This window comes from Shimia sagamensis (assembly GCF_900182745.1).
Taxonomy (GTDB): domain Bacteria; phylum Pseudomonadota; class Alphaproteobacteria; order Rhodobacterales; family Rhodobacteraceae; genus Shimia; species Shimia sagamensis.
The window spans coordinates 57,672-170,579 of the sequence record NZ_FXTY01000007.1 but is presented as its reverse complement, the minus strand read 5'-3'; the positions used below and the strand labels follow the sequence as shown (position 1 = coordinate 170,579).

Below are 112,908 nucleotides of genomic sequence, written 5' to 3'. Positions count from 1 at the left end.
ATCCACGTGCTTGGCATCGGTTGCGTTGGCGGTATGACGCTGGCGGTGATGAGCCGCGCAGCTTTGGGGCACACTGGCCGCGCCTTGATCGCGTCAAAACCTCTGGTTTGGTCCTATGCGGCTATGGCCAGCGCCGCGTTGATGCGTTGGGTGGGGCAGAGCGCCCTGGTCGCGGTTTATGACTTTACGCTGATGTTGGCCGGGGGGCTTTGGGTGGCGGCGATGGTGCTATTCCTGATCGCGATTTTCCCAATGGCTGTCGCCCCCCGTGTGGACGGGAAATAACGCTTAGGTTTTCTTGCTGTCGTCCACGATGGTCATTGTGGCGAGCCCGCTCTCACCCAAAGGGATGGTGGCAAATGGCCCGCCAATGGTCATCTGCGCCAAATTGGTCGGATCGGCTGGGGGGGCGTTGGCCAGAACGGTCTCGGCAAACTGCTCCGCGTTGTCTTGTGGTTTGTACCCAATATGACCGGCGCCGGTGTTGTGCACCGGAGCGCGATCATTGTTGGAAATGCCGTAGACAATTGAAAAACCAACGGTTTGCGCGGTGATTGCGGCGGTGACCATGCGGATCAGGTCATCATAGCTGAGCCATGTGGACAGGGAGCGCGGCGCGACCACTTGCGCACAGGAGAAAATGCGCATGTGTACGCTTTCCACGCCACGTTTGTCCCAATACATCCGGCCCAGATCTTCGGCAAAACACTTGGCGAGGCCATAAAAAGTGTCCGGACGGTGCGGCGCGTCAATCCCGATGTTGTCAGCGATTTTGTGCATGCCCACGGCGTGCACAGAGCTGGCGTAGATCACCCGTTTCACGCCATTGCGGTAGGCTGCTTCCCAGACGTTATGGGCACCAATGATGTTGGGGCCAAGGATATCCTCAAACGGGGCCTCATCACCAATCGCGCCAAAATGCACCACCATGTCCGCGTCTTTCAGCACGTCGATCATGGCATCCAGATCCGCCAGATCCGCCTGCACGTAGCTTTCGCCGTCATAAAGCGTGCCAATGTCCTCAGCGATGTCGGTGGAGACCAATTCATCTGCCAGTTGGGTCAGTGGCTCACGCAGGTAAGAGCCAAGGCGGCCAGCGGCGCCGGTGAGGACAAGTTTCTTCATGGTCAGGGAGCTTTCACGTCTTCTAGTAAAGTGTCAGCGGCGCGGGCCAAAAGGCCGGCATCCGAGCCGCAGGCGACTAAGGTGAACCCCGCGCCCAATAGGCGACGGGCAAAATCCACGTCACGCACCAAGGTGCCAACGGGTATTTTTTTGGAAATCAATCGCATGGCGGCAGGCAGGATTTTGGCCCAGACGTCGTCATGCATGGCTTGGCCGAGGTAGCCCATGTCGGCGGCAATGTCGGCGGGACCGAAGAAGACCCCATCGACGCCATCGGTGGTTGCAATGGCTTCGACGTTGTCCAGCGCTTGCAAGGACTCGACCTGCACCAGCACAGCGGTCTGGTCATCCACGGTGCTGGTATAGCTCTTGTCACGTCCAAATCCGGTGGCGCGGGTGGTGCCGCCATAGCCGCGCATACCTTTGGGGGGATAGCGGGTGGCGGCGACAGCAGCGGCGGCTTCTTCGGCGTTTTGCACCATCGGGAACAGAAGTCCGGGCGCGCCCATGTCCATCAGGCGTTTGACTTTCACCGGATCGTTCCAATCCGGGCGCACAATGGCGGTGCTGTCATAGCCTTTGATGACCTGCATCTGTGCCTGCACATCCGAGAGCTCTCCCGCGCCATGTTCCATGTCGAGGAGCAGCCAGTCATAGCCTGCGCCCGCGACCACTTCGGTGGTCAGGGGATCGCCAAGCGAGACCCAGAGGCCAATTTGAGGTTTGCCTTCGCGGATTGCGGTCAGGAACGGGTTGGATTGCACCATCAGATCACGGCCTTCTCAACTATGGGGTCATTGTTGAGGACACGTTCAAACGTAAAGGGCGCCATGTCTAGGGTGCGAAATTCCCCGTAGGTCAGTAATTCTGCCACGGCACGGCCCATGGCGGGGCTTTGTTGCAACCCGTGGCCGGAGAAGCCGTTCTGGAAGATGAAGTTGGTGACTTCCGGGTGTGCACCCAAAATCGCGTTTTGATCCAGGGTGTTATAGGCGTAATGGCCCGTCCATTCCGTGACCACTTTGATGGCTTCAAACTGCGGTATACGGGTGGCGATGATGGGCCAGACGTGATCCTGCCAGCGGTTGTGATCCATGTGGAAATCATCAAACGCCACGGCTGGGTCTGGATCAGGTGCGGCACCCGCGAGGTAGGTGTTGGGGCCATCTTGGCGGACGTGAACGCCGGAGGGGTCGATGGTCAGTGGCAGCTCCATCGGCAGAGGTTGTTCCGCAGAGAAGATCCAGGTGAAGCGCTTGCGTGGTTCCACCGGCATAGGAATGCCCGCCATTTCTGAGGTGCGCGCAGCGCGCGGTCCGGAAGCGTTCACCACCTGACCGCAATTTACCACATCGCCAGAGGCCAAGGTTACAGACGTGATTTTGCCCCTTTCGCGCGCCATGGCGACCACTTCACCCTGCACGTATTCCACACCACGCTCGCGGGCGGAGCGGCGGAACCAGTCAAACACCACACCGCCGTCCCAATAACCTTCGTCTTTGGTGTTGATCGAACCCAGAACGATGTCGTCGACGTTGTAGAACGGATAACGGGCGGCGATCTCCTCGGCGGACAGGAGTTGCGTTTCCGCACCTGCCGCACGTTGGACCTTTTGGTTGTCGCGTAGGGTTTGGGCAAAGTCTTCGGTGTCCGCGAGATACAGGTATCCGTAGTTCTGAATATCCAACTCCGGCACGCGGTCGTCCCCACCCATGTGTTTGCGCAGGTTTTTCACAAAGTCTGCGGCGAACTGAGAGATTTGAACGTTCAACTGATTGGAAAACTGCTGTCGCATACAGGAGTTGGTGTGGGCGGTGGAGCTGAACTCGTAAGTTGGGTCTTTTTCCACCACCAAAACCGAGCCGGTAAAATCCGGGTTGTCGGACAAAAACCACGCGGTGGAGGATCCCATGATCGCCCCACCGATGATTACCACATCGTAAGATGATTTGGTTGGCTTGGTGGCCATTGCGCCTGCTGCCATTAGACGATGTCTCCCCGTTTGGCCCGCGACAGGGCCTCGGCAATTTCTTTTGCCGACATGTTGTAATGCTCTGCCGCATGCTCCGGGGTGATGTAGCCAAGCGCAAGATCGCGTGTGACACGCGCCGGATCACGACGGTTTGGGGTACCGTAGCCAGCGCCGCCGGGGAAGCCCATTTGCACCACTGTGCCGTGGGGTATAAATTGTTTGCCTTTGCCGCGCACCGCTGCGCCATCGGAGCGGGCCAGACGAGTGGCGCCACCGGCGCCGCCCTCGCGACGGCCTTGCGCCGGGTGGTCCACACGGTCCAGCATCAGGGAGATGTCAAATTCGTAGCCTTCACGCGCACCCACATCCATGTATTGTCCCAAACCGCCGCGGAATTCACCCGCGCCGCCGCTGTCCGGGCGCAGCTCTTTGCGCCAGATCAGCACCGGGCCAACCTGTTCCGTGGCTTCCACCGGCATGGTCATCACGCCAGACGGGAAGGCGGTGGCGTTCATGCCATCCAATGTCGGCCGTGCGCCGGAGCCACCGGAGTTGAACGTCAACACCTCGGCGCGCACCGCATTTTCGGGCGCTTGCCCATCCCTGCGCGGTCGCAGGGAAACCTGGAAGTTACAGAGACAACCTGCACCCTCAGCGGGCACGGTGTTGGGCAAAAGCTTGTCGAGTGCGTTGTAGACGGTGTCGGGCACCATATGGCCAATTACGTGGCGCAGAGCGACGGGGGCCGGGAACTTGGCATTCACAATGCTGTTGTCCGGCGCGGTGATCTCGAACGGGGCCAGCGAGGCGGCGTTGTTGGGGATTTCCGGCGCGATTGCACATTTTAACGCGTAGCAGGCATAGGCTTTGGTGTAGACCAGCGGCACGTTGATGCCTTTTTTGTCCAAGCCAGACGTGCCAGCCCAATCGCTCAGGATGCGGTCTTTCTCGATGGTCAGTTTGACGTGCAGGTCGATCGGCGTATCGTAGCCGTCGATGCGCAAATGGCCGCTCGCGCTGCCCGGCGTAAGCGCGTTGATACGCGCCAGCGTAGCTTCGCGAGAGTTAGTCAGGATGAAGTTAGAGATGCCCGCAAGATCGGCAAGGCAAAACTCCTCAACCATTTCGATCAGGCGGCGGTGGCCAATTTCGTTGCTGTTGGCCAGCGCGTAGATGTCACCGACAAGTTGATCCGGCTCGCGCACATTGCCCCGGATTAGGGTAAGCAGAGTTTGATCCACTGTGCCGCGATCCGCAAACTTCATAATCGGCAGGTAAAGCCCTTCTTCGTGCACGTCATTGGCATCCGCGCCAAAACCGCGCCCGCCGATGTCGGTGACATGGGCTGTGCAGGCAAAAAAACCGATCAGCGTGCCCTGGTGGAAAGAGGGCGTCACAACAGTGATGTCGTGTTTGTGGCCGGTGCCTTCCCACGGATCGTTGGTCAGATAAACGTCGCCCTCAAACATGTTCTCGCGCCCGATGCGACGGATGAAATGGCCCACAGCATCCGCCATGGCGTTCACATGGCCCGGTGTGCCGGTGACGGCTTGGGCAAGCATTTCTCCTGCGTCGTTGTAAACTCCGGCAGACAGGTCGCCCGCCTCGCGCACGGAGGTGGAGAACGCGGTGCGCACAAGCGCTTGTGCCTGTTCTTCGACTACGGAGATCATGCGGTTCCACATGACCTGATAGGCAACTTTGCTGTGCTCGGTCATTGGGCGATCTCCTTTGTGCGCACGTCCAGCGTGCCATCAGCGTGGGTCAGCACCTCGCGGCTGGCGGGCACAACCACGGTGGTTTCATCCTCGGTCACCACGGCGGGGCCTTGGGCGATGTGGCCACTTGGCAGATCGGTGCGGGCGATCACGGCGGCGTCGACGGTTTTGGCTAAGGCCGGATCAAACAGCGGGCGTGTTTCACCGGGGGCGAGAGATGTGAGGGTGCCGATGTCTGAGAGCGGGGAAGAGGCGTGCTGTGCGGTGTGGGCGTTTACGCTCCAGACGGTGATTTCAACCTCCATGCCATCCACGGCACGGCCAAACAGGGCTTTGTAATCTGTCTCAAACATCTCGAGAAAAGTGGCCGCGTTCGGATTGGCAGCCTGATCAGCCGTCAGCGAGATTGGAATCTCCCAACCCTGACCGGAATACCGCATGTAGACTTTGTGATCGCGTAGAATTTCTGCGTCAGCGTTGCAAGAGCGTACAAAACGCGTGGCCTCATCCGACATGTCCTCAAATAGGGCTTTCACTCTTGCGGCGTTAAAATCTCTCAACCGCATGAAGACCGAACGGTTGGCCTCAAAGCTAAACGGCGCGCGCAGGAAGCCGATGGCCGAGCCAACGCCTGCACCTTGCGGCACAAGGCAGCGGGAGACACCGAGTTTTTCGCACAGCCGTGCGGCGTGTAGCGGCGCTGCGCCGCCAAAGGCAATCATGGTGTACTCAGACAGGTCTTCGCCGTTTTCCACCGCATGCACGCGGGCGGCGTTGGCCATGTTTTCATCCACCACTTCAGCGAGGCCAAAGGCGGCCTCGGTGGCGTCCATGTCGAGCGTTTTGCCAATCACAGTGTCCAGCGCCTTGGCCGAATTGTCGGGATGCAGGGGGATTGAGCCGCCGGCAAAGTTGTTTGGGTCCAGCTTGCCCAGGATCAGGTCGGCGTCGGTCACAGCTGGATTTGCGCCGCCACGGCCATAACAGGCTGGGCCGGGCTCGGACCCTGCGCTTTCTGGACCAACGCGGATTTGATTCATCGCGTCGACATGGGCGAGCGAACCGCCCCCTGCGCCAATTTCAACCATGTCGATCACCGGGATCGAAATTGGCATGCCGGAGCCTTTTTTGAAGCGATAGGTGCGGGCGACTTCAAACACGCGGGTGGTTTTGGGCGTTTGATCCTTGATCAGGCAGATTTTGGCGGTGGTGCCGCCCATGTCAAAGCTCAGCACTTTGGTGAGCCCATGTTTGGCCGCGATGTCGGCGGCAAAAATCGCGCCCCCCGCCGGGCCACTTTCGACCAGACGCACCGGGAAATTCGCGGCGCTTTCCAAGGACATGATGCCGCCACCAGAGTGCATAAGGAAAACCGGACACGCGGCGCCCTCGGCTGCCAGGCGGTCTTTCAAACGACCCAGGTAGGATTTCATCAGCGGCTTGATATAGGCATTGGCGATGGTGGTGTTGAAGCGTTCATATTCGCGCATCTGCGGGGAGACCTCGCAGGACAACGAGACCATCACGCCGGGCAGTTTTTCCGCGAGGACCTCTGCGATCAGACGTTCGTGGGCGTCATTCACATAGGAGTGCAGCAGACCGACGGCGATGCTTTCGTAGTTGGCTTCAGCCAGCTCGTCGGCCAGTGCCTCGATGTCGGCGCGGTCCAGCGGGATCAGGGCGGCACCTGTGGCATCCATGCGTTCGCGCAGCACATAGCGGCGGTTGCGCGGTAACAGTGGCTCCGGCAAAGTGAGGTTCAGGTCATACTGCTCAAACCGGCTTTCGGTGCGCATTTCGATCACATCGCGGAAGCCTTCGGTGGTGATCAGAGCGGTTTTGGCGCCACGCCGCTCGATCAGCGCATTGGTGGCCAACGTGGTGCCGTGGATGATCTGCTCGATCACATTTGGTGCCACGCCCGCTTTGGCGCAGACCTTTTGCATGCCGTCCACAATTGCATTTTCCGGCGCGGCGTAGGTGGTCAACACTTTGGTGGAAAACCGGTTTTCACCGATTTCCAAAACCACGTCCGTGAATGTTCCGCCGATGTCGACGCCCAATCGGGCTGCGTGTGATGGCATCGCAAAGTGCCTCCCTTTTCCTTGAGGAAGAGGCTAAGCGGCGCGGGTGATGAAATCCAATTATTAGATTTCATGAATTGGATTAAGGAAATTTATCTTGCGGCGTGAGCCTGGGCGACCTGCTGTGCCAGTTCGGCGGCGGCGCCTACAAAACTGGGGCAGGTGTCTGCATCATAGCGGGCGTAGAACTGCAGCGCGTCGGGCACCCAGAGGTAGCGCAGGGGCTCCAAGGTGCCATTGGCCAAGTCCTCGCGCACCATGGCTTCGGGTAGGCAGGCCACGCCCAACCCGTCACGGGTCATTTGGTGACAGGCAGCGAGGTTGGACGACGACACATGACGCACCGAGATATCGGAGAACGCGGCAAAATGATCCTGCATCTGGTTGTAAGGAATCGTGCCGCGGGCGTGGGTCAAGACGGGATGTTGCGCCAGATCGTGCAGGCTCAGCACTTTGGAGGACAAGTCCAGTTTGGGGCTGCCGACCCACAACATTGGCAGGGGCCCAAGGTCAGCGTTGCCACTGATCTGGCGTTCAAACGGCGCGCTTTGCAGGGCAAGATCGATCCTGCGCTCCGTCAAATCGCGGGACAGGTTCACCGACAGATCAACGGTCAGGTCCATGTCGATATTGGGAAAGCGTTGCTTGAGCGCGGAGAAGAACTCGCCAAGCCACGTGTGCACAATCATCTCGGTCACGCCAATGCGCAGGGTGCCGTCAAAGAGAGTGTCATCCGCTGCGGTAAGCAGGAACTTGTCCATTGCCAGCAAGACATTGCGTGCTTCTGGCAGGAGCTTTTCCCCCATCGGGCTGAGCCGTACGGAACCAGCATCCCGAGCCATCAGCGAGTGGCCAATTTGGCTTTCCAGACCGGCGATGCGGGTGGAGATGTTGGGCTGCGTGGTGTTCAGCCGATCCGCTGCACGGCGGAAGCTTTGCAAGTCGGCAACCGCCACAAAGGCTTGAAGCTGTTTCAGGCTGATTTGGGCCATGGGGGGCTCGCAGGCTAAGAAAGTCGCGGCACAGTAGGGCAGGTTGCGGGGCTTGGAAAGACAGGCGTGCAGCGGGACCAGAGGCGGTGGCTTGCTCCGCCTGTAAAACTGTGCATGTTAGCGGAAACATTTCCTTTGGTGCGGGTTTTGACGCGCATATGGTCAGATGCCAAGGGGCGGGAGAACATGTGCATTTGGGGGGAGTATGAGTATGGACATCAATCCAGACAGTTTTTTGCGGGACTTGTTTGCCAAAGCGGTGGCGGTGGCCGATCCGATGGCTGCTTTGCCGGGCGTTTTGGGTAAAAAACCCGAAGGCCGGTTGATTGTGGTTGGCGCCGGCAAGGCCAGTGCGCGTATGGCGGAGGCATTGGAAAGCGCCTGGGGGCCTTGTGAGGGATTGGTCATCACGCGCTACGGTTACGAGCGGCCATGTACGGGGATCACCATTACGTCTGCGGCGCACCCTGTGCCGGATGCTGCGGGGGAAGTGGCGACGCTGGAAATGCTGGAGCTGATGCGCGGTTTAACTGCAGAAGACACGGTGGTATGCTTGATTTCCGGAGGGGCGTCGTCACTGCTGACCGCGCCGGTGCCAGGGGTGACATTGGACGCGTTAAAGCAGGTGAATGCGGAATTGCTGGCCTCCGGTGCGCCAATTTCGGCGATGAATGCACTGCGCAAACATCTGTGTCAGGCCAAAGGGGGACAGCTTGCGGCGGCGGCCTATCCAGCCAAAGTGGTGAGCTATCTGATTTCGGACGTGCCGGGCGATGATCCGGGCATGATTGGCTCTGGTCCTACCGTGGCAGAGCCGGAAAACCTGGACTGCGCGCTGGCCGCATTGGCTCCGTTTGGCGTTACTTTGCCGGAGCATGTCGAGGCGGCGGCGCGGGCACATGCCGGTGTGGTGATGCCGGATGATGAGCGGTTGTCGACCACAGAAAACATCTTGTTTGCTTCGCCGTTACAGTCGTTGCAGGCGGCGCAGGAGGTCGCAGAGGCGGCCGGACTGCGCGTGGAAATCCTTGGGGATGCGCTGGAAGGCGAAGCGCGCGATGTGGCGCAAGCGCAGGCTGACTTGGCCAAGGGAAAAGTGGGGCGTGGGCCTCGGGTGCTTCTGTCTGGCGGCGAGCTGACCGTGACACGGCGTGGGGATGGCGTCGGTGGTCCGAATGCAGAATTTGCCTTGGCTTTGGCGCTTGCACTCGAAGGGGCAGAAGGCATCCACGCATTGGCCTGTGATACCGACGGTGTCGATGGTGCAGCTGAAGTAGCGGGCGCGGTGATTGCACCACAGACGCTGGCAACGGCACAAGCGAAGGGCGTGGACGCGCCGCTCGCTTTGGCAGAAAACGACGCGCATAGTTTCTTTGAAAAGATCGATGCGCAGGTGGTGCCGGGGCCAACGCTCACCAATGTGAATGATTTCCGCGCCATTCTGATCACCAAGTAATTGCGTCGCGCGGTCAAAGCCGCGTAGAGATGGTTCACAAATTAACTTGTGGGAGCAAGATGATGAAAAAGGCGATTATCACGGGCCATTCCAAAGGGCTTGGCGCGGGTATGGTGTCCTGCCTGATTGAGGCGGGCTATGAAGTTCTGGGCCTTTCCCGGTCTGGTATTGGATCGGACATTGCCGGCCTGACCGAATTGGCGCTTGATTTGGGTGACACAGACGCTGTGACGGCCCTTGCCGTAGGCGCAGAGTTTGCGGGCTTCCTCGAGGGGGCAAGCGAGGCCGTGTTGATCAATAACGCTGGCATTGTGGAACCCATCGCCCCAATTGGCCGTCAGGACGCAGGCAAAATTGCCCAGTCTTTGGCTGTGAACGTCACCGCTGCACTGATCTTGAGCGATGCCTTTGTGGCGGCTACAGAGGGTGCGGAGCGTCGGGTCGCGCATATCTCCAGCGGCGCTGGGCGCAATGCCTACACCGGTTGGAGTGTCTATTGCGCCACCAAAGCGGCCATGGACATGCACGCGCGCGCGATGGTGGAAGACGCGGTGGCTGGTCTGAAAGCGGAAAGCATTGCGCCTGGTGTGATCGACACCGGCATGCAGGCCACCATTCGCTCTGCACCGGAAGAGGATTTTGCTCTGCTGGATCAGTTCAAGTCGATGAAAGCCGAAGGTGGCTTAGCCAAGGCAGAAGACACTGCTGCAAAAATTTGTGCCCACATCCTGAGTGACCAATTTGGCGCTGAGATCCTCACGGACGTGCGCACGTTTTAAGGCAAGGAGCCCTCGCACTTTTTGCACGAGGGCTCTTTTTGTCTTTGGGCGCGATTTCGAAGCATTTTTTGCCCTCCTAGCCCTTTTTCATTGCTCCAAAGCCATTGGGTGGCTTAGGGAGGGGGTGAATTTGTTAGCGCTAAAGGTCGCGTGATCTCTGGCGGCTTTGGGAGACAGAAATGAAACGCTCTACCATCAACGACATCATGGCGTCTGCGGACGATATGATCCGCTCCTACGGTTTTAAACTGCCTCCGTTTGCCTATTGGACGCCGGAGGAGTTCAAAGCGCGCGCCAAAGAGGCCGAGGCCTTGATTCAGGCTCGCTGTGGTTGGGACATCACCGACTATGGTGCGGGCCGGTTTGACGAGATGGGGTTGTTCTTGTTCACTCTGCGCAACGGGCGTCTGGCCGATCTGCAGCGGGGCGGCGGTATGTGCTACGCAGAAAAGCTGTTGATCTCGCGTCGGGATCAGCTCTCGCCAATGCACACCCATGTGATCAAAGCGGAAGACATTATTAACCGTGGCGGGGCCACTATGATTGTGGAGCTGTTTGGCTCTGATGACGAAGGTAACTTTGCCGAGGACCGCGGTGGCATGGTGATGTGTGATGGCATTCCGCGTGAATTTGCGCCGGGGGAGAAGCTCAAGTTTGCACCGGGCGAAAGCCTGACGCTGATGCCGGGGGACTGGCACGCGTTTTGGGGGGAGGGCGGCGACGTGCTGATTGGCGAGGTCTCCACCGTGAACGATGATGAAACAGACAATATCTTCCGCGAGCCGATTGGCCGGTTTGCCGAGATTGAAGAAGATGTCGCGCCCACCCACCTGTTGGTGAGTGATTACGCCAAATGGCTGACCTGAGGAGGCTCCTATGATCCTGTGTTGTGGCGAAGCGCTGATTGATATGATCCCCCGCGAGACCGTTGAGGGCGGCACGGGATTTGTACCCCATGCAGGGGGGGCGGTGTTCAACACCGCCGTGGCGTTGGGCCGTTTGGGTGCGCGTGTTGGCTTGGTCAGCGGAATTTCCACGGACAGTTTTGGCGATATTCTGATGACCGAACTGGTGGCTAGCAATGTTAGCACTTCCGCACTGATCCGTGCCAAACGCCCCTCAACCATGGCCTTTGTACATCTCAGTAGCGGACAGGCAACGTATTCGTTTTATGACGAAAACACCGCTGGTCGCATGATCCAACCTGCCGATCTGGTGTCTGTGGAGCCAAAGGTCAAAGCATTGTTTTTTGGCGGGATTAGCCTTGCGGTGGAGCCCTGCGCAGACACATACGCTGAACTACTGGAACGCGAGGGCGCTGGACGCGCGGTGATGGTGGACCCGAACATTCGCCCCGGCTTCATTGCCAACGAGAAGACCTACCGAGCCCGATTGGCGCGTATGTTTGCCAAGGCGGACATTGTGAAAGTGTCTGATGAAGACCTTGAATGGCTGGTGCCGGAAGGCGACACACTTGATGCGCGTGCGATGCAGCTGACCGAGCAGGGGCCGGCCTTGGTTTTGGTGACCCGTGGTGGCGAAGGCGCGGATGGCTATCTGGCAAGTGGCCACAAGCTGATCGTGGCGGCTGAAAAGGCTGAGGTGGTTGATACTGTCGGCGCGGGCGACACGTTTAATGCGGGTGTTCTGGCCAAGCTGGCAGAGCTGGGCATGTTGACCAAAGCCAAAGTGCGGGAACTGTCGGTGGAGGATGCCGCTGCCGCGCTGGCCTATGGCGCCAAAGTGGCGGGCGTGACCGTATCGCGGGCCGGGGCCAACCCACCTTGGGCCAGTGAATTGGCCTAAGGGCTTGCTTTAGGTCTGGCTTGGCGGCACATAGCGGGCGATCTGACAGGAGCCCGATATGACACCGCAGGACGTTGAATCTCTCTTCACCCGCCACGATGGCAGCTATGGATTTGCCCGTTGGGGGCGCCCGATTTCGCCAGTGGTGTTCGGAGTTGAGGACGCGACGCTGGAAATTGTCAAAGGCGCGCTGGAAGCGGTGGCCACCTTGGTTGGTCACCAGATGGCAGAGACCGATCCGGAACTTGGCAGCAACCTGATGATTTTCTTCTTTCGCGAATGGGAGGAGCTTTTGGAGGTGCCGGACCTAGAGCGCCTTATTCCCGATCTGACAGCTTTGGTTGGCCGATTGCAAAAGGCGGATGCCACCCAATACCGTGGGTTCCGCTTTGACAATGATGGCAGCATCCAGGCGGCGTTTGTATTTCTGCGTATGAATGAAGCTATGTCCCAAATCCCCGCCGAAGCCTTGGCATTGGGTGAGGCTGTACAGACTATTGTGACCTGGGGGCCAAAAGCGTTCGCGGACACCTCACCGTTGGCTGTTGTGCCAGACAGCGGGGCCACGGTGTTGCGCCCGGAGATCGCGGCAGTGATAGCCGCCGCCTATGACCGGATGATGCCGGTGGCAGCGGAAGATGCTAGCCACGCGCTGCGTCTGTTTGCGCGGCTGCGATTGGATTAAATCCTGCATAAACGCACGGTGTCCTGCGTAAGGCACCTTGTCATGTGCATAGGTGCGGAGCTCTGTGTGCATTCCCTCCTGTTTGTTTGTTGCACCGTTTGAGGCACTCTGTTTGCGTAGCCAAACGTGAACAAGGAGTGTGACATGGCAGGTGATGTGCCCATCATTGCGGCGACCCGACCCGTCAAAGTGGAGCTGGAAGACGGCAAAACCTATTTCTGGTGCAGCTGCGGGAGGTCCAAGACCCAACCGTTTTGTGACGGCAGTCATGCCGGCACAGAGATGAAACCGCAGAAATTCACTGCCGAAAAAAGTGGTGATGCGTTTTTGTGCCAATGCAAGGCCAGCGCCAATGCGCCGTTTTGCGACGGCGCCCATACCCGGATCACGGATGCCAAGCCGGGCGATCCCGCGCCCAAGCCGCAATCGGAGATACCGCAAGCGGTGCCGACACCTGAAGAACCCACCGTGGCACGCATTCACGAACTTGCACGCGATGGGCTGAGCAAGTTGGGTCATCACGGAGAAATGGGTTCCATGGGCGTGCCGCGCAAAGACCTGCCGCAATGGGATGACATTCAGATCCTGCCCGCCCAGGTGGCGCGCAAGCCGCTTCTAGACAATGCAGCAGTCGATACCTCCGTGGTGATTGGCCCGCGTGCGGCCAAGCCGTTGCAGTTGGACATTCCGCTGTTTGTCTCTGACATGAGCTACGGCGCACTTTCCGAAGAGGCCAAAACCGCACTTGCACGTGGCGCAGAGCTGGCAGGCACGGGGATCTGTTCTGGCGAAGGTGGTATGTTGCCCGAGGAGCAGGCGGAAAACTCGCGATATTTCTATGAGCTGGCTTCTGCGCAGTTTGGCTGGAAACCGGAGCTGGTGGAACGGGTGCAAGCCTTTCACTTCAAAGGTGGGCAAGGCGCCAAAACCGGCACAGGCGGGCATCTTCCCGGCGAAAAGGTGCAGGGCAAAATTGCCGAGGTGCGCGGACTGGAGCCAGGCCACAGCGCGGTGTCGCCGTCAACTTTCCCGGAGCTGCATACGCCACAGGACTTTGCCCGCATTGCCGATGAGGTGCGGGAACGCTCCGGTGGCATTCCAATTGGCTTCAAACTCTCGGCCAACCACATCGAGGCAGACATCGACTTCGCGCTCGAAGCAGGGGCTGACTATATCATCCTCGATGGTCGTGGTGGCGGCACCGGCGCGGCACCGTTGATTTTCCGCGATCACATATCAGTGCCAACCATTCCGGCCCTGGCGCGGGCACGCAAGCATCTGAATGCCAAAACCGGTGATGAGGTTTCGCTGGTAATTACGGGTGGTTTGCGCGTGGCGGAGGACTTTGTCAAAGCCATGGCGCTGGGCGCGGATGCCGTCGCGGTGTCGAACTCAGCCATGCAGGCGGTCGGCTGTATCGCGGCGCGCATGTGCAACTCCAACAACTGTCCGGTGGGCATCGCGACGCAAAAGCCGGAACTGCGCAAAAAACTGGATGTGCAGATTGGTGCGGAAAAACTGGCGCGCTACTTTGGCGCCAGTGTGGAGCTGATGCAGGTGCTGGCGCGGGCTTGTGGACACAGCAACCTGTCTGACTTGAACGCCGATGACATCACCACGTGGAAACGCGAGATGGCGGATCTGAGCGGCGTACGTTTTGCCGGCGTTGGGGGTTAAGCATTGATCTAACGGCAAGCGGTCAAAAAACCTTGAGTTTTTGACCGCTTGCCGGAACAGTGTCCGAAGCTTCCCGCATTTTTTGAGGCTTTTGATATGAAAAGATTGCAGAAACCCATTGGCCTTTTCGCCGGTCTAGCCATGTGCTTTGTTCTAGGCGCGTGGGCTGTGATGGCGCAGGCATCGTCAGATGAGATGATGGCCAAGGCCAGTGCCCTGGAAGTGCCCACATCTAGTCTAGAGCTTTATGTTGTCCCGTTGACCACATCTCAATTGGCAGAGTTGGCTGATGTTTGGCAGGGACACACTTCGAATTCGATGGCCAAGTTCATCGATCTGAACCTCACGCTGGAGGGTTTATCAGGAGACGCTGCCGAGGCGACACGACGCCAGGTGGCGAGCATCTCCGAAGAACAGGCGCGGGTGGCGGCGAACTACAAAGCTGTCTTATCCAATTGGACAGCAAAAGGGGGGGCACCAGACGACATTGCCCCGCACCAAAAGTTTCTGAATGCCATGGCATCGGCAACACTCAAAGCCACTGATGCCCGCACCATGGCTGCAATTGCGGTGGGTTGGCTGGGGTCGCGCGATGGTGGGCTTGGATTATTGCTGCAAGTCGCCGTGTTCTTAGTGGCTTTATGTGTTCTTCTGTTCATTGCCCGCTTTGTGCGCAAACTAGCGGCGCGCGGGTTGAACCGCCTGCCAGCGATGTCCAAGCTGTTGCAGGGATTTGTGCTTACGGTGGTCTATTGGATCACAGTGGTGGTTGGCTTGATGGTCGCTTTGGGCGTAGCGGGCGTGAATGTCACGCCTTTGTTTGCGGTTTTTGGCGGGTTGAGCTTTATCCTTGGCTTTGCCTTGCAGGATACGCTTGGCAATCTGGCCAGCGGGTTGATGATTATGGTGCTCAAGCCGTTTGACACGGGCGACTACATAGAGGTCTCCGGCGCAAGTGGCGTGGTCGATGATATGTCAGTGGTCTCTACTCAAATCCGCACCTTCGACAATCAGATCATTGTGGTGCCCAACTCCAAAATCTGGGGCGACGTGATCACCAATGTCAGCGCGGCACAAACCCGGCGTGTGGATTTGGTGTTTGGCATTGCCTATTCCGATAATGCGCCGCAGGCCATTGAGGTGCTTAAAACCTTGGTCGCGGCTGATCCACGCTGTCTCAAAGATCCCGCTACGGAGATTTTTGTGGGTGAATTGGGCGACAGTTCGGTCAATTTGTTCTGCCGCCCTTGGGTTGCCACGGAAGACTATTGGGACGTCTATTGGGGGCTTACAGGACAGGTTAAGGAGCGCTTTGACGCCGAAGGCATCTCGATCCCTTTCCCGCAGCGCGACGTGCATTTGATCCCAGTTGTGAGCGAATAAAAACAATGTTGCCCAAGGGGCAATTTCCCCCTACGCCTATCTCAAGATGAGTTTAGGAGAACCGCCAATGCCGTACACCTTGCCGATCCGCGTCTACTATGAGGACACCGACATGGCGGGCATTGTGTACTATGCCAACTACCTCAAGTTTATTGAGCGCGGCCGCAGCGAATGGGTGCGCGAGATTGGCATGGACCAACACGAAATGAAGGCAGAGGGCATTGTGTTTGCCGTGCGCCGAGTGGAGTGTGACTATCTTGGTAGTGCGGTGCTGGACGATTTGCTGACCGTGGAGACCGAGGTAGCCAATGTCACCGCAGCGCGATTGGTGATGGAACAACGCGTGAAACGTGGCGAAGAAGTGCTGTTTCATGCGATGGTCACGGTGGTGTGCATGAACGAAACGGGCCAACCGGTGCGTTTACCGGCAAATATCCGCCAAATGGTGCACTAAAGCGGGCAAATTCCCGCGAGCGACGCCAATTTATTAGCTTTCCCCGTAGAAACCGTCTACGTTTGCTTGCAAACAAGGCCCCGACAGAGGGCCACAGAGCAGAGCAGGCTATATGGAACACGCAGCAGTCGATTTCTCGATGTGGGCACTTTTTGCGCGCGCAACTTTAACCGTAAAACTGGTGATGGTGATGCTGATTGTGGCATCCTTCTGGTCTTGGTCGGTGATTTTCCAAAAACACATCATGTACCGTAAGGCGCGCCGCGAGGCGGCCCGGTTTGATCGGTCTTTTTGGTCTGGTGAGCCGCTAGACAAACTCTTTGAGGAGATGGGGCCAGAACCAAAAGGACGATCCGCACGCGTCTTTGCCTCTGGCATGGTCGAGTGGCAGCGCAGTCACCGACAAGATGGCGGGTTGATTGCCAATGCCACCAGCCGGATTGATCGTTCGATGGATGTGGCGATTGCCAAAGAAGCCGACGAGCTGCAACATGGCCTGCCAATCCTCGCCACCGTTGGGTCCACAGCGCCATTTGTTGGGTTGTTCGGCACGGTTTGGGGCATCATGAACGCCTTTATCGAGATTGCCGCACAGCAAAACACCAACCTCGCTGTTGTGGCGCCGGGCATTGCCGAGGCATTGCTCGCCACCGGTTTGGGCCTTTTGGCTGCTATTCCGGCGGTGATTTTCTACAACAAACTCAGTGCGGACAGCGACCGCATCGTGTCAGGCTATGAAGCCTTCGCCGATGAGTTCGCCACCATCCTTAGCCGCCAGCTGGACGCCTGATCCATGGGCGCCGGTGTCATGAAATCAGGCGGAGGAGGCGGCAAACGCCGCCGCCGCAATCGCCGCTCCAGCCAGCCAATGAGCGAGATCAACGTCACACCCTTTGTGGATGTGATGCTGGTGTTGCTCATCATCTTCATGGTTGCCGCGCCTCTGATGACTGTCGGTGTGCCAGTGGAATTACCTAAAACCGCAGCCAACCCGCTGCCAGGTGAACAAGAAGAGCCATTGACCATCACAATTGACGCAAACCTTGGAATCACAATTATGACCACACCGGTGGCTGCAGAAGACCTGATTCCGAAGCTGCGCGCCGTGGCGGCAGAGCGTGAGTCGGATCGCGTGTATCTGCGCGCGGATGGCGCAATTCCCTACGAAGCGGTGGTGCAAGTTATGGGCGCTTTGAACGCGGGTGGCTTTAACGATGTGGGCCTTGTGACCGACATGGGCGGTCCAGCATTGGATGGTACTGACCCAAGCGGGACGGACAACTAGGTCGCGCACGTGCATATCGGGCATTATATCTCGGGCGTTGCCCACACCGGCCTGATTGGCTGGGTGTTGTTGGGCGGGGTGTTTGACTCCGATCCGCCGCCTATGGAGGTGGTGGACGTCGCGATGATTTCCACGGCTGAGTTTGATGCGTTGACCCAAAGCCAACAGGCGCCCGAGACTTCCACAGAGGTTGCTTTGCCGCAGCCACCAGAGGAAACCGAACCTGCGCCGGAGGTGGTGGTCCCAGAAGATGCACCAGTGCCACAACCAGAACCGATTGAGCCAATTGCGGCCGAGCCGGAGATTGTGCCAGACGTGGCAGATATTGCAGAGTCTGTACCGCCTGAGCCGGAAGTGGCCCTGGAACCAACTCCACAACTGCCAACACCAGAGACCGATACGGCCGTGATCATTCCGGATGCTCCGGTCGAACCCGTCCCGGCACCGGTGGAACGTGTTGCGCCGGAACCTGTGGCGCAGCCGGATCCGGACACCGCCATTGCCGACGCGTTGCAAGAAGCCACCAAGCCGGATGAGGCCGGCGCGGCGGCGGAAGAGGTCAAAGAAGACACCGCGCCTGAAGCAGCCTCCACCGAAATTGCCACCGAGCCTAAGCAGGAAGAGGTGGTCAGCGCGGCCCCCGCCCGTTCGTTGCGTCCGCGCCTACGTCCAAATGTGACGGAGCCACAGCCAACACCGGCAGAAGACGCCATCGCTGCTGCGCTGGCCGAAGCGGCAGCGCCAACCGAGTCAACTCCAACCGCCCCATCCGGTCCGCCGCTCACCCGTGGTGAGAAAGACGGGCTGCGCGTGGCGGTGCAGCAATGTTGGGTGGTGGATGTTGGCTCCCGTGCCGCAGATGTGACCGTAGTTGTGGGACTCAGCCTGGATCAAAACGGCAAGGTTCAGGGTGACATTCGCATGTTGAGTTACGAGGGCGGCGATGAAGCTGCCGCCAAAACCGCTTTTGCCGCCGCGCGCCGTGCTGTGTTGCGTTGCCAAAAAAGTGGCTTCGATCTACCCGCAGAAAAATATGACCATTGGCGGGATGTTGAGATTACATTTAACCCGGAGAAAATGAGGTCCAGATGATGAGACTTTTTGCGACCCTAGTGATCGGGATCCTGACGATGGGCCAGTTGGCCCATCCCGTTGTGGCCCAAAGCCAACCACTGCGCATCGAAATCACCGATGGTGTGATCGAGCCGATGCCATTTGCTGTACCGGATTTTGTCGCTGAAACCCCTGGCTCCAATCAGGTGGCCAAGGACATCAGTCGAGTGATTGCGGCGGACCTCAACGGCACGGGGCTCTTTCGGGAAATTCCAGCCAAGGCGCATATCTCCTCGATCACCAATTTTGGCAGCCCGGTGCAGTTTGCTGATTGGAAAGCGGTGAACGCACAGGCGCTGATCACCGGCGGTGTGTCAGTAAGTGGCAACCAGTTGGAAGTGAAGTTTAGGGTCTATGATGTGTTTGCCGGCACCGAGCTCGGAAATGGCTTGCGCTTCAAAGGCACCACTGACGGCTGGCGACGCATGGGGCATAAAGTGGCGGATGTGGTCTATGAACGTATCACCGGCGAAGGCGGCTACTTTGACAGCCGCGTAGTTTACGTGGCTGAGACTGGCCCCAAGAGCAATCGTAAGAAACGTCTCGCGGTGATGGATTATGATGGCGCCAATCTGCAATATTTGACCGACAGCAGCTCTATTGTGCTGGCCCCGCGTTTCTCACCAACTGGCGATCGTGTGCTGTACACCAGCTATGAAACCGGCTTCCCGCAGGTCTACGTGCTCGATGTGGGTTCCGTGCGCCGCAAGGTGCTGTCCAATGAAAGCGGAACCATGAGTTTTGCGCCGCGGTTCAGCCCGGATGGCAAAAGCGTGGTGATGTCGGTGACCGAAGGTGGCAACACTGATCTTTACAAAATGGACATTGGCTCTGGAAAACGTCAGCGCTTGACGTCCACACCGTCCATTGAAACCGCGCCAAGCTACAGTCCCGATGGCAGTAAAATTGTGTTTGAAAGTGACCGGTCCGGCTCGCAACAGATCTATGTCATGTCGTCAGGCGGCGGCGAAGCCACCCGCATCAGCTTTGGCAAAGGCCGCTACGGCACGCCGGTCTGGTCGCCACGTGGCGATCTGATTGCATTTACCAAGCAACATAAAGGCCGCTTCCACATTGGCGTGATGCGCACAGATGGTAGTGAAGAGCGGCTTCTGACCGCATCTTTCCTGGACGAAGGCCCCACCTGGTCCCCTAACGGCCGTGTGATCATGTTCACCCGCGAAACCCGCGGCGCAGGCGGAGCGGCCTCGCTTTATTCTGTGGACGTATCGGGGCGGAATTTGAAACCGGTGAAAATCAACGGCGGGGGCTCTGATCCCAGCTGGTCACCGTTGCAATAATGTAAGAAACACCGTCGTTTTGCTTGCGCACCAGCTTGTGATAAGACTTCTTCATAAGAAGAACGCAGAATGCAAACACGACGGGTATAGAGGCGAGGCAATACTCATGAAACTATGGACAAAAGCAGTGCTGACAGTGGCCGCACTCTCCTTGGCGGCCTGTACGGACCCGGGTGGGTTTGGCAACGATGATGACTTTGGCGCAGGCACCGATAGCGGCCAGGGCAGCAATGCCGACCCATCCTCCATCGCGTACTTTCAAGAGGCTGTTGGCGACCGGGTGTTGTTTGTGGTGGATCAGTCCACTTTGAGCGAGCAGGGTCGTTTGGTTGTTTTGGCGCAGGCCAATTGGCTGATGCAGAACACGGATTATGTTGCGGTGATCGAAGGTCACGCCGATGAGCAGGGCACCCGCGAATACAACCTCGCACTTGGCGCCCGCCGGTCCAGCGCCGTAAAAGAGCTTCTGGTGTCCCAAGGGGTGGCTTCAAACCGCATCCGCACCTTGAGCTATGGCAAAGAACGCCCAATTGAAATTTGTTCAGAAGAAAGTTGTTACGCCCAAAACCGCCGCGCGGTCACAGTGCTGACAGCCAACCTGTCGGGGTAATAGACAGATGAAAGCGCACCTATTTGCTTCCCTAAGCGCGCTTGCGCTTGCCGTGGCGCCGATGATGGGCGTAGCCCAGACACGCGAAGAGACACTGGCCGACATTCGCCAGCAGCTTTCTGTCCTCTATGTGGAAATGCAACACCTCAAACGCGAACTGTCCACCACTGGCTCCGCAGGCACCATAGTGACTGGGGCCACCACGCTGGAGCGGGTAGACGTGATTGAGCGACAGCTGCAGGTGCTGACCGGCAAAACCGAACAGCTGCAACATCGTGTCGAGCGGGTTGTGACCGATGGCACCAACCGGATTGGCGATCTGGAGTTCCGGCTTGTGGAGCTGGAAGGCGGCGATCTGAGTCAACTGGGCGAGACCACTACGTTGGGCGGTGATGTGGACACCTTGCCGACGACAGGTGGGGGCGATGACACCGGCTCCGGCGATGGTGCGCCAACCGAATTGGCAGTTGGTGAAGAAGCGGATTTCAACCGCGCATTGACCGCGCTGGACGCGGGTGAATTTGGTGCGGCTGCGGACCAGTTTTCGACCTTTGTGCAAACCTATCCCGGCAGCCCGCTTGAGGCAGAGGCGCATCTGCGTCGCGGTCAGGCGCTTGAGGGCAAAACCGATCTGACCGGTGCGGCGCGTGCGTTTCTTGAGGCTTACTCGGGTTCGCCGCAGTCCGGCACCGCGCCGGAGGCCCTGTTCCGTCTCGGAAAATCTCTGGGCGCTTTGGGGCAAACCAATGAGGCTTGTGTGACGTTGAACGAAGTTGGCGTGCGCTATCCAGGTGGGGCCTTTGTGACCGAAGCGCAGGCGGAAATGGTCACCTTGCAGTGCTCCTAACCCAACTTTCAAACGCTCTTGACCGGGCGTTTGACACAGACATTCCTGAAAAAATTGGCGTCGCCGTGAGTGGCGGCGGCGACTCTATGGCCTTGCTGGACCTTTTACGGCAATGGGGCATGGCGGAGTTGGCCGTGGTCAGCGTGAACCATGGTTTGCGCCCAGAGGCCGCGGACGAACTGGCGCTGGTGGCGGACTATGCCGCGCAGCATGGCCTGAAGCATAACGTTTTGCAGTGGACGTGGGGCGGCGAAGGCAATTTGCAAAATGCCGCACGCGATGGGCGACATCAGGCCATTTCCGCGTGGGTCAAGGAAAACGAACTAAGCCATGTTGCCTTGGGGCACACCAAGGACGATCAGGCCGAGACATTCTTGATGCGCCTGTCGCGTGGCTCCGGTGTGGAGGGATTGGCCTGCATGGCAGCCTGCCGAGAAAGCGATGGGGTCACTTGGCTGCGCCCGCTTTTGGACGTAACCCGTGAAGACCTACGTGCTTATTTGCGCGAAAACAATCTTTCTTGGGCTGATGATCCCAGCAACAAAGACATGCAGTTTGATCGTGTGAAGGCGCGTCAAATGTTTGAAACTTTGGCTCCGCTGGGTCTCACATTAGACCGGCTTGCGCAAACCGCGGCGCACATGCAGCGCCAGAAAGACATCGTACAATGGGCCGAAGAGCAGATTGGCAAGGTGTTTGTACAAGACAGTATCGGCGACATGGTTGCTGACCGTGCAGTTTTTGAATCTGTGTCAGACGCTCTGCGCAGTAAGGTCTTCGCCGATGCGCTTTGTCTTGTATCTGGCCAAAAATACCGACCTCGGTTCCGCCCATTGCAAGAGGCGATGACCTCTGACACACCAACGCCGCTCCACGGCTGTTTGATTGTGCCAGGCAAAAACAGCTTACGCATAACCCGTGAATGGGCCGCCGTGCGCGATGAAGTGGCTGCCTCCGATGGGCTCTGGGATGGCCGTTGGCGCTTGCACTATGATGGTGAAACACCCACCGAAGCCTTGCAAATAAAGGCGCTTGGCAAAGAAGGACTCGCAAAAATTTCGGATTGGCGCGATACTGGGCATATCCGTCAAAGCCTCTGGGCCACCCCTGCACTTTGGCAAGGGGACCGCTTGATCGCCGCACCTTTGGCCGGGCTCTCCGCCGGTTGGACCGCACAGCTTCTGCGCACATAAACAACACAGGCCGTGCTTTGAGCCTGAAATTGCGCACAATCGCATTGATTACGGCCTCGCGATCTCTATTTAACTCTGTACACGCTCGTGATAGGTCACGGGCGTTCTGAAAGGGAGACTTGCCTTGGGCAATGCGAGAAATGTAGCTTTCTGGGTCGTGCTGTTTTTGCTGATCCTGGCTTTGTTCAACTTGTTCAGCGGAGATAGCAGCTCGCTGCAAAGCCGCGACATCAGCTATTCGGAGTTTGTGGCTTCGGTGGATGCCGACCAGGTCGCCAGCGTGACGCTAGACGGCGAAAAGGTACGCTACACAACGAAAGAGGGCTCCAGCTTTGTTGCTGTGAAGCCATCTGATGCTGAGGTGACCAACCTATTGATCAACAAAGGTATTCCTGTGCGCGCAGAGAGCCAGGAAACCTCTGGTCTGCAAGCCTTCCTGCTCAGTCTTCTGCCATTCCTTTTGCTGATCGGTGTCTGGATATATTTCATGAACCGTATGCAAGGCGGCGGCAAAGGCGGCGCGATGGGCTTTGGCAAATCCAAAGCCAAAATGCTGACCGAAAAGCATGGCCGCGTGACCTTTGATGATGTGGCCGGCATTGACGAAGCCAAAGAAGAGCTGGAAGAGATTGTTGAGTTCCTGCGCAACCCGCAGAAATTCTCCCGCCTTGGCGGCAAGATTCCCAAAGGCGCCTTGCTTGTTGGCCCTCCCGGTACTGGTAAAACCCTTCTTGCCCGCGCAATTGCTGGCGAAGCTGGCGTGCCGTTTTTCACCATTTCGGGTTCTGATTTTGTCGAAATGTTTGTGGGTGTGGGTGCGTCCCGTGTCCGTGACATGTTTGAGCAAGCCAAGAAAAACGCACCTTGTATTGTGTTCATCGACGAAATTGATGCCGTAGGTCGCCATCGTGGCGCCGGGTATGGCGGTGGCAACGATGAGCGTGAGCAAACTCTCAACCAACTGCTGGTGGAGATGGACGGCTTTGAATCCAATGAAGGTGTGATCATTCTCGCTGCGACAAACCGCAAGGACGTGTTGGATCCAGCGCTGCTGCGTCCAGGCCGTTTTGACCGCAACGTGACCGTGGGCAACCCGGACATCAAAGGCCGTGAGAAAATTCTCGGTGTGCACGCCCGCAAGACTCCTTTGGGCCCAGACGTTGATCTGCGTATTATCGCGCGTGGGACACCGGGTTTTTCTGGTGCGGACCTTGCCAACCTTGTGAATGAAGCCGCTTTGACCGCGGCCCGCGTTGGTCGTCGGTTTGTCACCATGGAAGATTTTGAATTTGCCAAGGACAAGATCATGATGGGTGCCGAGCGGCGCAGCATGGTTATGACCCAAGAGCAAAAAGAAATGACCGCCTACCACGAAGCGGGCCATGCAATTGTAGGTATTCACCTGCCAAAATGTGACCCGGTCTATAAAGCCACAATTATTCCTCGTGGCGGCGCATTGGGCATGGTGATGAGCCTGCCTGAGATGGACCGTCTGAACATGTTCAAAGAAGAATGTCATCAGCGCCTCGCCATGGCGATGGCAGGCAAAGCGGCTGAGATCATCAAGTATGGCGAAGACGAAGTGTCAAACGGTCCTGCTGGCGATATTCAGCAAGCCTCCGGTCTGGCGCGCGCCATGGTGATGCAATGGGGCATGTCTGACAAAGTGGGCAATATTGATTATCAGGAAGCGGCGGCTGGCTATCAGGGCAGCACTGGTGGTTTCTCGGTGTCTGCGGCCACCAAGGAAATGATCGAATCCGAAGTGAAGCGCTTGATTGACGAAGGCTATGAACGCGCGGTTGGCATTATCAAAGACAAAGGCGAAGAGTTTGAACGCCTTGCTCAGGGTCTGCTGGAATACGAAACGCTGACCGGTGACGAAATCAAACGCGTTATGAATGGGGAACCACCCCATGCCAGTGATGATGATGACGGCAACGACGAAGGTGATGCGCCGAGCGTGACGGCCATTCCTAAGACCAAGCCCAGAAATAAACCAAGTGGGGATGGCGGACTGGAGCCTGAACCCACTGCCTAACCTGAGGGACAGGCCCAAGACCATGAAACCCCGGAGCGTGAGGGCGCTTCGGGGTTTTGCTATTGGACCGTTGTGGCCCACAGAAAATGAACAGAGTCATCAGCTATCTTTGGTTGTCTGAACGTGGTCCTGCCCCTAGGTATCTCCTCAGACCTGTATTGAGGAGCGCGTCATGCCTGCATTGAAACACACAACTTTCGAAGCTGAGGTGGTCTGGCTTGGCCGCGTGGCCAATTCCGAAGAAGACCTGAGCGCCGTGTCTGTACCGGCGTTGGACCTCGCGCTTGGCGGGGATGCTGGCGAATTTCATTCTGGGATCACACGTCCTTCCTGCGTGCGGGTGAAAGCGCTTTATGAGCGCGGCACAGAGATCATGAACGTGCGCCAACTGTCGGTGTTGTCTCAGGAAGAGTTGGACATGATCGCCGCTGAAATGGGTCTGGATGCGGTAGATCCGGCCTGGGTTGGCGCCTCCGTCGTGCTCAAGGGGATTCCCGATTTCACCCATGTGCCACCAAACGCGCGCCTGCAAGGCCCGGATGGGGTGACCATCACCGTGGATATGGAAAACCGCCCCTGTGTGTTGCCCGGTCGTGTGATCGAAGGGGCGCACCCCGGCTATGGGCCAAAGTTCAAAGCCGCCGCCAAGGACAAACGGGGCGTGACCGCCTGGGTGGAACGCGCCGGCACGCTTTCCGTGGGGGACAAGATGCGCCTGTTTGTGCCGGATCAGCCGATCTGGAGCCACCTGGAACGCGCCCGCAAATCATGATCCAACTGTGATCTACTAAGGGTGGTCCTTGTGCCTGATCCTGACGTAACGTCTCCAAAACGAAACCGGCGCCTCTTATGTCGACGCTAGAAGCGCCGGATATGTCGGAAACGCATCTCTTTGCCGTGTATTCGGCGCTACAAATGAGGTGAGAGAGCGTCAAATTATATGACAGGGACCACCATGAGCTTTAAGACGGATATTCAAATCGCCCGTGAGGCGAAAAAACAGCCCATTCAGGACATTGGCGCAAAGCTGGGCATTGGCAGCGATGATCTGCTGCCCTACGGCCACGACAAGGCCAAGATCAGCCAGGAGTTCATCAACTCGGTGCAGGACCGTGAAAACGGCAAGCTGATTCTGGTGACTGCAATCAACCCAACCCCGGCGGGCGAAGGCAAAACCACCACCACCGTCGGTCTGGGTGACGGCCTGAACGCGATTGGCAAAAAGGCGGCTGTGTGTATCCGCGAGGCTTCTCTGGGGCCAAACTTCGGCATGAAGGGTGGCGCGGCTGGCGGCGGCTATGCGCAGATTGTGCCAATGGAAGAGATGAACCTGCACTTTACAGGTGACTTCCACGCGATCACTTCCGCGCACAACCTGCTATCCGCGATGATCGACAACCACATCTACTGGGGCAACGAGCTGGAAATCGACGAGCGTCGCGTGACCTGGCGTCGTGTGCTCGACATGAACGACCGCGCCCTGCGTGACACCGTCACGTCGCTGGGTGGTGTGGCCAACGGCTTCCCACGTCAGACTGGTTTTGACATCACTGTGGCCTCGGAAGTCATGGCAATCCTATGCCTGTCCAACAACCTGGCAGACCTGCAGAAACGCCTGGGTGACATGATTGTGGCTTACCGTCGTGACCGCAGCCCGATCTACGCCCGTGACGTCAAAGCGGACGGCGCAATGACTGTGTTGCTGAAAGACGCGATGCAGCCAAACCTTGTGCAAACGTTGGAAAACAACCCGGCCTTTGTGCATGGCGGTCCATTTGCCAACATCGCGCATGGCTGTAACTCGGTGATTGCCACCACCACCGCGCTGAAAGTTGCGGATTACGTGGTGACAGAAGCAGGCTTTGGCGCCGACTTGGGTGCTGAGAAGTTCATGAACATCAAATGCCGCAAAGCAGGCCTCGCGCCAGATGCGGTTGTTCTGGTGGCCACCATTCGCGCCATGAAGATGAACGGCGGCGTTGCCAAAGCGGATTTGGGTGCGGAAAACGTTGATGCGGTCAATGAAGGCTGCGCCAACTTGGGACGTCACATTGGCAACCTGAAGCAGTTTGGCGTGCCGGTTGTGGTGGCCATCAACCACTTTGTCACCGATACCGACGCCGAAGTGCAGGCGGTCATGGATTACGTTGAAGGCCAAGGCTCTGAAGCGATCCTGTGCCAGCACTGGGAAAAAGGCTCTGAGGGCACCAAAGAGCTGGCCACGCGCATTGCGGAAATCGCCGACGCTGGTGTGAGCCAATTTGCACCGCTCTACAAAGATGAGTTGCCACTGTTTGAGAAAATCGAACGCATCGCAACCTCGATCTACCGTGCGGATGAAGTTCTGGCAGACAAGAAAATCCGAGATCAGCTCAAAACATGGGAAGACGCGGGATACGGACACCTGCCGGTTTGTATGGCGAAAACACAGTACAGCTTCTCAACAGATCCCAATCTGCGGGGCGCACCAACCGGGCATTCAGTGCCTGTGCGCGAAGTCCGGTTGAGCGCTGGTGCGGGCTTCATCGTGGTGATTTGCGGTGAGATCATGACCATGCCGGGCCTGCCTCGTCATCCAGCTGCGGAGAATATTCGCATCAATGACGAAGGTCTGGTCGAGGGACTGTTCTGACGCATTGCGATTTGGACACAGGCGGGGTAGGGCATGCGCAACACTTGCGAGAGGATGCCATGCTGAGCCCCGCCGATTGTCCTGATATGCCTACCCTGCGTGTGCAGATTGATACGCTGGATCGCGAATTGGTCCGCCTGTTGGCGCTGCGCACAACCTACATTGACCGCGCCGTGCAAATCAAAACGGGTGCCGGTCTGCCTGCCAATATCCCAGCCCGCGTCGAAGACGTTGTTGCCAAGGTCAAAGAGACCGCCGTGCAAGAAGGGCTGGACACCGACATTGCCGAGATCCTGTGGCGCCAGTTGATTGACTGGTCCATCGCTCGGGAAGCCAAAACCATCGAATTCGAATAACAGCGGAGCCAATCTATGCGCGCAGCGGTAATTGACGGGAAAGCAGTCGCATCAGAGTTGCGAGCGGAAGTCAGGGTCGCAGCGCAAAAGCTCAGCGAGTTGGGCTGGTCCCCACGTCTGGTGTCTGTGAGCGTAGGAGAAACTGCGGCTGCGGAGCTCTATGTCCGAAACCAGCAAAAACAGGCGGAAAATGCAGGTGTTCAATTTGAGGCACGCAACTATCCGGCGGAAACTTCGCTGGAACAATTAATTGGCGTTCTTCAGGGTTTGAACCACGATCCTCGTGTGAACGGGATCATCATTCAACGGCCTCTGCCGGATCACATTCCGGTCAAGGCGTTGCAAAAAACGGTGCACCCGCTCAAGGATGTTGAAGGCATGCATCCAGCTTCGATTGGCAACATTGTCTACAACGATCTTGCACTTGGGCCGTGTACGGCGGTTGCGGCGGTTGAAATTCTCAAAACCTTGCCCCTACAGATGGAAGGGTTGAACGTGACCGTGATTGGGCATTCCGAAATTGTCGGCAAACCCATTGCCTTTTTGATGATGGGTCTTGGGGCGACAGTTACCGTTTGCCATCACATGACGCGCTCTGTGGCCATGCACAGCCGGGCTGCGGATGCGGTCTTTGTGGCCGTGGGCAAACCGGGGCTGGTGACCGGTGACATGATCAAACCTGGCGCGGCGGTGATCGACATTGGCATCAATCGGGTGGAGACGCCAGACGGGCCGCGCACTGTTGGGGATGCAGATTTTGAAAGCTGCGCCGAGGTGGCGGGCTGGATCACGCCTGTTCCAGGCGGAGTGGGGCCAGTGACCGTGGCCACCTTGATGAAGAACGCCGTTTTGGCGACACGTATGCAAATGGACCACTACCGGGACAGCTATGCCCGGACGGATGTGTAAGGGGAGAGTGGGATGACGGCTCAAATCATTGACGGCAAAGCCTTTGCGGCGACAGTCCGTGAGAAAGTGGCGGGCCATGTGGCACGCCTGAAAGAAGAAAACGGCATCACACCCGGTCTGGCCGTGGTGTTGGTTGGCGAAGATCCTGCCTCGCAGGTCTATGTGCGCTCCAAAGGCAAGCAGACCGTCGAAGTGGGTATGAACTCTTATGAGCATAAGCTCGATGTCGACACACCTGAGGCTAACCTGTTGGCACTAATCGACAAGCTCAACAACGATCCTGCGGTGCATGGCATTTTGGTGCAATTGCCATTGCCGGGCCACCTCAACGAAGATCTGGTGATCAACTCGATTGATCCAGCCAAAGATGTGGACGGGTTTCACATCTCCAACGTTGGTCTGCTTGGCACTGGTCAGAAATCCATGGTGCCCTGCACCCCGCTTGGCTGTCTTATGATGCTGCGCGACCACCATGGCTCGCTGTCTGGCTTGGATGCGGTTGTGATTGGCCGCTCCAACATCGTGGGCAAACCTATGGCGCAGCTGTTGCTCGGCGAAAGCTGCACCGTGACCATCGCACACAGCCGCACCAAAGACTTGCCGGAGGTGGTGAAACGCGCCGACATCGTGGTTGCCGCAGTAGGTCGTCCTGAAATGGTGCCAGGTGACTGGATCAAAGAAGCTGCCACCGTGATTGACGTGGGTATCAACCGCATCGACGCGCCGGAAAAAGGCGAAGGCAAAACCCGTCTGGTGGGCGACGTGCATTTTGAAAGTGCCGCTGCTGTGGCTGGTGCAATTACGCCAGTACCGGGTGGGGTTGGTCCAATGACCATTGCCTGCTTGTTGGCCAACACCGTGACGGCCTGTTGCCGTGCCAATGGTCTGGCAGAGCCCGAAGGCCTAACGGCTTAAGGTGTTTTCTGAGATGAGTTGGAAAGGGTCGCTTTGGCGGCCCTTTTTATTTGAGTGGGATCAGTCAGCCCACGGCCCATGATGGCCGCTGCCCCCATCCAGTCTCGCGAACCCATGGCGGCCAAAGAAATCGCGCTGCCCCTGGATCAAATCCGCCGTGCCGCGCGCTTGTGTCATGCCATCAAACCACGCCAGCGCTGCGGTCATCACCGGCACCGGATGCCCGGCGGCAATGGCCGCACCCACCACAGCACGCAAAGCCGGTACGGTATCTTGAAGCGTCGTGACCATTTCTGGTGCGAAGGCCAACAGACCCGCAGGCGGATGATTGCGGAAGGCCGCCGCAATATCACTCAGCAATTCCGACCGAATAATACACCCCGCCCGCCAAATTTCGGCGCAACGTGCCAGGTCCAGGTCCCACTCAAATTCCTCAGACGCGGTTGCCAGAAGGTCAAACCCTTGGCTGTGCCCGATGATCCGCGACGCCAGAGCCGCCTGTTCCAACTGGGTTGATGTCAGCTCAACCGGTCCACGCACTGGCGCAAAAATCTCTTCCCCAATGGCGCGCGTCTCACGTCCAGCGGACCAGACCCGCGCGCCCACCGCAGCCTCCACAGTATTGGCAGCCACTCCCAGTTTCTGCGCCTCAATGGCGGTCCAGCGACCCGTGCCTTTCTGCCCAGCTGTGTCGACAATCACATCCACCAGTGGCTTGTTGGTCTGCGGATCAGCGGTTTGCAAAACCTCGGCGGAAATCTCCACCAAATAGCTCCTCATCGCCCCATCGTTCCAAGCGGCAAACTGAGTGCCAATCTCGGCAGGCGTCATAGCCAAGCCGTGGCGCATCAAGCCATAGCTCTCCGCCAAAAGCTGCATGTCAGCATATTCAATGCCATTGTGCACCGTCTTTACAAAATGCCCGGCCCCATCTGGTCCAACATGATCCACACAGGGCGCCCCTTCGAATTTGGCCGAAATCGCCTCCAACATCGGTCGCATCGCGTCCCAGACAGAGGCCGTGCCGCCCACCATCATCGACGGTCCCGTGCGCGCACCAAATTCGCCGCCGGACACGCCCATGCCCATATAGGCCAGACCGCTGGCCTCCAGATCAGCCGCGCGGCGGCGGGTGTCCTGGAAATTCGAATTGCCTGCATCAATCAGCACGTCGCCCGGCTGCATGTGGGGGCGTGCCTCTGCAATTGCATCATCCACGGCTTGTCCGGCCGGGATCAGGAAAATGATCGCACGCGGCGTAAGCATGTCCCGCATCATGTCGGCCAGGTTGTCATGGCCGGTGACTGCGCCGTCAAAGGTAGGCGCGTCAGCTACAAAGCTGTCCATATCGGCTTTGCGATAGGACGCCACATGCAGATCAACGCCGTTTTCAGCGATGTTATGCGCCAGGGCGGTGCCCATGGTGCCAAGTCCATAGAGGCCAAAGTTTGCAAGCGTCATCGGTGTGTTCCTTGTCTTCAAGGGGTAACTGCGTTGGCCGTGCCGCTCAAATCGCGGTGCGCTCTTTCGTGTGTCATGCGGTATCAGGGGGATGTCAATGCGCCTGCGTGGTCTCTTTGACAAGGCCATCATACGCCATAGCCACAGTGCTTTCAGGCGGCAGGCTGGCGTCAACGGTCACACAAGCCTCATCCGGGGCAGGTGGTTCCAGTGTAGACAGCTGACTGTCCAGAAGGCTTGGCGGCATAAAGTGGTCCGTTCTGGCGGTGATACGGGCGCGGATCATGTCGGGATCCGCTTCGAGATAGATGATGATCGCTTCAGGATTTTTAGCCCGCAAAATATCCCGGTAACTGCATTTGAGTGCGGAACAGGCGACCACCACAGGTGTGTCCGGCTGCGATGTGCGGGCCTGCCGCATCGCCACCGCCAGCCGCTCCAGCCAAGGCTGTCGCATCGCGTCCGTCAGCGGCGTTCCCGCAGCCATGGCTGCGACGTTTTCCGGCGGATGAAACTCATCCGCCTCGATATAGCGTCCGCCGATCCGAGTGGACAAAGCCTGAGCCACCGTGGTTTTGCCCACGCCGCTAACCCCCATCACAATGAGTGCCTGGCCGTTTGTATCCTTGGTCATGTCGCACCTCCATCGTTTTCACACATAGCCGGTAGCGCAAACATTTTTCAAGACGCAGCAATCTCTCCACCAATCGCAAGGGTCAACTCTTTTGCGGCAGAGACCACCGCACGGGCGAGTTTCTCGGTTTCTTCCGGGCTGACGCGACTGGTTGGACCAGACACGGAAATGCCCGCCACGGCCTCGCCGTTGAAATCAAACACCGGCGCCGCGATACAGCGCATGCCCATGTTGCGCTCTTCGTCATCCACGGAATAGCCACGCTCCCGAATAACCAGCAAGTCTTCGAGCAATGCATCCACATCGGTGATAGTGCGCTCGGTGAATTCCGTGAGCTGTTCCGAGGCCAAAAGCCGATTGCGCCGCCCAGCTTCCATGTGCGCCAACAAAGCTTTGCCAATGCCCGACGCATGCATTTGGGAAAGTGTGCCGGGCGGGAAAAACGCGCGGATGCTGGCGTGGGTTTCCACCTGACTGAGGAAAAGTACCTGTCCTTCGCGCTCTACGCCGAGGTTGGCAGTCTCGCCAGTGAGTTCCATCAGCTTGCGCATCACCGGCCGCGCCCGATCCACCAGACTGGTGCGTCGCAGGAACCGCGCGCCGATGATGAACGCCCGCGGTCCAATGTGCCAAAGCTGTTCGCGGCCCTCAAATTCGACCAACCCGCGCGTCTCCAGTGTCACCAGAATACGATAGACCGTGGCTGGAGATTGCCCCATCTCATCGGCAATCTGCGAGAGTGTCTTTCCCTGTTCCTCGCTGAGAAACTCAAACACCTCCATCGCGCGATCCAGCGATTTGATGGTGTTTTGCGCGGTCTTGTCATGCCAGTCGCGCGGGCGGCCACGGGCCTTGGGACCATCGTTTTTGTCATTCCTTTGAGAAACCATAAACTGACCCTTCGTTTTTGGTGAAAAGCGTATTCACAATATGAAAAAAACAAGCATCTGACAACATTGAATAATTTATGAAATTCGGTTTCTGAAATCATTTTTCAAAAAAATTTTCAACCAGTTGCATGGCCGCTATGGTCACCCTAACGCTTGAAGGAGACCTGCCATGAGCTTTCAGAACCCCGTCTTTATTCCCGGTCCAACCAACATTCCGGAGAGTCTGCGCAAGGCGTGTGACATGCCGACCATCGACCACCGCTCGCCGCTGTTTGGTCAGATACTGCACCCGGCCCGCGAGGGTGTGCGCAAAGTGCTCAAAAGCGAAAGCGCGGAGATTTTCATCTTCCCGTCCACTGGCACTGGCGGCTGGGAAACCGCACTGACCAACACGCTGTCCGCAGGCGACAAAATCCTCGCCGCGCGCAACGGCATGTTCAGCCACCGCTGGATCGACATGTGCCAACGCCACAATCTCGACGTGCAGGTTGTGGAAACCCCGTGGGGCGAAGGCCTGCCAGCGGACCGCTATGAGGAAATCCTCACCGCCGACACCAACCATGAAATCAAAGCCGTATTGGCCACTCACAACGAGACGGCGACTGGCGTGAAATCCGACATCGCCGCCGTGCGCCGCGCCTTGGACGCTGCGGGCCACCCGGCGCTGTTGTTTGTGGATGGCGTGTCCTCGATTGCCTCGATGGACTTCCGAATGGACGAGTGGGGCGTGGATGTTGCCGTGACCGGCTCGCAAAAGGGCTTCATGCTGACCGCTGGTCTCGCCATTGTGGGTTTCAGCGCCAAAGCCATGGCCGCGACCGAGACCGCCAAACTGCCGCGCACCTTCTTTGACGTGCACGACATGGCCAAAGGCTACGCCGCCAACGCTTACCCTTACACACCAGCTGTGGGTCTGCTGAACGGTCTGAACGAAGCTTGCACCATGCTGCTCAACGAAGGGCTGGAGAACGTCTTTGCCCGTCACACCCGCATTGCCGAAGGCGTACGCGCTGCCGTGGGAGCGTGGGGGCTGGAACTCTGCGCCGCCAACCCGTCGGTTTATTCGGACACAGTAAGCGCGATCAAAACACCGGAGGGCTTCAACGCCACTGATATTGTGACCCATGCGGCGGAGAAATACGGCGTCGCCTTTGGCGTGGGCCTTGGCGAAGTGGCTGGCAAAGTCTTCCGCATCGGCCACCTTGGCAGCCTGACTGACGTGATGGCACTCTCCGGCATTGCCACCGCAGAAATGTGCATGGTTGACCTTGGTCTGGATATCAAACTGGGCAGCGGCGTCGCTGCTGCGCAGGATTACTATCGCGGTAACACAGCCACAGCTCAAAAAGACGCGGCCTAATGTTGGACAGTGACATGTATATCCCAACCTATGACGACATGTTGGAGGCGCACACGCGCATTTTGCCCCACATCCGCCGCACGCCGGTGCGTGTGTCGGACTACTTGAATGAGCTGACCGGCGCGGAATTGTTCTTCAAATGTGAGAACTTTCAGGAGCCGGGCGCTTTCAAAGTGCGCGGCGCGGCCAATGCGGTGTTTGGTCTGGATGACGAGCAAGCCAAACGTGGTGTTGCCACCCATTCCTCCGGCAACCACGCGTCATGTTTGAGCTACGCGGCCATGAAACGCGGCATTCCGTGCAACGTGGTCATGCCGCGCACCGCGCCACAGGCAAAAAAGGACACCGTGCGTCGCTATGGTGGCAAGATCACTGAATGTGAGCCGTCCACCACCTCGCGCGAGGCGACCTTTGCCGAGGTGCAGGCCGCAACCGGCGGCGATTTTGTGCACCCTTACAACGACCATCGCGTGATTGCAGGGCAGGGGACCTGTTCCAAGGAGTTCATTGAGCAGACCGACGGTCTGGACATGGTGGTCGCGCCCATTGGTGGCGGCGGCATGATTTCCGGCACCTGCCTGACGCTCTCCACCCTGGCGCCAGAAACGCAGGTGATCGCCGCAGAACCGGAGCAGGCGGATGACGCTTACCGCAGCTTCAAAGCCGGACACATCATTGCCGATGACGCGCCCAAAACAATTGCTGACGGGCTTCTGGTGCCGCTGAAAGAACGCACCTGGCACTTTGTCTCCAACCACGTGAGCGAGATGTACACGGCCTCCGAGCAGGAAATCATCGACGCGATGAAACTCACTTGGAAGCACCTGCGTGTCGTGATGGAGCCGTCTTCTGCTGTTCCGTTGGCCACGGTTTTAAAGAACCCCGATGCCTTCAAGGGAAAACGCGTCGGGCTGATCATCACTGGCGGCAACGTCGATCTGGACAAGCTGCCTTGGCTGGCAACCGCCTGAAACAAACACAATACGATTTCCGACAGAGGATAAGGACATGAAAGACATGACCAATCTCGACACCTATGAAGTGGGCTATGACATTCCGGCCAAGCCGGGCATGGACGCCGCAGACATCCAAACCCCTGCACTTGTGCTGGATCTTGATGCGCTGGAGCGCAACATCAAGAAGATGGGCGACTACGCCAAAGCCCATGGCATGCGCCACCGCGTGCACGGCAAGATGCACAAATCCGTGGATGTGGCCAAGCTACAGGAAAGCCTCGGGGGCGCCGTGGGCGTCTGCTGTCAGAAAGTGTCTGAAGCCGAAGTCTTTGCTCGTGGTGGCATCAAGGATGTTTTGGTTTCCAACCAAGTCCGTGATCCCGCTAAAATCGACCGCCTGGCCCGCCTGCCGAAACTGGGCAGCCGCACAATTGTCTGCGTTGATGATGTGGCCAATGTGGCGGATCTGTCGGCAGCGGCAGTGCTGCACGGCACTGAGCTGGAAGTTTTTGTCGAAATCGATTGTGGCGCGGGCCGCTGTGGTGTGACCACGACTGAGGCCGTTGTAGAGATCGCCAAAGCGGTTGAAGCGGCGGACAACCTCAAGTTCACCGGCATTCAGGCCTATCAAGGCGCGATGCAGCACATGGACAGCTATGAAGACCGCAAGGCCAAACTCGACGTGGCGATTGCGCAGGTGCAGGACGCTGTAGACGGATTGAAAGCCGAAGGCATCGCTTGCGAATTGGTCTCCGGCGGCGGCACCGGCTCTTACTATTTTGAGAGCAACTCCGGTGTGTACAACGAACTGCAATGTGGCTCCTACGCCTTCATGGACGCAGACTACGGCCGCATCCTGGACAAGGACGGCAACCGCATCGACCAAGGCGAGTGGGAAAACGCCTTCTTCATCCTGACAAGCGTCATGAGCCACGCCAAAGCGGACAAAGCCATCGTGGATGCAGGGCTGAAAGCACAGTCTGTGGACAGCGGCCTCCCGGTGATCTTTGGCCGGGATGATGTGGAATACATCAAATGTTCTGACGAGCACGGCGTGGTCATGGACCCAACCGGCGCTCTGAAGGTCAACGACAAGCTCAAGTTGGTGCCAGGCCACTGTGATCCAACCGCAAATGTGCACGACTGGTACGTTGGCGTGCGCGACGGCAAAGTTGAAACGGTTTGGCCTGTGTCCGCCCGCGGCCGCGCCTACTGACCTGACCAAAAACCACTCCCGGCGCATGGGGCGCCGGATCGGTGCCCGCGTGTCTGCTTTCCCTCCGGCATGGACTCGCGGGCACTCAAATTTCTGATGAGAGACCACCATGCTGATTGTACCTGAACGCGAAATTGCTGACCTTATGACCCGCGAAGCGGCGTTTGACGCGGTTGAAAAAGTGTTTGCTGCCATGGCCGCGCGCGATGCCTATAACTTCCCGGTGGTGCGCGAAGCCATCGGCCATGAGGATGCGCTTTATGGTTTCAAAGGCGGCTTTGATCAGGCAGGTCTGACGCTCGGCCTGAAGGCCGGCGGTTACTGGCCCAACAACTTGGAAAAACGCGACCTGATCAACCATCAGTCCACCGTGTTCCTGTTTGACCCAGACACCGGCAAGGCCAAAGCCATGGTGGGCGGCAACCTGTTGACCGCGCTGCGCACCGCCGCCGCGTCTTCGGTGTCGATCAAACATTTGGCGCGGGATGACGCCAAAGTCATCGGCATGATTGGCGCGGGGCACCAAGCCACCTTCCAACTGCGCGCCGCTCTGGAGCAGCGCCAGTTTGAGAAAGTCATCGGCTGGAACTACCACCCCGAGATGCTGCCCAACATCGAGAAGGTTGCCACCGAAGCAGGCCTGCCCTTCGAAGCGGTGAAGCTGGACGGCATGAAAGAGGCTGACGTGATCATCTCCATCACCTCTGCTTTTGCACCGTCTCTGATGGCAGATCATGTGGCACCGGGCACGCACATCGCTTGCATGGGCACCGACACCAAAGGCAAACAAGAAGTTGAAAGCGCGCTTCTGGCCAAAGCGTCTGTCTTCACCGACGAGGTGGCGCAGTCAATTTCCATTGGTGAAGCGCAACACGCCGTGGCCGAAGGGCTGATCAAAGAGAGTGACGTGGGTGAAATAGGCGCGGTGATAAACGGCACCAATCCGGGGCGCACATCTGCAGACCAGATCACCCTGTTTGACGGCACAGGTGTTGGCTTACAGGACTTGGCCGTTGCCGCAGCTGTTGTCGATCTGGCGGTCGAAAAAGGCATCGCCATCGAGGTTGATTTTTAAACACTTCCTCTAACAGTTTGAAATCACGTGCCTCCGTTGCCAAATTGGCTGCGGAGGCTTCTTTTTGCGCTTTCAATGCAAAAGCCTTACGCAACGTCTTATTCAAGATTTCATTGAAAGTATCTCCCGATTTGCGCCGTTTTTCCTTGTAGTCGCAGACGCTAAAACCAAAGCACACGCGCGCGATACTTGCGCGGTAGGGGAGACCAAATGGCGCATTACTTGGACATGACGGCACAGAAAGACGGCGCTGTCGCGCGGTCCGCAGCCCATCTGTTCGCGTCCCCTGCACGCACCCAATACCGCGACGGCCTGTCTGTCGCGCCCTTAATCTGCCCTTCTTGGGCAGGCGGTAGCCGCAAAATGCGGCCTGCTGTGGTCGCCACGCATCGCGTGGTTGAAGTGGCCCCGGCGCTGACCTCTGAACCTGCCGCAACTCCCCAACTTCGGGGCATTGGACCGCATATCGCAGTCCAGTGAGTTCACGCCAGGAGATGCCACCTTGAGGAGAGGGCGGCATCCCTTCGGTTAGCAAATGGAGGTCCCACATGAGGGATGGTAGCTATACCTACAAGCTGTTTGATCGCAGCGACTTTAGTGCCTTTTGGGCGCTGTTCACCGACAATCTGATCAACCTGATGGTGCTGGCTGGCGTCTGTCAGTTTGTGTTTCAGATGCCTGCCGAGATTGTCTATGGCCGCATCGTGCCGGGCGCCGCCGTGGCCATTCTTGCCGGGATCGCCGTCTATGTTGGCCTGGCCAAACGTGCCGCTGCCCAACATGGCCGCGACGTGACCGCGCTGCCCTACGGCATCTCGACCCCGGTGATGTTTGTCTATCTGTTTGGCGTGATTGGCCCGATCTACTGGTCCACCAATGACCCAATGCTGGCCTGGCAGGTCGGTATCGGCGCTGGTTTCATGGGCGGCATCGTCGCGGCGCTGGGCGCGGTGATTGGCCCATGGCTGAAACGTGTGACCCCACGCGCAGGGATGCTTGGCACGCTCTGCGGCATCGCGCTGGTGTTCATCGGCACCGTCCCTCTGGCGACCGTATTTGAAAACCCGTTCATCGGCTTTGCTTCGATGATCATCATCCTCTGGGGCCTGGTTGGCCGCTTCCGCCTGCCATTCAACATCCCCGCCGGTCTGCTGGCACTGATCGTCGGTACCGTGGTGGCCTTCGGCATTGGCGAAGCCAAGCTCAGCCTGGATGGCGTTGGTTTCTACCCACCGCTGCCTTACTTCGGTGACCTGATCGCGGGCATCCAATATCTGTTTGCCAACCCCGAGCTGTTCCTGGTGCTGGTGCCGGTGCAGATCTACAACTTCATCGAAACCATGAACAACGTGGAAAGCGCCGAAGCAGCGGGCGACCATTACCCTGTGGCCACCTGTCAGATCACCGATGGCGTGGGTACCATGGTTGGCGCGGTCTTTGGCTCACCTTTCCCAACCACCGCTTATATCGGCCACCCGGCGTATAAGCGCATGGGCGCACATGCGGGCTACATCATTGGGGTTGGCGCGGTGATCCCGCTGGCGGCTTTCTTTGGTTTGCTGGCCTTCCTCAACAACCTGATCCCAACCGCAGCCGCGGCTCCGGTGCTGGTGTTTGTCGCGCTCAGCTTGATCACCAACACCGCGCATTCGGTGAAGACAGATCACATGGCGGCGGTGACCATCGCAATGATGCCACATGTGTCGTCCTTCCTGATGGTGAAATGGGGTTCGCTGATGGGTGCGCTGGGCGCCGTGGGTGTGGCAGGTCTGCCAAACCTCGGCGACGACGCCCTGACCGCCGCGCTGTTGCAGCAAGGCGCGCATTTCGAAGGCCATCTGGCCCTCTCGCAAGGAGCCATCCTGACCGGTCTGATCTGGGGTGCCATTGTGGCCAGTGTCATTGATGGCCGCTTCCGCAACGCCGGTGGTTTTGCCCTCGCAGCTGCCGTGATGTCTGCCTTTGGTATCATCCATGGTGCCAGCCTGCAGTGGCCTGCACTTAACGGTGTGACCTCCGGCTACCTGATCGCGGCCGCCTTCCTCTACATCTACCCGCTGTTTCACAAAGAGGATGACCTCGTGAACGAAAACGCGGTGGTGGACGAGGCCCCGGCACCCGCTGAATAACGTCCACTTCCCCGGACGCCCTTGTGCGGGCCAGCCATGTCCTTCGGCGGCCTGCACCTTTTTATTCCTCCACATTGGACCCGACCATGTCACACACAGAGACCCAAACGCTCCTGCGGGGCCGCCTTCTGGATTTCCACGCCGCCCCTGCGGATGAGATGGACACCGACGCCTATACCTACATCAAGGATGGCGCGATCCTGATCGAGGCTGGCAAAATCAAAGCCACCGGCGTGTACCAAGACATTGCTGCGCAGGCCCCCAAGGCCGCGGTCAAAGACCACCGTCCCAATTTGCTGCTGCCCGGTTTCATCGACACCCATGTGCATTTCCCGCAGGTGCAGGTGATTGCCTCCTGGGGCGAGCAGCTTCTCGATTGGCTGAACAACTACACCTTCCCCGAAGAGACCCGCTTTGAAGATCCCAAGCACAGCACCGCAATGGCGGGGCATTTCTATGACTTGCTGACCAGCCACGGCACCACCACGGCTGTTTCCTACTGCTCGGTACATACGGCGTCTGTGGACGCTTATTTTGCCGAAGCTGAGAAGCGCAACATGTGCATGATTGGCGGCAAGGTCATGATGGACCGCAATGCGCCGGATACGCTGCGCGACACGCCGCAGTCGAGCTACGACGACAGCAAAAAGATGATTGCCAAATGGCATGGTAAGGGCCGTGCGCAGTATGCGATCACGCCGCGTTTTGCGATCACCTCAACGCCAGAGCAGATGCAGATGGCGCAGGCTTTGGTGGCGGAGCACCCCGAGTGTTTTGTGCAGACCCACCTGAGCGAAAACCACGACGAGATCGCCTTCACCAAAGAGCTCTACCCGGATGCGCCGGACTATCTTGGTGTGTATGAAGGGTACGGTCTGCTGACGCCCAAAACCTTGCTGGGCCACTCCATTCACCTGACCCCGCGCGAGATTGATGTGCTGGCCGAAACCCAGGCCAAGCCGGTGTTCTGCCCAACCTCCAACCTCTTCCTCGGCAGCGGCCTATTTGACGACGGCGGGTTGCGCGCCCGTGGCATTCAGAACGCGATTGCCACCGACATCGGGGCAGGGACCAGTTACTCGATGCTGCAAACCCTCAATGAGGGGTACAAAATCTTGCAACTGCAGAAGCAGAAACTGCACCCGCTGCGCGCCTTTGACTGGATCACCCGTGGTAACGCCGAAGTGCTGGGCCTGTCTGACAAGATTGGTACTCTGGCAGTGGGATCAGACGCGGATGTGGTGGTGCTGGATTCCCACGCGACCCACGCCATGGACCTGCGCATGCAGCGGGCTGGAAGCTTGTCGGAAGAGCTGTTTATCCTGCAAACCCTGGGCGATGACCGCGCTGTGTCAGAGACTTATGTCGCAGGCGTGGCACAGAAAAACGGCGCAGCGACAATTGTAAACGCGCCTGCCGTAGCACCGGTTCTCAAATCAGCCTGATCAACTGAATCCTGTCAGCTGGCCTCAAGTGGGTCAGCTGACAAACAACCGCGCCAGAAACACTGCGCTCATGCCGTAGCCGATCACCACCACAATCCAGCGCACCACTGAAGCCGGAATGGCCTTGGCCACAAAGGCCCCGCTGTAGCCACCCAACACCGCAAACACCATCATCAGCACCGCCATCGGCCAGACCACCAGACCTGCAATGGCAAAGGTCACCACCGAAATGGCGGACAGCGCAAACGACAGCCCGTTTTTCACCCCGTTCATCAGGTGAATGTCGCGCCAGCCCCACATGGCAAACAGCGCGAGCAGCACAATGCCCAAGCCGCCGTTGAAATACCCGCCATAAACGCTGACCAGAAATAGCCCCACAGCGCCTTCCGGCTTGAACCATTTGGCCTTTTCCTGCGCCCAGGCCTGTAGCTTGGCCCCAAGCAAAAACGCCGTGGTGGCAAACATCAACAGAAACGGCACCACATAGGAAAACACCTCGTTGGACGACACCAGCAACAACAGCGACCCCGCCAATCCGCCGGCCAAAGTGATCACTGTCAGGCGGATCATTTGCGCGCGTGACAGGGTTTTGAGTTCTGACAAAAAACCAATCGCCCCGCCCAGATAACCGGGGAATACCGCCACCGCGCTGGTGGCATTGGCCGCCACCGGTGGCACCCCGGCCCAGACCAGCGCAGGGAATGTCAAAAATGTCCCGCCCCCCGCAATCGTATTCACAACGCCAGCGCCAAATCCGGCCAAAGCCAGCACAAAAATTTCCAAAACAGTCATCGGGGTCTTTCTCTTGTATTTGGTCTGGCGGTCCGCGCACCGTAGCGCGCATTGCTGGATATGCCAGATAATCGCGTCTGTTTTTCAAGAAAAAGCGGAAAGTGCATCGCCTCAGACAGGCTTTGCCTCCAAGGCCCCAACCGGACTAAAACCAATACAAACAATCAGGAGACACATCCATGACCGGCTATCTGACCACCCATGTTCTGGACACCGCCCGTGGCTGCCCTGCTGAGGGCCTGAAAATTGATCTCTATCGGATCGACGGCGAAACCCGCACCAAACTCAAATCCTTGGTCACCAACGATGATGGCCGCACCGACGAGCAAATCCTGCCCGCTGCAGAATTCGCCATCGGTGAATATGAGCTGATCTTCCATGCCGGTGCCTATCTAGACGCCTGCGGCACGCCACCTGAAGAGCCACGTTTCCTCGACATCGTGCCGATCCGCTTTGGCATGTCGGAGGCCTCGCACTACCACGTGCCTCTGCTGCTCTCCCCGTTTGGGTATTCCACCTATCGCGGCAGCTAAGGCTTTTGACTGATTACTTTTATTGAGAGGCGCGTACCGGTTTCGGACGCGCCTTTTTCTGTGCGCTACCAAGTCCCAAAGCCGGTTTTCATTATTCTGAAATTTTTGATACTGCTTGGCATTTAGAGGGAATTCCGAAAAAAGACCCTGTCGCGTAGACTGGTTAAAATTCGAATCTAGGGGAGACCGCCATGTACGATATGGCTATTTTGTGGGACTGGATTGCGTTCTCGGTGCGCTGGCTTCACGTTATCACCGCCATGGCGTGGGTTGGTGCATCGTTTTATTTCATCGCACTCGATCTGATGCTGAAACCCGCCAAACACCTGCCGGAGGGCGCTTTTGGTGAGGAATGGGAAGTACACGGTGGCGGCTTTTATCACACTGTGAAATTCATGGTGGCACCTGCGGAAATGCCCGAGCATCTCACCTGGCATAAATGGCAGAGCTACACCACGTGGCTCTCCGGTGCCGCCCTTCTGATGATTGTCTACTGGGTGGGCGGCGAACTTTTCCTGCTGGACCCAACCAAAGCGGACCTAACCCTTTTCCAAGGCATCCTGATCTCCGGCGGCTCTCTGACCATTGGCTGGCTGGCCTATGATTTCATGTGCAAATCCAAGCTCAGCGAGCAGCCAACCCTGCTGATGCTGCTGCTGTTTGTCATCCTTGTTGTGATGTCCTGGGGCTACAATCAGATCTTCACAGGCCGCGCCGCGTTGCTGCATCTTGGGGCATTCACCGCCACCATCATGACCGCGAATGTGTTTTTCCAGATCATGCCAAACCAGCGCATTGTTGTGGACGATCTGAAAAACGGCCGCACACCGGATGCCAAATACGGCAAAATCGCCAAGGTGCGTTCGACCCACAACAACTACCTGACGTTGCCTGTGGTCTTCCTGATGCTGTCCAGCCATTACCCGCTGGCCTTTGCCACCGAGTATGCTTGGATCATCGCCAGCCTGATCTTCCTGACCGGCGTCACCATCCGTCATTACTTCAACACCATGCACAAAACCGGCAAAGGTCCATTGTGGACCTGGCTGATCACCGCGCTGCTGATGCTGACCATCGCGTGGCTCTCGACCGCCTCCGGTGGGGAGACCTATGAGCAATCAGAAGCCCGCGAGCTGACCACATACGAGCAGAAGTTTGCCTCTGCTGAGGGCTTTGAAGACGCCTACTATGCGGTCACCGGCAACTGCTCCATGTGCCACGCTCGTGAGCCTTCCTGGGAGGGTTTGCACTGGGCGCCCAAAGGCGTGGTTCTGGAAACCGAAGCGGATGTGGCACGCCATGCTGAGCAGATTTACCTGCAAGCGGGCCGCACCCACGCCATGCCGCCGCCCAACGCCATTGAGATGGATCAGGAAAGCCGCAACCTGATCGTGGCTTGGATCAAAGAAGTCCGCCAGGGCGGCTAAAACAAAATCTCCAGCGAAGTCGAGGGCGCACAGGCTGCGCCCTTTTTGTGCCTTGCCTTTAGGACCGCGCAACAGGCTTGGCCCGTGATGGAAATGCGATCACCTGACCATAGTCAGCCTGCCGCAAAACCACCCCTACCATAACATACTCCACAGTTTCTCTTTCGCCGCACACCGGCAGGTAGAGTTCCGACGTGCTGCGATAGGACTTGAGGGGGCCGGTATAGGGCAGGGTGATTTGTAGCGGAAAGGGCTGTGTCGCGGCCTGCACAAAAGCCCCCCACATTTTGGATCCGGGGCCTTTGCCAATGTGATCGGAGAGCCATGTTCCGGTAAAGGCTTTGCTCAGCGTCTTGTTGAGTTTGCTGCGCACGTACAGTCCTTTGAAGTCTATGGGCTCCCCGCCCTTGGATCGCAAAATCTCATAAATTGACAGAATACTGGGCGGCGCTTGCAGGAAGGGAAGCCCAATGTTCTTGAGTTGTGGTAGCGGTGCGCCTGATGCCGCGGATCGCCATGAAAAGTACAGTTGCTTCAGCTCTGGCTCGAGCCTCGCGACCGAGAAGTTATGGGTATTCATTACTCGTTATCTCTGCTGACCGGTCCTTTTTTGTTGCATGTCCCCTGTGCCGTCCAAAACGTTGGGCCTGCGCGCTCTACCCCTGCAACTGTACTTCTGCATATCACAAAACTGTCGGGTTGGCAGCGTATGCGCGGTAAAGGTGGGTGAAGTTTGCGTGAATAGTCTTAGGGTTGCCATGTTTTGGCGTGATCTGCGGGCGATCCGGCAATCCGGCGACCAAGAAGGCTTATGCCATGGCGACCCCTGAAGGACTCGAACCCTCAACCTGCTGATTAGAAGTCAGCTGCTCTATCCAGTTGAGCTAAGGGGCCATTGCCAAGTGGCCAACAGGTGTTCCTGCGTTGCCACCTTTCTTATAGCCGCTGGGACTTGTCAACGGCACAGCGGGCAAAAACGCAAAACGGCGCGGGCTTCAACTGGTTGCCAGCAGAACCTCTGTGCCTTTGTTTGTGCAAACCTCAATCAACTCGTCTGGGATTTCATCGGTGAACAGGCGGCTGACATCTGCAAAATCAATAATTCGCGCCGGGGCGTTGCGTTGAAATTTGGAGTGATCTGCCAAAAGCCAGGACTCACGCGCCCCAGCCAAAGCTGCGTGCGACACCGAAATTTCGTCGATGTCAAAATCATAAGCCACGCCGGTGGCGGACACTGCTGAGCAGCCAAGGATGGCATAGTCGAAAGCAAAATCACGAACCATGCTGGCAGCGACCGGCCCCACCAAGCCGCCGTCTTCGGCGCGCGGTCGTCCACCGGTCAAAAGCACGTTGCAGCGAGCATTGCCCGACAAAATCCGCGCCACGTTGAGGTTGTTGGTCACCACGAGCAACCCGTCATGCCCCAATAGCGCGCTGGCCAAGGCTTCCGTACTGGTGCCGATGTTGATGAACAGCGCGGATCCATTGGGGATTTCAGTCGCGCAACGGGCTGCCATGGCAGATTTTGCATCCGCATTCACACGCCCCCGCTCCTCATACGCGATGTTGCGTACGCCGGACGGCAGAACCGCGCCGCCATGTACCCGCTCCAACCGGCCAGCATTGGCCATTTCATTGAGGTCCCGGCGAATGGTCTGCACCGTCACATCAAAATGTGCGGCCAGCCCTTCCACGGTGACTTTACCCTCACTGCGGGCGATATCGAGGATCTCTCTCTCGCGAAAACTGCTCAACATGTTCGTTACTTTTCGTTTGCGTTCCGTCTTCAGTGGCAGGCGTTATGCAAATTTTCAATGAAATTCCACGCGATCACACGGAATTTCCTTGACGACATGCGCGTTTTGGGTTCGTAAGGGTGCGAAAATGTTCGAAGGTGTTCTTATGGAAGCGCAAACCGAAAATCCGGTGGATCTTTTTGTTATTGGCGGCGGCATCAATGGCTGTGGCATCGCGCGTGATGCGGCAGGGCGGGGGCTCTCTGTGGAGCTGGCCGAAATGAGTGATTTGGCCTCTGCAACCTCGTCAGCTTCAACCAAACTGTTCCATGGCGGCCTGCGCTACCTTGAATATTTCGAAGTTCGCCTCGTGCGCGAAGCTCTGATTGAACGCGAAACCCTGTTGCGCGCGATGCCGCACATCAGCTGGCCGATGCGCTTTGTGCTGCCGATGCACAAGGACATGCGCTTTGAAAATGATACACCCACATCCAAGCTGCTGAATGTGGTCATGCCTTGGATGAAAGGCCGCCGGCCAAGCTGGCTGATCCGCATGGGTCTGTTTATGTATGACCATCTTGGCGGGCGCAAAATCTTACCTGGCACCCGCAGCGTGGACCTTCAAATCGACGATGCTGGTGCACCGTTGCAGGAGAAGTTTGTCAAAGCTTTTGAATATTCCGACTGCTGGGTCGAAGACAGCCGTCTTGTGGTGCTCAACGCCCGCGATGCCGAAGCGCGAGGTGCCACCATTCGCACCCGCACCAAGGTGATCTCGGCCCAGCGCGGCGATAACCTCTGGCACATCGAGATGGAAGACATCGACACCGGCGTGCGCCGCATCACCCGCGCCAAGGCTCTGGTGAATGCAGGGGGGCCTTGGGTCGCTGACGTTATTCGTGGTGTGATTCAGCAGGATACTACCGCCGGTGTGCGCCTTGTGCGCGGCAGCCATATTGTGACCAAACGCCTGTTTGATCACGACCGCTGCTATTTCTTCCAGGGCACCGATGGCCGCATTATTTTTGCCATTCCGTATCAGGAAGACTTCACCCTCATCGGCACCACCGACCAGGAGCACACTCACGCCGATGTGGCCCCAACCTGTACTGATGAGGAAGCGCAGTATCTGTGTGATTTTGCCTCTAACTATTTTAAAAAGCCGGTTGTGATGGACGATATCGTCTGGCGCTACTCAGGTGTGCGCCCGCTCTATGACGACGGCGCATCCTCAGCCCAGGCCGCCACGCGCGACTATGTGCTGAAGCTGGATGATGCAGGCGCACCGGTGCTCAACATCTTTGGCGGAAAAATCACCACCTACCGCAAACTGGCTGAGGCGGCGATGGAGAAGCTCACGCCGTTCTTCCCGCAGGCGACAGCCCCTTGGACGGCCGGTGTGGCAATGCCCGGCGGTGACTTCGAAGTGCATCAGGTGGGCGATAAGATTGCAGAGCTACAACGCGATTACCCTTTCCTGACCGATGCCTGGGCCAAACGCCTGATCCGCGCCTATGGCACCGAAGCACCGGAGATGCTCGGGGCCGCAAAATCTGCCGCTGATCTGGGCGCAGACTTTGGCGCCACGCTCACCGCCGCAGAGGTCGATTGGCTCATGGCTAAGGAATACGCCCGCGCCGCCGACGACGTGGCCTGGCGCCGTTCCAAGCTGGGTCTGCGCCTCAATGAGCAGCAAATTGCCGCCATCGACAGCTACATGGCTGCAGCGCGGCAAAAAGCCTCTGCCTAAGCGGCAACCGAGAATTGATCTTTGCGCCCCATCGGCCTATACGAAGCCCGCACGCTGCTGTTGTGCGGGCTTTTGAGTCTGCATGAGGGCGGAGGAGAACCACACGGATTTTGTCAGGTCATCCCGACCTGATCCCGCAAGTCACAGAACACCCCTGACGCAAAAAAGGTAGTGAGAAACATGGCTGATAAAAAATCGCCCGACATATTGTATACCATTGTAGACGAAGCGCCTGAGCTGGCCTCCGCCTCCTTCCTGCCGATCATTCGCAAGTTTGTGTCCGCCGCTGGTATCACCGTTGGAACGCCGGACATTTCCCTTGCCGGTCGCATCATTGCCACCTTCCCGGAGAACCTGTCCGCAGATCAGCGTCAGTCCGACGAGCTGGCCGCGCTGGGCGAACTGGTGAAAACACCGGACGCCAACGTCATCAAGCTGCCAAACATCTCTGCCTCTGTGCCTCAGTTGGTCGCGGCCATCGAAGAGCTGCAAAGCCAGGGCTACAACATCCCGTCTTACCCTGAAGACCCACAGACCGACGAAGATAAGGCGATCCGCGCGCGTTTTGATGGCATCAAAGGTTCCGCTGTGAACCCGGTTCTGCGCGAAGGCAACTCTGACCGCCGCGCCGCCCGTGCCGTGAAAAACTACGCTCAGAACAACCCACACTCTATGGGCACCTGGGAAAGCTCTTCCAAAACCAAAGTCAGCTCCATGCCGGGCAACGACTTTTACGCCAACGAAAAATCCGCGACCATCTCTGAGGCGCAAGCCGGTGACGCGAAGATCGAATTTGTTGGCAAAGACGGCGCCGTGACCGTGCTGAAAGACAGCTACCCGCTGGCCGCTGGCACCATCGCAGACGCCACCTTCATGTCCGCCGCGGCACTGGGCGCCTTCCTCGCAGACGCGATCGAAGACACCAAAGCCGACGGCACCATGTTCTCGCTGCACATGAAAGCCACCATGATGAAGGTCTCCGACCCAATCATCTTTGGCCACGCGGTAAAAGCCTGGCTTGGCCCAGTATGGGACGCCCACGGCGACGCCATCGCAGCCGCTGGTGGTTCCCCGAACTCCGGTCTGGGTGCGGTTCTGGCCGCCATCGACACGCTGGGTAACGCGGATGCCATCAAAGCAGAGATCGCCGCGCTGTCCCGTCCGTCCATGTATATGGTCGACAGCGACAAAGGCATCACCAACCTGCACGTGCCCTCCGATGTTATCATCGACGCCTCCATGCCAGCTGTGATCCGCGCAGGCGGCAAAGGCTGGGACGAAGCTGGCAACAAGGGTGACACCAACTGTGTGATCCCGGATCGCTGCTATGCCACGATCTATGACGAGAGCATCAACTTCTTCAAAGCCAACGGCGCGCTCGACGTAACCACCGCAGGCTCCGTCGCCAACGTCGGCCTGATGGCGCAGAAAGCCGAAGAGTACGGCTCGCACCCAACCACGTTTGAAGCCCCAGCGGCGGGCTCCATCCGCATCGTTCTGGAAAACGGCGACGTGCTGCACTCCCACGACGTGGAAACTGGCGACATCTGGCGCTCCTGCACCGTGAAGCAGGCGCCAATCGAGAACTGGATCGAACTGGCACTGGACCGTCAGCGCCTGACCGGCTCTGAGGCGATCTTCTGGCTGGACGCAAACCGCGCCCACGATGCCGAGCTGATCAAATACGTGACCCCTGCGCTGGAAGCGGCTGGCAAAGCTGACCTGTTCCAGATCATGGCGCCTCGTGAGGCCACCGCGCAGTCCCTGAAAACCATCACTGCCGGCAACGACAGCATCGCCATCACCGGCAACGTGCTGCGTGACTACCTGACTGACCTCTTCCCGATCCTCGAGCTGGGCACCTCTGCCAAAATGCTCTCCATCGTGAAGCTGATGAAAGGTGGCGGGTTGTTTGAAACCGGCGCTGGTGGTTCCGCACCAAAGCACGTGCAGCAGTTGGTCGAAGAAAACCACCTGCGCTGGGACTCCATGGGGGAATTCTGTGCCCTTGGGGAAAGTCTGAACTTCCTCGCGGACGTCAAAGGCAACGCCAAAGCCGGTGTTCTCGGTGTCGCAGCCGAAGCTGCCACCCAAGGCATTCTGGACGACAACCGCAGCCCATCGCGCAAAGTGGGTCAGCCAGACAACCGCGACAGCCACTACTGGTTCGCTCGCTACTGGGCCGAAGCCCTGGCAGCCCAATCTGACGACGCCGATCTCGCAGCTGAGTTCGCAGGTGTTGCCAAAGCTCTGGCCGACGGCGAAGAGGCCATCCTGGCCGAGCTCGCAGCGGCCCAAGGCCCAGCGGCTGATATTGGCGGCTACTTCCGCCCATCGGTGGAGCTGAAAGCCAAAGTGATGCGTCCATCTACAACGTTGAACGCGATCATCGGCTAAGGCTGAGTGAGATCCTTTGAAACAAGGAAGCCGCCCTGAGAGGGGCGGCTTTTTTGTATTTTCATTGCTTCAATTCGAGGTTTGGCTGCGAAGGATCACTTTCTGAGGAGAGCCTCAAGCTGCGACGTCCTAAGGGGAATGGCAAAATTTAACCCCATTCGGGTGCCGGAACTCCAAACAATTTTTGCTTTTCGAGATACAGGCCCAGGGAGGACTATTCGAATTTCGCTCTGAAAGACCACTCTGTGAACATTGAGGCTGGCTTCGATGCATGCACCATGAGCGCCTATGTCCACAGTCTCGGCGCCCAAGGAATGGTTCTCAAATTGAATTTCGCAAGCCAATTGTTTTTCATGTCGTTTTCCGGATTTACGGTTGTCTAGATGCCGCCGATTTCCAATCAACTCCAAGTTAGGCGTTCCCCTGTAAGGCAGTGCTCCAATGCGTTTGGCGGTAATTGTCCCAGTTGTGAAAACAGGGAAAAGTAGTCAATTGCAGTGTGATGTTCTGTCATTACGCCATCTTCGAACTTGGCCAACAGCATGACGTCGATTTCTACATTGCCTGACTGTGCAGGAGGGCGTGCGGTTAAGAGGAACTTCGCGGCAAACCAGGGGGGATTCTCAATCAAGTTTGTTAGATTGATCCGGCCTGGGCCGGTAATTTTTCTAAACAGGTCTACGAGTTCTGAAAAATCTGATTTGGGAAAATTTTCGGCGCTCGAGAAGCCTGAGACGGAAAAACTCGCTGGGAGTATTCTATCTATTGTGGCCTGGTCTCCCGTGAGCCAACCATCTTCAATCCATTCTTTTAATAGTTCTTTGGACATTGGTACCTCGTCCTTGGCAAGTATCGATTTAAACACACAAGCATATGAAATATAATACAAAAGGCGCGAAATCTGTTGTGTTTGCATTGGTCAAGTGCAAACGCGGAGCGCCGACGCTCTCCTTTCTGTATGAAATGCGCGAAACTTTGATTTTCCGGGTGCGGCTTGCCACTCATGCCAGCCAGTTGCTACGCGATCGCTTTTCGATTGCATTGGTCGGCATACGCACCGTGGAAAAAAGGGCTGGTTAGACTGATCGGTGGCTCCATAAAAACCATCCGTTTTCGACAACGTAGGATTGAATTTGCTTACTCATGTCAAACCTCGCCCACTGAAATCTGCGCTTAAAGATGTATGGTAGATATATCTTTTGCAAGTCGAATTATATCCTTAGGGTTGCTAAAACGTCAACGGTTTCTGCAAGAGGAGAGTTCTAGATGTGTAGCGCGACGAAAACGGCTGCAGCGCACAGCGAAAATTGGCTTTTGATACTTGTGCCTATTTAGATGCGCAGACTGTTGGAGGCGTGAGTTTTCGATTTTTGTCCCACTGAATTGCGACATGCGCGAAGGGATTCTGTCCCCCTCAACCTCCGGTTCTGGGGATCACTTCCCCCCCATTCCCATGTCGCTTCCCACCCAAAACCGGCACGGTTCCCCCGTAACTTGTCTGGTTTGTGAGTTCTGCGCCTTTTTGGGGAGGGCCTGACGTCAAACGGGACCTTGGCACTAGGAACGACTATGGGGCGTTTTCAAAAATTCTGTGAAAAACACGATTTCTGCCGAAACATCATGCTGGCTGCCATGTTTCTTGGTATCGCCTATGGCGTGGCCTCTTTGGTGATTTACACGGTGCCAAACACAATTGATCCCGCACCCTGAAGCCCATTGGAGAGCTTACTTTAGTTTTGAGTGCCAATTGCTTTTGGCACCACATCCCTAATCACTGTCGCGATTTCTGAATGCAGTCTCTGTTGGCGCTACCACCTGTAGCGTGTCATCAACACGCGAGAACAGACATGAAACACATAACCGCCTACTGCCGTCGGCACTCTTGGTGCGGCGATTTGAAAGTTGCAGCCCTCTTCCTTATTCTCTCAGCCATTGTTGCCTTTGTGGTGATACAGGCCTTTCCAACACCTGTGATTGGCCCCTGATACTGACGTCCAGCGCGTGGCTACCGACGTGGCGCAGCGCTCACACCGGCACCTGTAACCCAGCTTTCACCCGATCAATCACCACATTGCTGTGAAACCGGCGAATGTTTGGGTTGTCATTGAACACGTGGCGGCTGAACTCCTCATAGGCGGTCATGTCAGGCGCGGTCACCACCAGAATAAAATCCGCCTGTCCGGTGACGTAGTAGCATTGCTGTACATCATCGAGCTTGAGCATCGAGCGGCGGAATTCATCAAGCAGATCCGTGCGCTCCCGCTCCATCTCAACCTCCACCACAAAGGTCATTGGCCGCCCCACAGCTTTGGCCGAGACCACCGAGATATCCGCCTCCACAATACCCTCATCGCGAAAGCGCTTAAGCCGGCGCTGCACTGCCGAGCGTGACACACCGGCAATCTCACCCAGCTCATCCGCCGTTAGCCGATTGTTCTTCTGCACCGCTGTCAGCAGGCGACGGTCAATGTCATCGAGATTTGCGGCCATTTGCGGGTCTCCCTGAGGAATTGAAGGCAAAAAGCCCACCTGAGGCAGGTTTCGGAACATTCTGCCCACATCTTTGCGCTAGCCTTTGGGTCTGAACCCTCTCCTGTCAACCCCGCGCAGCCCATTGCCTTTCCCCGCAACCCCGCCCACTCTGGCCGTCAAAGAAATCTCAGTCGGACTCATGCCATGCCTTTTAGTTTCGAAAACCACCACAATGTTGTCTTTGGCGACTGTGATCCGGCGGGCATTGTCTACTACCCCAATATCTACCGTTGGATGGACGGCACCTTTCAGCGCTTCTTGCAGCAATATGGCGGTCACGCCGCTGTCTGTGAACAACTCGACGCCGTGGGGTTGGGCCTGATGGAAACCCACGCCAAATACCGCCGCCCGCTCAAAGATGGTGACGCGCTCACCATCCGCATGGAGATCGTCGAGTGGTCCGCCAAATCTTATCGGCTGATCCATCGTGGCTATGTTGGCGATGATCTGGCGTTTGAAGGCTCCGAGGTCCGCGCGTTGTTTGAAAACCGCGACGGCCGCATGCGGGCAGGAGAGGTCTCCCGTTTGAAAACCTTACTCGAAAGCCACTCTGAGCCATGACCGAAACCCTGCAAAACCCCCATCGCGGCACCGGCCTGCCGACCCGCCAATCCGAAACCCTCCCGAGCCGCGACGCCACCGCCGTTGCCAAGCTGCTCGCGCTATGCCCCGCCCACGCAGACACGCCACTGTGTGACATGGCCGACCTCGCCGCCACTTTGGGCGTGCAAAGCTTCCACATCAAAGACGAACGCTCCCGCATGGGGCTTGGCTCCTTCAAAGCCCTCGGTGCCGCCTACGCCATCGCTTATGATGCGGCCCGCACGGAACCGACCGACTGGGCCACAGCCTTGACGGGCCGCACCTATGTCACCGCTTCGGCGGGCAACCACGGCATGTCCGTCGCCGCTGGCGCGCGCATCTTCGGCGCCAAAGCCGTGATCTACCTGTCCCACACCGTCCCGCAAGCCTTTGGCAAACGCTTGGAAGCCCAAGGGGCCACGGTGGCTTGGGCCGGGGATGACTACGAGGCCAGCATGGTCGCCGCGCAAAACGCCGCGCAAGACAACGGCTGGACCTTGCTCTCTGACAGCACATGGAACGGTTATGAAGACAGCGGCTACCGCGTCATGGAGGGCTATTTGCAAATGGCCTCAGAGGCCGCCGCGCAACTCCCAGACACACCAACCCACATTTTCCTGCAAGCTGGCGTTGGAGGCCTCGCCGCAGCCGTCGCGGCCTTTGCACGTGCCACTTGGGGCGACGCGCCACATATCACCGTGGTGGAACCCGAAGCCGCCCCGGCGCTGATTGAGTCGATCCGCGCAGGCCAATTGGTCGACACCACTGGACCTGTGTCCGACATGGGGCGGCTGGATTGCAAAACGGCCTCCATGGTGGCGCTCAACGGGCTTGCGATGGATGCTGACAGCTTTGTCACCATCTCCGAGCAGGAGGCGTATGACACGGTGGAAACCCTCAAGTCCCAAGGCATCGCCAGCACGCCCTCCGGCGTAGCCGGTGTCGCCGCCGCTCTCCTCAAACGCCCTGATCTGCCCGCCGACGCCCGCGTTTTGTGTTTTGTCTCCGAAGGTCCCGAAGATGCCTGACCGTGGCTTCCCATCCGAGGAGTTCCGCACCCGCATCACCCGCCTGCAAGCTGCCATGGCAGAGGCAGGCGAAACCGCGCTGTTGCTGACCTCACAGGCAGACATCTTCTACACCACGGGCTTCCTCACCCGCTTCTGGGAAAGCCCCGCCCGCCCATGGTTTGTCATCATCCCGGTGCAGGGCGACCCGATCGCGGTGATCCCTTCCATCGGCGCGGACCTGATGTCCAAAACCTGGCTGACCGACATCCGCACCTGGGACGCGCCTTTTCCCGGCGACGATGGCCTTAGCCTGCTCTCTCAAACCCTGGCTGACCTCGTGCCGGAGACCGGCACCATCGGCCTGCCCATGGGCCTCGAAACTCACCTGCGCATGCCGCTTGCAGATTACCACCAGCTCACACAAAACCTCGCCCCGCGCCGCTTCGTCGACGCCACCAACACCGTGCAACGCACCCGGGAAATCAAATCCGATGGCGAAGTCGCCAAAATCCGCGCCGCCTGCGCCATTGCAGACCGCGCCTTCTCCCGCATCACTGAATACGCCTCTGAAAACACCACTCACGGTCAAGTCTTCCGGGACTTTCAGCGTATTCTCTTAGAGGAGGGCGCCGATTGGGTCAGCTACACCGCAGGCGGCGCCGGGCAGGGCGGCTACGGCGATGTGATCTCTCCGGCAGGTGATGAACGCCTCACTGCTGGCGACGTCCTCATGCTCGACACTGGCGCGGTGCTGGACGGCTACTTCTGTGACTTTGACCGCAACTTCGCCATCACTCGTGCTGACGACGCCGCCAAACGCGCCTACGATCAGCTCTATCAAGCCACCGATCACGTGCTTGCCACCCTGCGTCCCGGCCACAAAGCCAGTGATGTGCACGCCATGTTTGTGGATAGCCTGACCAAGCAAGGTGCGACGCCCGGCGGCGGCCGTCTTGGCCACGGTCTTGGCGTCACGCTCACCGAATGGCCGAGTTTCACACCATATGACCACACAGAGCTTCGCGCGGGCATGGTGCTCACCCTGGAGCCCGGCGTCGAAATCGCCCCCGGCCTGTTTCAGGTGCACGAAGAAAACATCGTCCTGCGCGACAACGGCCCGGAACTCCTGTCCACCCGCGCCGCAGCGACCCTGCCCATTCTGAGGTAACGCTTATGGAAACTGTTCCTTTCACCCTCGGCACCCCGGCTTCTGGTTTAACCACCCTTGGCCTCATCGTGCTCAAGTTCGACGAAACACTGGAGCAAGACTTCCGCCGTCTCTTCCCGTCCGACGATCTCTCCATCTATACCAGCCGCGTGCCTTCTGACCCCGAAGTCACCCAGGACACGCTGCTGGAAATGTCCAAAACCCTGCCTGCCAGCGCATCCCTTTTCCCGCCTGCAGCCCGCTTCGACGTTGTCGGCTATGGCTGCACCTCCGGCACCACCATGATTGGTGCCGAGAAAGTTGCAAATCTCGTCAAACAAGGCGTGCAAACTCCCGCCGTAACCGATCCTCTCACCGCGTCAATCGCTGCCTGCAAAGCCTTGGACATCACCCGCCTTGGCATGGTCACGCCTTATGTCGAAAGCGTTTCTCTTCCCGTCAAACAGGCGTTTGAGGCCGCAGGCATTGCCGTGCCACATCTGGTGTCTTTTGGCGAAGCCGGCGAAGAAAACGTCGCCCGCATTGATGGCGCTTCTGTAAAAGCCGCCGCGCTGCAAGTTGGTCATCAAAACGTCGATGCGGTCTTCCTTAGTTGCACCAACCTGCAAACCCTAAATGTGATCGACAGTCTGGAAGCTGACCTCGACAAACCGGTGTTTGGCAGCAACCTTGCTTTGGCATGGCACATGGCGCAGCTCTCTGGCGCGAAACTCGCGACCACCGCGCCGGGAATACTGCTCAACTCCTAAAAACGTCCCCTGCTTGTCGGTATCAGACCTGCCCGTGCACCACACGCTGCGCAGTCTGAACGCAACAACTGGGAGTAAGGCCTCATGAAAATCGGCTTCATCGGATTGGGCAATGTCGGCGGCAAACTCTCCGGCAGCCTGCTGCGCAACGGCAAAGACCTTTACGTGCATGACCTCAACCCCGATCTGGTGGCGGAGAAAACCGCGGCAGGGGCCAAGCCTGTCTCCGGTCCCGCAGAAATGATGCGCCTCTGTGATGCCGTCATCACCTGCCTGCCATCTCCCGCCGCCTCCGATGCAGTCATGCAAGAGATGCTGCCCGAGGTCACAGCCGGTAAAATCTGGATGGAGATGTCCACCACGGATGAAGCAGAAGCCAAACGCCTCGGCGCGCTGGTGATCGCACGCGGCGGCGCGGCGGTGGATTGCCCTGTGTCTGGCGGCTGCCACCGTGCTGACACCGGCAATATCGCGATCTTCGCAGGCTGTGATCGCGACACTTTTGAGCGCATCCTGCCGCTGTTGACCACCATGGGCCGCCGCATCCTGCACACCGGCCCACTTGGCTCCGCCTCTGTGCTCAAGGTGGTCACCAACTACCTCGCCACTGCGCATCTCGTGGCCTCCGCCGAAGCGCTCACCACCTGTGCCGCGGCAGGCATGGATCTCAACACCGCTTACGAGGCGATCCGCATCAGCTCCGGCAACTCCTTCAGCCACGAAACCGAAAGTCAGGTCATTCTCAATGGCTCGCGTGACATCTCCTTCACTATGGATCTGGTCAAAAAGGACATCGGTCTCTTTCAGGAGGTCGCCGACAGGGCAGGGGTGCCACTTGAGCTTAATCCGCTGATGATCTCGATGTTTGACGACGCCATCGCCCGCTTTGGCGCGCGCGAGCTCAGCCCCAACATCATCAAACGCCTGGAAGAGGCCACAGGCCTCTCCGTCCTCGCCCCCGGCTTCCCGCCGGAGATGGTCGATGATGAACCCGAGGAACCTGGCTACGAGGTGATCCCGACTGGTACGCAACGCCCGCAGACTTAACCTTTGCACGCAACAAAACGCACCTCCGCAAAACAGTCGTGATACTGACAAGATACCGACATGAATTTTGCGCCAAAATAGAGAGGTTAACTCACGCCTTCGGATGGGTCTTGTTGTAGACTTCCATCAACCGCGCCGCATCGACCTGCGTATAAGCCTGTGTGGTGGACAATGACGCATGGCCCAAAAGCTCTTGGATCGCCCGTAAGTCCCCGCCAGCGCTTAACAAATGTGTGGCAAAGCTGTGTCGCATCGCATGTGGCGTTGCACTCGCAGGCAGGCCCAATTGCTGCCGTGTCTGCTGCATCACCTTTTGTACCTGACGTGGGTTAAGCGCTCGCCCACGCACCCCGCGAAACAAGGGAAGGTCTTCGCTAAGTGTATGAGGGCAAAGACGAATATACCGCGCCACCGCATCGCGTGCCGCATCGATCACCGGCACCACACGCTCTTTGCCACCTTTCCCAACAATGCGCAGCGCATTGGGCAACGGCACATCCGCACCGGTAAGGCCAAGCGCCTCAGAGATGCGCAACCCACATCCATAAAGCATTGTAACCACGGCGATATCCCGCGCGCCAACCCAGTCTTCCTGTGATTGAAACTCCACGGTTTCAATCACATCCTTGGCGGCATCTTCACTCAAAGGACGTGGCAGTTTGGCCTGAAATTTCGGCGCGCGTGTGGCCAGAACAGCCGTCGGATCACAGCCCTCTTTGTCGGCCAGCCAGCGGTAAAAACTCTTTACGGACGAGAGCTTACGCGCCAACGACCGTGGCGCAATGCCGCCGGATCGAGCACTCGCCATCCAGCTGCGCATGTCCGGCACACCCAGCTCCATCAAAGGCGCCAACCCCTGCGGCTCCCCTTTGTGCAGTGTCATAAAGGTCAGAAATTCAATCAGGTCAGTCTGATAAGCTGTAACGGTGTTCTCAGAGATTGCCTGCAACGCCGATTTGTGGGCCAGAAACCGCGCAACCGCGTCACTGGCCGCAGCGCTTATCACGCCAGCCAGCGGCGCATGGCACGCTCAAATACACCAGCAAAAAACGTCAACAGATCAGTGCCTTGCTGTGGCGTGAACTGATGTGGATCTTCTGCGCCCATCACCAGAAGCCCTGGCAACCGCCCGGAGCCAAAATCCAATTTCAAACAGGCTTCAGAGCGGATCCAATCGGCGTCGTCACCGTAGACCACCGAACCCCCACCCTGCATTTGGCGCAACGTCACCTGCCGCTGTGGTATATTACGTCCACCGGTCAGATAGTCTTCCACAAATCCAGGAGCCGCCGTCGACAAAACATCTCCCAACCGCGCGATATTGGCGTCGCCATCGGTTTCCGCCTCGGTTTCCAGAACCAGTCGCACCGCGTCCACGCGCAAAATATCGGCCACTTCACCGCCCAAATCGCGCAGAAAGCCTTCAAATTCAACAGGGTCAAGCATTCGCAGGATCGCACGGTGCACTTGATTGGTGCCGGCAAGATTGTCATAGGCTGCCGCGATCACGCTGCGATGGGTGTCTTCCAGGCGATCCAGACGCGATTCCAGCCGCTCCATGGCGATGCCGCGCAAGTCCACGATGTTGCCGCCCATGGTTTTCTCATTGGCGGCAATCAAGGCGCGCATCAGGTCGCGGTCTTCCAGAATTACATCGGGTTGCGAGATGATTTTCTCGCGCATGTCATCTTCGATTTTTGGAGTGCTGCTCATGTCGTCGCCATTTTTGGTCGTTGCGCCAACCTTATCAGAGCGTTTCAACAAATGCCGCAACTTTTTTGCACCGCAGCGCCAAGCTTGCGGGCTTTTGCCAGCGGCCTCATTTGGTTCCAAGCATTCTGGTGGGAGGCCCGGTCCGTGCGGGATGGGACGCGCCTCCCTCTTCCGGTTTGTGTCAGGTCACAGGCTCTTGGCTCTTTCACGCAAAGCAAACTTCTGAATCTTGCCGGTCGAGGTTTTGGGCAGCTCGCCAAACACCACCTTCTTGGGTGTTTTGAATCCCGCAAGCTGTTCACGCGCAAAGGAAATTACTTCTTTCTCCTCTGCGGCTTGCCCGTCCAGAAGCTCAACAAAGGCACAGGGAATTTCGCCCCATTTCTCATCCGGTTTTGCCACCACTGCGGCCAAATTCACTGCGGGGTGATGCATCAACACGCCTTCCACTTCAACCGAACTGATGTTCTCTCCGCCGGAGACAATGATATCTTTGGCGCGATCCGTGATCTGCACGTAGCTGTCCGGATGCTGAATTGCGATGTCACCGGAGTGGAAGTATCCCCCTTCAAAGGCTTCTTTAGTGGCTTTGGGGTTCTTCAGATACCCTTTCATCACCGCGTTACCTCGGATCATGATCTCGCCATCCGCCGCACCATCCATGGTGATCTGCTGCATCTTGTCGTTCAGCACTGTGATGTCGTCCATAAACGGCATCGCCACGCCTTGGCGGGCCTTAATGGCGGCGCGATCGTGCCCTTCAAGCGCACTCCAACGCGTGTCGTCCCACAAGCATTCGGTGGCGGGACCGTAAACCTCTGTCAGGCCGTAAACCTGCGTAATATGAAAGCCCATCGGCTCGATCTTGGCCAACGTGGCTGGGGCTGGAGGGGCACCGGCGGTGAAGACCTCAACCACATGATCAAACCCCCGGCGCTGGTCTTCCGGTGCATTGACCAGCATATTCAATACGATAGGTGCGCCGCCAAAATGGGTCACACCTTCGTTGGCAATCGCATCGAAAATCGCCGGTGCGGTGATGTCCCGGCAGCACACAATGGTGCCGCCCACCATCGGCATCATCCACGTGTGGCACCAGCCGTTGCAGTGAAACAGCGGCACAATGGTCAAATAGACCGGGTGCAGCGTCATGCGCCAGCTCAGAACCTGCCCCATCGCATTAAGGTAGGCACCACGGTGGTGATACACCACGCCTTTGGGTTGGCCTGTGGTGCCGGAGGTGTAGTTTAGCGCAATGCTCTCCCATTCGTCCTGTGGCATGATCCACTCAAATGCGGGATCGCCTTGTGCCAAAAGCTCTTCATAAGTCTGATGGCGTCCGGAGGCCGGATGGCCAGCCTCCGGTGCCGCCACTTCAATCAGCTTTGGCGCTGGCGTGCTCATGGCTGCGCAGACCGCTTCTGCCAGACCCAAAAACGCGCTGTCCACAAGCACCACTTTGGCTTCGCCATGTTCAAAGATGTAGGTGACGGTAGCCACATCCAAGCGGATGTTAATGGCGTTCAACACCGCGCCACAGGCGGGCACGCCAAAGTGCGCCTCGCAGGCAGCTGGCGTGTTGGGCAGAAGCGCAGCAACCACGTCGCCGGGTTTCACACCCAATTCAACAAGGCCGCTGGCCAGCTGGCTGCACCGTGCGTGATACTCCCGATAGGTTCGGCGAATCTCTCCATCGACCAGGGCTAGTCGATCAGGAAAGATTTTTGCCGCACGCTTCAGCCCCGACAGGGGGGACAAGGGCACATAATTTGCCGCGCATTTTTCCAAACCAGTTTCATCAGACATCCAACCCATCGGCGAACCCTCTCAAATAATGCTGGATGCAATCTTGCGGATGTCGTTTGAAAAGGGAAGTCGGTAATAATACGCACGTCAAATGCGCGCTCCATGAAATATTGGTGCGCTGAGCTTTGATTTTTTGAAGCATGACAATCATGCGCGTGGCTTGATGTCGTGTGGGAAACCTGTCTCAAATTTCATTTATTTTGCACATTCTTGCAGTTGAGCTAAATGCCCGATAGCGCGCTGGGATTGTTTACGAATTATAGAGGCGCGCGCCAAACAATCGGTCTTGCGGATAAATGCTTCCCTGACGTGGGGCATGTGATCCGGCGGAGTATTTGGATGGGGCCGAGTTTTCGGTGGTACACATGGTGGGAACAATTCGCGACAAGGCCCGGATGGCTTTGGCGGCCAGGCGTCGCCAATCCAATCTACGGCCAGTGATCACAACCACAGGGTGCGGTTTTGTGTCGGGCACCCGCGTGGTGACACCGGGGGGCTGGGCCACGGTGGACAGCCTTCATGTTGGCGATGAGGTGCTCACCTTTGACGCAGGGTTTCAGCGCATCACCGCATTGGTGTCTGACCCGATCTTCAGCCATGATCATATGGCACCACGTAAGCTTTGGCCATTGTTTGTCCCTGTCGGGGCGCTGGAAAATCGGCGTGATCTTCTGGTGCAACCGGGAGAGGGCGTCTTGGTGGAAAGCCCACAGGTGCGCGACAAATGGGGGGATCCCTTTTCGGTCATTCCTGGCGCTGCTTTAGACGTGATTGACGGAACCTACCGTGTAGAGCCCGCGACGCCGCTCAAGGCCATCCTGCCGGTTTTCGCCGAAGATCAGATGGTCTTTGTGAACGGCGGGGCGCTGTTGTTTTCACAGTGTATTTGGGGCGTGCGCGCCGGAGTGCGCCCTCGGTTTGGCGCTGCGGCTAACTACAATATGGTGCCTGTGGAACGGGCGATGACCATGCTGGAAACCGGCGCCATTCGGAATGTGACTGTGAAGCCTGAGATGATGTTGGCAGCGGCATAGCCTGCGCCCAAAAGAAAACACCCGGCAACCAAAGCTTCCGGGCGTTTCATTTTTAGTCGAGGCGTTTACGCAGCGGCCTTGGCGTTTGGACCAAAGCGGCCATAGAAGGTCTCACCTCGGTCCGCCATCTCACGCAGCAGCGGTGGACAAGCAAAGCGATCGCCAAACTTCTCCGCCAGTTGGTCACAGCGTTCCGCCGCCCAAGCTGCGCCGACGATGTCGAGCCAGCTAAACGGGCCACCGGACCACGGCATGAAGCCCCACCCCAGGATCGCGCCCACGTCACCTTCACGGATGTCTTCCAGAACGCCCGCTTCCAGCGCGCGCACGGCTTCAAGAACCTGCGCAAAAATCAGACGGTGCTGCACTTCGATCAGGTCAGGCTGGTCTTCCAGAAGCGGGAACTTCTCGTTGAAGCCGGTCCAGTAGTCGCCGCGTTTCCCCTTCTCATCATAGTCAAAGAAGCCAGCCTTGGCTTTGCGGCCCAAGCGACCTTCTTCGACCATCCAGAACGTCACATCATCCGCGACAGACGCTGGATAGGCATCACCCATGGCGGCTTTGGTGGCTTTGGCAATTTTAGCGCCAAGATCCAGAGAGGTCTCATCCACCAGTTGGATTGGCCCCACCGGGAAGCCCAGCAGCTGCGCGGCATGGTCCAGAAGTGGACGCCCCACACCTTCGCCCGCCATCATCACACCTTCGTTGATGTAGGGGATGATGCAACGGTTGGCGTAGAAGAAGCGCTCGTCGTTCACAACAATCGGTGTCTTGCGGATCTGACGCACATAGTCGAGCGCTTTCGCCACCGCACGGTCGCCGGTTTCTTTGCCTTTGATGATTTCCACCAGCGCCATTTTTTCAACTGGGGAGAAGAAGTGGATGCCGATGAATTGCTCTTTGCGTACAGAAGCTTCGGCCAGACCGGTGATTGGCAGGGTCGAAGTGTTTGAGGCAAAGATCGCGTCCTCAGGAATGATTGCCTCGACCTTTTTGGTCATCTCGGCTTTCACGCCCACATCTTCGAACACGGCTTCGATGATCAGATCGACGTCAGACAAGGTATCCAGGTCGGTGGTGGCGGTGATGCGGCCCAACATGGCCTCTTTTTTCTCCGCCGTGACTTTGCCGCGCTTGATGCCTTTGTCGAGATAGGTCTCGGAGTAGGACTTGCCGCGGTCGGCCGCCTCCTGGTTGGTGTCGATCAGCACAACATCCATGCCCGCTTGAGCGGATACCAGAGCAATGCCTGCACCCATCATACCCGCGCCTAGAACGCCAACCTTTTTGACGGTCTGATCCGGTACGTCAGGACGGTTTGCGCCTTTTTCCAGTGCTTCCTTGTTGATGAACAAAGACTGGATCATCGCAGAGGAGGACGGGTTCATCAGCACGTTCACAAACCAACGGGCTTCGATCTTGAGTGCGGTGTCGAATGGAACCTGCGCGCCTTCGTAGGCGGCAGACAGCAGCGCCTTGGCAGCTGGATAAACGCCCCACGTGTTTCCATTGACCATGGCAGACGCACCAGCGTAGGTCATGAAGCCGGCAGGGTGATACGGCTCACCGCCCGGCATCTTGTAGCCCTTGGCATCCCATGGTTTCAGGATGTCTTTGTCAGTTGCGGACAGTACCCATTCGGTTGCCGCAGCTACCGGATCGTCCACCACCTCGTGGATGATGCCCGCGGATTTGGCTTTCTTCGGATCGACCATCTTGCCTTGCAGCAGGAACGGCGAGGCCGCCATGGCGCCCATCATGCGGATGAAACGCGTGGTGCCGCCCATGCCCGGGAAGATGCCAACCATGATTTCCGGCAGGCCGATTTTGGCCTTTGGGTTGTCAGCCGCAAAGATGCGGTGGGTTGCCAACGGCAGTTCCAGACCAATGCCAAGCGCGGTGCCGGGCAGGGCGGACGCAATTGGCTTGCCGCCCTTGTTGGTTTTGGGGTCCATGCCCGCGCGCTCAATTTTGCGCAGGAACTTGTGGCCCATCATGGTGAAGTCAAACAGGGCCTGCGCAGGTTCATCACCAGCGTCTGCGCGGATGGAACCAAGCACATTCAGGTCCATCCCACCGGCAAATGTGTCTTTGCCGGACGTGATCACCGCGCCTTTGATATCGTCATTGCTCAGCACTTCGTCGATGCAGGCTTCCAAGTCGCCAAAAGCTTCGCGGCTCAGCACGTTCATGGACTTGCCAACCACGTCCCAGGTGATGATGGCGACACCGTTGTCGCCGACGTTCATTGTGAAATCAGTCATTTTTGTCTCCGATCTGGTCAGCCGTCAGCGGGCTGCCGTCTTTTCGGGTGAAGGAATAGCCGTCGGCATCCACTTCCACCTTCATGTCGATATCGCTGTAGATAGCGGTCTCTGTCGGGGTGCGCGTGCCAACCACCAAGAAGGCAGCAGGCACGTCGGATTTGTTGATCAGGTGATGGCCATTGGCGTCGCCCGCCGGGAAGGCGGCGCAATCGCCGGGGCGCATCACATGCTCACCGTCATCGTCAATCAGGACCAATTCGCCTTCCGTCATCATCAGGAACTCGTCCTGTTGGATGTGGTAGTGGCGTAGCGAAGATTGCGCGCCCGGCTGCAGAGTGACGATGTTGACGCCAAACTGCGTGATACCGCTTGGATCTCCCAGGGCTTGGGCGGAACGGCCTTCAAAGCCGTCCGACAACTTGCCCGGGTAGGAGCAATTCGAATGGCTCGGAAGTTGCGAAAGGTCCAGCTTGGGCATTACACGCGCTCGATGATGGTTGCGGCGCCCATGCCTGAGGCGATGCACAGCGTGGCCAGACCGGTTTCTTTGTCCTGACGCTCCAGCTCATCCAGCAAGGTGCCAATGATGATCGCGCCGGTTGCGCCCAGTGGGTGACCCATCGCGATGGAACCGCCGTTGACGTTGATTACGTCGGAGTCGACGTCAAACGCCTGCTGGAAACGCATCACAACAGAGGCAAAGGCTTCGTTGACTTCGAACAGGTCGATGTCGCTGATTGCCATGCCAGCATCTTTCAGGATCTTTTGCGTTGCAGGCACCGGACCGGTCAGCATGATGGTTGGGTCGAGGCCAATTTTGCAGGTCTGACGGATCTTGGCACGTGGCTTGATACCGTATTTCTCACCAAACTCTTTGTTGCCGATCAGCACGCCAGCAGAGCCGTCCACGATGCCGGAGGAGTTCCCCGCGTGGTGGATGTGGTTGATCTTCTCAAGATGCGGGTACTTCATGATCGCCAACTTGTCGAAGCCGGGCATCACTTCGCCCTGTTCCTTAAACGCAGGCTTCAGGCCACCGAGGGATTGCATGTCGGTGCCCGGACGCATGTATTCGTCGCGGTCCAGAATGGTCAGGCCGTTGATGTCCTTGACCGCCACGATGGACTTATCAAACCGGCCTTCGTCCCACGCCATTGCAGCGCGGCGCTGGGATTCTACCGCCAACTGGTCCGCCTGATCACGGGTGAAACCGTATTCGGTTGCGATGATGTCTGCCGAAATACCCTGCGGTACAAAATACATGTCCATAGCGACAGACGGATCCACCGCAATCGCGGCTCCGTCAGAGCCCATTGGCACGCGGCCCATCATTTCCACACCACCGGCGATATAGGCATCCCCTGCACCGCCTTTGATTTGATTGGCGGCTAGGTTCACAGCTTCCATGCCGGACGCGCAGAAGCGGTTGATCGCCAGGCCGGGGATCATTTCGTCCAGGTCTGAGGCCAAAACAGCCGTTCGCGCGAGGCAGCCGCCTTGTTCTTTTACCTGGGTCACGTTGCCCCAAATCACGTCTTCGACGGCGTGGCCCTCTAGGCCATTACGTTCTTTGAGGCTGTTGAGCACGGTTGCAGACAGCGCAACGGAAGTCACCTCGTGCAGGCTGCCGTCTTTGCGGCCTTTGCCACGCGGTGTACGCACGGCGTCATAGATATAGGCTTCGGTCATTGTGGTCTCCTATTATCAGGCGAGATCAAGCGCGGTCCGCGGGGGAGCCGGGCATCAGGTCGTAGGGGTGTTTCCACCCCGGCGTTTGCGAAATATTGGTCAGCCAACGGTCAATGTTTGGCCAGTCAGCACGGTCAAAACCAAAGGGCTCTGGGTAATAGAGATAGCCACAACAGGTCAGATCGGCGTTGGTCAGGCTGTCGCCCACAATCCAATCGCGTCCTTCCAGATGCTTGTTGAGCACATCATAGGCGGCTTTGAGGCGCGCCTGATGAAAGGCAATCACCTCTTTGGGCTGTTTTTCAGGTGGCAGGAAATGCATCAAGAAACGAGTCATGCCAGCGACGGCACTGAGCTTGTGATTGTCCCAGAACTGCCAGCGCAGAATTTCACGGCGTTCGTCTGCGTCTTTGCCACCAAATTTGCCGGACTTCTCCGACACGTAGTCTTGGATCACGGAGGATTGTGTCAGGCTAAAGTCACCGTCGACAAGCACTGGCGCTTCTCCCATCTCGTTGACGTTTTGCCGGTATGCGTCAGATCGAGTTTCGCCAGCAAAGAAATCCACCTTCACCGGCTCCCAGTCGAGGCCGGACAATTCCAAAGCCAGCGCGGCCTTGTAGGAATGGCCACTTTCCCCAAAACAGTAGAGTTTGATTGTCATGCCGTCCTCCCCTTGGCAATTCTGGTCACGCAAAAGATCACCGCTTTCGGGCATCCAAAGTAGCGTTGAACTGGCGCAAGCGATGCGCCAGCTGTTCGTCATCGGTCACAGCGTCAAAGTTCTCAAACAGAAACGACAGCGCTTCGCCTTCGTCCAGACCGGCTTCTGACGCAAAACTGCGGAGTTTCCGGTAACCATCCTCTGTCATTGCAACAGGGAAACGACGGGTCAGTTTGAAACGTTTGGGCATCTGTCCTCCACAGTCACGCCAATAAACAAGGGCAGGGCGGGGAAGCCCCCGCCCAACCGGATCAGAACTGGTCTGCGGCCAATGCCATCACGGTGTCGCCACCGGACTGGATGCGCGCCAGGTGCATGCCGGTCGCTGGCAGGCGACGTGCCATGTAGTAGCGGCCGGTGGTCAGCTTGGTCTCGTAGAAGGTTTTGTCTTCGGCACCAGAGGCCAATGCTGCGTTTGCGGCTTTGGCCATCTGGGCCCACATCAGGCCCAGGCAAACATGACCGAAGAGATGCATGAAGTCGTTGGAACCAGACAGAGCATCGTTCGGGTTCTTCATGCCAGCCTGCATGAAGTACATGCCAGCGGCTTGCAGATCCTTGGAGGCTTGCTTGAGTGGGCCAACAAAATCTTTCAGCGCTTCGTCTTCGCCGTTTTCTTTGCAGAAGGTTTTGACCAACTCAAAGAACGCCATCACATGCTTGCCACCATCGGTAGCAAGCTTGCGGCCTACGAGGTCCAGGGCCTGAACGCCGTTGGCGCCCTCATAAATCATCGCAATCCGCGCGTCGCGGGTGAACTGGCTCATGCCGTGCTCTTCGATGTACCCGTGGCCGCCATAAACCTGCTGGGCTTTGACTGTCATGTCGTAGCCTTCATCGGTCAGGAAACCTTTGATGACCGGGGTCATTAGCGAGACCAGACCGTCGGCGTCTTTGTCACCTTTGCGGTGGGATTCATCGAGCAGTTTTGCACCCCACAGGATGAACGCACGGCCAGCTTCCACAAAAGATTTCTGATCCATCAGCGAGCGACGGATGTCTGGGTGTACGATTAGCGGATCAGCTGGACCGTCAGGGTTTTCCACGCCAGTCACAGCCCGGCCTTGCAGGCGGTCTTTCGCGTAATCAACGGCGTTCTGATACGCCACTTCAGCTGCGGATAGACCTTGCATGCCCACACCCAGACGCGCTTCGTTCATCATGGTGAACATGGCACGCATGCCTTTGTTCAGGTCACCCAGCAGGTAGCCTTCGGCTTCATCGTAATTCAGCACACAGGTTGAGTTGCCGTGGATGCCCATCTTCTCTTCGATGCTGCCCACAGACACGCCATTGCGCGCGCCAATGGTGCCTGCGTCATCCACGAGGAACTTGGGCACGATGAAGAGGGAGACTCCTTTGATACCTTCAGGGCCACCGGGCACTTTGGCCAACACAAGGTGGACAATGTTATCGGCCATGTCGTGATCGCCGGCAGAGATAAAGATTTTCTGACCCGTGATTTTGTAGCTGCCGTTGTCCTGCGGCTCCGCTTTGGTACGCATCAGGCCTAGATCCGTGCCGCAGTGAGGCTCGGTCAGGTTCATGGTGCCGGTCCACTCACAAGAAACCATGTTTGGCAGCCACTTGTTTTTCTGCTCATCGGTGCCGTGCGCGAGGATGGCAGCGGCTGCACCATGGGTTAGACCCTGATACATTGTGAAGGCCTGGTTGGAGGAAGAGAACATCTCACCCACCGCGGTGCCAAGTACTTGGGGCATGTTCTGGCCGCCGTACTCTTCGGGCATGTCCAATCCGGGCCAGCCACCTTCTTTTACTTGGTCAAACGCGGCCTTAAAGCCGGTTGGCGTATACACAACACCATTTTCCAAACGACAGCCTTCTTGGTCGCCAACAACGTTCAGTGGAGCCAGAACTTCGCCGGTCAACTTGCCGGCTTCTTCGAGCACAGCGTTGGTGAAATCGGCATCCAATTCGTCATAGCCGGGGATGTCGGAGTTGGAGATGTTCAGCACGTCATGCAGTACAAACTGCAGGTCTTTTACGGGCGCGGTATAGATCGGCATATAGCTTTTCCCTTTGGATGATCCGAGACGGAAATTGGTATTTGACGCTTACTGAGCAGCGTCTTTTTGCGTTGTGAGATCGGTGAGAAACTGTTCACCCCATTTGAGCTGTTCGCGTAGATCGTCGATCGCTTCGTTCAGCTCGTCGCGTTGCTCTTCCATATCTTTGAGGCGGTGCTTGGCCACTTCATAGGTGCGTTGCATTTGGGTCGCCTGCTGGTCACCCATGTCATATAGGTCGAGCAGTTGGCGGATTTCTTCGAGAGAAAACCCAAAACGCTTACCGCGTAAGATAAGTTTTAGCCGGGCTCGATCACGTTTGGTGAACAAACGCTTCTGGCCCTCGCGAACGGGGAACAAGAGTTCCTTGGACTCGTAAAAACGCAGGGTACGAGGGGTCACGTCGTAGACGTCACACATCTCGCGAATGGTCATCGTTTCTTCGCTCATCGTTGCGTCCTTTCTCACGGAAGTTGGGAACAAAATGGGCTTCGGGAACTGAGATACTATACAGCTTGACGTTAACGTAAGTAAGACGTCACGTCACAATTTGAAGTGACGTAGGATCAGTTTTTTCTGCTTAAGCGACATCCTGCGCATTCAAGCAGTTGACCGTTTGCAAAGGAAAAGGCGCCCAATGGGCGCCCAAGCTGGTGGTGAAAAGTTCTGCAGCCGATAGGTTGCAGGCTATGTTGCTTTGGTCAGAAAACCGGCGGTTTCGTCTCTCAACTCCTTCAGCTCCCGCATTGCCTCATCCAGTTGTTGGCGCTGTTCCTCAAGCTCGGCCATTTGGCGGTCAGCCATTTCTACAAAAGCTTGCATCTGTGCCGAGGTGCCATCGTTCTCATAAATCATGAGCCACTGGCGGATGTCCTCCAGCTTAATGCCGAAACGTCGGCCACGCATGATTAGGGTCATACGGGCGATCTCACGGGGGCCAAAATACCGGCTGCGTCCTTCACGTTCCGGCTGCAAGAGCTCAATATACTCATAGTAACGCAGCGTTCTGGGCGTGACGTCAAAACGGGCGCACATTTCCTTAAAAGTCATGCGAGTATCAGACATTTGCGGGGCCTCCTTGGAGGCGAAACTTAGTTTGCATCCGCAGCAAGAGCAACCGCCCCCTTGAAGCCAGCGACAAATGGCGCCCATAAAGGACCAAATCCAGTTGGAGGCAGGGCATGGAACCTGACAAGGCAAAAATGGCGGAGCATTTCATCAATGCGATTCCCCATTGCAAGGCGCTGAATATGCGGCTGACCGGCATTGGCGCTGGGCACGCAGAAATGGAGCTGCCGTACGACAAACGTATTGTGGGGGATCCGGAAACGGGTGTGCTGCACGGTGGCGCTGTGTCTGCGCTGATGGATACGTGCTGCGGTGCGGCCGCCATGTGTCATCCGTCGTCCCCGTCTGGCACTGCGACTATCGATTTGAGAATTGACTATATGCGCGCTGCTACACCCGGCCAAAATGTGCGCACAAAAGCAGAGTGTTATCATATCACCCGGTCAGTGGCTTTTGTACGTGCAACCGCTTTTGACGATGACGACAGCCGTCCTGTTGCCACGGCGACAGGCGCCTTCACGGTGCAAAGGAAATGAGTATGTCGCGTAACCGTCCAGAACCCGTTCAAGTCGTTAAACAGCGCCGTGACGCCGCTATGTCGGCCCTGGTCCATGGGGTGCCGTACATCAATTTTCTGGGAATTGAGTTTGAGCGCCGTGGCGACGAACTCACCGCCATTCTGCCATTTGATGACAAGCTGATTGGCAATCCGCTTTTACCCGCCATTCATGGGGGGGTGACCGCCGGTTTCCTTGAGACTACAGCCGTCATTGGTTTGGCTTGGTCCGGCCTTTGGGGCGACATCGAAAGTGGCCGTATTTCTCTGGAAAGCCTGACTGAAGGCCATTTGCCACGTCTGCCCAAAACCATTGATTTTACAGTGGACTATCTTCGGTCAGGTTTGCCGCGTGATGCCTATGCCCGCGCTCGTGTGAACCGCTCCGGTCGTCGTTACGCGTCGGTACATGTTGAGGCTTGGCAGGATCAACGCGCTGTTTTGTTTGCGCAGGCCACTGGCCATTTTCTGATGCCCTCTAAAGATGAGTGAAACATCCACGGCGACCGGCGTTGGGGAGATCTCGCATCGGCGTATCCTGCACACTGCCCTTCCGATTGTGCTGTCCAACGCCACGGTTCCTATTCTTGGGGCTGTGGACACCGGTGTTGTGGGGCAGTTGGGCGAAGCGGCCCCTATTGGCGCCGTTGGCATTGGTGCGGTTGTTCTGGCAGGGCTTTATTGGATTTTTGGGTTCCTGCGGATGGGCACCACGGGCCTAACCGCGCGCGCAAAAGGTGAGGGTCGGCAAGGCGAAGTCGCGGCAATGCTCACGCGTGCTGTGATGATTGGTGTGGCCGCGGGGCTTCTGCTTGTCGTTGGCCAGGTTTGGTTTTTCCGTGCCGCCTTTTGGTTGTCTCCCGCGTCTCCGGAAGTTGAGATACTTGCCCACCGGTATTTGCAAATCCGCATCTGGTCCGCCCCAGCGGCGATCGCCTTATTTGGTCTTACTGGCTGGTTGATTGCGCAGGAACGCACAAAAGCCGTTCTTGTCATTCAGCTCTGGATGAACAGCGTCAATATCCTGTTGGACCTGTGGTTTGTATTGGGGTTGGATTGGGGTGTGGAAGGGGTAGCTATCGCCACTGTGATCGCAGAGCTGACGGGGTGCGGCCTTGCGGTTTGGCTCTGTCGCGATGTTTTTGGCAATCCGGCATGGAGAGACAGAGCGCGGGTGTTTGATCCAATTGCCTTGCGCGAAATGGCGTCGGTCAACGGCGACATATTGCTGCGTTCGCTGATGTTGCAGGCAATTTTCATGTCCTTTCTGTTTTTTGGCGCAGACTTTGGGGATGACACTTTGGCGGCCAATCAGGTGCTGCTGCAGTTTCTGTATGTCACCGCTTATGCGTTAGATGGCTTTGCTTTTGCGGTAGAAACACTCGCGGGTCAGGCCTTTGGAGGGAAAGATCGCGCCGGGTTACGTCGCGCAACTTATCTGGCCTCGCTCTGGGCCGTATTGGGGTCTCTTTTGATTGCGATAACCTACTGGATTGCCGGTGGATGGATCGTCGACTTAATGACCACGTCAGAGGCCTTGCGCATTTTGGCGCGCGAGTACCTGTTTTGGGTTGTCCTGTCCCCACTTCTGGGCGTTGCACCTTTTATGTTGGATGGTGTTTTTATCGGTGCGACGCAGACAAAAGACATGCGCAACATGATGTTGCTGTCCACAGTGATCTATTTTTGTTCTCTGGCAATTTGTGTGCCGCTTTGGGGGAACCATGGGCTGTGGCTTGCTTTGATGATCAGCTTTGTAGCGAGGGGTGCCACGCTTGCCATGCGGTACCCGGCATTGGAGGCTCGCGCAGCAAGCTAGCACGGAACCCGCCAGAACCATTGAAATCTATGAGAGGCGGCGCGGATTTGCGTCGCCTCTTTTTTGCTGCGCTGTGTGTATCGCGAAAATTTCTTGATCCAGAAAGCGACTCGGTCTAGTTATTGAACAACTGTTCAATAACCGGAGGGGATGCCCCATGTTCATGCACACGATGAATTTTGATCTGGGTGAAGACGTCAACGCACTGCGCGAGATGGTGCATCGCTTTTCGCAAGAGCGGATTAAGCCAATGGCGGCGGACATAGATCTGAAAAACGAGTTCCCCAACGAGCTTTGGAAAGAGTTTGGTGAATTGGGCTTGCTGGGGGTCACCGTTCCGGAAGAATTTGGCGGGGCCGGCATGTCCTACCTGGCACATGTGATTGTGGTGGAAGAAATCACTCGGGCGTCGGCCTCCGTCGCGCTGTCCTACGGTGCGCACTCCAACCTTTGTGTGAACCAAATTAAACTCAACGGCACCGATGAGCAGCGCGCCAAATACCTGCCGCGCCTGCTGTCCGGTGAGCATGTTGGCGCGTTGGCAATGTCTGAGCCTTCTGCCGGCTCAGATGTGGTGTCGATGAAGTTGCGCGCGGAAAAGCGCAACGACCGTTTTGTGCTGAATGGCAACAAATATTGGATCACCAACGGCCCAGATGCCGACACGCTGGTGGTCTATGCCAAAACTGATCCAGATGCCGGCCCGCGCGGCATCACGGCCTTCTTGATTGAAAAAGAGATGAAAGGTTTCTCGACCTCTCCTCACTTTGACAAATTGGGCATGCGTGGATCCAATACTGCCGAGCTTATCTTTGAAGATGTTGAAGTGCCGTTTGAGAACATCCTAGGCGAAGAAGGCAAGGGCGTTGCCGTGCTGATGTCTGGTTTGGATTACGAGCGCGTTGTGCTTGCCGGTATCGGCACAGGTATCATTGCGGCTTGTCTGGATGAAATTATGCCTTACATGGTTGAGCGCAAACAGTTCGGCCAATCCATCGGCAACTTCCAACTGATGCAGGGAAAAATTGCGGATATGTATACTGCGATGAACTCGGCTCGCGCTTATGTGTACGAATGCGCTAAGGCCTGTGACGAAGGTCGCATCACCCGTCAGGACGCGGCGGCTTGCTGCCTTTATGCATCAGAAGCCGCGATGACCCAAGCCCATCAAGCAGTGCAGGCCATGGGAGGTGCGGGCTACCTGTCCGACAATCCGGTGGGTCGGATTTTTCGTGATGCCAAGCTGATGGAAATTGGCGCAGGTACCAGCGAAATCCGCCGTATGCTGATCGGTCGCGAGCTGATGGCGGCACAGGCGTAAGAGCTCTCATGGGCGTGATTGTTTTGCAGGGTAGAGCGGCGACCTCGTTCCCGCTTATCCTGACAGAATGAAACGTTTGAAAGGCGGTAAATCATGTGGAAGATCGTGACCTTTTCAGCTGCTGTGGCCACTGGCGTTGCAGTATCAGCCGAAGAATTAACCAGCCTGAGCCCTGCAGCTACGGAGCGGTGTCTCGCCGAAATGACCGAAAACCAGAACCCGACCTCTTGCATTGGCAGTTCGGCCAATCTCTGCATGGAAACCACTGAGGGTGGCTGGTCCACCTACGGCATGAGCCATTGTCTTGATCAAGAGCGGCAATATTGGGACGACCGCCTCAATGCCGCCTACAAAAACGTGCGCACAAAACGCAAAGCCACGGACACGGAAATGGCTGAACTCGGTTCTGCCGCACCGTCGCAGGGGGATGCACTCAAAAAAATGCAGCGTGCCTGGATCGCTTATCGCGACGCCACTTGTGACTATGAGCGCTCCCTGTGGGGCGGCGGTACTGGCGGTGGTCCTGCCACAGTCAGTTGCCTGATGTATTTGACGGCTGAACAGGCGCTCTACTTGGAAGCAGACGGGTTGGTGGATTAAATGAAGGTGTTGGGTTTTTTACTGGGCTTGACCGTCCTAAGTGGCGTTCCCTTGGCGCAGGCTGAGGGTGTGTCGGTTTCTGCGGATTTGATAGGTTCATGTCTTTCGGGCCTAGAACGCGAAAAGGATAAGCGGATTTGTGTGGGTTTGGCTGCGCAAAATTGCGCTCAATCCGGAGAGCTCAGTGCCTGCTTAGATGCGGAAATCGCCTATTGGGAGGCACGGCTGACCGTCGGCTTTGGCATGGCTCTTGATCGGGCGCAGGGGAAAGACAGCGATGCGGTCAGTTTGGAACTGGAGACGCGAGATCAAGCTGTCGCGCTGCGCACCGCGCAAGACAGCTGGCAGGCTTACCGAAGGGCGACATGCGCCTTTGAACAAACTCTGTGGGAGACGGGAGCGGCGTCTAGCCCGGAGGCACAAGGCTGTCACTTGTACCTCACCGCTGAGCAGACTTTTTACCTCGAAGCTGTGGCTTTGATCGAATGAGAAACGGAAAGAACCGATGAGCAAATTGCAATCCAAGGTCATCACCGCGTCTGAGGATTTTGCCGCCAATCGCGTGGCACATCTGGAGATGATCGAGACAGTGCGCGAGGTTGCGGAAGCGGCCCGCATGGGGGGGGGCGAGAAATCCCGCGCCCGTCATGAAAGTCGGGGCAAGATGTTGCCACGTCGTCGCGTGGCTGGCTTGCTTGATCCGGGCTCACCGTTTTTGGAAGTGGGCGCGACAGCTGCGCATGAGATGTATGATGGTGCAGCACCTTGTGCCGGTGTGGTTGCCGGGATCGGTCGGGTGCACGGTCAAGAGGTCATGGTGGTCTGCAATGATGCCACTGTGAAAGGCGGCACATATTATCCGATGACCGTCAAGAAACACCTGCGCGCGCAGGAGATTGCCGAGCAGAACAACCTGCCTTGTGTTTATTTGGTGGACAGCGGCGGTGCAAATCTGCCGCAACAAGATGAAGTCTTCCCAGATCGTGATCACTTTGGCCGCATCTTCTATAATCAAGCCAATATGTCCGCCAAAGGCATTCCTCAGATTGCCGTTGTCATGGGGTCCTGCACTGCAGGCGGCGCCTATGTGCCCGCCATGTCCGACGTGACGATCATTGTAAAAGAGCAGGGCACGATCTTCCTTGCAGGTCCGCCACTGGTGAAAGCCGCTACGGGCGAAGTTGTGAGTGCCGAAGATCTGGGTGGCGGCGACGTGCACACGCGCCTGTCTGGTGTGGCGGATTATCTGGCGGATGATGACACCCACGCCTTGGCACTGGCACGGGATGCTTTGAAACATCTCAACCGCACCAAGCCACAGACTGTGGACTGGCAAGCGCCGGAAGAGCCTGCTTACGACCCCGAGGAAATCCTCGGTGTGGTGCCGGGTGGCTTGCGCACGCCATATGACATCCGCGAAGTCATTGCCCGCGTGGTCGACGGCTCCCGCTTTGATGAATTCAAAAAACGCTTTGGCGAAACGCTGGTCTGCGGTTTTGCGCACGTGAAAGGCTGTCCCGTTGGCATCATTGCCAACAACGGTGTGCTCTATTCCGAAAGTGCGGCCAAAGGGGCGCATTTTGTCGAACTCTGCTCCCAACGTGGCATCCCGCTGGTGTTCTTGCAAAATATCACCGGCTTTATGGTGGGGCAGAAGTACGAAGCCGAAGGTATCGCGCGGCACGGTGCCAAGCTGGTGACAGCTGTGGCCACCACCAAAGTGCCAAAAATCACCATGCTGGTTGGCGGATCTTTTGGGGCCGGTAACTACGGTATGGCCGGTCGGGCGTATTCACCACGGTTCTTGTGGAGTTGGCCAAACTCTCGGATTTCCGTGATGGGCGGCGAGCAGGCCGCTGGCGTGCTGGCCACGGTGAAACGCGATGCAATCGAGCGCCAAGGTGGGGAATGGTCGGCAGCAGAAGAGGCCGCCTTCAAACAGCCGACGCTTGATATGTTTGAGGAACAAAGCCATCCGCTTTACGCCTCCGCCCGCCTCTGGGACGACGGCATTGTTGATCCGCGCAAAACCCGTGATGTGCTGCATCTGAGCCTCACGGCGTCCCTGAACGCTAAGATAGAAGAGACCAAGTTCGGCGTGTTCCGGATGTAATCTTGCTCTTTCCCAAAATTTCCCCGGGGGACCGGGGGCAGGCAGCCCCCGGTCCGACGTCTCAACGCAAAGGACCACCCGATGTTTGAAAAAATTCTGATAGCCAACCGAGGCGAGATTGCCTGCCGCGTGATGGAAACGGCCCGTGAAATGGGCGTCAAAACGGTTGCAGTGTATTCTGATGCAGATGCCAACGCGAAACACGTTGAGCTGGCCGATCAAGCTGTACACATTGGTGGCGCGGCCCCGGCTGACAGCTATCTCAAAGGTGACGTGATCATTGCTGCCGCGCTCGACACCGGTGCGCAGGGCATTCATCCGGGCTATGGCTTCCTCTCGGAAAATCCTGAGTTTGTTGAGGCAGTAGAGGCGGCCGGTCTGACCTTTATCGGCCCCTCTGCCAAAGCGATCCGCGCCATGGGCCTCAAAGACGCGGCCAAAGTTCTGATGGAAGAGGCCAACGTGCCGGTTGTCCCAGGTTATCACGGCGACAATCAGGATGGGACTTTCTTGGCTGAGCAGGCTGAGGTGATTGGTTATCCGGTTCTGATCAAAGCGGTGGCTGGCGGCGGTGGCAAAGGTATGCGTCTTGTTGAGAAATCAGCCGATTTCTCTGATGCATTGGCCTCCGCGCAAGGTGAGGCGACTACGGCTTTTGGCAACCCAGATGTCTTGATCGAGAAATACGTCACCAGTCCGCGCCACATCGAAGTACAGGTTTTCGGCGACGGCACCAACGCTGTACATTTGTTTGAACGCGACTGCTCCCTGCAGCGCCGCCACCAGAAAGTCATCGAAGAAGCGCCAGCACCCGGCATGACCGATGAAATGCGGTTTGCCATGGGCGATGCCGCTGTGCGTGCCGCCGAGGCGATCAACTATAAAGGTGCAGGCACCATCGAGTTTATCGTGGATGGCTCCAACGGCCTGCGTGCGGATGGCTTCTGGTTTATGGAAATGAACACCCGCTTGCAGGTGGAACATCCTGTTACTGAGGCGATCACAGGCGTTGATTTGGTCGAATGGCAGCTGCGGGTTGCCTCTGGTGAGACACTGCCCAAACAACAGGAAGAGCTGACCATCACGGGCCACTCTTTTGAGGCACGCATCTATGCTGAGGATGTGCCCAAAGGCTTCTTGCCTGCTACAGGCACGCTCTCGCATCTGGAGTTCCCGACCCAAGCCCGCATCGATAGTGGCGTTAGGGCAGGGGACACCATCAGCCCATGGTATGATCCGATGATTGCGAAGCTGGTGGTGCATGGGGCGACACGTGACATTGCCCTGAAACAGTTGGAACGCGCCTTGCGCTGGACCGACGTGGGCGGCACGGTGACCAACGTGAGTTTCCTTGCTTTGCTCGCGGCTCAGCCAAACTTTGTGGCAGGAGACGTGGACACAGGCCTGATCGAACGTCACATTAATGCGCTGGCCGTACAGCCCTCGGCCTGCACCAAAGCCCGTTCGGTTGCGGCGCTGACAGCTTTGGGATTGCGGCCACTGGATGGATCTGCGCCGGCCGAAACGTTGGTTCTGTGGTCCCCGCTGACCCATAGTATGTCTCTGATCCACAATGAAGAGCGCATTGACGTGGACGTACGTGTCAACGACACCGGCAACTACAGCGTTTACGTCGGTGAAGCTGAGCATCTTGTCACTTTCAAGGGCGGCAGCTGGTGGGTGGACACAGTTAAAGTTCTGGCTCGTACCGCCCAAAACGGCGATGACCTCACGGTTTTCTGGGGCAATGGGTACCGATTCACCGTTGTTGATCCTTTGGTCCGCGAAGATGAAGCTGGAGCAGGTGGCAACGTGATTGCCGCACCGATGCCTGGGCTTGTGAAGGCGATCTTTGCTGAGGCTGGGCAAGAAGTCTCCGAAGGCGATCGTCTCGCTGTTTTGGAAGCCATGAAGATGGAACACTCGCTTCTCGCGCCGCGGGATGGCGTGGTGGCGGATGTTCTGGCAAGCGCAGGTGCGCAGGTTGAGGACGGCACCGCACTGATTGTTTTGGAAGAAGAAGAGGAATGAGCGCAGTCCTGCACTCCATTGCGGGCAGTCGGTCCTTTCGGGTGAACTGGCTACTGCATGAATTGGGCGAGGCTGTAGAGATTGTGCCGTACCAGATCATGGACGGTTCGCTGCAAAAGCCCGACTTCAAGTCCATGTCGCCAGCTCGGCGCGTGCCAGCGTTGGAGATTGACGGCCGCGTGCTGTATGAAAGCGGCGCGATTGTGCAGTACCTCTGTGAAACGCGCGGCGATCACAACCTGATGCCTGAGGTTGGCAGCGAGGAGCGTGCAGAGTGGCTTCAATGGTTGCATTACGCGGAGACCATCGCAGCGGGGATTCAGAATCTCAACATGCAGCATCTGTTCTTGCCAAAAGACTGGATGAAGTCACCCACTGTGATGGGCATCGAAACCAAGCGGCTGGCAATTGCGTTGAAGGCCGTTGAAAGTGCCCTGTCTGATGGCCGGGAGTTTCTGTTGGTGAGCGGGTTTTCGGCTGCGGATGTGATGATGGGGTTCACGCTGGAAAGCGCCAGCCGCTATGTGCGGTTTGACAGCTACCCTTTGACCGCCGCCTACTTGCGGCGCATCCAAGCTCGCCCCGCCTACAAGGCGGCTCAAGACGCCGAGGGGCCGCAACAGTTTTACACACAAGACTTCTATGACTTGCCGGAGCAGGGGGCGTAAGCATGTCCAACACCGTTGAAATTTTCGAAATGGGTCCGCGCGACGGGCTGCAAAACGAAAAGCGCCAAATTCCCACTTCTGAGAAAATTGCGCTTGTAGATTGCCTGTCCAAGGCGGGGTTCAAGCGCATCGAGGTGGCCAGCTTTGTCAGTCCCAAATGGGTGCCGCAGATGGCCGACTCTGCGGAGGTCCTTGGGGGAATTACCCGCGCCGAAGGCATCAGCTACGCAGCTCTCACACCCAACATGCGCGGCTTTGCGGGGGCAGTGGCCGCCAAGGCGGATGAAATTGCAATCTTCGGCTCTGCCTCTGAGGGTTTTTCAAAAGCCAACATCAACGCCACCATCGCGGAGAGCCTAGAACGCTTCGCCCCGGTGGTGGCGGCTGCCAAAGAGATCGACTTACCTGTCCGAGGCTATGTAAGCTGCGTCACCGATTGTCCCTATGATGGCCCCACGCCGCCGGAAAAGGTGGCTGAGGTTGCGAAGCACTTGTTTGATGCAGGCTGCTATGAGATCAGCTTGGGCGACACCATCGGTCAAGGCACGCCGGAGAGCATTTCAGCTATGTTGAAAGCCGTTTTAGAGGTGGTTCCTGCGGGCAAGCTGGCAGGCCATTATCACGACACTGCTGGCCGTGCCCTGGCGAACATCGAAGCGTCTCTGGAACTTGGGGTGCGGGTGTTTGATGCCGCCGTTGGTGGTCTGGGCGGCTGTCCCTATGCGCCAGGGGCCAAAGGCAATGTGGCCACAGAAGCCGTGGATGCGCGCCTTAAGGCGCTGGGCTACGAGACAGGCCTCGATACCGCCGTTCTGGCGCAAGCGGCAGAGATGGCGCGGGCCATGCGCTCATCTAAAGCACAGTGAGGGGGATTCAAATGACTTATGAAACTTTGGGAATTGATACGGATGACCGCGGCGTTGCCACGCTCACTTTGAACCGCCCGGACAAGCACAATGCAATGTCGGGCCAGATGATTGTCGAGTTGAAACAGGCCGCCGAGGCGCTGAGTTCGGATGAAAGCGTGCGCGTTGTGGTACTGACCGGTGCAGGCAAAAGCTTCTGTGCGGGGGGCGATCTGGGCTGGATGCAGGAGCAGATGGCTGCGGATCCCGACACGCGTTTTGTTGAGGCACGTAAATTGGCGGAGGCGCTTCAGGCGCTCAACACAATGCCCAAACCCTTGATTGGTCGTTTGCAGGGCAATGCCTTTGGTGGTGGTGTGGGCATGGCCAGCGTGTGTGATGTGGCCATTGGCGTAGACAGCCTGACCATGGGGCTGACGGAAACCAAACTGGGGCTGATTCCGGCCACCATTGGTCCCTACGTTCTGTCACGCATGGGGGAGGCCATGGCGCGCCGGGTGTTTATGTCGGCCCGGTTGTTCAAAGCGCCAGAGGCGGTCACTTTGGGACTATTGGCCAAAGCCGTGCCCTCTGATGACCTGGATGCCGCAGTTGAAGCAGAGATAAAACCTTACTTGGCCTGTGCCCCGGGCGCAGTTGCTAGGGCAAAGGCGCTTGCCCGCAAGCTAGGCCCGGTAATTGACGATGCTGTTATCGACCACACCATTGGCGAATTGGTTGCCTGTTGGGAAGGGCAAGAGGCCAAAGACGGTATTGGTGCCTTTTTTTCAAAAGAAAAGCCAAAATGGGCCTCCTGAATACTCTTTAGTTACAGGAAGTGGATTTGGAGCTAATTAGTTACAGGAAGTGGATTTGGAGCTAAGCTGGGATCCCGGCTTAGCTTTTTCTTTGGAGCTTTCCTTTAAGGCATAGATGAAAAACACTTTTTACGACATTTTCGAGGTATGGGGGGGGAAGCCGCGTCGATGGATATAGTTGATTTTTTTTGTCGGATACTGGGGGATTCTGGAATCAAGGGTCAATTTGACCAGTTTCAAGAGACGGCTTGGAAAAAATGGTGTTGGCGTAATGCCGCACATCAATGAGGATCATAGTTAAGACATTGATTTTCTTTAATTAACAACATTATCACGCCCAGCTCAAAACTTGCGCTAAATGTTGACCCCGCCATAGGGCAGGGGTAAACCCCGCAGAGAGTCTATACAGCCATCTGACTGCACCGTGCTGGCGTGCATGAAAGGAGCTACCCTTGGAAGAGATGCTTCGGGAATACTTTCCCATCCTCATCTTCGCTGCCGTTGCCATCGGTCTCGGTCTTGTTTTCATCCTCGCAGCCGTGGTTTTGGCGGTGCGCAATCCGGACCCTGAAAAGGTCTCTGCGTATGAGTGCGGTTTCAACGCCTTTGATGATGCGCGTATGAAATTTGACGTTCGGTTCTATCTCGTCTCGATCCTCTTCATCATCTTTGATTTGGAAATTGCCTTCCTCTTCCCTTGGGCCGTCGCTTTCAAGGATGTTTCGATGGTGGGGTTCTGGTCGATGATGGTGTTCCTCGCGGTTCTGACCATCGGCTTTGCCTATGAGTGGAAAAAAGGAGCTCTGGAATGGGAGTGATGACAGGTCAAAACACCGCAGGTGTCGACAAAGAAGTTGTCACCCAGGCGCTGAATTCCGAGTTGCAGGACAAAGGCTTCCTGCTGACCAATGCAGAAGACCTGATCAACTGGGGCCGCACCGGCTCTTTGCACTGGATGACCTTTGGTCTGGCCTGCTGCGCAGTTGAGATGATGCACACGTCTATGCCGCGGTATGATGCTGAGCGTTTTGGTATCGCTCCACGCGCCTCCCCACGACAGTCTGACGTGATGATTGTGGCGGGCACGCTGACCAACAAAATGGCGCCGGCTTTGCGCAAGGTCTACGACCAAATGCCGGAGCCACGCTATGTGATCTCGATGGGGTCCTGCGCCAATGGCGGCGGTTATTACCACTACAGCTATTCCGTTGTGCGCGGCTGTGACCGCATTGTGCCGGTCGACATCTATGTGCCGGGCTGCCCTCCGACCGCCGAAGCGCTGCTTTATGGTCTGCTGCAGCTGCAACGCAAAATCCGCCGCACGGGGACAATTGAACGATGAGCGAAGCCCTGAACGAACTTGGCGCCCATATCGAACTCAAGCGCCCCGATTGTGTGATTGGTTGGAGCATCGCGTTTGATGAGCTGACTATTGATGTGGCTCCGGCCAACATCGCGCCGTTTGTGGAATTCCTGCGCAACGATCCGACCTGTCGCTTCTCCACTCTCGTGGATATCACAGCCGTGGATTATCCTGAGCGGTCCAAGCGCTTTGATGTCGTCTACCACTTCCTGAGCATGTATCAGAACCACCGCGTGCGCCTGCGCGTGTCGGTGCGCGAAGATGAAATGGTGCCGTCCATTGTGCCGGTGCATCCATCGGCCAACTGGTTTGAACGCGAAGTGTTCGATATGTTTGGCATCATCTTCTCAGATCACCCGGACCTGCGCCGCTTGTTGTCGGACTACGGTTTCCGTGGCCACCCGCTGCGCAAGGACTTCCCGACCACCGGATATACCGAAGTGCGCTACGACGAAGTGCAAAAACGCGTGGTCTATGAACCAGTGCAGCTGACACAGGACTACCGCCAGTTTGATTTCATGTCTCCGTGGGAAGGGGCTGAATACATCCTGCCCGGCGACGAAAAAGGGGACGCGAAATGATGGACGGCTCCAAATTTGACGACGGCAGCGTGGATGCGCTGAGCGGCGAACAGCAGATCCGCAACTTCAACATCAACTTCGGCCCGCAACACCCTGCGGCCCACGGCGTGCTGCGTCTGGTGCTGGAGTTAGATGGCGAGATTGTCGAGCGTTGCGACCCGCACGTAGGCTTGCTGCACCGTGGCACCGAAAAGCTGATGGAAAGCCGCACCTACCTGCAAAACCTGCCGTATCTCGACCGCCTCGATTATGTGGCGCCGATGAACCAGGAACACGCATGGTGTCTGGCAATTGAAAAGCTGACCGGCACCGAAGTACCGCGTCGCGCACAGCTCATTCGTGTGCTGTTCTGCGAAATCGGCCGTATTCTGAACCACCTGATGAACGTCACCACACAGGCGATGGACGTTGGTGCGCTGACGCCCCCACTGTGGGGCTTTGAAGAGCGTGAAAAGCTGATGGTGTTCTATGAGCGGGCCTGTGGCGCGCGTCTGCACGCCAACTACTTCCGCCCAGGCGGTGTGCACCAAGATCTTCCGGATCAGCTGGTTGATGATATCGAAGAGTGGGCCATCGAGTTCCCACAGGCTCTTTCGGACATCGACGAGCTGCTGACCGAGAACCGCGTGTTCAAGCAACGTAACGTCGACATTGGCGTTGTGACCGAAGAAGATGTGCTCCAGTGGGGCATGTCTGGTGTCATGGCGCGGTCTGCGGGCATGGCGTGGGACTTGCGTCGCGCACAACCTTATGAGTGCTACGACGAGTTTGAGTTCCAAATTCCCGTTGGTAAAAACGGCGACTGCTATGACCGTTACCTGATGCGCATGGAAGAAATGCGTCAGTCGCTGTCGATCATGCGTCAGGCCATTGTGAAACTGCGCGAAGCCACCGGTGACGTGCTGTCTCGTGGCAAGCTGACCCCGCCAAAACGCGGCGACATGAAAACTTCGATGGAAAGCCTGATCCACCACTTCAAGCTCTACACCGAAGGCTTCCACGTGCCCGCTGGTGAGGTTTATGCCGCCGTCGAAGCCCCCAAAGGTGAATTTGGCGTTTACATGGTCGCTGATGGCACCAACAAACCTTACCGCGCCAAGCTGCGTGCACCGGGTTATCTGCATCTGCAGGCCATGGATCACATCACTACGGGCCACCAGCTTGCCGACGTGGCCGCTATCATCGGTACCATGGATATCGTGTTCGGGGAGATCGACCGATGAAAACGCGCGTTTCTATTGTGGCAACTGTTCTGGCACTGAGCTGCCAAGCAGCCTCGGCTGATCCTTCTTTTCCGGACATGGTCGCCAATTCAAATGGCTACCTGCACATCCGTGACAACGTTGTTCTCGTCGAGACCGATGACGGCAGCTACATGTGCCGCTTGACGGTCACAGACGCAGCTTTTGACGCCCAGGAGACGGGCGAGAACATTCCGGAGGGCGCGACCTCCGCGACCTGTATTCCGCTTGAGGAGTTCGAAAACTAATGCTCCGTCGCCTGTATCACGACCAGCCGGAAAGCTTTGCTTTCACCACGGCAAACCAGACCTGGGCTGAGGCTCAGATCACGAAATACCCAGAAGGCCGTCAGGCTTCCGCTGTGATCCCACTTTTGTGGCGCGCACAGGAGCAGGAAGGTTGGCTTTCAAAGCCCGCACTTGAGACCGTCGCCGACATGCTCGACATGGCCTACATCCGCGTGCTCGAAGTGGCCTCGTTCTACTTTATGTTCCAGATGCAGCCGGTTGGCTCGGTCGCGCACATACAGATCTGTGGCACCACGTCCTGCATGATCTGTGGCGCCGAAGACCTGATCGCGGTCTGCCGCGAGAAGATCGCCGACAAACCACACGCGCTTTCCGCAGATGGCAAATTCTCCTGGGAAGAAGTCGAATGTCTCGGAGCGTGTACCAACGCGCCAATGGCGCAAATTGGCAAAGACTACTTCGAAGACCTGACAGCTGACGGTTTTGCCAAAATGCTGGACGAATTGGCCGCTGGCAAGGTGCCAACTCCGGGCCCTCAAAACGGCCGCTATTCCTCGGAGCCGCTTTCCGGTCTGACCAGCCTCAAAGAATATGACAGCGGCAAAACGCAGTATAATGCGTCCGTGCAGCTGGCGACCGACATTGGGGACTCCATCAAGCGCATCGACGGCACCGAAGTGCCAATTTTGACCCCTTGGGTGGGCAAAGATGGCGTTGTTGCAGGTCGCGCCGCCGAAGGTCAGCCGCCCAAACCCGCTCCGACACCCAAGCCGGCAGTAAAGCAGGCGGAAGAGGCCCAAAAAGCTGCTAAGCCGAAAGCTGAGAAGGCCGAGACCAAATCGGACAAGCCTAAGGCCAAAAAACCTGCGCCTAAGAAAGCTGCCAAAGCAGACGCCGCTGACGATCTGAAACAGCTTAAGGGTGTCGGTCCTGCGCTGGAGAAGAAGTTGCACGAAAACGGTGTGACGTCCTTTGCTCAAATCGCAGCGTGGGGTCCGGCAGAGATCGAAGACATGGACGACAAACTGTCGTTCAAAGGTCGCATTGAGCGCGATGGCTGGGTTGACCAGGCCAATTTGCTGGCTGCGGGTGAAGAAACGGAATTCTCCAAGAAAGTCGCCAAAGGCGACGTCTACGAGGATTGATGAATGACTGAGGGACAATCAGCTCAGGACGTGGCGCGCAAGAGCCGCATGGTGTCGGTGGTGATCGCCGGAACCATCCTGATTTGGCTGGCGCTCAATGTGATTGGAAAGATGGCAGGATTGCCAGGGCGCTTTGCGCTTCTGTTTGATTTTGCTGCAATGGCTGCGCTGATCTGGGCGCTGGTCAACATCTATCAGATCTGGCGCGCGCGTCAGGCAGACAAAGGGTAACGGGATGCTCAAAGATCAAGACCGTATCTTTACCAACCTCTACGGTATGCATGACCGTACGCTGGCTGGCGCCAAGGCGCGCGGCCATTGGGATGGCACCGCAAAGCTGATCCAGCAGGGGCGGGATTCGATCATCGACACCATGAAGGCCTCCGGCCTGCGTGGGCGTGGTGGCGCGGGCTTCCCAACCGGTCTGAAGTGGTCCTTCATGCCCAAAGAAAGCGATGGTCGCCCAGCCTATCTGGTGATCAACGCGGATGAATCCGAGCCCGGTACCTGCAAAGACCGCGAAATCATGCGCCACGATCCGCACACGCTGATCGAAGGGGCGTTGATTGCCTCTTTCGCGATGAACGCGCACACCTGTTACATCTACATCCGCGGCGAATACATCCGCGAGCGTGAAGCGCTGCAGGCTGCGATCGACGAATGCTATGACGCAGGCATGCTTGGTAAAAACGCTGCTGGCTCGGGCTGGGACTTTGATCTGTTCCTACATCACGGCGCCGGTGCTTACATCTGCGGCGAAGAAACCGCATTGCTGGAAAGCCTCGAAGGCAAAAAAGGCATGCCACGTATGAAGCCACCGTTCCCGGCGGGCGCAGGTCTATACGGCTGTCCAACCACCGTGAACAATGTGGAATCCATTGCTGTGGTGCCCACCATTCTGCGCCGAGGCGGCGAATGGTTTGCTGGCTTTGGCCGCCCAAACAATGCGGGCACCAAGCTGTTTGGCATCTCCGGTCACGTGAATAATCCCTGTGTGGTTGAAGAAGAAATGTCGATCTCCTTTGAAGAGCTGATCGACAAGCATTGTGGTGGCATTCGCGGCGGGTGGGACAACCTGCTGGCTGTGATCCCTGGCGGTTCGTCTGTTCCTTGTGTGCGCGGTGAGAACATGCGCGACGCGATTATGGACTTTGACTATCTGCGCAATGATCTGGGTTCCGGCCTTGGTACAGCTGCGGTGATTGTCATGGACAAGCAGACCGACATCATCAAAGCAATCTGGCGCCTGGCCAAATTCTATAAGCACGAAAGCTGCGGTCAGTGTACTCCGTGCCGCGAAGGGACCGGCTGGATGATGCGTGTCATGGACCGTTTGGTGCGCGGCGAAGCTGAGATTGAAGAGATCGACATGCTGTGGGATGTGACCAAACAGGTCGAAGGCCACACCATCTGTGCTTTGGGTGATGCGGCGGCATGGCCTATCCAGGGTCTGATCCGCAACTTCCGCGAAGAAATCGAAGATCGCATCAAAGCCAACAATACGGGGCGCATGGGCGCCTTTGCAGCGGAGTAAAAACGAAGAATGCGCATGACTAAGTTCACTTGCCAGCGGAAGACGCCAGCCATCATTGCCGGGTTGCTTATTGCAACCACGGCACTGTCGGCTTGTAGCGGCAATTGGCGTGCGAGCTTCAAGAGTAAGCGCGAGCGTATTGCGTTTGAGGGCTATCAGTACAAAGCCAAATCTAGCCAAGTCTCCAAAGAAGAGCGCGAACACTTCGAAGTGGTTGTGTCCCGTGCCAATCAGAGCCTGCCAGGTGCACGCCAGGCCGGTGAATATGAGGCCGTTAAATACTGCATCAAACAGTACGGTACGTCCAAAATGGATTGGGTGATTGGGCCCGAAACCGAAACCATCATCCCTGTGGATGACAAAATCAGACTCGAAGGATATTGCCGCCCGTGATTTGTTATCCGACATATCCCGGCTGTTATTGCCTATCACAGCGGCCTTTGCCTCTGTCCTCCTTGGCAAAGGGTGTCTTTGCCGTTGCCAAAGGAGTGAGCAAATGATCCGTCTGACATCTGTATTTGTTGCCGCAACCCTCGCCTTGAGTGGTTCCGCTGTTGCCAAGCCACCTCTGCGTGAGGTGAAAGAAATCTACGATCCGCTGTATTGGGCCCTAGTGGCTTTTGAAATCAGTGAAGTGTGTGACAGCATTGAGCCACGTAAGTTCAAAGGAGTGGCGGATGGCTGGGGGTTGGTGCGTAAAGCACGCAAACTTGGCTACACGGATGACGAGATCAAAGCATTTATTAAATCGGACGAAGAGAAAGAGCGCATGCGGCAGCGTGGTGACGCTTATCTTAAGCACAAAGGTGCCTCTTTGGACGATCCGAAATCTGTCTGTGCGCTTGGTCGCGCGGAAATCGAACGAAACAGCGCGATCGGCGTGTATTTGAGGGCGAAATAAGCGATGTCTGACCTCCGCAAGATCATCATCGACGAGCAAGAAGTCGAGGTAGAGGGCGCAATGACCCTGATCCAAGCCTGCGAAGAAGCTGGCGTGGAAATTCCGCGGTTCTGCTACCACGAACGTCTGTCGATTGCGGGTAACTGCCGCATGTGCCTTGTCGAAGTTGTCGGTGGGCCACCAAAGCCTGCGGCGTCCTGTGCCATGCAGGTGCGGGATTTGCGTCCTGGCCCGGAAGGTCAGCCACCAGTTGTAAAAACCAACTCGCCGATGGTGAAAAAGGCTCGCGAAGGTGTGATGGAATTCATGCTGATCAACCACCCGCTGGATTGCCCGATTTGCGATCAGGGTGGCGAATGTGACCTGCAGGATCAGGCCATGGCTTATGGCATCAGCGAAAACCGCTTCAAAGAAGGCAAACGGGCAGTGGACGACCTGGACCTCGGTCCTCTGGTCGCAACCACAATGACACGCTGCATCTCATGCACCCGCTGTGTGCGTTTCACCACCGAAGTGGCGGGCATCACCCAGATGGGCCAGACTGGCCGTGGCGAAGACGCAGAGATCACCAGCTATCTGAACCAGACACTCGACAGCAACCTGCAGGGCAACATCATTGATCTCTGCCCAGTTGGTGCGCTGACGTCCAAGCCCTACAGCTTCACCGCCCGCCCATGGGAATTGACCAAGACTGAAACCATCGACGTGATGGACGCACTTGGCGCGAGCATCCGTGTGGACACCAAAGGTCGCGAAGTGATGCGAATCCTGCCGCGCAACCATGACGGCGTGAACGAAGAGTGGATTTCGGACAAAACCCGCTTTGTCTGGGACGGCCTGCGTCGCCAGCGCTTGGATCAGCCTTACGTTCGTGTCGATGGCAAACTGAAGCCCGCGACATGGGGCGAAGCCCTGACTACCGCTGCGGAAGCAATGAAGGGCAAAAAAGTTGCAGGCTTGATTGGGGACTTGGTTCCTGTTGAGGCCGCCTATGCGCTCAAGCAATTGGTTCAAGGCTTGGACGGCAACGTGGAATGCCGCACTGACAATGTTCGCCTGCCTTTGGACAATCGGGCTGCCTATGTTGGAACAGCCTCAATCGAAGACATTGATGACGCGAAGTTCATCATGATGCTTGGGTCAAACCCACGTGAAGAAGCTCCGGTCCTGAATGCGCGTATTCGCGCAGCATGGTCCAAAGGCGCAACTGTTGGGCTGATTGGTGAGGCGGTCGACCTGACTTATGACTATGTCCATGTCGGCACGGACCGTGCGGCGTTGGAAGGTCAGCTGGGCAAAGAACACAAGGATGTCATCGACCAGGCTTCGATCATTATCGTTGGCCAGGGGGCCCTTCGTGAGGCGGATGGCCTTTCGGTGTTGGCACATGCTCAGAAGCTGGCCGAGGAAACCAAGTCGAAGTTGCTGGTGCTGCATACCGCGGCCTCTCGTGTTGGCGCGATGGATATTGGCGCCACGACTTTGGGTGGCATGGAAGCTGCGATTGAGGGGGCTGAGGTCATCTACAATCTTGGTGCCGATGAGGTGGAAATCGATCCTGGTGCCTTTGTGATCTATCAAGGCAGCCACGGGGATCGTGGTGCACACCGTGCAGATGTGATCCTGCCTGCGGCAGCTTACACGGAAGAAAACGGTCTGTTTGTAAACACTGAAGGGCGTCCCCAATTGGCCATGCGTGCGGGTTTTGCACCGGGCGACGCCAAAGAAAACTGGGCAATTTTACGCGCTCTGAGTGCAGAGCTCGACGCGACCCTCGGGTATGATACGTTGGCGCAGTTGCGCACCGTAATGATTGCCGAGGTGCCTCACCTTGCCAAAATCGATCAGGTGCCAGTCAATGAAGGCGAAACTCTTGAGGCTGGGCCTCTCGGCAAGGCGGCATTCAAGTCCGTGGTCTCCGATTTCTACCTAACCAACCCAATCGCGCGTGCGAGCAGCTTGATGGCGGAACTCTCCGCCGCTGCCAAAGCCCGCAGTAACGCCAAAATCGCAGCGGAATAAGCCAACAGATGATCTTTCGCGTCCCTCATTTCCTGATCGCTTCGGCCGCTTTGGCCGGGCTGTCGGCCTGCGCTCCGCAGACCGGCACGGATGTGATGCGCGAAAAGGTTGCCTTTGAACCCAAATATGCAGGCGTAGACACGCGGTTGCTGGAAGGTGATTTGGTGAACTTTCACGTTGCCATGGCCGGCGCGCGAGACGAAGACGATGTGCATGCCTACGCCGAATGTGCGGCGGCGCAATATGCGTTGATCCGTGGATTTGGTTTTGCGCGGCATGTACGGACAACAACTGACAATCAGGGCGACCTGTGGACAGGAGATGCGGTTTACACCATCTCCGCTGCATTGCCCCGTGGTCTCAAGACAATCGATGCAGAAGTCATTGTCGCGAACTGCGAAGACAACGGAATACCTACGGTGTGAGGACCCATGACTGAATTCTTTACCACCACGAACCTCGGCATCACGCTCCTGACTTTGGGGCAGGTGCTGGCGGTTGTCGTGCCGCTTTTGGTGGCGCTGGCATTCCTGCTTTATGCGGACCGGAAAATCTGGGCCGCTGTACAGCTGCGCCGGGGCCCCAATGTTGTGGGCGTGTTTGGCCTGCTGCAAAGCTTTGCTGACTTCATCAAATATGCGGTGAAAGAGATTGTGTATCCGGCAGGCTCGGACAAGGTGGTCTTCTTGCTGGCCCCTATGGTCAGTTTGGTCATGGCACTGATTGCCTGGGCCGTGATCCCGTTCAACGACGGCTGGGTCGTGTCTGACATCAACGTTGCCATTCTCTATGTGATGGCGGTGAGCTCGTTGGAAGTTTACGGCGTGATCATGGGCGGTTGGGCCTCCAACTCGAAATACCCGTTCCTCGGTTCGTTGCGGTCGGCGGCACAGATGATTTCCTACGAGGTTTCCCTTGGCCTGATCATCATCGGTATTATCATCACCACCGGATCCATGAACTTTGGTGACATCGTCATGGCACAGGATGGAAAATACGGCATCTTCAGCTGGTACTGGCTGCCGCACTTCCCGATGATGTTCCTCTTTCTGATTTCGGCCATGGCGGAAACCAACCGCCCACCGTTTGACCTTCCCGAAGCGGAATCCGAACTCGTCGCAGGCTACCAGGTGGAATACTCCTCCACACCGTTCCTGCTCTTCATGATTGGTGAATATGTCGCCATCGTGCTGATGTGCGCACTGGTATCGCTTCTGTTCCTCGGCGGCTGGCTCTCCCCGATCCCGGGTCTGCCTGACGGCATCGTCTGGATGCTGCTGAAGATCTGCTTTGTGTTCTTCATCTTCTCGATGGTGAAAGCCATCTCCCCGCGCTACCGCTACGACCAGCTGATGCGCATCGGTTGGAAAGTCTTCTTGCCCATGTCTCTCGTTTGGGTCGTGCTGGTGTCGTTCCTTGCAAAATTCGAACTTTTCGGCGGCGCCTATGCCCGCTGGGCCATCGGAGGCTGATATGACAGCAATCGACTACAAACGCGCCGCTGGCTACTTCCTGCTGAAAGACTTCCTTGGCGGGTTCAAACTGGGCATGAAGTATTTCTTCAAACCCAAGGCGACGATCAACTACCCACACGAAAAAGGCCCGCTGTCTCCACGTTTCCGTGGCGAGCACGCCCTGCGCCGCTACCCAAACGGCGAAGAGCGTTGCATTGCCTGTAAGCTGTGTGAAGCGATCTGCCCGGCACAAGCGATCACCATCGACGCCGAACCTCGCGAAGATGGCTCCCGCCGCACCACCCGCTATGACATCGACATGACCAAATGCATCTACTGCGGTTTCTGCCAAGAGGCCTGCCCAGTGGATGCGATTGTCGAAGGGCCAAACTTCGAATTTGCCACCGAGACCCGCGAAGAGCTGTTTTACGACAAAGACAAGCTTTTGGAAAACGGCGCCCGCTGGGAAGCCGAAATCGCGCGTAATCTCGAAATTGACGCGCCATATCGCTGAGTGAGGAACCTAGGACCATGAGCGACAACAAAAACCCATATCAGGCGATGTTCGCCCAGTATCAGGAGATGGCGAAATCCTTCAATCCTGCGCTGGAATCGTTCACGCCAAAAGGGTTTGAGACGCTCTGGCCCACCATGCCCAAAGACGTCATGGAGATGTTCTTTGGCAATTCGATGAACAAAGGTGGCTTGGATGCCAAGACCCGCCTGCTGCTGACACTTGGCGCACTCACTATGTTGGGCGCTCAGGCTGATGCGCAAATCCGCCTCACACTTCGCCACCTGGTGGAAGTTGGGGCCACAAAACAAGAAATCGTGGAGACCATCGGGCAAATGTCGATGTTCGCCGGTATTCCCGCCACCACCCGCGCCATGGAATTGGTGCAAGAGGTCTTGGCGGACAAAGAGGGAAGTGACACATGACCATCGCAGATTATGCATTTTGGTTGTTTTCGATCTGCGTGATCGTCGGCGGGTTTTGCACCGTCATCAGCCGCAATCCGGTGCACTCTGTGCTCTGGTTGATCCTTGCATTCCTGAGTGCTGCTGGGCTCTTCGTGCTCCTGGGAGCCGAGTTTGTGGCGATGCTGTTGATCATCGTCTACGTCGGTGCCGTAGCCGTGTTGTTCTTGTTTGTGGTGATGATGCTGGATGTCGACTTTGCCGAATTGAAAGCGGGCATGGCGCAATATTTGCCACTCTCGCTTCTGATTGGTGTGATTTTGCTGATGCAGCTCGGCATCGTGTTTGGCCCATGGGAATTCTCCGACAGTGCGCAAAGCCTGCGTGCGGCGGTTACACCTGAAGACACCCACAACACCGCAGCTTTGGGCCTGATCCTCTATGATCAATACTTCCTGCTGTTCCAACTGTCCGGCCTGATCCTGTTGGTTGCGATGATTGGGGCAATTGTACTGACCCTGCGCCACCGCAAAGACGTGAAGCGTCAGAATGTGCTGGAGCAGATGTGGCGCGACCCAGCGGACGCGATGGAATTGAAAGACGTAAAACCGGGGCAGGGGCTCTAAGCCCGCCTGAAGAGATAAAAAGAACCGAGGGACCAAATATGATTGGTTTGGAACACTACCTAGGCGTGGCGGCGACGCTTTTCGTCATCGGCATTTTCGGCCTCTTCCTGAACCGGAAGAACATCATCATTCTGTTGATGTCGATTGAACTCATCCTGCTGTCTGTGAACATCAACCTGGTGGCGTTCTCGTCCTTCCTGGGCGATCTCACCGGACAGGTCTTCGCGCTGTTTGTGATGACCGTGGCGGCCGCAGAAGCCGCCATTGGCCTCGCGATCCTGGTCTCCTTCTTCCGCAACCGTGGTTCGATTGCGGTCGAAGACGTCAACGTGATGAAAGGCTAAGCGATCATGGAAACGTTTATTCTCTTTGGGCCGCTGGTTGGCGCCCTGATCGCAGGGTTCGGATGGCGACTGATCGGCGAGAAAGCCGCGCAATACCTGACCACGGCGATCCTGTTCTGGGCCTGTCTGCTGAGCTGGATTGTGTTTCTTGGCCTGGATGCCTCGCAAGTCAAACAAATCCCCATTCTGGACTTTGTTCAATCTGGTCACCTCGACACCGCGTGGTCGATCCGGGTGGATCGTCTGACTGCGATCATGTTGATTGTGGTGACCTCGGTCTCGGCCCTCGTGCACCTCTACTCCATTGGTTACATGGCGCATGACGAGCATTGGACAGAAGACGAAAATTACAAGGCGCGTTTCTTCGCCTACTTGTCGTTCTTTACCTTCACCATGTTGATGCTGGTGACCGCCGACAACCTCTTGCAGATGTTCTTCGGCTGGGAAGGTGTGGGCGTCGCGTCTTACCTGCTCATCGGGTTCTATTACAAAAAGCCATCAGCCAACGCTGCTGCGATCAAAGCATTTGTGGTCAACCGTGTGGGGGACTTCGGCTTCCTGCTCGGCATTTTCGCGATCTTCATTCTGACCGACGGCAGCATCAAGTTTGACGACATCTTCGCGGAAGCGCCAAAACTTGCAGAGAAGGAACTACACTTCCTGTGGCGCGACTGGAACGCGGCCAACCTAGTTGCCTTCCTGCTGTTCATCGGCGCGATGGGTAAATCGGCACAGCTCTTCTTGCACACTTGGTTGCCGGACGCGATGGAAGGCCCGACCCCCGTGTCCGCGCTGATCCACGCCGCGACCATGGTAACCGCGGGTGTTTTCCTTGTGTCCCGGATGTCACCGCTGATCGAATACGCAGGCGATACCAAAGCGTTTATCGTTTTCATCGGTGCCTCAACGGCCTTTGTCGCGGCCACCATTGGCCTTGTGCAAAATGACATCAAACGTGTGATCGCTTATTCAACGATGTCCCAGCTGGGCTACATGTTTGTAGCGGCAGGTGTGGGCGTTTACTCCGCCGCGATGTTCCACCTCTTCACCCACGCCTTCTTCAAGGCGATGCTCTTCCTGGGCGCGGGCTCGGTGATCCACGCGATGCACCACGAACAAGACATGCGCAACTACGGTGGTCTGCGTAAGAAGATACCCTATACCTACTGGGCGATGATGATTGGTACGCTGGCGATCACCGGCGTTGGCATCCCGCTCACGCACATTGGCTTTGCTGGTTTCCTCTCGAAAGATGCGATCATCGAAAGCGCATGGGCAGGCACCGCAGGCGGTTACGGCTTCTGGATGTTGGTCATCGCTGCGCTGTTCACCAGCTTCTACAGCTGGCGCCTGATTTTCCTGACCTTCTATGGCGAAGCCCGTGGCAACAAGCACACCCATGACCACGCGCATGAAAGCCCTATGGTCATGCTGATCCCGCTGGGCGTACTCTCGCTGGGCGCAATCTTTGCCGGAATGATCTGGTTTGGCTCCTTCTTTGGTGACCACGACACCGTGAACAAATTCTACGGCGTGCCGTCGCACCACGCGGAAAACAGCGAAGGCCACGGCGAAGAAGCTGCTCACGGGGAGGGCCACGCGAAAGACGATGCACACGGTGACGACCATGCCGCAACGCATGACGATCCAAGCCATGCTGCTGTGAAAGCCGCGCATCACGGCGCAGCCCCCAAAGGCGCGATCTTTACGCACCCTGACAACCACGTGATGGATGACGCGCACCATGCCCCAAAATGGGTCAAGGTCAGCCCCTTCATCGCGATGGTCATCGGTTTGGTCTTTGCGCTCTGGTTCTACATTTGGAACCCGTCCATGCCGGCACGTCTGGCAGCTGCGCAGCGCCCCCTCTACCTGTTCTTGTTGAACAAGTGGTACTTTGATGAAGCCTATGACTTCCTGTTTGTGCGCCCGGCAGCCGCCATCGGCCGTTTCCTATGGAAACGCGGTGACGGTGACGTGATCGACGGCTCCCTAAATGGTGTGGCTATGGGCTTTGTGCCTTGGGTCACCCGTCTCGCAGGCCGCGCCCAGACTGGCTACGTCTTTACCTATGCCCTTGCCATGGTGATCGGCATCGTTGCCCTCATCACCTTGATGACGCTCAGCGGAGGAGCGCACTAATGAACGACAGCTTGCTCTCCCTGGTCACGTTTATCCCGACCTTCGCAGCTTTGATCCTTCTGGTCTTCCTGCGCGGCGAAGATGAAATGGCTCAGCGCAACGCCAAACGCGTTGCCCTAACCGCAACCGTCATCACCTTCTTGGTGTCCCTCTTTGTTCTGGCTGGGTTTGACCCGAACAACACCGGCTTTCAGTTTGTTGAAGAACGCGACTGGCTGATGGGGCTGAAGTATAAGATGGGCGTGGATGGCATTTCTGTGCTGTTTGTCATGCTCACAACCTTCATGATGCCGCTGGTGATCTGGGCGTCTTGGGATGTGAAATCCCGCGTGAAGGAATACATGATTGCTTTCCTGCTGCTGGAAACGCTGATGCTTGGCGTGTTCATGGCGCTGGACTTGGTGCTCTTTTATCTGTTCTTCGAAGCAGGCCTGATCCCGATGTTCTTGATCATCGGCATCTGGGGCGGCGCCAACCGCATCTATGCATCGTTTAAGTTCTTCCTCTACACGTTCCTCGGCTCCGTGCTGATGCTGGTGGCGATGGTGGCGATGTTTGTGAACGCCGGTACCACCGATATTCCAACGCTGATGGCACATGAGTTTGCATCGGAAACCATGAGTGTCATGGGCATCACCGTGATCGGCGGTATGCAAACCATCATGTTCCTGGCCTTCTTCGCGTCGTTTGCCGTGAAGATGCCTATGTGGCCAGTACACACCTGGTTGCCGGATGCCCACGTCCAAGCGCCGACTGCCGGTTCTGTGGTTCTGGCGGCAATCTTGCTGAAGATGGGCGGCTACGGCTTCCTGCGCTTCTCGCTGCCGATGTTCCCCATTGGGGCTGAGGTGATGACGCCGCTGGTGATGTGGATGTCCGCGATTGCGATTGTCTACACGTCGCTGGTCGCCTTTGTGCAAGAAGACATGAAAAAGCTGATTGCCTACTCCTCGGTCGCACACATGGGCTATGTGACCATGGGGATCTTTGCGGCCAACCAACAAGGCATCGACGGCGCGATTTTCCAGATGATCAGCCACGGCTTTATCTCCGGCGCGCTCTTCCTTTGTGTGGGCGTGATTTACGACCGCATGCACACCCGCGAGATCGACGCATATGGCGGTCTTGTGAACCGTATGCCAGCCTATGCGCTGATCTTCATGTTCTTCACCATGGCCAACGTCGGCCTGCCGGGCACCTCCGGTTTTGTCGGTGAATTCCTGACCCTGATGGGCGTGTTCCAGGTCAACACCTGGGTGGCTCTGATTGCCACGTCCGGTGTGATCTTGTCGGCAGCGTACGCGCTGTGGCTCTACCGCCGCGTGGTGATGGGCGATCTGATCAAAGAAAGCCTGAAGACCATCAAGGACATGACCCGCCGCGAGAAAATGATCTTTGCGCCGCTGGTGGCGATGACATTGATCTTGGGTGTGTACCCATCGCTGGTCACCGACATCATTGGTCCCTCGGTCGAGAACCTGATTTCCAACTATGACACCGCACTGGCCCATGGCGCTTCCGCCAGCCAGTCGGCATCGCACTAAGGAGCGCTTGAGATATGATCCAGGCTGACCTGAATATCATCTTGCCGGAAATCCTGCTGGCGATTTACGCCATGCTGGCGCTGCTTGCGGTGGTCTATACCGGCAAAGACAAAATGGCGCCGATGCTGACTTGGCTCACTGCCGGTGTGTTTGCGCTGCTCGCAGTGTGGATTGGCATGTCCGGTTCCGGAGAAAATGTTGCCTTCAACGGCATGTTCCATGACGACGCTTTCTCGCGTTTCGCCAAAGCGGCCATGTTGCTGGCAGGCGCAGCAGTGTTGGTGATGGGTGCGGACTACATGCAGCGCCGCAACATGCTGCGGTTTGAGTATCCAATCCTCGTGGCGCTCGCCATGGTGGGGATGATGACCATGGTGTCCGCTGGCGACCTGATGACGCTGTACATGGGTCTCGAACTGCAATCCTTGGCTCTCTATGTGGTCGCAACGCTGCGCCGCGACGGGGTGAAATCCACAGAAGCGGGTATGAAATACTTCCTGCTTGGCGCACTCTCTTCTGGTCTGTTGCTCTACGGGTCTTCGTTGGTTTACGGCTTTGCAGGCACGACCACTTTCGCTGGGATCGTCGAGGCGGTTGGCCACGGTCACGCGCCATTGGGTCTGCTCTTTGGCCTGACCTTTGTGATCTCTGGCCTGGCGTTCAAAGTGTCCGCCGTGCCGTTCCACATGTGGACGCCGGACGTCTACGAAGGTGCGCCAACTCCGATCACCGCCTTTTTTGCCACGGCGCCTAAGCTGGCGGCGATGGGCCTCTTTGCCCGCGTGCTGTTTGACGCCTTTGGCGGCGTGGTTGGGGACTGGCAACAGATCATTGCACTGTTGTCTGTGCTGTCCATGTTCCTCGGCGCGATTGCCGCAATTGGGCAAACCAACATCAAACGCCTGATGGCCTACTCGTCCATTGCCCACATGGGCTATGCGCTGATGGGCCTGGCCGCTGGGACGGCTCTGGGTGTCGAGGCGATGCTGGTATACATGGCGATCTACGTCACCATGAACGTCGGTACGTTTGCCTTCATCCTGTCCATGGAAAAAGACGGTCAGCCGGTGACAGACATCGCCTCGCTGAACATGTATAGCAAGCAATCTTCCGGCCGCGCGCTGGCGTTGCTGTTCCTTATGTTCTCTCTCGCCGGTGTGCCGCCGTTCCTTGGCTTCTTTGGCAAGCTCTACGTGCTGCGCGCTGCTTTCGAAGGTGGGCTCGCTTGGCTCGCGATTGCTGGCGTGGTGGCCTCTGTGATTGGCGCCTTCTACTACCTGCGCATCGTTTTCTACATGTACTTTGGCGAAGAGGGTGATGCGCTGGATGCACCGCGCTCTTTGGTGCAACAAGTGTTGTTGATGGCCAGTGCAGCGATCATGCTGCTTGGCATCGTTAACTTCTTTGGGGTGGATACGGCTGCTCAAGCTGCTGCGGCCGCTCTGATGCCACATTGATCGCACAGATTAGCAATTGAACGTGACGCGCCCCACCGGGGCGCGTTGCTGTTTTTGACAACTGTTGAAAGACAATCCTGACATGATCAACTGGCCTGAAGGATACGGACGCCGCGTTTTGGCCAAAGTGGACAGCACAAACGCCGAAGCCGCCCGCATTGCGCCTGAGCTGGCTGGCCCTGAATGGATTTTGGGCCTGCGCCAAACCCAAGGCCGGGGCCGTCGGGGCAGGGCGTGGGTTGATCCAACGGGCAATTTTGCCGGAACGCTGGTGATGCGCCCAGCAGAAGCGCCAGACCAAGTGGCCTTGCGCTCTTTTGTGGCTTCCTTGGCTCTCTATGACGCCTTTGTCGCGGTCTCGGGGCGGAGCGAAGGCCTTGCGCTGAAATGGCCCAATGACGTGCTTTTGAACGGCGGCAAAGTTGCAGGCATCCTTCTGGAAAGCGCGGGGATGGCAGGTGGCACCGTCAGCCATATCGCCATCGGTATTGGTGTAAACTTGGCCCATGCGCCTGGTACCGAGGCCGTGGAAACTCAAGCGACGCCCCCTGTCTCTCTGCTCAGTGAAACAGGCGCTTCTGTCACTCCTGAAGAATTCCTCGACGTCCTTGCCGCTGCCTACGCCCGATGGGAAACGCAGTTTGTCACCTATGGTTTTGAACCAATACGCACCGCTTGGCTGACCCGCGCAGCGCGCATCGGCGAGGTTATCACTGCCCGCACAACCCGCGACGAAACGACCGGAACTTTCGAAACGGTGGACACGCAGGGCAATCTGGTGTTGAAGACCGCAAAAGGCCGCGTGGCCATTCCCGCGGCAGACATATTTTTCTGATCCGCGCGCGAAGGGGGATCTTACCCATGCTTCTGGCCATTGACTGCGGCAACACCAACACCGTGTTCTCCATTTGGGACGGGGAAAAGTTTCTCTGTACCCTGCGGACGTCGACCCACCATGCGCGGACGGCTGATGCCTATTTCACCTGGTATTCCACGCTGATCAATCACTATGGCATCGACGCGGATATCACCGATGTGATCATCTCCTCCACGGTACCACGAGTGGTTTTCAACCTGCGCGTCTTTGCAGACCGTTTCTTCAATTGTCGGCCTCTGGTGGTTGGTAAGCCTGACTGCAAACTACCGGTGACGCCCCGTGTGGACCAGGGCACCCAACCCGGGCCGGATCGATTGGCCAATGCCGTTGCTGCATATGAACGCCATGGTGGCAATGTAGTTGTTGTAGACTTCGGCACCGCGACCAATTTTGACGTGGTTGCCGAGGATGGCGCTTACGTGGGCGGCGTGATTGCTCCTGGTGTGAACCTGTCGCTGGAAGCGCTGCACTCCGGTGCGGCCGCCTTGCCGCATGTGGACATCAGCCAGCCAGAAAAGGTGATCGGAACCAACACTGTGGGCTGTATCCAGTCCGGGGTGTTCTGGGGCTACACCGGCCTCATTGAAGGTATCATCGCGCGTATCAAAACCGAATACGGCGCACCTATGAAAGTGGTGGGAACAGGAGGACTTGCGCCTCTCTTTGAGCAGGGTGACAGCCTGTTTGACACCATCGAAGACGATTTGACGATGCACGGGCTGACCGTGATCCATAAACACAATAAGGAGCAGGGCGCATGAGCGACCGCTTGATCTATTTGCCGCTAGGCGGCTCCGGCGAAATTGGCATGAACGCCTATGTCTATGGCTTTGGGCCAGTAGACAATGAGCGTCTCATCCTCGTCGACATCGGGGTGGCATTTTCCGACATGGAAACCAGCCCGGGGGTGGACCTGATTTTTGCTGACATTCGCTGGTTGGAAGAGAACAAACACCGGCTTGAAGCAGTGTTTATCACCCACGGCCACGAAGACCACATTGGCGCAGTAGGGCACTACTGGGACCGCCTCGGCGTGCCCGTTTACGCACGTGCCTTCACCGCTAATCTGGCTCGCCACAAAATGGCAGACCGGGGTCAGCCAGAAGAAATGATCCGGACAGTATCCGCGTGGCCGGAAACCACCGACGCTGGCCCGTTCAAAGTGGGGTTCTTGCCAATCAGCCACTCCATCCCGGAAAGCGCCGCGCTGGTAATCGACACGCCTGCCGGGCGGGTGATCCACTCTGGGGACTTCAAGCTGGACGAAACCCCGCTGGTCGGCGAAGCCTTTGATCCGGAACTTTGGGCAGAGGTTTCCAAAGACGGTGTGCAAGCGTTGATTTGCGACTCAACCAATGTGTTCTCTCCGCATGCTGGTCGGTCCGAAGCCTCCGTTGGTCCAGAGATCGAAAAACTGGTTTCTCAAGCCTCCAGTATGGTTGTTGCCACCACCTTTGCCTCCAACGTGGCCCGCGTAAAAACCCTGGCACAAGCGGGCGAGCGGGCAGGGCGATCCATTTGCCTGATGGGCCGGGCCATGCGCCGCATGATCGAAGCCGCCATGCAAACCGGTGTGTTGTCCGACTTTCCCAAAGTTGTCAGCCCCGAAGAGGCCGCGTCTATTCCTCGCGAAAACCTCATGTTGCTGGTCACCGGCTCTCAAGGTGAACGTCGCGCCGCAAGTGCGCAATTGGCACGCGGCAAATACAACGGCATCACCCTGAAAGAGGGTGATCTGTTCCTGTTCAGCTCTAAAACCATTCCAGGCAACGAAAAAGGTGTGTTCCGCATCATCAACCAATTTTCCGAAATGGGTGTTGATGTGGTGGATGACAGCACGGGCAAGTACCACGTGTCTGGACACGCCAACCGTCCGGATTTGTTGCGTTTACATGAAATTGTGAACCCAAAGATGGTGGTTCCTAATCATGGCGAGCACCGCCATCTGCGCGAACACGCCAAGCTGGCCAATGAGGCTGGCCGTGCGTCGATCGTGGCTGTAAACGGCACCATGCTGGACCTGTCGGGTGAGCAGCCGTCGATTGCGGGCTATGTCGAAACCGGGCGAACCTATCTGGATGGCAACACCCAGATTGGCGCCATGGACGGTATCATCCGAGACCGCATCCGCATGGCCCTCAATGGTCATGTGATTGTGACCGTGCTGTTGGACGAAGACGACGAGCCACTGGGCGATGCGTGGTGCGAGCTGATGGGGTTACTGGAAATCGGGCGCTCTCAGGCGCCGCTGGTTGACGTGCTGGAAGCAGACGTTACCCAGTTCCTCGGCCGCGCCAAAGAGAAGACGTTGTCAAATGATGATAAGATTGAGGGTGATATCCGTCGCATCGTGCGCAACTCCGCACGCGATGAGATTGGCAAAAAGCCCGAAGTCACAGTGATTGTCAGCCGCCTAAGCTGAACGCCCCCAACCTTTGATCCAAATTGAAGCTGCCTTGTGCCGGAGTAGTCTCCGGTGCAGGGTGGCATGTACTTTGTGAGGCATCTGGAGCGGGCACATTTTGGCACAAGGACTTAGCCACATAACCTTCATTGTACAGGACCTCGACAAGATGGAAGAGGTGCTGACAAAAGTTTTGGATGCAACGCGGATCTATGACAGCGGGGAGGACACCTTTTCCCTGTCCAAAGAGCGGTTTTTCGACATCGGAGGCGTGTGGGTCGCGACGATGCAAGGTGAGTCATTACCAGTGAAAAGCTACAACCATGTCGCTTTCAAAATAGAGCCGGATGAGTATGACAGCAAACTGCGGTGCATTCGGGCTCTTGGGCTGGAGTTGAAAGAAGGGCGCTCCCGCGTTTCCGGTGAAGGGCACTCTCTCTATTTTTATGATCACGACAACCACTTGTTCGAGTTGCACAGTGGCACACTGCAAGAACGGTTGAGGCGCTACAAACAGACCACGGAGTGATCTGGAAACACAGAAGGGCCCACAGGGGCCCTTCCACTAAGTGTAAGATGTTGGGCGGTTACTGACCGCGTCGCTCGTCAAAGCTCATCGCAATAAAGCCGGGCATGTGATCACCCATGCCGACAACTTTGTTGCCGTTGTCGCGGCGATCGTTGCGTCCACGGCCACGACCACGTGCAGATTTGTCACTACGATCACCACGATCATCGCGCTGTTGGCGCTCTTCTCGTTGTGGCCGTGCTTCCTGCTTGGTGCGCTCTTCACGCTGAGGACGGTCCTCTTTGGCAGGTTTCGGCGCCTCAACGGCTTCCGCAGGCTTGGCGGTGTCTTCTTTAGGTTTGCGAGGTTTGCGCGGCTCAACTTTTATTGGGTTTTCAAGGCGCGCAATCTCTTTCTGGATCAACGCCTCAACCGCATCAAACTGCTTCTCGTCTCGGGAGCTGCAGATCGTGATGGCTTTGCCCTCTCTGCCCGCACGACCCGTTCGACCAATGCGGTGCACATAGTCTTCCGGATGACCGGGAACATCAAAGTTGAACACATGGCTGACGCTTGGCACATCCAGACCGCGCGCGGCCACGTCGGACGCGACGAGAATGCGTAAGTCACCGCCCCGGAATGATTCCAGTGTACGCGTCCGTTGGGATTGATCCAAATCGCCGTGAATTGGTGCGGCATCGTAACCGTACTTCTTCAACGATTTCGCAGTGATATCCACGTCCGTCTTGCGGTTACAGAAAATGATCGCATTGGTGCATTTGTCACCTTCGCCATCAATCAATGCCCGCAAAACCTTGCGCTTTTCGCTGCCTTCCCGGTCCCGACGGGACGCTTTAAACATTACAACGTTCTGTTCAATGGTCTCGCTGGCCGTCGCCTGGCGGGCAACTTCTACACGCTCAGGGTTGGATAGGAAGGTGTTGGTGATGCGCTCGATTTCCGGCGCCATAGTGGCGGAGAAAAACAGGGTTTGCCGGGTGAAAGGTGTCAGCCCAAAGATCCGCTCGATATCAGGAATGAAGCCCATATCCAGCATCCGGTCAGCTTCGTCCACAACCATGACTTTCACGTCGGACAGGATAAGCTTGCCGCGCTCAAAATGATCAAGCAGGCGGCCAGGTGTGGCAATCAGAACGTCGACCCCTTTGTCGATGATCGTTTCTTGCTCCTTGAAACTCACTCCGCCAATCAACAGCGCTTTGGTCAGCTTCAGATGTTTGGAATAGGTGTCAAAGTTCTCGGCAACCTGCGCCGCCAATTCCCGTGTTGGGCACAGGACCAGGCTGCGCGGCATCCGTGCGCGCGCGCGCCCACGGGCCAGCAAAGACAACATCGGAAGCGTGAAGCTTGCGGTCTTGCCAGTGCCGGTTTGCGCAATGCCAAGCACGTCGCGGCCATCCAAAGCAGAAGGAATCGCCCCTGCTTGAATTGGCGTTGGGGTTTCATAGCCCGCTTCGGTAATCGCTTTGAGTACCTTCGGGTTGAGGTTCAGGTCAGAAAATTTTGTCATATGTATCCGTGATTTACGGACACACTTTGGCCCGTAGCGGCGTTTAGGATCGGGCCCGTATGGCCCCGCGTCGATGGCGTTTTTGATCCACGGGGCCTTCTATCGCAACCGAGGCTTCAGGTCAATGAAACCGAGTATGTGTCTAAGACTTGATGCGAGTTGTGGCTCTAACGTCAAAATCCGGGAAGTGTTTCCGGCGTTTTTGTTCAAGCTCCAGTGCGTGACTGCGCAGCAAGCCATGGGCCTTGAGCTTGTCTGTCAGGTCAGGGGAGGCAACACAGACCTCTTCATAAAACTGTCGCAACCCGTCTGGCTCGTTTGCCAAATGTGCAAACAGCTTGTGCAGGTTCAAACCACCCTGATTCTCTGGCGTCGCAGAACCAAGTTCATCGCGATAGGAGCCCTTCTGGTGCCGGTAGGCAAAACTCTGGCTCCAATGCTCCCAGCTGGTGGTGTGTAGATGTAGCAGCGCGGCGTCAGTAAGCTCAACTTGCCCCGGGTTGTGTCGACCATTCTGAACCACATTATGGATCTTGATCGTCATGTCCTTTTGCCCGGTGCGCAGGAACATCTTGCCAGCCACGTGGCTCACAAATCCGTTTTTCAGGTAGGGCGCAAAATTGGGGTAGATCTCTCTGACAATTTGGTCACGTTTGGTTTTGTCAGCAATGAACGTTTTAAAGTGGGTCACCTGCTCATCATCCAACGAGGCCATTGCCTCCGCGGGACGCACGCGCGCCACAAGGCAGCTTTCCGGCAAAGCAGCCAGTTGCTGTGTGATTGGTTGATACGGCCACAAAAACTCATCTACGTCGATGTGCAGCAGCCAATCCACCTTTTTGGCGCGGTTATAGGCGTGGCGCACATTGAACGATTGACGTGGTTGATGCATCGGCGGCTTTTTCCCGCGCGTTTTGAGCCAATAGTTGTCACCGGTGCGCACAACAGTCAGCTGCGGATGAGGCTTAAGTTGAGCTTTTGCCTCTGGATTTGCCGCGTCCAGGTAGATCCAGATATGCGCTGCGCCCAATTCCAAATGATGGGCCACAAAATTCAATATATCGACAGCAGGCGCTTTGATGGTGGCGACCACCCCCCACGTGGGGGCCACATTGGTCATTGGCGGGCCTGCTGGCGTTCTTTTTTAGCGCGCATCTGTGCCAATCGACGAAACACGCCGCCGGGCTCTTCAATCAACTCCTGCATCAGATGGTCGACGAGGGGGGCGATCACCGGATCGGATTTACCCATCTCCCAGATTGGCGCTAGAATGTTGATGTCCAGCCCGCCATGCACCAGCGAGAATGACTCCATGTCCAGCGGCAATCGTGTTTTCAGACGTTTGCCAAAACCATGCTCCTTGCTTGGCTCCAACCCGCTAAACGTACGTTCAAACTCGTAAAGTTTCATCATGCCAAACAACATGCGCAACCCTTGACCAGCCTCACGCTGAGCGGGAGTGTCCCCATGGTCCGCAAAAGTTTGCGCCGAGCTCACCAGCCAGCGCAGGTTCAACTCAGCTATTAGGTGCTCGGACTCCTCTGCCCATAGTCGACAAAACAGCGCAGTTGTTTGGGGGGGAGAATCCCGTTTGCGCAGGTTTGAGATCAACTGTGCATTCAGAAAAGCCAGCTCACTTAGCCCAATAAATTCCTCAGCAATTTGCCGACGCTTGCGCGCCCAGCTCGTTTTGGGGTCGGCTGGTCCTTTTTTGGCAGCCTGCTCGGTTACCACTACAGTCTTCAAAACAGAGAGGTTTACATCAAGCGGCGGAAGGTCTTCGGAGCCAAAATCAAACGGCTCGCGCCGCCCGTCGTAGCGCTCCATCATATAGGCGTAACCGCCGGGATAGGTGAGGGTATTTTCTGACATAGCGCGATGTTTGCACGGGGGAAAACCCCGTGCAATCGCAGAGTGTATCAGACCATCATTTCCTTGGTCGCGCTCAGCGTCACATCAGGATAATCGCGCGCAACACGATCAATGTCCCACTGAAGGCGTGTCAGGAATACCACGTCGCCATCGTTGTCATAGCTGATGTGCTGCTTGTTCATATCAGCAAACTTTTCAACGGCTTTCCGGTCTCCATGCACCCAGCGGGCGGAGGTGAACTGGCTCTGATCAAAACGCACGGGCAGGCCATACTCCATCTCAATCCGGCTGGCGAGCACTTCAAACTGAAGCTGCCCCACCACGCCCACAATGAAGCCTGAGCCAATCATTGGCTTAAACACCTTCGCGGCACCTTCTTCGGCAAACTGCATCAGCGCCTTCTCAAGGTGTTTGGCTTTCAGTGGATCGCCGGCACGTACGCCTTGCAACAGTTCCGGCGCAAAGCTTGGGATGCCAGACACGCGCAGTGCTTCCCCTTCGGTCAATGTGTCGCCAATGCGCAATTGCCCGTGGTTTGGAATGCCAATGATATCGCCGGCCCAAGCTTCTTCTGCCAATTCGCGGTCTGATGCCAAAAACAACACTGGGTTGGAAATTGCCATTGGCTTCTTGGTGCGCACATGGGTCAGTTTCATGCCGCGTTTGAAGTGACCTGACGCCATACGCACAAACGCCACGCGGTCGCGGTGTTTTGGGTCCATGTTGGCTTGAACCTTAAACACAAACCCAGCGACCTTTTTTTCTTCCGGCGCAATTTTGCGCGGCTCTGCCGTCTGGATCTGCGGTTCTGGCCCGTAGGTGCCAATGCCGTCCATAAGTTCTTTTACGCCAAAAGAGTTGATCGCAGAGCCAAACCAGATCGGCGTCATATGCCCTTCAAGCACCGCCTGCGGATCCAGTTTCGGTAACAGCTCTTTGGCCATCTCAACTTCTTCACGCAACTGCTCCAGCAGATGCTCCGGTACGTGATCAGCCAGTTTTGGGTCATCCAAGCTTTCAATCTGCACACTTTCAGCGACCACATTCCGATCAGCCCGATCCATCAGCTCCAGCCGATCATTGAGCATGTCATAAGTGCCCATGAACTCACGGCCCACGCCAATTGGCCAGCTTGCCGGAGACACGTCAATTGCGAGGTTCTCTTGAATCTCGTCAATAATATCAAAGGTGTCGCGGCTTTCGCGGTCCATCTTGTTACAAAACGTCAGGATCGGAAGGTCGCGCAGACGGCAAACCTCAAACAGCTTCTGCGTCTGGCTTTCCACCCCTTTGGCGCCGTCAACCACCATGACTGCGGCGTCAACCGCGGTCAGAGTACGATAGGTGTCTTCAGAGAAATCACTGTGGCCGGGCGTGTCCACCAGATTGAAACGGAACTTGCCAAAATCAAACGACATGGCGGAGGCAGACACCGAGATCCCGCGGTCTTTCTCCATTTGCATGAAGTCCGAACGGGTCCGGCGGGCTTCGCCTTTGGCCCGCACCTGACCCGCCATCTGAATTGCGCCACCATAGAGGAGGAACTTTTCGGTCAGCGTGGTCTTACCTGCGTCCGGGTGCGAGATGATCGCAAAGGTGCGACGGCGCGCAATCTCGGGCGGCAATTCGGGGCGGTTTGTCTGCGTGTCCAACATGTTCGCGCGTATAGGTCGCAGAGCGTCATTTCGCAAGGAAAAGCGGCGCGTCCTACTTCGACGACGCGCGCTTTAGAAGCTCAACCGCGTCAGGACGATCCAACAAGCTTTCATGCACCTCGAGATGCGCCTGTGGCATGCCACGTGCCGCATTTGACGCAGGTTGAAGACGTTCTTTAACGTCTTCTGGAACAGCCGGTTGCGTACGCGTGTCCATCTGCATGGTCTCTGCCGAAATGCCTTCGGCAAAAATGATCTGATGGGTGTCAAACATGATCTGGTAATAGTCAACAAATCCACCTTCATCGGCAAAGACGGTATCGCCATTCACCAGGTGCCGCGCTTTGATCAGCAACTCGCTGCGTCCTACGCCGATATGGTCATGGCGTTGATACACAAACAGTCGGTGATCGGGGCTCACCCGCAGATCAAGAGTGTTGTTCAACGTGCCGGCTGTGATCACAATTGGAGCAAACTCACCGCTGGCACGTTGCACCGCGTGCCCAATCCAGCGCACTTCCTGAGGGCCATCATCCCGCGTCAGAACCCGGTCGCCTACGTGTACGTCTTCGACACGTCTCTGTTCGCCTGTGGCCATAGTTATCCGTGTGCCTCCGGTGAAGCTCACGCAGGCCAGCTGTGCCAGTTTTGTCGAGGCTGCGCCTCGGTCCACACCCACCAGCACATAGTCGCCCTTTGGTGTCAGCGGCGCCAAAGGCGCGCCATAAACTTCAACCACGCCGCCTTCGTCATCCACTTCAACCAGCACCAGAACTTCGATGGTGTCGCCGCTGGGCGGCATAAAGGTTGCCACGCAATCAAGGTAGACACGTGCGTCTTTGGTGCCGAGGCTGTAATCACTGGCAATGAAGTGCTGCCCTTCGCTGTCCGTGCGCAAGGCGAGGCTCTTCTCCTCGGCATCTTGGTTCAGCGTATAGATATCGTCTGGCAACAATTCTTCCGCAAACGACAGAGAATCACCAAGGTTTGCGCCATCCGTCACAATCAAAGCATCCGCCGGATACACCGGCAGACGTTGGGAGGGCTGGGAGCTGTCTTGGACTTGAGACGTCATAACTTACCTATTTCCGTGTACTGTACATGTTCTTTGACAATTTGAATGACATGCAAATGTGGCAGCACAGTGCCTTGGCTTCGGCATTATACTGGCATCCTTCCTAATTTGGGTATTTCTTACCCGCACAACAACGGGGAGAATCGCATGGAATTGGGAATTAAGGGTAAACGCGCGCTGGTTTGCGCGTCCTCTAAAGGTCTTGGTCTAGGTTGCGCGCGCGCTTTGGCTTCGGATGGCGTGGACTTGATTATGAATGCGCGTGGCGTCGAAGCGCTTGAAATTGCTGCCGCCGACATTCGCGCCGAGTTTGGCGTTGAGGTGGCCACAATAGCTTGTGATGTGAGCACCGAGGAAGGCCAAGCCAAGTTGGTCGAGATCGCGAAAGGCGTCGATATCCTCGTCAACAACGCAGGTGGTCCACCTCCGGGTATGTGGACCGATTGGAATCGGGATGATTTCATCGCCGCGCTGGATGCAAACATGTTGGCGCCAATTGCCCTGATAAAAGCGCTGGTGCCGGGCATGATGGAGCGTGGCTGGGGCCGCGTGGTGAATATCACCTCGGTGTCGGTGAAGTCTCCGATCCCGGTACTGGGCCTTTCAAACGCCGCCCGCGCTGGTTTGACCGGCTATGTCGCTGGCACCGCGCGTCAAGTGGCGGGCAAAGGCGTGACCATCAACAACCTGCTGCCCGGCATCCATGCCACAGATCGTGCTGTATCCCTGGACACAGCCGTGACGAAGCAGCAGGGCATCTCCATGGAGGAGGCTCAGGCCCAACGTGCCGCCACCATTCCCGCCGGTCGCTACGGAACGCCGGATGAGTTTGGCGCCACATGTGCGTTCCTCTGCTCTGATCACGCAGGCTTTATCGTCGGGCAGAATGTTCTGCTGGACGGCGGCGCCTTTGCGTCGGCAATGTAGGCCGGAGCAAATAAGAATATGGCGCGAGGTGTGGGTGTGTCCCAAGGGTTTTCTCTAAAAGATCAGTTATTTAATGTAGATAGTATGGGCGATTTGGCTGCGGAATTCTCCGCCGGCGTGCCTGGCTTTGACGGCGAGAGTTTCCATCAAGAAGTTGTGGCTGGACTTCAGGGGCGCGAGCTCATGGAGCGGATGGAATGGATTGCGGACTGTATTGAAAAACGCCTCGCGCCGGACTTTCCTGAAATGGCGGATCAACTGGAGGCAGCGATGCCGCCCGCGCTTGATCCGACCCTGACGGATGATGATTTTGGCCGCTTCATTCACGCTGTGCCCGGCATCTTGGCCACCCGCCATGGTGTAGAACAGCATCGCGAACGGGCATTGGACTTACTGGAGGCAGCGACCAAGCGCTTTTCTATGGAGTTCTACATCCGTCCTTTCCTTAATCGCTGGCCGGAGGAGACCTTTGCCCGCCTGCACGCGTGGGCAGAGGATGACAACTACCATGTGCGCCGTTTGGTGAGTGAAGGCACGCGCCCTAAACTGCCCTGGGCAAAGAAGATTGAGATTGATCCTATGTCGCCTTTGCCACTGCTGGCAAAACTGCACGCCGATCCCACGCGCTACGTGACCCGTTCGGTGTCCAACCACCTGAATGACATTTCCAAAATCTCCACCAACACAGTGGTCAGCCAACTGGCAGATTGGAAGGAGCACGGCAAACAGGCATCCAAAGAACTCGACTGGATGACCCGTCACTCCCTGCGCACCGCGGTCAAGGCCGGGCATGCCGGCGCGCTCTCGGCACTCGGGTTCCATGCGGATGCACCGGTTACTCTGGATAGCCTGTCCGTCGGCGGTGACAGCATCCAAATTGGTGAGGCATTGCAAGTCGAGACCACATTGTCCACTGATGGCACATCTCCTGTGCCGGTGATGGTAGACTACGTGCTGAGCTTCCATCGGCCCAACGGGCGCGGCGGTGAGAAAGTCTTCAAACTCAAGCAAGGCAAAATTCCTGCCGGTAAGTCGCTTACACTGGCCAAAAAGCATCCGCTCAAGGCCAACGCCAGCACCTTCCAGCTGCACTCTGGCCCCCATAAATTGGCTATCCAAGTCAACGGGCGTGTGCTTGGCGATGTGGCGTTTGATCTGACGGATCCTGCGTAACCCGCTGACGTTTCATCACATCTCTGTGGGGCGGCTGGCCTGACATCTGGCCGCCTGCTAGGCCGATCCCAACTTTGAACGGGATACAACCATGCACGCCGCCACACTCATCACAGTTTTCGCTGCCATTCTCCTGTTGAGCCTCGTCGTGGCCCCAAAACGGGCCACGGTTGTCGGTTTCTTTGGTGGCCAAAATACCGAAGGACGTTCGCCTTCGTTGTGGACCCTGGTCTTGTCTCAAGTCACCACATGGATATTTGCGCGCTCGCTGATGAACGCAGCCATCCTTGGCTTCTACTACGGCATTGCGGGCACCTTAGCTTACGCCGCCTACTACGCCTCCTTTCTGACCGGCGGCTACATCGTGAACCGCATGCGTGTGCAGGGCGCAGGCTCTGTGCAGGACTGGCTCACCTCACGTTTCGGACTTCCCGGTGTCACTGCCTACAACGTGGTCATTGCCCTGCGGCTTCTGTCCGAAGTGTTCGCCAATCTGCTGGTGGTTGGTCTGATCTTTACCGCCATTCTTCCAGATGTCGCCAATGCGGGTACCATCGCCATCCTGATCGTTGGCGTGGTTGCGCTGGCCTATTCCGCCTGGGGCGGCCTGTCCGCAGCCCTGCGCACCGACGTGGTACAGATGCTGCTGTTCCTTGTGGTGTTTGGCATTGCGTTTGTGGCCCTCATCCTGCGCCCCGAGTTTAACCTCGGCGCGGTTCTCACGGCCCCCGGCGCCTCCGGCCCTCATAATGGCTGGGTTCTTCTGGTGGTTGCCGTGCTCCAGGTCTTTTCTTACCCGGTACATGACCCGGTCATGATGGATCGCGGTTTCCTCGCGGATCGCGATACAACCCGCAAGAGCTTCCTACACGCTTTCTGGCTGTCCTCGCTCTGCATCATCGCCTTTGGTTTTTTTGGCATCCAGGCCTCGTTAGAAGGTGCCGCCTACGAGGGCCAGTTGATCGGCACATGGAGCGCCATGTTCCCAAGTTGGGTCTTCACCTTGCTGATCCTCTCGCTTCTGGTCTCAGCACTGTCCACACTGGACTCCGCGCTGAGTTCTGCCGCCCGTCTTGTGGTCGAAGAGCTCAGACTGGCCCCACGTACTCTCGCCGGTGGGCGCATCTCGATGGTCGTCTTTGCTATGGCAGGCGGGGCTCTCACACTCTGGGGTAACCAAACTCTGTTTGATGCTGTAGCTGTATCCGGCACGGCTTCGATGTTCTTGACCCCGGTGCTTCTGGCTGGCCTGATCAGTGGCCGCGACGTTCCGCTTTGGTCCTACATGGTTTGCTTTTTCGTCGCTCTTGGCGGTGCCGCAGCCTACATGTTCCGCGACGTCGCGTTTGTGTCTCAATTCCTCTACGACGGCCACAAATATGAGCAGCTCTTGCAAATCTGCGTCATCGTATTGGTGATTGGATTTGCCGCAGTTCTGATCGGCAGCCGCAGGGTTGAAGCACGGGTAGGGGGCTGATACACCAACGCGAAACCCGATGAAAAGCATCGGGGATTGCAAGAGGCCTCCCGTGCAGCTGACACCCACTTCGACGCCACCACGTTTGGAAATCCGCAACCTGCGCCGCCGATTTGGCAACCGTCAGGTGGTCGACGACGTGTCTTTGACCTTGCAATCTGGCAGGGTGACCTGCCTGCTTGGCCCTTCGGGCTGCGGTAAGTCCACCACCCTGCGCATGATTGCTGGTGTCGACATGCAGGACAGCGGCGAGATCTATGTGGATGGCAAGCTGATCTGTGACACAGTGTTCCGCATCCCGCCGGAACGTCGCCAGATTGGCCTGATGTTTCAAGACTTTGCACTATTCCCACACCTCTCGGTGAGCGACAACGTTGCCTTTGGCCTCAAAGGCAGCAACGACGAAAAACGCGCCCGTGTTGAGGAACTTCTGGCCAAGGTGAACCTGGGCTGGGCCATCGACAAATACCCGCACCTGCTGTCGGGCGGAGAGCAACAGCGTATCGCCTTGGCCCGCGCCTTGGCACCACGCCCGCGCATCATGTTGATGGACGAGCCGTTCTCTGGCCTCGACAACCGTCTACGCGACGGCATCCGCGACGAGACTCTGGCGGTGCTCAAAGAAGAAGACACCGCTGTGCTTCTGGTGACCCATGAGCCTGAAGAGGCCATGCGGATGGCGGATGAAATTGCGCTCATGCGCGACGGTGTCATTGTCCAGCAGGGAGCCCCGTATAACATCTACAATGCGCCCAAGGACAAACAGGCCGTTGCGTTTTTTAGCGACATCAACGTGATCCGCTCCGTGAGCAACGGTGCTCTCACTGACACACCATTTGGCCAATTCCTGACACCGGGACTTGCGGACGGAGCACCGGTTGAGATTGTGATCCGGCCGCAGCACTTGAAACTGGATTTTGACCGCGACGGCAAAGGTCCTTTGCCCACACCCTCTGATGGGGTGGCTGCACGTGGCCTCGTCACCCGTGCGCGATTTATGGGCAACGAAAGCTTGGTTGAATTCAAAATGGATCACGATGGGTCCGCGCTGAAAGTCACCGTACCCAACGTGTTCTTGCCAAAAAAAGACACACCTCTGTGGCTTACAATCCGCCGTGACCGCTGCTTTGTATTTCCGGCAGACGCATAGGCCGTTTTAGGCCTGCACCAGAAAGTCTTTCAAACTCTTGCCCGGTTCTTCGACAAAGAGTCCTGGCAACACACTCAGGTCGTTCATCTGATCCACGCGTATTTTGGCAAACCCGCCATGGGTTTCGTCCCAAACGCCAAGGGTCCAGACACGCCCCCAGTAGTCGAGCTTCAACGGCCGTACATCCCGCGTAACACCGTCTGCGCCAGCTACACGCAATTTTTGCTTAGATCGAATGGCCGTGCGCAGGGGCTCCAAATGCCGCAAGGCCTGCGTCGTCTCCGCAAAAGGGTAGGCGGCAAAGCCAAATCCCTGCGCCACCCCGCCAATCTCTTCCGGCAACACCGCGTCGATTTTGGCGCTCAGGCTCTCCGCAGCGGCCTGCAATGGCCCCTCCATGCCGGTGCCCACCACTTCCAGCCCGATGTGCAGCGCTTCCAACTCTTCTTCCGTCAGGTTTAACGGCGGCAACGTCAAAACTGCTTTGGCCCGATAGCCGGTGCCACGCTCGCCTTCTATTGCGACTCCGCTGTTCGCCAACGTCTGCATGTCTCGGTAGATTGTCCGCAGAGATACGTGCATCGAAGCCGCCAAATCTTCGGCGCGATGCAATCCGCCATCCTTCAATATCTCCATCAGTGCATACAGGCGATCTGTGCGGTTTTGCGAACTGGCCATGGAATGCGAATCTCCGATATACTGACAGAATACTGACAACTGCCATAATAGCGTCAAATGGGAGAGTAAAAAGCCTCGAATTGCCGCCCACAGCCCGGGATTGTTGCTTTTACGCCAAGCCCCAAGACGGTAGGACTGAGCCAGACAGATGATATCGGGCCGCAGGCTCACAAAGAGGAGAAACATCATGGGTATTGGAAACATTGGTCTGCCGGGCATTCTGCTGATCGCGATTGTGGTTCTGGTGTTGTTTGGTCGTGGCAAAATCAGCGGCCTGATGGGGGAAGTTGGCAAAGGTATTACATCGTTCAAAAAAGGCATCAACGAAGGCCAGCAGGAGCTTGAAGAGGAAGCGTCTGAAACGGCAAAAGACGTGACGCCAGCCGACGACAAAGACAAAGTCTGATCTGAGGCTGAACCAGTATGTTTGATTTGGGATTGCCCGAGCTTCTAGTGATTGGCGTGGTTGCGCTGATTGTTGTGGGGCCAAAGGATTTGCCGGTGATGTTCCGGACGGTCGGCCGATTTGTGGGCAAGGCCAAGGGCATGGCGCGGGAGTTTTCCAGCGCCATGAACGAGGCGGCTGACAAATCGGGCGTCAAAGATGTGACGGACACCCTCAAGGGGGCAACCGATGGCTTGAACAAGGTCAGCAATCCTTTGAAAACCGCGACCGATGCGCTCAACGACTCCGTTGGTGAGGTTAAACGCTCCATGTCCTATGAACCGGGCGCTGAGAC

Annotated in this window: 114 protein-coding genes and 1 tRNA gene (2 of these 115 running past the window's edge); 82 read left to right on the top strand and 33 right to left on the bottom strand. The window is 57.3% G+C overall.

Going from position 1 to position 112,908, the window contains the following annotated elements; genetic code table 11:
• A protein-coding gene (locus QOL67_RS17465; protein ID WP_283427271.1) for an NnrS family protein crosses the window boundary here: on the top strand, positions 1-285 show its end. Its footprint begins 894 nt before the window's first position; the window shows 285 of its 1,179 coding nt (coding positions 895-1,179); the start codon falls outside the window, past its left edge; the stop codon is at positions 283-285.
• A gap of 3 nt (positions 286-288) precedes the next feature.
• Here QOL67_RS17465 and QOL67_RS17460 read toward each other — a convergent pair whose 3' ends face one another.
• The 6 genes from QOL67_RS17460 to QOL67_RS17435 all read right to left on the bottom strand — a co-directional run bounded on the left by QOL67_RS17460 (position 289) and on the right by QOL67_RS17435 (position 7,891).
• Entirely contained in the window at positions 289-1,125 is an 837-nt protein-coding gene (locus tag QOL67_RS17460; RefSeq protein ID WP_283427270.1) for an NAD-dependent epimerase/dehydratase family protein, read from the bottom strand.
• A gap of 2 nt (positions 1,126-1,127) precedes the next feature.
• Positions 1,128-1,892 carry an HpcH/HpaI aldolase family protein gene (locus QOL67_RS17455; RefSeq protein WP_283427269.1) on the bottom strand — a complete coding sequence of 255 codons (765 nt, stop codon included), beginning with the start codon at positions 1,890-1,892 and terminating at the stop codon, positions 1,128-1,130.
• Positions 1,892-3,109, bottom strand: a complete 1,218-nt coding sequence (locus QOL67_RS17450) for an NAD(P)/FAD-dependent oxidoreductase (RefSeq protein WP_283427268.1) — start codon at positions 3,107-3,109, stop codon at positions 1,892-1,894. The genes QOL67_RS17455 and QOL67_RS17450 overlap by 1 nt, the downstream gene beginning before the upstream one ends.
• Positions 3,109-4,815, bottom strand: a complete 1,707-nt coding sequence (locus tag QOL67_RS17445; RefSeq protein WP_283427267.1) for a hydantoinase B/oxoprolinase family protein — start codon at positions 4,813-4,815, stop codon at positions 3,109-3,111. The genes QOL67_RS17450 and QOL67_RS17445 overlap by 1 nt, the downstream gene beginning before the upstream one ends.
• Positions 4,812-6,899 (bottom strand): hydantoinase/oxoprolinase family protein, encoded by a 2,088-nt coding sequence (locus tag QOL67_RS17440; RefSeq protein WP_283427266.1) that lies wholly within the window; start codon positions 6,897-6,899, stop codon positions 4,812-4,814. Before QOL67_RS17440 ends, QOL67_RS17445 begins: the two co-directional genes overlap by 4 nt.
• A 92-nt stretch (positions 6,900-6,991) precedes the next feature.
• Entirely contained in the window at positions 6,992-7,891 is a 900-nt protein-coding gene (locus QOL67_RS17435) for a LysR family transcriptional regulator (RefSeq protein WP_283427265.1), read from the bottom strand.
• 211 nt (positions 7,892-8,102) lie between these two features.
• Here QOL67_RS17435 and QOL67_RS17430 point away from each other — a divergent pair, with 211 nt between their 5' ends.
• The 21 genes from QOL67_RS17430 (at position 8,103) to folD (ending at position 29,333) form a co-directional block, all read left to right on the top strand.
• Positions 8,103-9,347 carry a glycerate kinase type-2 family protein gene (locus tag QOL67_RS17430; RefSeq protein WP_430458962.1) on the top strand — a complete coding sequence of 415 codons (1,245 nt, stop codon included), beginning with the start codon at positions 8,103-8,105 and terminating at the stop codon, positions 9,345-9,347.
• Positions 9,348-9,409: 62 nt separating this feature from the next.
• Positions 9,410-10,126, top strand: a complete 717-nt coding sequence (locus tag QOL67_RS17425; protein ID WP_283427263.1) for an SDR family NAD(P)-dependent oxidoreductase — start codon at positions 9,410-9,412, stop codon at positions 10,124-10,126.
• Between the two features lie 179 nt (positions 10,127-10,305).
• Positions 10,306-10,992 carry a D-lyxose/D-mannose family sugar isomerase gene (locus QOL67_RS17420; protein ID WP_283427262.1) on the top strand — a complete coding sequence of 229 codons (687 nt, stop codon included), beginning with the start codon at positions 10,306-10,308 and terminating at the stop codon, positions 10,990-10,992.
• Positions 10,993-11,002: 10 nt separating this feature from the next.
• Entirely contained in the window at positions 11,003-11,932 is a 930-nt protein-coding gene (locus QOL67_RS17415) for a carbohydrate kinase family protein (RefSeq protein ID WP_283427261.1), read from the top strand.
• A 58-nt stretch (positions 11,933-11,990) separates the two neighbouring features.
• Positions 11,991-12,617 carry a hypothetical protein gene (locus QOL67_RS17410; RefSeq protein WP_283427260.1) on the top strand — a complete coding sequence of 209 codons (627 nt, stop codon included), beginning with the start codon at positions 11,991-11,993 and terminating at the stop codon, positions 12,615-12,617.
• Between the two features lie 144 nt (positions 12,618-12,761).
• Entirely contained in the window at positions 12,762-14,294 is a 1,533-nt protein-coding gene (locus QOL67_RS17405) for a glutamate synthase-related protein (protein WP_283427259.1), read from the top strand.
• A gap of 96 nt (positions 14,295-14,390) precedes the next feature.
• Positions 14,391-15,677, top strand: coding sequence for a mechanosensitive ion channel family protein (locus tag QOL67_RS17400; RefSeq protein ID WP_283427258.1), 1,287 nt, complete (start codon positions 14,391-14,393; stop codon positions 15,675-15,677).
• 67 nt (positions 15,678-15,744) lie between these two features.
• Positions 15,745-16,131: a tol-pal system-associated acyl-CoA thioesterase gene (gene ybgC / locus QOL67_RS17395; RefSeq protein ID WP_283427257.1), complete on the top strand. Its 387-nt coding sequence runs from the start codon at positions 15,745-15,747 to the stop codon at positions 16,129-16,131.
• Positions 16,132-16,243: 112 nt separating this feature from the next.
• Entirely contained in the window at positions 16,244-16,921 is a 678-nt protein-coding gene (tolQ, locus tag QOL67_RS17390; RefSeq protein WP_283427256.1) for a protein TolQ, read from the top strand.
• A gap of 3 nt (positions 16,922-16,924) precedes the next feature.
• Positions 16,925-17,416 carry a protein TolR gene (gene tolR / locus QOL67_RS17385; protein WP_283427255.1) on the top strand — a complete coding sequence of 164 codons (492 nt, stop codon included), beginning with the start codon at positions 16,925-16,927 and terminating at the stop codon, positions 17,414-17,416.
• A gap of 9 nt (positions 17,417-17,425) precedes the next feature.
• A complete protein-coding gene (locus tag QOL67_RS17380) occupies positions 17,426-18,508 on the top strand; it encodes a hypothetical protein (protein ID WP_283427254.1) in 1,083 nt (360 codons plus the stop codon).
• Positions 18,509-18,546: 38 nt separating this feature from the next.
• On the top strand, positions 18,547-19,830 hold the full coding sequence (gene tolB / locus QOL67_RS17375; RefSeq protein ID WP_430458965.1) for a Tol-Pal system beta propeller repeat protein TolB: 1,284 nt from the start codon (positions 18,547-18,549) through the stop codon (positions 19,828-19,830).
• A 106-nt stretch (positions 19,831-19,936) separates the two neighbouring features.
• On the top strand, positions 19,937-20,440 hold the full coding sequence (pal, locus tag QOL67_RS17370) for a peptidoglycan-associated lipoprotein Pal (protein WP_283427252.1): 504 nt from the start codon (positions 19,937-19,939) through the stop codon (positions 20,438-20,440).
• A 7-nt stretch (positions 20,441-20,447) separates the two neighbouring features.
• Positions 20,448-21,287 carry a tol-pal system protein YbgF gene (gene ybgF, locus QOL67_RS17365; protein ID WP_283427251.1) on the top strand — a complete coding sequence of 280 codons (840 nt, stop codon included), beginning with the start codon at positions 20,448-20,450 and terminating at the stop codon, positions 21,285-21,287.
• A complete protein-coding gene (tilS, locus tag QOL67_RS17360; protein ID WP_283427250.1) occupies positions 21,278-22,480 on the top strand; it encodes a tRNA lysidine(34) synthetase TilS in 1,203 nt (400 codons plus the stop codon). Before ybgF ends, tilS begins: the two co-directional genes overlap by 10 nt.
• A 124-nt stretch (positions 22,481-22,604) precedes the next feature.
• Positions 22,605-24,521, top strand: a complete 1,917-nt coding sequence (gene ftsH, locus QOL67_RS17355) for an ATP-dependent zinc metalloprotease FtsH (protein WP_283427249.1) — start codon at positions 22,605-22,607, stop codon at positions 24,519-24,521.
• A 172-nt stretch (positions 24,522-24,693) separates the two neighbouring features.
• Positions 24,694-25,293 (top strand): MOSC domain-containing protein, encoded by a 600-nt coding sequence (locus QOL67_RS17350; RefSeq protein ID WP_283427248.1) that lies wholly within the window; start codon positions 24,694-24,696, stop codon positions 25,291-25,293.
• 183 nt (positions 25,294-25,476) lie between these two features.
• A complete protein-coding gene (locus QOL67_RS17345; RefSeq protein ID WP_283427247.1) occupies positions 25,477-27,153 on the top strand; it encodes a formate--tetrahydrofolate ligase in 1,677 nt (558 codons plus the stop codon).
• A 59-nt stretch (positions 27,154-27,212) separates the two neighbouring features.
• Positions 27,213-27,509 (top strand): chorismate mutase, encoded by a 297-nt coding sequence (locus QOL67_RS17340; protein ID WP_283427246.1) that lies wholly within the window; start codon positions 27,213-27,215, stop codon positions 27,507-27,509.
• A 15-nt stretch (positions 27,510-27,524) separates the two neighbouring features.
• Entirely contained in the window at positions 27,525-28,418 is an 894-nt protein-coding gene (locus QOL67_RS17335; protein WP_283427245.1) for a bifunctional 5,10-methylenetetrahydrofolate dehydrogenase/5,10-methenyltetrahydrofolate cyclohydrolase, read from the top strand.
• A gap of 12 nt (positions 28,419-28,430) precedes the next feature.
• Entirely contained in the window at positions 28,431-29,333 is a 903-nt protein-coding gene (gene folD, locus QOL67_RS17330) for a bifunctional methylenetetrahydrofolate dehydrogenase/methenyltetrahydrofolate cyclohydrolase FolD (protein WP_283427244.1), read from the top strand.
• Positions 29,334-29,393: 60 nt separating this feature from the next.
• On the opposite strand, the gene gndA is transcribed toward folD, so the two are convergent.
• From gndA to bhcR, 3 genes are all read right to left on the bottom strand, one after another.
• A complete protein-coding gene (gndA, locus tag QOL67_RS17325; protein ID WP_283427243.1) occupies positions 29,394-30,794 on the bottom strand; it encodes an NADP-dependent phosphogluconate dehydrogenase in 1,401 nt (466 codons plus the stop codon).
• 94 nt (positions 30,795-30,888) lie between these two features.
• Positions 30,889-31,428 carry a gluconokinase gene (locus QOL67_RS17320; protein ID WP_283427242.1) on the bottom strand — a complete coding sequence of 180 codons (540 nt, stop codon included), beginning with the start codon at positions 31,426-31,428 and terminating at the stop codon, positions 30,889-30,891.
• A 47-nt stretch (positions 31,429-31,475) separates the two neighbouring features.
• Positions 31,476-32,318: an HTH-type transcriptional regulator BhcR gene (bhcR, locus tag QOL67_RS17315; RefSeq protein ID WP_283427241.1), complete on the bottom strand. Its 843-nt coding sequence runs from the start codon at positions 32,316-32,318 to the stop codon at positions 31,476-31,478.
• Between the two features lie 169 nt (positions 32,319-32,487).
• On the opposite strand from bhcR, the gene bhcA reads away from it, so the two are divergent.
• From bhcA to guaD, 7 genes are all read left to right on the top strand, one after another.
• On the top strand, positions 32,488-33,678 hold the full coding sequence (gene bhcA / locus QOL67_RS17310) for an L-aspartate--glyoxylate aminotransferase BhcA (protein WP_283427240.1): 1,191 nt from the start codon (positions 32,488-32,490) through the stop codon (positions 33,676-33,678).
• Positions 33,678-34,649, top strand: coding sequence for a beta-hydroxyaspartate dehydratase BhcB (gene bhcB, locus QOL67_RS17305; RefSeq protein WP_283427239.1), 972 nt, complete (start codon positions 33,678-33,680; stop codon positions 34,647-34,649). Before bhcA ends, bhcB begins: the two co-directional genes overlap by 1 nt.
• Before the next feature lie 37 nt (positions 34,650-34,686).
• Positions 34,687-35,850 (top strand): 3-hydroxy-D-aspartate aldolase BhcC, encoded by a 1,164-nt coding sequence (gene bhcC / locus QOL67_RS17300; protein ID WP_283427238.1) that lies wholly within the window; start codon positions 34,687-34,689, stop codon positions 35,848-35,850.
• 109 nt (positions 35,851-35,959) lie between these two features.
• Positions 35,960-36,925 carry an iminosuccinate reductase BhcD gene (gene bhcD, locus QOL67_RS17295; protein ID WP_283427237.1) on the top strand — a complete coding sequence of 322 codons (966 nt, stop codon included), beginning with the start codon at positions 35,960-35,962 and terminating at the stop codon, positions 36,923-36,925.
• 210 nt (positions 36,926-37,135) lie between these two features.
• On the top strand, positions 37,136-37,405 hold the full coding sequence (locus tag QOL67_RS17290; RefSeq protein ID WP_283427236.1) for a hypothetical protein: 270 nt from the start codon (positions 37,136-37,138) through the stop codon (positions 37,403-37,405).
• 68 nt (positions 37,406-37,473) lie between these two features.
• Positions 37,474-39,054, top strand: a complete 1,581-nt coding sequence (locus QOL67_RS17285; protein ID WP_283427235.1) for a xanthine/uracil/vitamin C permease — start codon at positions 37,474-37,476, stop codon at positions 39,052-39,054.
• 86 nt (positions 39,055-39,140) lie between these two features.
• Positions 39,141-40,499, top strand: a complete 1,359-nt coding sequence (guaD, locus tag QOL67_RS17280) for a guanine deaminase (protein WP_283427234.1) — start codon at positions 39,141-39,143, stop codon at positions 40,497-40,499.
• A 33-nt stretch (positions 40,500-40,532) separates the two neighbouring features.
• Here the strand turns inward: guaD and QOL67_RS17275 are convergent, their stop codons facing one another.
• On the bottom strand, positions 40,533-41,291 hold the full coding sequence (locus tag QOL67_RS17275; RefSeq protein ID WP_283427233.1) for a sulfite exporter TauE/SafE family protein: 759 nt from the start codon (positions 41,289-41,291) through the stop codon (positions 40,533-40,535).
• Between the two features lie 179 nt (positions 41,292-41,470).
• Here QOL67_RS17275 and uraH point away from each other — a divergent pair, with 179 nt between their 5' ends.
• Entirely contained in the window at positions 41,471-41,824 is a 354-nt protein-coding gene (gene uraH / locus QOL67_RS17270; protein WP_283427232.1) for a hydroxyisourate hydrolase, read from the top strand.
• Positions 41,825-42,015: 191 nt separating this feature from the next.
• The gene (locus QOL67_RS17265) at positions 42,016-43,251 is read left to right on the top strand and encodes a urate hydroxylase PuuD (protein WP_283427231.1); all 1,236 of its coding nucleotides are present in this window, start codon (positions 42,016-42,018) and stop codon (positions 43,249-43,251) included.
• Positions 43,252-43,309: 58 nt separating this feature from the next.
• Here the strand turns inward: QOL67_RS17265 and QOL67_RS17260 are convergent, their stop codons facing one another.
• From QOL67_RS17260 to QOL67_RS17250, 3 genes are all read right to left on the bottom strand, one after another.
• On the bottom strand, positions 43,310-43,624 hold the full coding sequence (locus QOL67_RS17260; RefSeq protein ID WP_283427230.1) for a hypothetical protein: 315 nt from the start codon (positions 43,622-43,624) through the stop codon (positions 43,310-43,312).
• Between the two features lie 444 nt (positions 43,625-44,068).
• A tRNA-Arg gene (locus QOL67_RS17255) sits at positions 44,069-44,145 on the bottom strand.
• A 101-nt stretch (positions 44,146-44,246) separates the two neighbouring features.
• A complete protein-coding gene (locus QOL67_RS17250) occupies positions 44,247-45,008 on the bottom strand; it encodes a DeoR/GlpR family DNA-binding transcription regulator (protein ID WP_283427229.1) in 762 nt (253 codons plus the stop codon).
• Positions 45,009-45,135: 127 nt separating this feature from the next.
• Between QOL67_RS17250 and glpD the strand changes: the two genes are divergently transcribed.
• Both glpD and QOL67_RS17240 read left to right on the top strand, forming a co-directional pair.
• A complete protein-coding gene (gene glpD / locus QOL67_RS17245; protein WP_283427228.1) occupies positions 45,136-46,737 on the top strand; it encodes a glycerol-3-phosphate dehydrogenase in 1,602 nt (533 codons plus the stop codon).
• A 180-nt stretch (positions 46,738-46,917) separates the two neighbouring features.
• On the top strand, positions 46,918-49,134 hold the full coding sequence (locus tag QOL67_RS17240; protein WP_283427227.1) for an NADP-dependent isocitrate dehydrogenase: 2,217 nt from the start codon (positions 46,918-46,920) through the stop codon (positions 49,132-49,134).
• Positions 49,135-49,229: 95 nt separating this feature from the next.
• Here the strand turns inward: QOL67_RS17240 and QOL67_RS22090 are convergent, their stop codons facing one another.
• A complete protein-coding gene (locus QOL67_RS22090; RefSeq protein ID WP_430458964.1) occupies positions 49,230-49,538 on the bottom strand; it encodes a PilZ domain-containing protein in 309 nt (102 codons plus the stop codon).
• On the bottom strand, positions 49,535-49,963 hold the full coding sequence (locus QOL67_RS17235) for a hypothetical protein (RefSeq protein WP_283427226.1): 429 nt from the start codon (positions 49,961-49,963) through the stop codon (positions 49,535-49,537). Before QOL67_RS17235 ends, QOL67_RS22090 begins: the two co-directional genes overlap by 4 nt.
• Before the next feature lie 740 nt (positions 49,964-50,703).
• Here QOL67_RS17235 and QOL67_RS17230 point away from each other — a divergent pair.
• Both QOL67_RS17230 and QOL67_RS17225 read left to right on the top strand, forming a co-directional pair.
• Entirely contained in the window at positions 50,704-50,844 is a 141-nt protein-coding gene (locus QOL67_RS17230; RefSeq protein WP_283427225.1) for a hypothetical protein, read from the top strand.
• A gap of 137 nt (positions 50,845-50,981) precedes the next feature.
• Entirely contained in the window at positions 50,982-51,119 is a 138-nt protein-coding gene (locus tag QOL67_RS17225) for a hypothetical protein (protein WP_283427224.1), read from the top strand.
• Between the two features lie 40 nt (positions 51,120-51,159).
• Here the strand turns inward: QOL67_RS17225 and QOL67_RS17220 are convergent, their stop codons facing one another.
• Positions 51,160-51,624 (bottom strand): Lrp/AsnC family transcriptional regulator, encoded by a 465-nt coding sequence (locus QOL67_RS17220; protein WP_283427223.1) that lies wholly within the window; start codon positions 51,622-51,624, stop codon positions 51,160-51,162.
• A 186-nt stretch (positions 51,625-51,810) separates the two neighbouring features.
• Between QOL67_RS17220 and QOL67_RS17215 the strand changes: the two genes are divergently transcribed.
• The 5 genes from QOL67_RS17215 to QOL67_RS17195 all read left to right on the top strand — a co-directional run bounded on the left by QOL67_RS17215 (position 51,811) and on the right by QOL67_RS17195 (position 56,222).
• Positions 51,811-52,227: an acyl-CoA thioesterase gene (locus tag QOL67_RS17215; RefSeq protein ID WP_283427222.1), complete on the top strand. Its 417-nt coding sequence runs from the start codon at positions 51,811-51,813 to the stop codon at positions 52,225-52,227.
• Complete coding sequence (locus tag QOL67_RS17210) at positions 52,224-53,276, top strand: pyridoxal-phosphate dependent enzyme (protein ID WP_283427221.1); 1,053 nt, start codon at positions 52,224-52,226, stop codon at positions 53,274-53,276. Before QOL67_RS17215 ends, QOL67_RS17210 begins: the two co-directional genes overlap by 4 nt.
• A complete protein-coding gene (locus tag QOL67_RS17205; RefSeq protein WP_283427220.1) occupies positions 53,269-54,426 on the top strand; it encodes a M24 family metallopeptidase in 1,158 nt (385 codons plus the stop codon). The genes QOL67_RS17210 and QOL67_RS17205 overlap by 8 nt, the downstream gene beginning before the upstream one ends.
• A 5-nt stretch (positions 54,427-54,431) precedes the next feature.
• A complete protein-coding gene (locus tag QOL67_RS17200; RefSeq protein ID WP_283427219.1) occupies positions 54,432-55,175 on the top strand; it encodes a maleate cis-trans isomerase family protein in 744 nt (247 codons plus the stop codon).
• A gap of 84 nt (positions 55,176-55,259) precedes the next feature.
• On the top strand, positions 55,260-56,222 hold the full coding sequence (locus QOL67_RS17195) for an NAD(P)-dependent oxidoreductase (protein WP_283427218.1): 963 nt from the start codon (positions 55,260-55,262) through the stop codon (positions 56,220-56,222).
• A 91-nt stretch (positions 56,223-56,313) separates the two neighbouring features.
• Here QOL67_RS17195 and QOL67_RS17190 read toward each other — a convergent pair whose 3' ends face one another.
• The 3 genes from QOL67_RS17190 to QOL67_RS17180 all read right to left on the bottom strand — a co-directional run bounded on the left by QOL67_RS17190 (position 56,314) and on the right by QOL67_RS17180 (position 59,750).
• Positions 56,314-57,228: a tyrosine recombinase XerC gene (locus QOL67_RS17190; RefSeq protein WP_283427217.1), complete on the bottom strand. Its 915-nt coding sequence runs from the start codon at positions 57,226-57,228 to the stop codon at positions 56,314-56,316.
• Positions 57,225-57,935 carry a DUF484 family protein gene (locus tag QOL67_RS17185; protein ID WP_283427216.1) on the bottom strand — a complete coding sequence of 237 codons (711 nt, stop codon included), beginning with the start codon at positions 57,933-57,935 and terminating at the stop codon, positions 57,225-57,227. Before QOL67_RS17185 ends, QOL67_RS17190 begins: the two co-directional genes overlap by 4 nt.
• 186 nt (positions 57,936-58,121) lie before the next feature.
• Positions 58,122-59,750, bottom strand: a complete 1,629-nt coding sequence (locus QOL67_RS17180) for an AMP-binding protein (RefSeq protein WP_283427215.1) — start codon at positions 59,748-59,750, stop codon at positions 58,122-58,124.
• A gap of 356 nt (positions 59,751-60,106) precedes the next feature.
• Between QOL67_RS17180 and QOL67_RS17175 the strand changes: the two genes are divergently transcribed.
• Positions 60,107-60,775 (top strand): Hint domain-containing protein, encoded by a 669-nt coding sequence (locus QOL67_RS17175; protein ID WP_283427214.1) that lies wholly within the window; start codon positions 60,107-60,109, stop codon positions 60,773-60,775.
• Between the two features lie 65 nt (positions 60,776-60,840).
• On the opposite strand, the gene QOL67_RS17170 is transcribed toward QOL67_RS17175, so the two are convergent.
• The 8 genes from QOL67_RS17170 to QOL67_RS17135 all read right to left on the bottom strand — a co-directional run bounded on the left by QOL67_RS17170 (position 60,841) and on the right by QOL67_RS17135 (position 68,547).
• Entirely contained in the window at positions 60,841-63,039 is a 2,199-nt protein-coding gene (locus tag QOL67_RS17170; protein WP_283427213.1) for a 3-hydroxyacyl-CoA dehydrogenase NAD-binding domain-containing protein, read from the bottom strand.
• Positions 63,032-63,520, bottom strand: a complete 489-nt coding sequence (locus tag QOL67_RS17165; RefSeq protein WP_283427212.1) for a cupin domain-containing protein — start codon at positions 63,518-63,520, stop codon at positions 63,032-63,034. The genes QOL67_RS17170 and QOL67_RS17165 overlap by 8 nt, the downstream gene beginning before the upstream one ends.
• A complete protein-coding gene (locus QOL67_RS17160; RefSeq protein ID WP_283427211.1) occupies positions 63,520-64,731 on the bottom strand; it encodes an acetyl-CoA C-acetyltransferase in 1,212 nt (403 codons plus the stop codon). Before QOL67_RS17160 ends, QOL67_RS17165 begins: the two co-directional genes overlap by 1 nt.
• A gap of 25 nt (positions 64,732-64,756) precedes the next feature.
• On the bottom strand, positions 64,757-65,395 hold the full coding sequence (locus tag QOL67_RS17155) for a glutathione S-transferase family protein (RefSeq protein ID WP_283427210.1): 639 nt from the start codon (positions 65,393-65,395) through the stop codon (positions 64,757-64,759).
• Between the two features lie 37 nt (positions 65,396-65,432).
• The gene (locus tag QOL67_RS17150) at positions 65,433-65,645 is read right to left on the bottom strand and encodes a hypothetical protein (RefSeq protein WP_283427209.1); all 213 of its coding nucleotides are present in this window, start codon (positions 65,643-65,645) and stop codon (positions 65,433-65,435) included.
• A 61-nt stretch (positions 65,646-65,706) separates the two neighbouring features.
• A complete protein-coding gene (locus QOL67_RS17145) occupies positions 65,707-67,482 on the bottom strand; it encodes an acyl-CoA dehydrogenase C-terminal domain-containing protein (protein WP_283427208.1) in 1,776 nt (591 codons plus the stop codon).
• A gap of 48 nt (positions 67,483-67,530) precedes the next feature.
• Positions 67,531-67,932, bottom strand: a complete 402-nt coding sequence (locus tag QOL67_RS17140; RefSeq protein WP_283427207.1) for a MerR family transcriptional regulator — start codon at positions 67,930-67,932, stop codon at positions 67,531-67,533.
• Positions 67,933-68,169: 237 nt separating this feature from the next.
• Positions 68,170-68,547 carry a MerR family transcriptional regulator gene (locus tag QOL67_RS17135; RefSeq protein ID WP_283427206.1) on the bottom strand — a complete coding sequence of 126 codons (378 nt, stop codon included), beginning with the start codon at positions 68,545-68,547 and terminating at the stop codon, positions 68,170-68,172.
• Positions 68,548-68,663: 116 nt separating this feature from the next.
• Between QOL67_RS17135 and QOL67_RS17130 the strand changes: the two genes are divergently transcribed.
• From QOL67_RS17130 to fosX, 35 genes are all read left to right on the top strand, one after another.
• Entirely contained in the window at positions 68,664-69,086 is a 423-nt protein-coding gene (locus QOL67_RS17130) for a PaaI family thioesterase (protein ID WP_283427205.1), read from the top strand.
• A gap of 2 nt (positions 69,087-69,088) precedes the next feature.
• Positions 69,089-69,598, top strand: a complete 510-nt coding sequence (locus QOL67_RS17125; RefSeq protein ID WP_283427204.1) for a PaaI family thioesterase — start codon at positions 69,089-69,091, stop codon at positions 69,596-69,598.
• Entirely contained in the window at positions 69,591-70,925 is a 1,335-nt protein-coding gene (locus QOL67_RS17120) for an MATE family efflux transporter (protein WP_283427203.1), read from the top strand. Before QOL67_RS17125 ends, QOL67_RS17120 begins: the two co-directional genes overlap by 8 nt.
• Positions 70,926-71,082: 157 nt before the next feature.
• Complete coding sequence (locus tag QOL67_RS17115; RefSeq protein ID WP_283427202.1) at positions 71,083-72,246, top strand: isovaleryl-CoA dehydrogenase; 1,164 nt, start codon at positions 71,083-71,085, stop codon at positions 72,244-72,246.
• 93 nt (positions 72,247-72,339) lie between these two features.
• Entirely contained in the window at positions 72,340-72,846 is a 507-nt protein-coding gene (locus QOL67_RS17110; protein WP_283427201.1) for a lysozyme inhibitor LprI family protein, read from the top strand.
• The gene (locus tag QOL67_RS17105) at positions 72,847-73,335 is read left to right on the top strand and encodes a lysozyme inhibitor LprI family protein (RefSeq protein ID WP_283427200.1); all 489 of its coding nucleotides are present in this window, start codon (positions 72,847-72,849) and stop codon (positions 73,333-73,335) included.
• A 16-nt stretch (positions 73,336-73,351) separates the two neighbouring features.
• Positions 73,352-74,959: a carboxyl transferase domain-containing protein gene (locus QOL67_RS17100; protein WP_283427199.1), complete on the top strand. Its 1,608-nt coding sequence runs from the start codon at positions 73,352-73,354 to the stop codon at positions 74,957-74,959.
• A gap of 81 nt (positions 74,960-75,040) precedes the next feature.
• Positions 75,041-76,990, top strand: a complete 1,950-nt coding sequence (locus QOL67_RS17095) for an acetyl/propionyl/methylcrotonyl-CoA carboxylase subunit alpha (protein ID WP_283427198.1) — start codon at positions 75,041-75,043, stop codon at positions 76,988-76,990.
• The gene (locus tag QOL67_RS17090; RefSeq protein WP_283427197.1) at positions 76,987-77,658 is read left to right on the top strand and encodes a glutathione S-transferase family protein; all 672 of its coding nucleotides are present in this window, start codon (positions 76,987-76,989) and stop codon (positions 77,656-77,658) included. Before QOL67_RS17095 ends, QOL67_RS17090 begins: the two co-directional genes overlap by 4 nt.
• 2 nt (positions 77,659-77,660) lie before the next feature.
• A complete protein-coding gene (locus QOL67_RS17085; RefSeq protein WP_283427196.1) occupies positions 77,661-78,524 on the top strand; it encodes a hydroxymethylglutaryl-CoA lyase in 864 nt (287 codons plus the stop codon).
• 11 nt (positions 78,525-78,535) lie between these two features.
• Positions 78,536-79,321 carry a crotonase/enoyl-CoA hydratase family protein gene (locus QOL67_RS17080; protein WP_283427195.1) on the top strand — a complete coding sequence of 262 codons (786 nt, stop codon included), beginning with the start codon at positions 78,536-78,538 and terminating at the stop codon, positions 79,319-79,321.
• Between the two features lie 452 nt (positions 79,322-79,773).
• The gene (locus tag QOL67_RS17075) at positions 79,774-80,139 is read left to right on the top strand and encodes an NADH-quinone oxidoreductase subunit A (RefSeq protein ID WP_283427194.1); all 366 of its coding nucleotides are present in this window, start codon (positions 79,774-79,776) and stop codon (positions 80,137-80,139) included.
• Complete coding sequence (locus QOL67_RS17070; RefSeq protein WP_283427193.1) at positions 80,130-80,663, top strand: NuoB/complex I 20 kDa subunit family protein; 534 nt, start codon at positions 80,130-80,132, stop codon at positions 80,661-80,663. The genes QOL67_RS17075 and QOL67_RS17070 overlap by 10 nt, the downstream gene beginning before the upstream one ends.
• Complete coding sequence (locus QOL67_RS17065) at positions 80,660-81,265, top strand: NADH-quinone oxidoreductase subunit C (RefSeq protein WP_283427192.1); 606 nt, start codon at positions 80,660-80,662, stop codon at positions 81,263-81,265. Before QOL67_RS17070 ends, QOL67_RS17065 begins: the two co-directional genes overlap by 4 nt.
• The gene (locus QOL67_RS17060) at positions 81,265-82,488 is read left to right on the top strand and encodes an NADH-quinone oxidoreductase subunit D (protein ID WP_283427307.1); all 1,224 of its coding nucleotides are present in this window, start codon (positions 81,265-81,267) and stop codon (positions 82,486-82,488) included. Before QOL67_RS17065 ends, QOL67_RS17060 begins: the two co-directional genes overlap by 1 nt.
• On the top strand, positions 82,485-82,754 hold the full coding sequence (locus QOL67_RS17055; protein WP_283427191.1) for a hypothetical protein: 270 nt from the start codon (positions 82,485-82,487) through the stop codon (positions 82,752-82,754). The genes QOL67_RS17060 and QOL67_RS17055 overlap by 4 nt, the downstream gene beginning before the upstream one ends.
• Positions 82,754-83,899, top strand: coding sequence for an NADH-quinone oxidoreductase subunit E (locus QOL67_RS17050; protein ID WP_283427190.1), 1,146 nt, complete (start codon positions 82,754-82,756; stop codon positions 83,897-83,899). The genes QOL67_RS17055 and QOL67_RS17050 overlap by 1 nt, the downstream gene beginning before the upstream one ends.
• A 3-nt stretch (positions 83,900-83,902) precedes the next feature.
• Entirely contained in the window at positions 83,903-84,130 is a 228-nt protein-coding gene (locus tag QOL67_RS17045) for a DUF5337 domain-containing protein (protein WP_283427189.1), read from the top strand.
• A 4-nt stretch (positions 84,131-84,134) separates the two neighbouring features.
• Positions 84,135-85,433 (top strand): NADH-quinone oxidoreductase subunit NuoF, encoded by a 1,299-nt coding sequence (gene nuoF, locus QOL67_RS17040; protein ID WP_283427188.1) that lies wholly within the window; start codon positions 84,135-84,137, stop codon positions 85,431-85,433.
• Positions 85,434-85,448: 15 nt separating this feature from the next.
• Positions 85,449-85,826 carry a hypothetical protein gene (locus QOL67_RS17035; protein ID WP_283427187.1) on the top strand — a complete coding sequence of 126 codons (378 nt, stop codon included), beginning with the start codon at positions 85,449-85,451 and terminating at the stop codon, positions 85,824-85,826.
• A 103-nt stretch (positions 85,827-85,929) separates the two neighbouring features.
• Positions 85,930-86,334, top strand: coding sequence for a DUF5333 domain-containing protein (locus QOL67_RS17030; protein ID WP_283427186.1), 405 nt, complete (start codon positions 85,930-85,932; stop codon positions 86,332-86,334).
• A gap of 3 nt (positions 86,335-86,337) precedes the next feature.
• Entirely contained in the window at positions 86,338-88,356 is a 2,019-nt protein-coding gene (nuoG, locus tag QOL67_RS17025; protein WP_283427185.1) for an NADH-quinone oxidoreductase subunit NuoG, read from the top strand.
• Between the two features lie 8 nt (positions 88,357-88,364).
• The gene (locus QOL67_RS17020) at positions 88,365-88,781 is read left to right on the top strand and encodes a hypothetical protein (RefSeq protein WP_283427184.1); all 417 of its coding nucleotides are present in this window, start codon (positions 88,365-88,367) and stop codon (positions 88,779-88,781) included.
• 6 nt (positions 88,782-88,787) lie between these two features.
• Complete coding sequence (gene nuoH, locus QOL67_RS17015) at positions 88,788-89,828, top strand: NADH-quinone oxidoreductase subunit NuoH (RefSeq protein WP_283427183.1); 1,041 nt, start codon at positions 88,788-88,790, stop codon at positions 89,826-89,828.
• 1 nt (position 89,829) lies between these two features.
• Positions 89,830-90,324: an NADH-quinone oxidoreductase subunit NuoI gene (gene nuoI / locus QOL67_RS17010; RefSeq protein ID WP_283427182.1), complete on the top strand. Its 495-nt coding sequence runs from the start codon at positions 89,830-89,832 to the stop codon at positions 90,322-90,324.
• Between the two features lie 17 nt (positions 90,325-90,341).
• Complete coding sequence (locus tag QOL67_RS17005; RefSeq protein ID WP_283427181.1) at positions 90,342-90,749, top strand: carboxymuconolactone decarboxylase family protein; 408 nt, start codon at positions 90,342-90,344, stop codon at positions 90,747-90,749.
• The gene (locus QOL67_RS17000) at positions 90,746-91,354 is read left to right on the top strand and encodes an NADH-quinone oxidoreductase subunit J (RefSeq protein ID WP_283427180.1); all 609 of its coding nucleotides are present in this window, start codon (positions 90,746-90,748) and stop codon (positions 91,352-91,354) included. The genes QOL67_RS17005 and QOL67_RS17000 overlap by 4 nt, the downstream gene beginning before the upstream one ends.
• Before the next feature lie 38 nt (positions 91,355-91,392).
• Entirely contained in the window at positions 91,393-91,698 is a 306-nt protein-coding gene (gene nuoK / locus QOL67_RS16995) for an NADH-quinone oxidoreductase subunit NuoK (RefSeq protein WP_164644785.1), read from the top strand.
• Between the two features lie 6 nt (positions 91,699-91,704).
• Positions 91,705-93,840 (top strand): NADH-quinone oxidoreductase subunit L, encoded by a 2,136-nt coding sequence (nuoL, locus tag QOL67_RS16990; RefSeq protein ID WP_283427179.1) that lies wholly within the window; start codon positions 91,705-91,707, stop codon positions 93,838-93,840.
• Positions 93,840-95,384, top strand: coding sequence for an NADH-quinone oxidoreductase subunit M (locus QOL67_RS16985; protein ID WP_283427178.1), 1,545 nt, complete (start codon positions 93,840-93,842; stop codon positions 95,382-95,384). The genes nuoL and QOL67_RS16985 overlap by 1 nt, the downstream gene beginning before the upstream one ends.
• Before the next feature lie 14 nt (positions 95,385-95,398).
• Complete coding sequence (gene nuoN / locus QOL67_RS16980; protein ID WP_283427177.1) at positions 95,399-96,841, top strand: NADH-quinone oxidoreductase subunit NuoN; 1,443 nt, start codon at positions 95,399-95,401, stop codon at positions 96,839-96,841.
• Positions 96,842-96,923: 82 nt separating this feature from the next.
• A complete protein-coding gene (locus QOL67_RS16975) occupies positions 96,924-97,676 on the top strand; it encodes a biotin--[acetyl-CoA-carboxylase] ligase (protein WP_283427176.1) in 753 nt (250 codons plus the stop codon).
• Positions 97,677-97,702: 26 nt separating this feature from the next.
• Entirely contained in the window at positions 97,703-98,479 is a 777-nt protein-coding gene (locus QOL67_RS16970; protein ID WP_283427175.1) for a type III pantothenate kinase, read from the top strand.
• Positions 98,476-100,140: a ribonuclease J gene (locus QOL67_RS16965; RefSeq protein WP_283427174.1), complete on the top strand. Its 1,665-nt coding sequence runs from the start codon at positions 98,476-98,478 to the stop codon at positions 100,138-100,140. Before QOL67_RS16970 ends, QOL67_RS16965 begins: the two co-directional genes overlap by 4 nt.
• Before the next feature lie 100 nt (positions 100,141-100,240).
• The gene (fosX, locus tag QOL67_RS16960) at positions 100,241-100,651 is read left to right on the top strand and encodes a FosX/FosE/FosI family fosfomycin resistance hydrolase (protein ID WP_283427173.1); all 411 of its coding nucleotides are present in this window, start codon (positions 100,241-100,243) and stop codon (positions 100,649-100,651) included.
• A gap of 58 nt (positions 100,652-100,709) precedes the next feature.
• Here the strand turns inward: fosX and QOL67_RS16955 are convergent, their stop codons facing one another.
• The 5 genes from QOL67_RS16955 to QOL67_RS16935 form a co-directional block, all read right to left on the bottom strand.
• Positions 100,710-102,161 carry a DEAD/DEAH box helicase gene (locus tag QOL67_RS16955; RefSeq protein WP_283427172.1) on the bottom strand — a complete coding sequence of 484 codons (1,452 nt, stop codon included), beginning with the start codon at positions 102,159-102,161 and terminating at the stop codon, positions 100,710-100,712.
• A 142-nt stretch (positions 102,162-102,303) separates the two neighbouring features.
• Positions 102,304-103,281 (bottom strand): glycosyltransferase family 2 protein, encoded by a 978-nt coding sequence (locus QOL67_RS16950; RefSeq protein ID WP_283427171.1) that lies wholly within the window; start codon positions 103,279-103,281, stop codon positions 102,304-102,306.
• Entirely contained in the window at positions 103,278-104,033 is a 756-nt protein-coding gene (locus tag QOL67_RS16945) for a hypothetical protein (RefSeq protein WP_283427170.1), read from the bottom strand. The genes QOL67_RS16950 and QOL67_RS16945 overlap by 4 nt, the downstream gene beginning before the upstream one ends.
• Before the next feature lie 47 nt (positions 104,034-104,080).
• Entirely contained in the window at positions 104,081-105,688 is a 1,608-nt protein-coding gene (locus tag QOL67_RS16940; protein WP_283427169.1) for a peptide chain release factor 3, read from the bottom strand.
• 52 nt (positions 105,689-105,740) lie between these two features.
• Positions 105,741-106,763 carry a Hint domain-containing protein gene (locus QOL67_RS16935; RefSeq protein ID WP_283427168.1) on the bottom strand — a complete coding sequence of 341 codons (1,023 nt, stop codon included), beginning with the start codon at positions 106,761-106,763 and terminating at the stop codon, positions 105,741-105,743.
• A gap of 147 nt (positions 106,764-106,910) precedes the next feature.
• Between QOL67_RS16935 and QOL67_RS16930 the strand changes: the two genes are divergently transcribed.
• The 4 genes from QOL67_RS16930 (at position 106,911) to QOL67_RS16915 (ending at position 111,490) form a co-directional block, all read left to right on the top strand.
• The gene (locus QOL67_RS16930; protein WP_283427167.1) at positions 106,911-107,690 is read left to right on the top strand and encodes an SDR family oxidoreductase; all 780 of its coding nucleotides are present in this window, start codon (positions 106,911-106,913) and stop codon (positions 107,688-107,690) included.
• Between the two features lie 84 nt (positions 107,691-107,774).
• Positions 107,775-108,863: a hypothetical protein gene (locus tag QOL67_RS16925; RefSeq protein ID WP_346770614.1), complete on the top strand. Its 1,089-nt coding sequence runs from the start codon at positions 107,775-107,777 to the stop codon at positions 108,861-108,863.
• Positions 108,864-108,954: 91 nt separating this feature from the next.
• Positions 108,955-110,340, top strand: coding sequence for an SLC5/6 family protein (locus QOL67_RS16920; RefSeq protein WP_283427165.1), 1,386 nt, complete (start codon positions 108,955-108,957; stop codon positions 110,338-110,340).
• 19 nt (positions 110,341-110,359) lie between these two features.
• On the top strand, positions 110,360-111,490 hold the full coding sequence (locus QOL67_RS16915) for an ABC transporter ATP-binding protein (protein ID WP_283427164.1): 1,131 nt from the start codon (positions 110,360-110,362) through the stop codon (positions 111,488-111,490).
• A gap of 6 nt (positions 111,491-111,496) precedes the next feature.
• Here QOL67_RS16915 and QOL67_RS16910 read toward each other — a convergent pair whose 3' ends face one another.
• A complete protein-coding gene (locus QOL67_RS16910) occupies positions 111,497-112,168 on the bottom strand; it encodes a helix-turn-helix transcriptional regulator (protein ID WP_283427163.1) in 672 nt (223 codons plus the stop codon).
• A gap of 187 nt (positions 112,169-112,355) precedes the next feature.
• On the opposite strand from QOL67_RS16910, the gene QOL67_RS16905 reads away from it, so the two are divergent.
• Together QOL67_RS16905 and tatB are read left to right on the top strand one after the other, a co-directional pair.
• Positions 112,356-112,574, top strand: coding sequence for a twin-arginine translocase TatA/TatE family subunit (locus tag QOL67_RS16905; protein ID WP_164644768.1), 219 nt, complete (start codon positions 112,356-112,358; stop codon positions 112,572-112,574).
• Between the two features lie 17 nt (positions 112,575-112,591).
• On the top strand, positions 112,592-112,908 hold the 5' portion of the coding sequence (gene tatB, locus QOL67_RS16900) for a Sec-independent protein translocase protein TatB (protein ID WP_283427162.1). 229 nt of this gene lie beyond the right edge of the window; the window shows 317 of its 546 coding nt (coding positions 1-317); it begins with the start codon at positions 112,592-112,594; its stop codon lies beyond the right edge, outside the window.

What these genes read in the sequence shown, in the direction of transcription:
- QOL67_RS17410 (WP_283427260.1), top strand. Translation starts at nt 11,991, where the DNA reads ATGACACCGCAGGACGTTGAATCTCTCTTCACCCGCCACGATGGCAGC.
- QOL67_RS16955 (WP_283427172.1), bottom strand. Translation starts at nt 102,161, where the DNA reads ATGACAAAATTTTCTGACCTGAACCTCAACCCGAAGGTACTCAAAGCG.
- QOL67_RS17100 (WP_283427199.1), top strand. Translation starts at nt 73,352, where the DNA reads ATGAGCAAATTGCAATCCAAGGTCATCACCGCGTCTGAGGATTTTGCC.
- QOL67_RS17070 (WP_283427193.1), top strand. Translation starts at nt 80,130, where the DNA reads ATGGGAGTGATGACAGGTCAAAACACCGCAGGTGTCGACAAAGAAGTT.
- folD (WP_283427244.1), top strand. Translation starts at nt 28,431, where the DNA reads ATGACGGCTCAAATCATTGACGGCAAAGCCTTTGCGGCGACAGTCCGT.
- QOL67_RS17220 (WP_283427223.1), bottom strand. Translation starts at nt 51,624, where the DNA reads ATGGCCGCAAATCTCGATGACATTGACCGTCGCCTGCTGACAGCGGTG.
- nuoG (WP_283427185.1), top strand. Translation starts at nt 86,338, where the DNA reads ATGTCTGACCTCCGCAAGATCATCATCGACGAGCAAGAAGTCGAGGTA.
- QOL67_RS17110 (WP_283427201.1), top strand. Translation starts at nt 72,340, where the DNA reads ATGTGGAAGATCGTGACCTTTTCAGCTGCTGTGGCCACTGGCGTTGCA.
- nuoN (WP_283427177.1), top strand. Translation starts at nt 95,399, where the DNA reads ATGATCCAGGCTGACCTGAATATCATCTTGCCGGAAATCCTGCTGGCG.
- QOL67_RS17005 (WP_283427181.1), top strand. Translation starts at nt 90,342, where the DNA reads ATGAGCGACAACAAAAACCCATATCAGGCGATGTTCGCCCAGTATCAG.
- QOL67_RS17185 (WP_283427216.1), bottom strand. Translation starts at nt 57,935, where the DNA reads ATGAGCAGCACTCCAAAAATCGAAGATGACATGCGCGAGAAAATCATC.
- QOL67_RS17350 (WP_283427248.1), top strand. Translation starts at nt 24,694, where the DNA reads ATGCCTGCATTGAAACACACAACTTTCGAAGCTGAGGTGGTCTGGCTT.
- QOL67_RS17450 (WP_283427268.1), bottom strand. Translation starts at nt 3,109, where the DNA reads ATGGCAGCAGGCGCAATGGCCACCAAGCCAACCAAATCATCTTACGAT.
- QOL67_RS17140 (WP_283427207.1), bottom strand. Translation starts at nt 67,932, where the DNA reads ATGAGCGAAGAAACGATGACCATTCGCGAGATGTGTGACGTCTACGAC.
- QOL67_RS16950 (WP_283427171.1), bottom strand. Translation starts at nt 103,281, where the DNA reads ATGACCAATGTGGCCCCCACGTGGGGGGTGGTCGCCACCATCAAAGCG.
- glpD (WP_283427228.1), top strand. Translation starts at nt 45,136, where the DNA reads ATGTTCGAAGGTGTTCTTATGGAAGCGCAAACCGAAAATCCGGTGGAT.
- QOL67_RS16935 (WP_283427168.1), bottom strand. Translation starts at nt 106,763, where the DNA reads ATGACGTCTCAAGTCCAAGACAGCTCCCAGCCCTCCCAACGTCTGCCG.
- uraH (WP_283427232.1), top strand. Translation starts at nt 41,471, where the DNA reads ATGACCGGCTATCTGACCACCCATGTTCTGGACACCGCCCGTGGCTGC.
- QOL67_RS16930 (WP_283427167.1), top strand. Translation starts at nt 106,911, where the DNA reads ATGGAATTGGGAATTAAGGGTAAACGCGCGCTGGTTTGCGCGTCCTCT.
- tolQ (WP_283427256.1), top strand. Translation starts at nt 16,244, where the DNA reads ATGGAACACGCAGCAGTCGATTTCTCGATGTGGGCACTTTTTGCGCGC.
- QOL67_RS17405 (WP_283427259.1), top strand. Translation starts at nt 12,762, where the DNA reads ATGGCAGGTGATGTGCCCATCATTGCGGCGACCCGACCCGTCAAAGTG.
- QOL67_RS17205 (WP_283427220.1), top strand. Translation starts at nt 53,269, where the DNA reads ATGCCTGACCGTGGCTTCCCATCCGAGGAGTTCCGCACCCGCATCACC.
- QOL67_RS17400 (WP_283427258.1), top strand. Translation starts at nt 14,391, where the DNA reads ATGAAAAGATTGCAGAAACCCATTGGCCTTTTCGCCGGTCTAGCCATG.
- QOL67_RS16925 (WP_346770614.1), top strand. Translation starts at nt 107,775, where the DNA reads ATGGGCGATTTGGCTGCGGAATTCTCCGCCGGCGTGCCTGGCTTTGAC.
- QOL67_RS16975 (WP_283427176.1), top strand. Translation starts at nt 96,924, where the DNA reads ATGATCAACTGGCCTGAAGGATACGGACGCCGCGTTTTGGCCAAAGTG.
- QOL67_RS17335 (WP_283427245.1), top strand. Translation starts at nt 27,525, where the DNA reads ATGCGCGCAGCGGTAATTGACGGGAAAGCAGTCGCATCAGAGTTGCGA.
- QOL67_RS16905 (WP_164644768.1), top strand. Translation starts at nt 112,356, where the DNA reads ATGGGTATTGGAAACATTGGTCTGCCGGGCATTCTGCTGATCGCGATT.
- QOL67_RS17195 (WP_283427218.1), top strand. Translation starts at nt 55,260, where the DNA reads ATGAAAATCGGCTTCATCGGATTGGGCAATGTCGGCGGCAAACTCTCC.
- QOL67_RS17290 (WP_283427236.1), top strand. Translation starts at nt 37,136, where the DNA reads ATGGCGCATTACTTGGACATGACGGCACAGAAAGACGGCGCTGTCGCG.
- QOL67_RS17175 (WP_283427214.1), top strand. Translation starts at nt 60,107, where the DNA reads ATGGTGGGAACAATTCGCGACAAGGCCCGGATGGCTTTGGCGGCCAGG.
- QOL67_RS17120 (WP_283427203.1), top strand. Translation starts at nt 69,591, where the DNA reads ATGAGTGAAACATCCACGGCGACCGGCGTTGGGGAGATCTCGCATCGG.
- QOL67_RS17430 (WP_430458962.1), top strand. Translation starts at nt 8,103, where the DNA reads ATGGACATCAATCCAGACAGTTTTTTGCGGGACTTGTTTGCCAAAGCG.
- QOL67_RS17340 (WP_283427246.1), top strand. Translation starts at nt 27,213, where the DNA reads ATGCTGAGCCCCGCCGATTGTCCTGATATGCCTACCCTGCGTGTGCAG.
- QOL67_RS17125 (WP_283427204.1), top strand. Translation starts at nt 69,089, where the DNA reads ATGTCGCGTAACCGTCCAGAACCCGTTCAAGTCGTTAAACAGCGCCGT.
- QOL67_RS17440 (WP_283427266.1), bottom strand. Translation starts at nt 6,899, where the DNA reads ATGCCATCACACGCAGCCCGATTGGGCGTCGACATCGGCGGAACATTC.
- QOL67_RS17215 (WP_283427222.1), top strand. Translation starts at nt 51,811, where the DNA reads ATGCCTTTTAGTTTCGAAAACCACCACAATGTTGTCTTTGGCGACTGT.
- tolB (WP_430458965.1), top strand. Translation starts at nt 18,547, where the DNA reads ATGGGCCAGTTGGCCCATCCCGTTGTGGCCCAAAGCCAACCACTGCGC.
- QOL67_RS17170 (WP_283427213.1), bottom strand. Translation starts at nt 63,039, where the DNA reads ATGACTGATTTCACAATGAACGTCGGCGACAACGGTGTCGCCATCATC.
- bhcR (WP_283427241.1), bottom strand. Translation starts at nt 32,318, where the DNA reads ATGGTTTCTCAAAGGAATGACAAAAACGATGGTCCCAAGGCCCGTGGC.
- QOL67_RS17000 (WP_283427180.1), top strand. Translation starts at nt 90,746, where the DNA reads ATGACCATCGCAGATTATGCATTTTGGTTGTTTTCGATCTGCGTGATC.
- QOL67_RS16915 (WP_283427164.1), top strand. Translation starts at nt 110,360, where the DNA reads ATGAAAAGCATCGGGGATTGCAAGAGGCCTCCCGTGCAGCTGACACCC.
- nuoK (WP_164644785.1), top strand. Translation starts at nt 91,393, where the DNA reads ATGATTGGTTTGGAACACTACCTAGGCGTGGCGGCGACGCTTTTCGTC.
- QOL67_RS17460 (WP_283427270.1), bottom strand. Translation starts at nt 1,125, where the DNA reads ATGAAGAAACTTGTCCTCACCGGCGCCGCTGGCCGCCTTGGCTCTTAC.
- bhcC (WP_283427238.1), top strand. Translation starts at nt 34,687, where the DNA reads ATGAAAGACATGACCAATCTCGACACCTATGAAGTGGGCTATGACATT.
- QOL67_RS17145 (WP_283427208.1), bottom strand. Translation starts at nt 67,482, where the DNA reads ATGCCGATCTATACCGCGCCCGTAAAAGACCTGCAGTTTGTACTGCAT.
- nuoF (WP_283427188.1), top strand. Translation starts at nt 84,135, where the DNA reads ATGCTCAAAGATCAAGACCGTATCTTTACCAACCTCTACGGTATGCAT.
- QOL67_RS17065 (WP_283427192.1), top strand. Translation starts at nt 80,660, where the DNA reads ATGAGCGAAGCCCTGAACGAACTTGGCGCCCATATCGAACTCAAGCGC.
- QOL67_RS17180 (WP_283427215.1), bottom strand. Translation starts at nt 59,750, where the DNA reads ATGGGTTGGATGTCTGATGAAACTGGTTTGGAAAAATGCGCGGCAAAT.
- QOL67_RS17285 (WP_283427235.1), top strand. Translation starts at nt 37,474, where the DNA reads ATGAGGGATGGTAGCTATACCTACAAGCTGTTTGATCGCAGCGACTTT.
- guaD (WP_283427234.1), top strand. Translation starts at nt 39,141, where the DNA reads ATGTCACACACAGAGACCCAAACGCTCCTGCGGGGCCGCCTTCTGGAT.
- QOL67_RS17045 (WP_283427189.1), top strand. Translation starts at nt 83,903, where the DNA reads ATGACTGAGGGACAATCAGCTCAGGACGTGGCGCGCAAGAGCCGCATG.
- QOL67_RS16920 (WP_283427165.1), top strand. Translation starts at nt 108,955, where the DNA reads ATGCACGCCGCCACACTCATCACAGTTTTCGCTGCCATTCTCCTGTTG.
- QOL67_RS16910 (WP_283427163.1), bottom strand. Translation starts at nt 112,168, where the DNA reads ATGGCCAGTTCGCAAAACCGCACAGATCGCCTGTATGCACTGATGGAG.
- QOL67_RS17060 (WP_283427307.1), top strand. Translation starts at nt 81,265, where the DNA reads ATGGACGGCTCCAAATTTGACGACGGCAGCGTGGATGCGCTGAGCGGC.
- QOL67_RS17425 (WP_283427263.1), top strand. Translation starts at nt 9,410, where the DNA reads ATGAAAAAGGCGATTATCACGGGCCATTCCAAAGGGCTTGGCGCGGGT.
- QOL67_RS17080 (WP_283427195.1), top strand. Translation starts at nt 78,536, where the DNA reads ATGACTTATGAAACTTTGGGAATTGATACGGATGACCGCGGCGTTGCC.
- QOL67_RS16940 (WP_283427169.1), bottom strand. Translation starts at nt 105,688, where the DNA reads ATGTTGGACACGCAGACAAACCGCCCCGAATTGCCGCCCGAGATTGCG.
- pal (WP_283427252.1), top strand. Translation starts at nt 19,937, where the DNA reads ATGAAACTATGGACAAAAGCAGTGCTGACAGTGGCCGCACTCTCCTTG.
- QOL67_RS17420 (WP_283427262.1), top strand. Translation starts at nt 10,306, where the DNA reads ATGAAACGCTCTACCATCAACGACATCATGGCGTCTGCGGACGATATG.
- QOL67_RS17020 (WP_283427184.1), top strand. Translation starts at nt 88,365, where the DNA reads ATGATCTTTCGCGTCCCTCATTTCCTGATCGCTTCGGCCGCTTTGGCC.
- QOL67_RS17050 (WP_283427190.1), top strand. Translation starts at nt 82,754, where the DNA reads ATGCTCCGTCGCCTGTATCACGACCAGCCGGAAAGCTTTGCTTTCACC.
- QOL67_RS17055 (WP_283427191.1), top strand. Translation starts at nt 82,485, where the DNA reads ATGAAAACGCGCGTTTCTATTGTGGCAACTGTTCTGGCACTGAGCTGC.
- QOL67_RS17415 (WP_283427261.1), top strand. Translation starts at nt 11,003, where the DNA reads ATGATCCTGTGTTGTGGCGAAGCGCTGATTGATATGATCCCCCGCGAG.
- ybgF (WP_283427251.1), top strand. Translation starts at nt 20,448, where the DNA reads ATGAAAGCGCACCTATTTGCTTCCCTAAGCGCGCTTGCGCTTGCCGTG.
- QOL67_RS17130 (WP_283427205.1), top strand. Translation starts at nt 68,664, where the DNA reads ATGGAACCTGACAAGGCAAAAATGGCGGAGCATTTCATCAATGCGATT.
- QOL67_RS16970 (WP_283427175.1), top strand. Translation starts at nt 97,703, where the DNA reads ATGCTTCTGGCCATTGACTGCGGCAACACCAACACCGTGTTCTCCATT.
- QOL67_RS16945 (WP_283427170.1), bottom strand. Translation starts at nt 104,033, where the DNA reads ATGTCAGAAAATACCCTCACCTATCCCGGCGGTTACGCCTATATGATG.
- QOL67_RS17275 (WP_283427233.1), bottom strand. Translation starts at nt 41,291, where the DNA reads ATGACTGTTTTGGAAATTTTTGTGCTGGCTTTGGCCGGATTTGGCGCT.
- QOL67_RS17225 (WP_283427224.1), top strand. Translation starts at nt 50,982, where the DNA reads ATGAAACACATAACCGCCTACTGCCGTCGGCACTCTTGGTGCGGCGAT.
- nuoI (WP_283427182.1), top strand. Translation starts at nt 89,830, where the DNA reads ATGACAGCAATCGACTACAAACGCGCCGCTGGCTACTTCCTGCTGAAA.
- QOL67_RS17135 (WP_283427206.1), bottom strand. Translation starts at nt 68,547, where the DNA reads ATGTCTGATACTCGCATGACTTTTAAGGAAATGTGCGCCCGTTTTGAC.
- QOL67_RS17320 (WP_283427242.1), bottom strand. Translation starts at nt 31,428, where the DNA reads ATGACCAAGGATACAAACGGCCAGGCACTCATTGTGATGGGGGTTAGC.
- QOL67_RS17250 (WP_283427229.1), bottom strand. Translation starts at nt 45,008, where the DNA reads ATGTTGAGCAGTTTTCGCGAGAGAGAGATCCTCGATATCGCCCGCAGT.
- nuoL (WP_283427179.1), top strand. Translation starts at nt 91,705, where the DNA reads ATGGAAACGTTTATTCTCTTTGGGCCGCTGGTTGGCGCCCTGATCGCA.
- QOL67_RS16985 (WP_283427178.1), top strand. Translation starts at nt 93,840, where the DNA reads ATGAACGACAGCTTGCTCTCCCTGGTCACGTTTATCCCGACCTTCGCA.
- nuoH (WP_283427183.1), top strand. Translation starts at nt 88,788, where the DNA reads ATGACTGAATTCTTTACCACCACGAACCTCGGCATCACGCTCCTGACT.
- QOL67_RS17150 (WP_283427209.1), bottom strand. Translation starts at nt 65,645, where the DNA reads ATGCCCAAACGTTTCAAACTGACCCGTCGTTTCCCTGTTGCAATGACA.
- tolR (WP_283427255.1), top strand. Translation starts at nt 16,925, where the DNA reads ATGGGCGCCGGTGTCATGAAATCAGGCGGAGGAGGCGGCAAACGCCGC.
- QOL67_RS17200 (WP_283427219.1), top strand. Translation starts at nt 54,432, where the DNA reads ATGGAAACTGTTCCTTTCACCCTCGGCACCCCGGCTTCTGGTTTAACC.
- QOL67_RS17165 (WP_283427212.1), bottom strand. Translation starts at nt 63,520, where the DNA reads ATGCCCAAGCTGGACCTTTCGCAACTTCCGAGCCATTCGAATTGCTCC.
- QOL67_RS17240 (WP_283427227.1), top strand. Translation starts at nt 46,918, where the DNA reads ATGGCTGATAAAAAATCGCCCGACATATTGTATACCATTGTAGACGAA.
- QOL67_RS17445 (WP_283427267.1), bottom strand. Translation starts at nt 4,815, where the DNA reads ATGACCGAGCACAGCAAAGTTGCCTATCAGGTCATGTGGAACCGCATG.
- QOL67_RS17230 (WP_283427225.1), top strand. Translation starts at nt 50,704, where the DNA reads ATGGGGCGTTTTCAAAAATTCTGTGAAAAACACGATTTCTGCCGAAAC.
- bhcA (WP_283427240.1), top strand. Translation starts at nt 32,488, where the DNA reads ATGAGCTTTCAGAACCCCGTCTTTATTCCCGGTCCAACCAACATTCCG.
- QOL67_RS17095 (WP_283427198.1), top strand. Translation starts at nt 75,041, where the DNA reads ATGTTTGAAAAAATTCTGATAGCCAACCGAGGCGAGATTGCCTGCCGC.
- QOL67_RS16965 (WP_283427174.1), top strand. Translation starts at nt 98,476, where the DNA reads ATGAGCGACCGCTTGATCTATTTGCCGCTAGGCGGCTCCGGCGAAATT.
- QOL67_RS17435 (WP_283427265.1), bottom strand. Translation starts at nt 7,891, where the DNA reads ATGGCCCAAATCAGCCTGAAACAGCTTCAAGCCTTTGTGGCGGTTGCC.
- QOL67_RS17090 (WP_283427197.1), top strand. Translation starts at nt 76,987, where the DNA reads ATGAGCGCAGTCCTGCACTCCATTGCGGGCAGTCGGTCCTTTCGGGTG.
- QOL67_RS17155 (WP_283427210.1), bottom strand. Translation starts at nt 65,395, where the DNA reads ATGACAATCAAACTCTACTGTTTTGGGGAAAGTGGCCATTCCTACAAG.
- bhcB (WP_283427239.1), top strand. Translation starts at nt 33,678, where the DNA reads ATGTTGGACAGTGACATGTATATCCCAACCTATGACGACATGTTGGAG.
- QOL67_RS17160 (WP_283427211.1), bottom strand. Translation starts at nt 64,731, where the DNA reads ATGACCGAAGCCTATATCTATGACGCCGTGCGTACACCGCGTGGCAAA.
- QOL67_RS17035 (WP_283427187.1), top strand. Translation starts at nt 85,449, where the DNA reads ATGACTAAGTTCACTTGCCAGCGGAAGACGCCAGCCATCATTGCCGGG.
- QOL67_RS17455 (WP_283427269.1), bottom strand. Translation starts at nt 1,892, where the DNA reads ATGGTGCAATCCAACCCGTTCCTGACCGCAATCCGCGAAGGCAAACCT.
- QOL67_RS17030 (WP_283427186.1), top strand. Translation starts at nt 85,930, where the DNA reads ATGATCCGTCTGACATCTGTATTTGTTGCCGCAACCCTCGCCTTGAGT.
- ybgC (WP_283427257.1), top strand. Translation starts at nt 15,745, where the DNA reads ATGCCGTACACCTTGCCGATCCGCGTCTACTATGAGGACACCGACATG.
- QOL67_RS17345 (WP_283427247.1), top strand. Translation starts at nt 25,477, where the DNA reads ATGAGCTTTAAGACGGATATTCAAATCGCCCGTGAGGCGAAAAAACAG.
- QOL67_RS17115 (WP_283427202.1), top strand. Translation starts at nt 71,083, where the DNA reads ATGTTCATGCACACGATGAATTTTGATCTGGGTGAAGACGTCAACGCA.
- QOL67_RS17265 (WP_283427231.1), top strand. Translation starts at nt 42,016, where the DNA reads ATGTACGATATGGCTATTTTGTGGGACTGGATTGCGTTCTCGGTGCGC.
- QOL67_RS17085 (WP_283427196.1), top strand. Translation starts at nt 77,661, where the DNA reads ATGTCCAACACCGTTGAAATTTTCGAAATGGGTCCGCGCGACGGGCTG.
- QOL67_RS17105 (WP_283427200.1), top strand. Translation starts at nt 72,847, where the DNA reads ATGAAGGTGTTGGGTTTTTTACTGGGCTTGACCGTCCTAAGTGGCGTT.
- QOL67_RS17235 (WP_283427226.1), bottom strand. Translation starts at nt 49,963, where the DNA reads ATGTCCAAAGAACTATTAAAAGAATGGATTGAAGATGGTTGGCTCACG.
- QOL67_RS17210 (WP_283427221.1), top strand. Translation starts at nt 52,224, where the DNA reads ATGACCGAAACCCTGCAAAACCCCCATCGCGGCACCGGCCTGCCGACC.
- bhcD (WP_283427237.1), top strand. Translation starts at nt 35,960, where the DNA reads ATGCTGATTGTACCTGAACGCGAAATTGCTGACCTTATGACCCGCGAA.
- gndA (WP_283427243.1), bottom strand. Translation starts at nt 30,794, where the DNA reads ATGACGCTTGCAAACTTTGGCCTCTATGGACTTGGCACCATGGGCACC.